A 115,343-nucleotide genomic window follows, 5' to 3' on the forward strand; every position below is an offset into this window, starting at 1 on the left:
CTGGAGCGGGAAACGAGACTCGAACTCGCGACCCCGACCTTGGCAAGGTCGTGCTCTACCAACTGAGCTATTCCCGCGCCGGTAACGTATAAAATTCTTCATCGTTACGGGGTGCGAATTATACGAGAATAATTTCCCTGCGCAAGCCCCGCAGATGATATTTTTCGTCTATCCGTGCTGACTGCTGGTTTAATCGGCAAATTGCTGAGTAATCCGCCTGTTTTCAGAGTTTAAGAAAATTTTCGCGGTAATAACGCAGCTCAGCCACCGATTCACGGATATCGTCCAGTGCCTGGTGGGTCCCTGTCTTTTTAAAACCCGGCAGAATTTCAGGTTTCCAGCGCCGCGCCAGCTCTTTTAATGTGCTGACATCAATAGCGCGATAATGGAACCATGCTTCAAGTTCCGGCATATATTTATATAAAAAACGGCGGTCCTGGCCGATACTGTTACCGCAAATAGGTGAAGCGTTCGCCGGTACCCACTGCTTCAAAAACTCCAGTGTTGCCAGCTCAGCAGCACGGTCATCGTGATTGCTGTTTCTGACACGTTCAACCAGCCCGCTCCCCGTATGGGTACGGACATTCCAGTCATCCATCAGGGCAAGCTGCTCATCTGACTGACGGACCGCAATAACCGGCCCTTCCGCCAGAATATTCAGGTCAGCATCGGTGACCAGGGTAGCAATTTCAATTATCCGATCCCGTTCCGGATCCAGTCCGGTCATTTCGAGATCGATCCAAATCAGGTTATTTTCCCTTGCTGTTGCCATGCTTATCTCTCACCGTTGCTAAAATCGTCTATTGATGACTATTAATGGTATCATAGCCGTTTTTTACCGTCGGGCGAAGTCCGGCACAACATGAGAGGAAGTGTGAGCAAAAATAAACTGTCAAAAGGTCAGCAACGCCGTGTCAATGCTAACCATCAGCGACGCCTGAAGCCACGTGTTGAGAAAGCGGAGCCGGATGACAGCCTTTTTGGTGAACCGCAGGAAGGTATCGTCATCAGTCGCCTGGGGATGCATGCCGACGTGGAAGACCACCAGGGAAATACCCTGCGCTGTAATCTTCGCCGTACTCTCCGTTCACTGGTCACCGGCGACCGTGTGGTCTGGCGTGCGCCGAAAAGCGGTACGGGGAAAGGTATTGTCGAAGCAGTACATGAAAGGACTTCGGTACTTAACCGTCCCGATTATTATGACGGCCTGAAACCTGTTGCCGCGAATATTGACCAGATAGTCATTGTGTCGGCTATCCTGCCAGAATTATCGCTGAATATTATTGACCGTTACCTGATTGCCTGCGAAACCCTGAATATCGCGCCATTACTGGTGCTCAACAAGACCGATTTACTGGACGAAGAAGCACGTCATTTTGTTGACCAGCAAATGGATATCTACCGCAATATCGGTTATCAGGTACTGATGGTATCCAGCCATAACCAGCAGGGGTTACAGCCTTTAGAGCAAGCGCTCACTGACAGAATCAGTATTTTTGCCGGACAGTCCGGCGTCGGGAAATCCAGCTTACTGAATACCTTGCTGGGACTGACAGTGGCTGGTGAAAATGAAATCCTGACCAACGAAGTCTCTGATAATTCAGGTCTGGGGCAACATACCACCACCGCAGCACGATTGTATCATTTTCCGAAAGGCGGCGACGTTATTGACTCGCCGGGAGTCCGGGAGTTTGGTCTCTGGCACCTCGATGCAGAACAAGTCACCCGCGGATTCGTCGAATTCGCTGACTATATTGGTCACTGTAAATTCCGTGACTGTAAACATGATACAGATCCGGGCTGTGCTATCCGCCAGGCAGTAGAAGACGGCAAAATTAATGAAATCCGCTTCGACAGCTATCACCGGATTCTGGAAAGTATGGCTTCAGTGAAAGTCAGAAAAAATTTTTCTGTCAGTGAGGACTGACTGACATAGCGGCGGGTTTCGCCATCTCATTAAGGCATCGCTCGCGTTCGCCTTTTTTATTTTAAACGTCGTGATTACGCCAGGAGGCAAAATGCTGGAACGAATCAAACTTGGCATTAACGCAATTTTACCCAAAAAACAGTTAACCGAACTGGCCGGGTGGGCAGCAAGCCGTCGTGGTGGCTGGCTGACCCGTACTCTGATTGATATTTTTGTCTGGTATTACAAAGTTGATATGTCAGAGGCTGCACAGAAGAACACCTCTGCCTACCCGACATTTAATGATTTCTTTGTCCGCCCCCTTAAAGAAGGTGCTCGGCCTGTCGATAATAACCCGAACCACCTGATTCAGCCCGCCGATGGTGCTGTGAGTCAGGCCGGACGGATTGAAGAAGACCAGATTTTTCAGGCCAAAGGCCATTATTACTCTCTGCAAGCCTTACTGGCGGGTAACGACACGCGGGCTGCCGACTTCCTGAACGGCCAGTTTATTACGACCTACCTTGCTCCGCGCGACTATCACCGTGTTCATATGCCATGTAATGGTATTTTACGAGAGATGGTCTATGTCCCCGGCGATCTGTACTCGGTTAACCCGTTAACTGCACGCAATATCCCGAATCTGTTTGCCCGTAACGAGCGGGTTATCTGTTATTTCGATACAGACTTTGGCCCTATGGCTCAGATTCTGGTCGGTGCCACCATTGTCGGCAGTATCGAAACTGTCTGGGCAGGAACGATTACTCCGCCACGCGAAGGTGTGATCAAACGCTGGCATTATCCGGCAGCGGATGCTGAAGGCGCCGTAGTGCTACTGAAAGGCGACGAGATGGGCCGCTTTAAACTGGGCTCTACGGTAATTAACTTGTTTGCCCGCAATAAAGTTATCTTCAGTGAGTCTCTGGAAGCCGAAACGAAAACCCGTCTCGGCCAGCCACTGGCTACCCCGTATACGGATATCAGCACCGACAGCACTGTCACAGGATAAATCGGAGAACGATAACGTGCGCGCGATTGTGGTTTTACTGCTGGGATTAACGCTCAGTTTTTCACTGTATGCGGCCTCTGTTCCTGATGCAACACAGCTAAAACAGGCACTGGAAGAGGCCAGAAGCGCTAAAATCAGTGCCGCCCAGACCGAGCAGGTACAGTTATTACAGGCTGCACTTGAGTCTATCGATCAGCGCACGGCGTCTCTTGAACAGGCTCGTCAGTATCAGTCTGTTATTGATAATTTCCCTAAACTGTCTAAACAACTGAGGCAGCAAATTGCCTCAGTCACAGATAACCCTAAAACCGTTAACCCGTCGCTTAATAGCAGTGACCTGGAACAGGAAATCCTGCGGGCCAGTAGCCAGTTACTGGAAGAAGGCCGTCAGGCTCAGCAGGAACAGGATCGGGCACGGGAAATCAGCGACTCGTTAACCCAGCTGCCTCAGCAGCAAACAGAAGCCCGCCGAGCTCTGGCTGACAGTGATCGCCGTATCCAGGGTCAGCAAACTGCGGCGACCCGGCTGGGACAGGCCAGAGTCTGGGCCAGAGAGGCCGGAAATGCAGCCAGTAAAGCGCGGGTAAATGAGCTGGAGCTGGCACAGTTGTCTGCCAGTAACCGTCAGGAACTTGCCCGCCTGCGGGCCGAGCTCCACCAGAAAACGATGTCACAACTGGATGCCTATCTGCAGGCATTGCGTAATCAGCTAAATAATCAGCGTCAGCAGGAAGCCCAGCAGGCGCTGGAGCGTACCGAGCAGTTAGCAGAGAACAGCGGCGAACTTCCGCCGGGGATCAGCGAACAGTTCAATATTAACCGTGATCTTTCAGCGGACCTCAATCAGCAGGCCCAGCGTATGGATCTGGTGACCTCCCAGCAGCGGCTGGCGGCTAACCAGACATTACAGGTTCGTCAGGCCCTCAGCACGTTACGTGAACAGTCACAATGGCTGGGAGAGTCCAATTTACTGGGAGAAGCATTGCGGGCACAGGTGGCCCGTTTACCGGAAGTGCCTAAGTCGCAACAGATTGACAGTGAAATGGGAGAGTTACGGGTTCAGCGTCTCCACTATGAAGATCTGCTTAATCGTCAGGCAAGTCTGCATTCACTGACCCAGGAAAACGGTACAGCACTGACCAGTGAGCAGGTAAAGATTCTTGACGCCCAGTTAAAAACCCAGCGGGAATTACTCAATTCACTGATTTCGGGATGTGATTCGCTGATCCTTGAAATTACCAAGCTGAAAGTAGCTAACACACAGCTACAGGATGCTCTGAACGATGTCAAAGATGCCACCCATCGTTATCTGTTCTGGACCGCTGATGTCGGCCCGGTCACTCTGCATTATCCGGTGCAGGTTGCCCAGGACTTATCCCGGTTGCTGTCACTGGATACCTTTGGCCAGCTGGGTAAGGCCTTTATGATGATGTTCACTGCCAGGGAGTCGATTATTCCGGTGGTGGGCGCATTATTCCTGGTGGCGATAAGTCTCAGTTCCCGCCGCCATTACCGGGCCTTTCTGGCGCGCGCGGCCTCTAAAGTCGGTAAAGTAACACTGGACAGTTTCAGTCTGACTGTACGTACGGTGTTCTGGTCGATTCTGGTCGCCCTGCCCCTGCCGGTGCTATGGGCTGCGCTCGGTTACGGCCTGCAACATGCCTGGCCCTATCCTATCGCGGTCGCCATTGGCGACGGGGTAACCGCAACCCTGCCGGTATTATGGGCATTTATGATCAGTGCATCGTTTGCCCGGCCTCACGGGCTGTTTATTGCTCATTTCCGCTGGCCGCAGGCCAGTGTGGCCAGAGCAATGCGCTACTATTCGCTGACCGTCGGGGTCATTGTCCCTTTGATCATGGTGCTGATTACTTTCGATAATCTGGATGACAGACAGTTTTCTGCTTCACTCGGCCGCCTGAGCTTTATTCTTATCTGTATCGCCCTGACTGTCGTCACTAATGCCCTGAAACGGGCCGGCCTGCCGCTTTATTTTGACAGGCAGGGCAACAGCGACAATATGACTAACACCCTGCTGTGGGATGTCATGATGGCTATCCCGCCTATCGCAGCACTGGCATCCTGTGTCGGTTATCTGGCAACAGCGCAGGCCCTGCTTGCCCGGCTGGAAAGTTCACTGGGCATCTGGTTTGTACTGCTGGTGATTTATCATATTATCCGTCGCTGGATGCTGATTCAGCGACGCAGAATTGAATTCGACCGTGCACGGCAAAAACGTGCCGATATGCTGGCCAGCCGTGCCCGCAGCGGAGAAGAAGAAAAGGAACACCACGGTTCTGCCACAGAAGCGCCTGACATTGAAGAGCCGGTGGTGGATCTTGATACCATCAGTGCGCAATCACTGCGGCTGGTACGTTCTCTGCTTACCCTGGTCGCTCTGGTATCCCTGATTCTGCTGTGGTCAGAACTGCATTCGGCATTCTCTTTTCTGGAAAATATTCCGTTATGGGATGCCGGTTCAGGGACTGCCGCCGGTGAAACTATTCAGTCTGTGACTCTCGGGGCGGTACTGATTGCCATTCTGGTACTGATTATCACCCTGCAGCTGGTGCGGAATATGCCGGCCCTGCTGGAACTGGCAATATTACAACATCTCAGCCTGACCCCGGGGACCGGATATGCTATTACCACCCTGACCAAATATCTGTTAATGATCATCGGGGTAATGACAGCATTTTCTATGCTGGGAATAGACTGGGCAAAACTGCAATGGCTGGTCGCCGCCTTAGGTGTCGGGCTGGGCTTCGGACTACAGGAGATTTTTGCAAACTTTATTTCCGGCCTGATTATTTTGTTCGAAAAACCGATCCGCATCGGCGATACCGTAACTATCCGTGAACTGACCGGCACCATTTCCCGCATCAATACCCGGGCAACCACCATCACAGACTGGGATCGTAAAGAGATTATTGTGCCAAACCGGGCATTTATTACCGAACAGTTTGTGAACTGGTCATTGTCCGATGCTGTTACCCGTGTGGTTCTGACCATTCCGGCCCCTGCTCACGTTAACAGTGAACTGGTCACCCGGGTGCTGAAACAGGCAGCTGAACGCTGCAGTTACGTACTCAGTACCCCACCGCCGGAGGCCTTTCTGGTCGATCTTCAGCAAGGGATACAGTTATTTGAATTGCGTATTTATGCGGCCGAAATGGGGCACCGCATGCCATTACGTCATGAGCTTCATCAGTTAATTTTGCATGGTTTCGCGCAAAACGACATTGAGATGCCCTTCCCGCCATTCCAGGTGCGGATGGAAAAGGTCGGCAGTGCATTACCGGGCAGCCAGGGAACACCTGCGACCAAAACTTATAAATCAGGCGGACTATAAATTCGGGGAGAGTTACTGGCCCGGAAGAATTCAGGGCCAGTGGCTGTCAGCAGCGATCAACAGGGAAAGCGATCACCTCACTCAGCGATGTGGCTTTCAGTGCCAGCATAATCAGGCGGTCGACCCCCAGCGCAACTCCGGAACAATCGGGCATGCCATACTCAAGGGCTGCCAGCAAAAACTGATCTATCGGTTGTTCAGGCAGTCCCCGCGCGACACGACGCCGGTTGTCCTGCTCAAAACGCTGCCGCTGCTCATCGCCGTTAGTCAGTTCACGAAAGCCATTTGCCAGTTCGATGCCTTTGTAATAGACCTCAAAACGCTCAGCAACACGGTGGTCTTCGGTACTGATTTCGGCCAGTGAGGCCTGTGATGCCGGGAAGTGGTACACAAATGCCGGTTTATCCTGACCAATATGGGGTTCAACACCCAGCATAAATAACAGCTGCAATAGGGTGTCAATATCATCTTCAGATGCGGCTAAATCACCGGCTCCCAGGCTAGCAGCCACCGCCACTAACGCATCTTTATCCGCAGACAACGGATCAATGTTCAGGCAACGAATAAATGCCTGCTGATAAGACAGTGTTTCGCCACTGTCACATTCCAGAATCTGCTGCAGAAGATCATCCACTTCATTCATCAGCCGGTACATATCATAGTGCGGACGGTACCATTCCAGCATGGTGAATTCAGGATTATGATGCCGGCCGGCTTCTTCGTTACGGAAACTGCGGTTCATCTGATATATAGGGCCACTGCCGGCGGCCAGTAACCGCTTCATATGATATTCAGGGCTGGTCATAAGCCACAGGTCACGGCCCTCAGAGGCCCCCGGGCCGACAAACCGGGTACGGAAAGGCACCAGATGAATATCGGTCACCGTTGCCTGGCTCATGGCTGGAGTATCTACTTCAAGGACACCGCGATCTGCAAAAAAACGCCGGATATCCGCCAGAATAGCCGCACGTTTAAGTAGATTAGCTACCGGGGCGCTGGGTTGCCAGGTTGCGGTTTCGTTCATCTGTAGTACTCCTGATCTGACAAAAGGGAGGCAGTCTACATGCATGCAACTTAAACGACAAACAATCTTGTCCTATGACCGGTCTGAATACAGGACAAAAAAGGTGACAGCCGCTCACCCAGCGACCAGCCAGCCGCAGGCCTCCGCCAGCCAGTAAAATTGCTCCGTGAGAGCATAAAGAGAATACAGGGATATTCTGTCAGCGGAGCGACATAACAACCGGCATCCGTCGAAGATGAACTGATAGCCTGTCAATCCGGCAGTAAAACAGCAGACAACACAGCAGCCATCAGGTGCGCTTTGTCCGCGTTTTATTCAGCGACTCTGGAGATAGCATTACCGAGGTGCGAAACATCCTCACCAAAACCATGAAAGGTATTACATCCGCTCAGGACTGATGTCAGTAAACAGAGTAACAGGATTTGCAGGCTGCGTTTTTTCATTTTCTTCAATCCGTCATGCAGGCGCACCGCTGCGATGCGATGCGCCTGACAGACTTACTTAACGCGTGATACGTATTCGCCGGAACGGGTGTCAACTCTAATGACTTCACCAATCTGAACGAATAATGGTACTTTGACTACCGCACCGGTTGTCAGGGTTGCAGGTTTACCACCGGTACCGGCAGTATCACCTTTCAGGCCGGGATCGGTCTGGGTAATTTCTGCTTCGATAAAGTTCGGCGGAGTGATAGCGATCGGGTTACCGTTCCACAGAGTAACGATACATTCTGCCTGATCCTGCAGCCATTTACCGTTTTCGCCTACAGCTTTCTCATCCGCAGCCAGCTGTTCGAAGGTATTGTTATTCATGAAGTGCCAGAACTCACCGTCGTTGTACAGATAAGTCAGAGTCACATCAACAACATCCGCACCTTCAGCAGAGTCAGTAGACTTGAACGTTTTTTCGATCAGTTTACCGGTCAGCAGACGACGCATTTTTACACGGGCAAAAGCCTGACCTTTACCAGGTTTAACAAACTCACTCGCTTCGATGGCATAAGGTTCGCCATCAAACATAATTTTAAGACCGTTACGAAAATCGTTGCTAGAATATGTTGCCATGAAGGCCCTCGACATATGGATACTGGACTAAGCCAAAAAAATGGCAAACATTGTAACCCTAAATACCCCCTCCAGAGAAGATTGGTTGCATCAACTTGCGGAAGTTGTCACCGAACCTGATGAATTACTGAAACTTTTAAATCTGGAACACCTGCCGGCACTGAGTGCCGGAGCCGATGCACGCCGGTTATTTGCCTTACGGGTACCGCGTGCTTTTATCCGGCGGATGGAAAAAGGCAATCCGGATGATCCGTTATTACGCCAGGTACTGACTCTGCAGGAAGAGTTTATTGTCACCCCCGGCTACAGTACCGATCCGCTGGAAGAGCAGCAAAGCGCGGTCCCCGGCGTACTGCATAAGTACCGTAACCGGGCGTTATTACTGGTCAAGGGCGGCTGTGCGGTGAACTGCCGTTATTGTTTCCGCCGCCATTTCCCTTATCAGGATAATCAGGGAAATAAGCGAAACTGGCGCGCTGCGCTGGACTATATTCGCCAGCATCCGGAACTGGATGAAATTATTTTTTCCGGCGGTGACCCGCTGATGGCCAAAGATCATGAACTGGACTGGCTGATCAGCGAACTGGAGTCAATACCGCATATTCGCCGGCTAAGGATCCACAGCAGGCTGCCGGTCGTTATTCCGGCACGGATTACTGATGGCCTGTGTCAGCGTCTGACCGGCACAAGGCTGCAGGTCATTATGGTGACCCATATTAACCATGCCAATGAGATAGACCAGCCACTGAAAGATGCCATGGGTCTGCTGAAAAAAGCAGGTGTGACCCTGCTGAATCAAAGCGTGTTATTACGCGGGGTGAACGATGATGCCGGGACGCTGGCGGCGCTGAGTAACGCCCTGTTTGACTCCGGCATTTTGCCCTATTATCTGCACGTATTAGATAAAGTTCAGGGCGCTGCACATTTTTATGTCTCTGATGATCAAGCACGACAAATCATGCGCCAGTTGCTGACGCAAGTATCAGGCTATATGGTGCCAAAACTGGCCCGGGAAATCGGCGGGGAGCCAAGCAAAACCCCCCTGGATTTACAACTAAGACAAAACTGAAAGAGAATATTTACTGATCAAACGCAGCTAAACTGCGTAATAAAACCTCTATTATCCCCGCCACGGCTTGTCCGGGGCTGTCAATTGCCCGGACAACGTTGTTTTGTTGCGCCTGTCCGGCACAACGCGAAAAACGATATCTAAGGATAATTTATGAAAAGAACAGTAACTGCCCTGAGCCTGACCTTAGTTTCTCTGCTGACGATTAATGCTGCCAGTGCCGCAGAAAGTTGTGCTGATAAGCGCGCTTCTATCGAGAAAGAAATCAGCTATGCGCGCCAGCATAACAACACCTTTAAACTGGCGGGGCTGCAGAAAGCACTCGATGAAGTGAATACCCATTGTACTGCCGCATCAGTGCGTAACGATGCACAGCAGGCGGTGAGAAAGGCCGAAAAGAAACTGAGCGAAAAACAGAATGATTTGCGGGAAGCTGAACAGGATTTGAACCAGGCCATTGCCCGTGACAACAAAAGCAAAATTAATAAATATCAGGAAAAAGTGACTGAGAAAAAACAGGACCTCGAGAAACTGACCCGCCATCTTGATCAGCTGAATAGTGAACTGAACTCACTGAAATAATACTACTGCGACAGACAGAGGCCCTGCTTCCGTCTGTCCCTGTCGGTGTGCGGGGAAAGTCCCCGCCACTACCGCGACTGTTCAGACAGTGTTACGGGCATTTATAAATCTGTCCCGACATTTTTGTCGCCACCGGCACAAAACTGGAGACAATCGACAGTCCCGGGGTGCTGGCACCATAGATCACATTACCGCCCATTTCGGCCGCTTTATTACGCAAGTCATTTGCCGCACCGCGCATGGAACTGCCCCCCTCAGCCCCCTGACCTGATAACCAGTTACTTTGTTCCCCGATGGCATTACCGAGGAATTTACACTGTGCAGAAGGCTGCTCATCGACAAAACGGACACTCTGACCACTGGACGTCAACTGATTACCGGCAGAACTACATCCCGTCAACATTGCAGCAGCCAGAAACAGCCCTGCAGAGATTTTTAAACGCATATTCTTCCTCATTATTTTCGTTATGCCAGAACCGACAACCATGGCAGCATTTAACCAGAGAGAGGGAAATATAATCCGCAATAGTGTTTTACACCATAGCGTCTGACAAATTAAAAAACCAGCCACATAATGCACTGGCACACAATCTCCGTCTGATACGGAGCCTGACTGTTATAACACAAGTTTATGACGAAAAAAAAAGACCCGGATCCAAAGGATACCGGGTCTGCGGATGAACAATGAAACAATCAGACAGCAGCAATGCCCTGACCGACTGCGGTTGTACTTACCCGCAGGTAAGTACAGCCGGTATTACATCATGCCGCCCATGCCGCCCATGCCACCCATACCGCCGGCAGCACCTAAGTCAGCTTTGTCTTCTTTCGCCAGGTCAGTCACCATGCACTCGGTAGTGATCATCAGACCAGCAACAGATGCAGCATACTGCAGCGCTGAACGGGTAACTTTGGTCGGATCCAGGATACCGAAGTCGATCATGTTACCGTACTCTTCGGTTGCTGCGTTGTAACCGAAGTTACCTTCACCGTTCTTCACTTTGTCAGCCACAACAGAAGGTTCTTCACCGGCGTTGTCGACGATCTGACGCAGCGGAGCTTCCATCGCACGCAGTGCCACGCGGATACCCACGTTCTGGTCTTCGTTCTGACCGGTCAGCTCTGCAATCTGTGCAGCGACACGTACCAGAGCAACACCACCACCGGCAACCACGCCTTCTTCAACTGCTGCACGGGTTGCGTGCAGAGCATCTTCAACGCGGGCTTTTTTCTCTTTCATTTCAACTTCAGTCGCTGCGCCGACTTTCAGCACGGCAACACCACCGGCCAGTTTCGCTACGCGCTCCTGCAGTTTTTCTTTGTCATAATCAGACGTTGCTTCTTCGATCTGCTGACGGATCTGAGTCACACGACCCTTGATTGCAGATTCGTCACCGATACCATCAATGATAGTGGTGGTGTCTTTGCTGATAACAACACGTTTAGCCTGACCCAGATCTTCCAGGGCAGCTTTTTCCAGCTCCATACCGATCTCTTCAGAGATAACAGTACCACCGGTCAGGATAGCGATATCCTGCAGCATTGCTTTACGACGGTCACCGAAGCCTGGTGCTTTAACCGCAGCAACTTTCACGATACCACGCATGGTGTTAACAACCAGAGTTGCCAGCGCTTCACCTTCAACATCTTCTGCAATGATCAGCAGGGGTTTGCTTGCTTTAGCAACCGCTTCCAGTACTGGCAGCAGCTCACGGATGTTAGAGATTTTCTTATCCGCTAACAGGATGAAAGGCTGTTCCAGTTCAACGGCACCGGTTTCCGGTTTGTTGATGAAGTAAGGAGACAGGTAACCACGGTCGAACTGCATACCTTCAACCACGTCCAGCTCGTCCTGCAGACCGGTACCTTCTTCAACGGTGATAACACCTTCTTTACCGACTTTTTCCATCGCCTGAGCAATCAGAGTACCGACAGACTCGTCAGAGTTTGCAGAGATAGTACCTACCTGAGCAACGGCTTTAGAATCAGAACAAGGAACAGACAGGGCTTTCAGTTTTTCAACTGCAGCAACGACAGCTTTATCGATACCACGTTTCAGGTCCATCGGGTTCATACCCGCAGCAACTGCTTTCAGACCTTCGTTAACGATAGACTGAGCCAGAACGGTCGCAGTGGTAGTACCATCACCGGCCGCGTCGTTAGCTTTAGAAGCAACTTCTTTAACCATCTGTGCACCCATGTTTTCGAACTTGTCTTCCAGCTCGATTTCACGCGCAACAGAAACACCATCTTTAGTGATGGTCGGTGCACCAAAAGATTTATCCAGCACAACGTTACGGCCTTTCGGGCCCAGGGTAACTTTTACTGCATCTGCCAGTACGTTAACACCACGCAGCATTTTCACCCGCGCGTCATTACCAAATTTTACGTCTTTAGCTGCCATTTGAGATATTCCTTAAATTTAGTTCGTTGGTGGAATAGATTGCCGGATTACTCGGTTACCACGGCCAGGATGTCGTTTTCTGAAATGATCAGCACTTCCTGGTTATCAATTTTCTCAGTTTTAGCGCCGTAACCTTCGTTGAAAATAACGACATCACCCACTTTCACGTCCAGTGGTTTAACTTCGCCGCTTTCAAGAATGCGGCCATTGCCTACGGCCAGCACTTCACCACGGGTAGATTTCCCCGCAGCAGAACCGGTCAGAACGATGCCGCCAGCAGATTTAGCTTCTACTTCTTTACGCTTGACGATAACGCGATCGTGCAATGGACGAATAGTCATTTTGATAGCTCTCCTTTGAAATGCCCAGTCACTGGTTTATTTAGGTTGAATACCGGCCGTTCAGGCATCGGCTTCATGCAACCAGAGATAGGGTCAGGGGAAGAACCTTTCAAGGGTAAAAAAAATAATTTTTTTAATTTGGATAACAATCACTGTTTCCCATGAGATTGCAGAACAGTCTGCCGCATTATGGGCATAACTGGCCTTCGGGACACCATAAAATGCTGAATTTATCTGTAACCGTAACAAAAAGGGCGGCATTCCGCCGCCCCCGAAAAAACCGTTCAAATCCAGCCCCCCCACCTGCGGGACCAAAGCCAGAGCCTAACGGTTATCTGAAGAGTGATCATCTTTATGTTCGATCACATGCTGGTTTTTACGTTCAAACTCGCCTTCAACGGTAAAACCGCCGTCATTCGCCGCCGCTCCTCCGCCGCGCCAGACTTTCAGGTAAGGCATCACTTTGAGGGTCAGATGTTTTTGTACCGGCGGCAACAACAGCAACAATCCCAGGAAATCAGTAAAGAAGCCCGGCAGGACCAGTAAAAATCCGGCAATGATTAATGACACACTTTTGGTCATTTCGGCGGCCGGATTTTCGTGACGGGCCAGCTTCTCCTGTAACAACATAAAATTCTTCACGCCCTGATTTTTCACCAGCGAAATGCCGATAGCAGAGGTAAAGATCACCAGTATCAGCGTCAGTAATACACCAATAACATGGGCTACCTGGATAAACAGTGAAATTTCTACCCAGGCAAGCAGGAAAAAGAAAATAAACGGTAACCAGCGCACGGCGGTCTCCTGTAAGTAACGCCCGTGCTACAGCAGGGCTGAAAAATCAATAACATCCTCAGGATGATAGTTTGATAGATGGGTATAACAAAAAGTGATTTCAACCATTGCCGGTAAATTCGTTATAACTAACTCTCCGTGAGTCTGTACGCTTTACCGGCCTGCAGTCATTTACAGCCGGCGGCTGTTTTTAGCGGCTATGTTATAAACAAGTGACTATAAAGTGATCTGTGTTGCTTATTTTTTCTGTAAACAGAATATCATCGTGCGGATGAACTGATATACAGATAAAATTCCGGTATCAGTGGTACACAATAAATACTCACACTCTCTGCGGCACACAGCTTTAGTAAGAAAGCACAATAAGAAGGTTATCATGGTTAACAACATTCGTATCGAAGAAGACCTGCTCGGTATGCGCGAGGTTCCGGCGGATGCTTATTATGGAATTCACACGCTACGCGCAATAGAAAATTTCTATATCAGTAGCAGTAAAATCAGTGACATACCAGAGTTTGTTCGCGGCATGGTGATGGTGAAAAAAGCAGCAGCCATGGCTAACAGGGATCTGCAGACCATCCCGCGTCATATTGCAGAAACACTGATTAAAGCCTGTGATGAAGTACTGAATAACGGTACCTGTATGGACCAGTTCCCGGTCGATGTCTATCAGGGCGGTGCCGGTACCTCTGTCAATATGAACACCAATGAAGTGCTGGCCAATATTGGTCTGGAACTGATGGGACATAATAAAGGCGAATATCAATATCTTAACCCGAATGACCACGTCAATATGTGTCAGTCGACCAATGATGCTTACCCGACAGGCTTCCGTATTGCTGTGTATAATTCACTGCTGAAGCTGGTCGATGCTATCAATGCACTGTCTGAGGGTTTTCAGCGTAAAGCCGAAGAATTCCAGACTGTCCTGAAAATGGGGCGTACCCAGCTTCAGGATGCGGTCCCTATGACCCTCGGTCAGGAGTTTCACGCATTCAGCGTGCTGCTGAAAGAAGAGACCCGCAGCATTATGCGTACTGCCGAACTGTTGCTGGAAGTTAACCTCGGCGCAACCGCTATTGGCACACGGCTGAACACCCCGGACGGTTATCAGCCACTGGCAGTGAAATATCTGGCCGAAGTCAGCCGGTTACCGGTGGTTGCTGCCGAAGACCTGATTGAGGCGACCTCAGACTGTGGTGCCTACGTTATGGTGCATTCGTCACTGAAACGGCTGGCCGTTAAACTGTCTAAAATCTGTAATGATCTGCGTCTGCTCTCCTCCGGCCCTCGTGCTGGTCTGAATGAAATTAATTTACCGCAGTTACAGGCCGGATCATCGATCATGCCAGCCAAGGTCAACCCGGTGATCCCTGAAGTCGTTAACCAGGTGTGTTTTAAAGTCATAGGCAACGACACCACCGTCACAATGGCTGCCGAAGCCGGTCAGCTGCAGCTGAATGTGATGGAGCCGGTAATTGGTCAGGCTGTTTTTGAATCCATTTCTATTCTCAGCAATGCCTGCTTCAATTTACTGGAAAAATGCGTTACCGGCATTAGCGCTAACCAGCAGATTTGTGAGTCTTATGTATTCAGCTCCATCGGGATCGTGACGTATCTGAACCCTTATATCGGTCACCATAACGGCGATATTGTCGGTAAAATTTGTGCTGAAACCGGAAAAAGTGTCCGTGAAGTTGTGCTGGAACGAGGTCTGCTGACCAATGCTCAGCTGGATGATATTTTTTCAGTCGAAAACCTGATGCACCCGGTATATAAAGCCAGACGTTATACGGAAGATAACCAGTAATCCCCCGCGGCCTGATGCCAGTGCATCAGGCCCTATCCTGTCACCGTTCAGCTCTTTTCTGAATATTTCTGTTACCCTCTGTCTTCTGTTGCTGCTGAAAAAAAATGCTATCATGCCCCCCTGACTCAGGAGTGAGCAATGAATCCTTGTTCTGCCATTATTGTGTTATGTTCTGCCCCCGACAAGGCTACGGCGACCGCCCTGGCCCGACTGGCCATCCGCCGTAAGCTTGCCGCTTGCGTTAATCTCCTGCCGGGCGTGACCTCGATGTACACCTGGCAGGACCAGTTGGAATGTTCCGAAGATGTACAGTTGATCTTCAAAAGTGATACGGAACATCAACAGGACTTACTGTCACTGCTGAAACAGGCCCATCCTTATGATGTCCCTGAATTACTGGTGATCCCTGTTCAACACGGAGATAGTGAATACTTGTCATGGTTGCACGCCTCACTCGCCTGATTTTTCTGGCAGTTACATTATTCAGCCTGCAGACGCAGGCTGCCTTATTCGATAATGGCTCATCACCTCGCTTTGTTACGGTGAATCAGGCCTTTGGCTTTGACTTTAGCCAGAATAACAACCGCGTCCTGCTGAAGTGGCAGGTAAAGTCCGGCTATTACCTGTACCGCCAGCAAATCAGTATCGTTGCGGCCAACGCGACTATTGCCAGCATAGATCTGCCACAGGGCCAGCCTCATGAAGATGAGTTTTTTGGTAAAAGCCAGATCTTCCCCGAAGACCTGCAAGTTCCGGTGATACTGAAGAGTACCGGGCCGGCAGCCAGCCTGAAAGTCAGCTACCAGGGTTGTGCAGCAGCAGGGTTCTGTTATCCGCCGGAAACCCGGGAAATTCCCCTGTCACAAATCACGGCGGACAGCCCCTCCCCTGAGCCTGCCGCCAGTGTCCCGGCCACGGCTTCCGGGGCCGGTATACCTTCGTCACGCCTGCCGTTTTCTCCGTTTTGGGCTTTATTGATCGGTATTGGTATTGCCTTCACTCCCTGTGTTTTGCCGATGTATCCGTTAATCTCGGCAATTATCCTCGGTGGCCGTCGCGATATCTCTGCATCACGTATACTGCTGCTGGCCTTCATTTATGTGCAGGGTATGGCGGTCACTTATACACTGATGGGCATTATTGTGGCCGCCGCCGGATTACGTTTTCAGGCCACATTACAGAGTCCGCTGGTACTGCTGACACTCTCTGCCGTTTTTATCCTGCTGGCATTATCAATGTTTGGCCTGTTCTCTTTGCAACTGCCGGCATCACTGCAGACACGGCTGGCGCTATTCAGTAACCGGCAAAAAAGCGGCTCTGCCGGCGGCGTATTTCTGATGGGGGCCGTAGCCGGTTTAATTTGCTCCCCCTGCACCACCGCGCCTCTTAGCGCAATTCTGCTGTATATCGCACAGAGCGGTAATATGCTGGCCGGTGGCGGGACCCTGTATTTATATGCCCTGGGTATGGGGCTGCCGTTAATTATCGTCACCCTTTTTGGCAATAAACTGTTGCCTAAGAGCGGCCCGTGGATGCAGTCAGTCAAAGAAGGTTTTGGCTTTGTTATTCTGGCGTTACCGGTCTTTCTGATTGAACGTATTGTCGGGGACGTCTGGGGGCTACGGCTATGGAGTCTGCTGGGTGTGGCCTTTTTTGGCTGGGCTTTTGCCCTGAGTCTGAGAAGTCCGAAAGGCTGGGTACGGATATTACAAATTTTATGGCTACTGCTGGCATTAGTCGCGGCGCGTCCGCTACAGGACTGGGCATTTTCTGCCGCGCCGACTAATAACAGCGGAGATCAGTCTCCTGTATTCCACAACATCAGCAACATTGCCGGTCTGCAACAACAGCTGAGTCAGGCACAGGGCAAAATTACAATGGTTGATCTTTATGCCGACTGGTGTGTTGCCTGTAAAGAATTCGAGAAATACACCTTTACAGACCCGCAAGTCCGGCAGGAGTTTGCACAATATCAGCTGGTACAGGCAAACGTTACTGCCAATACCGCACAGGATAATGCGCTGCTGACTCAACTGAACGTGCTGGGGCTCCCGACCCTGCTGTTTTTTAATGCCCGCGGTAATGAAATCCCGGACTCACGGGTCACCGGATATATGAATGCCGGAGAATTTCTGGCACATTTACAGAAGCTTCGCGCTGAATAACATCATCCAGATGCGCCGGCAGTGGCCGGTGCTGCATTTACGGAGGTTAATGTGTCGCAGGAACAGATACTTGAGCAGGTATTACTTTTACTGGAACAACAGGGCCTGGCGGCCGCCGGCAACCTGAAACAGCAATTACAGGCCCGGGGAGCAGAACTCCCTGAACAGACCTCTGAAGAGCTGTTATTACGCGATGCCCTCGACTTTCACGGCCGGCAGATCAGCGAATGGCGCGAACGGATAACACAGGACGAAGCACTGACCAGCAGCCAGAAATTACTGATGCGTTACACTTTGCTTGAGGAACATGTCCGCCGTGGCCGTTTCCCGGGCTGTCTGTTTATTGCTGCCTGCAGTATTTACCCGGCGCCACACCACCCGATACATCAGGTGGCAGAGCAACAAAAACAAGCCTCCTGGCAATATACCCACCGGCAGCTGACCGCCCTGGAACTGGATAATCCGACGATGGTCACCGACCAGCTGGAACTGGTACTGGAGGGTTGTCTGAGTAAACTACTGGTTAAACGTAATCTTCAGGATATTGCCACCGCCCGCCGGCTGGCAGAAGATATTCTGCAAGTGGCATTGTGCCGCCAGAACGGTGCTCTCAGCTGACCACCGCTTGCCAGGGCTGTTATCTTCAGGCCGCTCTGGTACCCTTAATCAATCAAGGCCCGGGCCTGTCATAATTGCCTGCCGGTAAATAATGGGTCACCATATCCTCCCCCGCTTGCCAGCGATGCAGTAACAAACCCGCAGGTTCCATGATAAAACAAGCTGCTGCCTGTCTGGTAAAATCCGGGGCGGCCTGATGAGAGGTTCCCGGTGCAGAGCACATCAGAGTATTGCCTGAATGGCTGACCATATAACGATCTGCATGATCACACAGCCGTCGAATGCCTGACTACTCAAGCTTTCCGGTCAGTTATTTGCTGATAATTAATCATATAGGTACAGACGTGATCACTGTCAGGTAAAAAGCCTGTGCAGAGACATTAATCGGGATTCCCCGGCAGAATATCTGCCCGCCAGCGCATCTATCCGTGGCGATAGTAAAGTAAAAGTCAGTAAAACAGCCGTTTTCGTATATAAAGCAATCAGTCAGTGCGATTTTAGCATTTCCTGCAGTAAAAAGAGTTGACGCATCAGGGCCATTACGGTTTAATGCGCCCCGTTGCCCGAATAGCTCAGTCGGTAGAGCAGGGGATTGAAAATCCCCGTGTCCTTGGTTCGATTCCGAGTTCGGGCACCACTATTTACAAGGCCTCGCAGAAATGCGGGGCTTTTTCGTTTCTGCTGTATGGTCTATTTATGGTCCTTCCCCGGGGTGTCTTTTGCTTTACTCTCTCTCCTCGCTCTGACAGTCACAACCGTCTTTTTCGTACCTTTTCCCGCTGTTGTACTGATTTCCCTGACACTGTGTCAGTGTGGGTTCCGGTCCGTGTCAGTTTTACCCTCTGTATTACTCTGCTTGTTTCTCACTGTTTTCCGGTCCTCCTACGGTCCTGCTCTGGCGTTTAGTGTCACTCACTCAATATCAGAATGTGAAATCACGGGGGGACGGGGGGAGCTGTGTTAGCTACTGATTTATATATATTTTTCAATATTCCCTGCAGGGGGTTCACAGGGGAAGTCCCCTGAGCCTCCGGGGGGTGACGGTTTTCCCCCGATAGTCGCGGGGGGTTCCTCGGATATTCCACGGCATGCATTACTGATTTTTCAGTGCCATTTCTTACAGTTAATGCACTTTCCCCGTTTCCCCGTACTGCGCACACTGATACCGGAATGCAGCATAAGACAGACACATATTATTTCTGTGCAGCTACTGACAGTCTGGTTTTCCGGTCTGTCATCCACAGTGAAAAGGAGTGTGTATGTCATCACCTACCCGGTTTCGTTTTACCAATACCCTTATCAGAACACTGCCTCCTCATCCGGCAGATTCCCGCAGTACGGATTGTGAATACAGTGATACCGAAGCGTCAGGTCTGAAGTGTTTAGTCGGTAAAAATCAGGGTTCCCGTCGTTTTCTGTTTCGCTATCTTTATCATGGCAGAAAGCGTGCGATTGCACTGGGCCACTGGCCTGATATCGATGTCAGTACAGCCCGAAAGATTGTTGCAGAACACAAACGGTTACTGGCAACCGGCGGGGACCCCAAAGCCTCTAAAGATGCAGCACGGCATGAGCTTACTCTGGATGAGCTGTTTTATGATTACTATCTTCCTGTAGCAAAGCAGTCCAAAGCCAGCTGGAACAAAGATAATCAGCGTTTCCGTGACCATATTCAGCCGGTACTCGGGTACTACCGTCTTTCTGATATTACCCCCTCACAGGTCCTTACTCTGCAACAGAAGCTCATGCCCTCACTGGCAGCAGCCACCTGTAACCGGGTCATTGTGTTGGTAAAAGCCCTCTATACGTGGGCAGGGCGTCAGGGGTTAACGAATGTCCATCCGGCGAAGAATATTGCCTTATTGCGTGAAAATAACGCCCGTCAGCGCTATTTCTCTGAGCAGGAGATACGGCAGATATTCCGGTCGGCAGCAGAGGATAACAATCAGGTGGCAGCGACCTATATCCGGTTACTGTTACTCACCGGTTTGCGACGGGATGAACTGAGGCTGGCCAGACGGGAGCATATTGATTTTGTACAACGCACTCTCTGGCTGCCTGTGACCAAAAATGGTCAGGGACGGATTGTGCACCTGAATGCCCCGGCCATGGCATTACTGAAGATACTTCCTGCTCCCGGAGGTAACCCCTGGGTATTTGCCGGTAAAGAAGAAGGGAAGCCACTGTCAAACCCGGTGAAGGCTTTTCATCGTATTGTGAAACGGGCAGGTATTTTCGATAAAGATGTTTGCCTGCATACCTGTCGGCATACGGTTGCAGCACTTATCGTCTCTCACGGGGGAACGCTTTACGATGTGCAGGTACAACTGGGGCACCGGAGCAGTCAGTCATCACAACGTTATGCTCATCTGCATCCGCAGCGTTTGCGCCATACCAGTCAGTTGCTGGCTGAGCGTATCGCGCTGCCTTTGTGATTGTCGGGTATAAAAAAAGCAGAGGGATAACCTCTGCTTTTCTGTCTTTTCCAGGTCTGTACTTCTCTAGCTGAAATCACTGTTCATAAAGCTGCGATGGATATGATAGTAGTCCTGCTCCATCCCTCTTCTTTTTCTTTTTTTGAAGTGCCCCTCACTTTCAGGAGTCAGGTATCCGTTATCACACAGTGCCTTCGCGCCCTGTGCCACACTCATATTATGCTTTGCACAGAGTGCTGAAAAAGCATCCTTATAGATGAGAATATCCGTGGTCTTTGCATCCAGAAAGCCACTCCGGCTGCTCGCCAGAAAGTCATCTTTGATACCCAGTGTACTGAACTGCACATGCAGGTTGTTCAGTAGCCAGGTACGCAAGGCCGTCATGAAAGATGTTTCAGGATCATACCGACTCTGGGTATTGTTCTGCCAGTGGTAGGCCAGCATGAGCACAGATTCTTCAATCTGCTCTTCCGTAAAAGGCAGAATACCCCATTGTACCGCCAGTTTCCCGGCCACAGAGACCAGTGCAAAACGTTTCATCGCGCGCTTCTGGATAGCACTCAGGCTGATGGCTTTATCGTCATCATCATCGTCACTTTCTTCAAGCTGACTGATAAAACTCTCAGTTTCATCAGTTATCATTTGATGCAGTTGCTGGCGAATGTTGTCTGCCGGTAGCAGAACACCATTGTCATCTTTTTGTGTCAGAAAGTGGCTGATAAACAGCTTCCCTGCGGTCCCGTAGTATTCTGACAGCCCTGATTTCAGCGTGTCTGCCCAGCCAATGAGCGCCTCCATAGAGACGTCCTCATCTTCAGCCAGTAAAGAACGTGAATCTTCCGGCATCACTTCAAGACTGATAGTTCTGTGCTCCAGTCCTCCTGTCAGGACTTCTTTGTTTGAGGAAAGTTTCTCTGACACTGACATTTCACCGGAGGACAGGATGATGGTATTCCAGGTAAAGTTATCACGGACCTCTAGCGTTTTATCCATCCTGATTTTTGACTCACCTGACGTGATGTTATACAGCGTGGAGCTGAAGCCTCTGTTATTGTGAGCACCCAGCTCGTCAATGCAGGCCACAAGGCCTGAAAAGTCTGCCAGTGAACGCTCCAGAGCATTGGAGGTAGTATTCCAGCGTAAGATATTGGAGCCTTTCTGTCCGGGTTCATTCCCGGAACCGTGTACTGACATCGCAAGCTGCAACAGGATGGTTTTCCCGGTCGTTGAGCCGCCGTAAAAATGAAACATACTGATATCCATACCTGCCGGTTTCAGAAGCATGGAGGCCAGTGAGGCACTGAGCGCAAAGACCTGATGATAACCGTGCACATTTTCTCTGATGAGGGTCATCCATTGCTGATGGGTTCCGAGCGGAGCTATCATTTTATTTCTGCTCCCCTGTCCCACTAAAGAGATGAAACGGGTATTGTCCCGAAGCAGGGGCATTGTCCCGTGCAGAAAGGCATCATAGCCCTCACTGAATCCCATCCCGTCAGTCACTATCACCCTGGGCAGAACCATACGCATTGCTTTGTGTACGAAACTTTCAAAATACTTCTGTGGCTGAGGACCGGACCCTAACCCGAATCCTGCGCTGATAAGCTCTGACAGTCCCCTGCCGTCTTTCCCGAAGGCACTCAGTCCGAGATGCTTGCACACAATTTTACCGGTAACATTGATGGTCATCAGACCTATCCCCAGATTGCCATCACCGGATTCGTTACTGTAGATACAGTAAGGAATGACCGGAGTTGAGCACAGCATTATGCCGTCACCCTTGGTGTATCTCAGCTCGTGAGGATAGTTTTCATACCCGTGAGGCAGCCCTGCAACGGAACCGGAATGACCGGATATCCGGATCGTTTCCAGTATCTTTTTCGCGGTAATTTCGGGGGTATCCGCTTCAGTCAGATTTTCCTTAATACACTCAGGAAGTGCCTGTGTGAGTGTTATTTCAGCATTTGTTTTTTTCATCTTTTGAATCCATTATATGGGTGTTGCAGATAACAGGCTGGACTGGTGGGGACCTGATGCAGCCTGCTGCGGTTATGGACCTTTCGTAAGAAAGGTCCTGTTTTATGCCATCGCGCGGTTAATCACATCGTGATAGCGTGCAGGACTGGCATGAAGATAAATTTCGGTTACTTTGATAGTACTGTGCCCGAGTAAATCCTTTACGGTGTAAATGTCCGCACCGGATTCGATGAGTGTGGTGGCAAAGGTATGCCTGAGTTCGTGGATGGTGTAGTGCCTGATACCGGCAGATTCACACAGGGATTTTTGCAACCGGCGTGGCTCTGAGACCGGACCGTTATCAGCCTGATTAGGGAAAGCCCAGTCTTTATCGCCCAGGTACTGTTTTATCGTGGTCAGCAGGACAAAAGCTTTATCACATACCGGTACAACCCGCGTCTTACCGTTTTTTGTCTGTCTCAGCACAATCGTTTTTCGTGACCAGTCGATATCCGTCATTTTCAGATAACGGGTTTCACCGAGACGCAAACCGGTCAGTCCGAGAAACATCAGTAAAGCAATTCCGGCATGCCCCGGATTCTGGTGATATTTTGCCTCGCAGACAGCCATCCACTGACGAAATTCTTCACGACTCATGGCTTTTCGCTGTGAAGTGGCCTCTGGCTGCATCCGGAGAAACTCTGCCGGACTTGCCGTGATATAGCGCATCCTGCGGGCATAACTGAATACAGCCTTCAGCAGCGCCAGATGACGGTTCCGTGTGGACGGCCTGACAGGCAGTCCGGCGAGGTAGTGGGCAATATCGGATTCCTGCATGGCAGACAGTCTGATATTACCCAGCTGAGGTCCCAAATACTTTTTGATTTTTGACAGGTCAGTATGTGCCGAGCGTTTGGCTCCGGCAACCAGCACATCACGGACATAGTGCTGTAGCAGGCTGTTGAAGGTCATGTTATACACAGCACCGTAATGGCCGCTCATCACGGCAGCACGCTGACGCAGCTCAGCCTTTTTTGTCCGTACCCAGTGACGGGCTTCTTCCAGTGGCAGTTCACTGACTTTCCCTACAGGCAGGTAATGAGAAATTCCGCCGACACTGGTACGAAGGATATAGGATGATGCACCGCCGGGTCTGAAGATGATTTTCAGGCCGGTTTCTTTGGCATCACTGATTTCAGTCACTTTAGACTGACCGGAAGACAGCAGTTGCAGTTCAGCAATCAGCTTTCGGGTGAAAGGGACAGGGCCTTTTACAGGCAAAGATACAGGTAACGTTTTCATGCACACATCTCTTCTGGTGAGTTATTCAGTTATTGAGATGCTGGCCAGCACTGCGGAGAATAGTAAGAGCGCCTCCTGATAATAGCAATCCCCCCCAGACCTCCCTGGGGAGGTTGTTTTTTAATCAAAAAAAATTATGCCATAGGAAGTCCTGAGGAGGATCATTTTCCAGTACATTTAATGAGCTAAAAAAAATTTAAAAAAAATTTCTGTTCGCTCTTTTTTTGTACATTATGAAGTTACGAAATCGAATCTCAGCGTCATTCAGGCACATATTATTTTCAGGACATCAATTCCGTGGACTGAAATTATGCAAATACTGTATTCACCTTCTTACCTTAACGGGCTTCCCCTTCCTCCGTCAGTCACTGCAACATTGTATCACCATCTGACTGCGCATTTTGATTCACCCGCTCAGGCACAGGAATTCTGGTCATTGACTCATACTGTACTGTGGCAGCTTGATAACGGAGAGATTCTTCCGGACGATACACTTGTGCAGGTTGCTCTGGCGTATCCGGAGTATGTTTTATATCTGGAGGATGGCTGGTATCTGTTACTCGGCATTGTCAGTGATGACGGACAGGGGATATATCTGCTGTTCCCTGCCACTACCTGCATCCCGGGATTAGCAGAACATATCAGGGAGGCGGAGCATGGCTAAACACATTAAAGCAGTACCCTTGCCAGAAACATCTGAGGGCTTTAGCACTGTGTACCGTGGAGAGGCAGAAAAGATTAATCCTCATGCCAGAGGAAATATCGTCTTCGAACTGGGAATTAATCCGGCCACAGACACCACGGTACTGCGTCTTGCATCTAATCAGGGCTGTGGCCTCTTTTCCTCTGAATGGATAGAAATATCTGTGATTGAGTCTCTTCTCTCCGGGCTGCCGGAGAGTTTTTCATCCCGGGAATTCGCCCCGCTATTCAGCCATAAAAGTCGTAACAATCCCGGTTTCCTGGCCGCAGTATTACGCAGTCCGGAGGTCTGCCTTATCGAGGCATCTCCGGATACTGTGTTTATGCATCAGTGCTTTCCTGACCTGAAACACAGGGCTGACCAGCTGAATATCTTCATTAAAAAGTGTCCGGTTGTATAGCACTCTGACGGGTCTTTAGCCCGGCTTTATGGTTAGTGTGCCTGTCATCCGGGGGGGGGTGCCCCCGGAGTATTTTTTTGGAGAAATTACATAGATGACATCATCCATTCTCAGTTTATGGCCCTGGAAAAACCTTGCTGTTTCACTGTGGGATAATCTTGATATGAACTGTATCCGGGAGCCTGCTCTCGGCGGGATAGTGCAGTGTGAATTACTGTTTGATATGACGCTGCACAGCGGTATTTATGTGGGAGGCGGCAAGATAGTCCATCTGGAGGGTGATGGGAGAGTCAGTTGCAGCACCGGTGAGCAGTTTTTGAGACGATTAGGGGGCTTTAACTCAGCGATTTCAATTTATACGGATTGTGATGATATGACCCCTGTCGGGCAGAAGACTGCCAGTGACAGAGCTTTATCATGGGTGGGGGAGCCTTATGAGTACCACATCTTGGATTCTAATTGTCATCGTTTCACCGCCCGCTGCATTACCGGTAACTTATGTGATGATATTTACTTTGCATCACACTTGGACAGATTCCGGCAGGGTACGCACTGGCGGGTCTGGCGGCCCTGATTTTCAGAGCAGCGCAGGCAGTAAAAACCATAACAGGTTATTAGATACTATTAGCCCGAATTAGAGGAAGATAACCTGATGCTTATCCAACGTACTTATCAGCTGGTTGATGCCAGTGCCCGCTATAAAATTAACTTATGCGATTACCGACAGGCCATCACGCGTGCAGCAGAGCTATCGTTCAGAGAGTTATTCTGTGATATCGATGTACAGAGCACTTACTTCACGCTGACTCTCGACAGTGAAACACCTAAGATAAAGCATGGTTTGTTGGTGAATTTTGGCAAAACCATCGCAAAACAAGCGCATGGACTCTGTGAGGAGGCGATGCGTACTTACCAGAGTGACAAACACCCACCCAGTAGGCAGTTATTTCGCTGTTGTGAGTGATTTTAACCCCCTTAACCATTTTTTGGTTAAGGGGGGGGCATAATTTTACTGCAAAGGTGCTTTTTGGGTGGCACTTGATGTGTGATTAAATTTTTATGCAATGATTGCTAATTGATGGTGAAAAGCGTAATGATAGAACTTCATACTTTTGCTTTTTTGAGGTCGTTATGCCATCATCTAAAGATACCCATTGTCCCATTGTAAAAACTGGTCCTACTGCTGGCGAGAATCGTTCTCGTAATGAGGATGGGCAATGGCGAGCAAAGCGCAGTGATGCGGGTAAGCCAAGAGAGAAGAAATAACCGCTTGGGTATTACTTTTTAGGGCGTCAAACATCTGTGTTTTAGGCCCAATACTCAGTTCTCTCGTGTTTTAGACATTTTTATTTCTCCAGGGCTTTGTTGAATACATCGAAATTTTGCTGAGCTTAAGGATCAAATCCCGCACCCCCTGACAGCGTAGGCAGCCCCGTCGCCTAAGTAGAAGTTCAGAATCACCAACTGATACACCTATAACAAAAAAAGCGATTATCAACTGCGGCTTCATGGATTTTTGGCTGGACGGTGAAGCGATTAAGGTATTGTATGAGGCAGCACTGCCTCCAGTACGTGCAAGATATCAGCGCTATTTGAGTTCTTCAACAAAACCTATTTCCAGCTGAAATTTGCTTCCGGGTAGTCTCATAATCGAGTCAAAAATTCATAGAACCCCAGTTTACAGGACCTTTGTTGTCAGTACTCCAATCAGTAGTTTTGAACATCTGTTTTCCCATAAGCAATCTCTGTGATACCAGCGTAGGCATCCACTGATTTTTAAGTAAAGAAAATTTTTATTTATTGAAAAACACCATTATTTATATGTGAGCGTGAATGTGGCACTTGTATTCGCATTACCAACATCTACCGATTTATCTATTTGATAATATCTTGCTTGTAATGGAATATTAAAAACACCTTCAACGCCCGGGCTTCCCGCACTAAATACACTTGATAATACCACTGGCTTTTTTTCGTAAAGCAGTTGTATCCCAACGCCGCTTGCTGAATCATTACCACTATTTAACCGTAGTAGGCCATTATTCGCATCGTATGCATTGCCATCAAACTGTATATTTACATTAGCGTCTGAATTGCATGTTAATGGTATATTGAAATTTCGCGTATTTTGATCTCCAGGCCATGTTCCTATGCCATGGAAATCTGATGGTTTTACACTCCCCATATCAACACTAATTACCTGTGAATTCACAGTGCAGGCTATAGTATATACGTGAAACGCGTTTATCCTGATATTTGATTCAGGACTTTCCCAGTAAGATTTATTAGTTTTCATGACAATTGCTCCTACCGTTCTTGCTGATACAGTTCCTATTCCTGTATTTTGCTCTGTTTTATAGAATTGAACCTCTGCAATCTCAACTATTTTTGTACTAAATATACCATTGATAGAGCACAGTAAGTTTGCATCTTCACCACCAAAATCATTCCCCGGTCGTACATATATCATCCCTGAATTGCCACAACCTTCACCAGCAACAGCATAACCAATACCTTTTATATTTGTTTGGTAAATTCTCCTGTTGTTAATGGTTGTTACGTAATTACCATAAGCTTTAATCCCGACTTCCTGGTAGTTTATATTTGGTGATGTTCCATTGTTACTACAGTTAAATGCTCTGATACCTGTTACTGACACAGGCTGACCAATGGGTGAGCCGACAGGTAAATCACGGCTAACAGTCATTGATGGCGGTGAAATATAATTATTGACAGTGGTTGTTGAGCATGTATATGCCTTTACCGAAGGTGACAGTAGAAAAAGAACAACTGTTATCATAGATAAAAAAATCGATTTCATAGTTATAATTTCCTACTGTTGACATTTTACTTTTATGAAATAAATGCGTCTGCTCTTATCATCAATATGATATGGCGCATGGCATTGGCCGTCTTTCCAGGCAACATCGATGGTACCCTCTTGCGGGGCTCCGCTCAGATAGACTTGCTGCTGGTCATCTACAATTCCTGAAGAGATAGTGTCAGATTGATTTTTTATACTCGCAATTGAACCGAATGGTACCGATATATCTTTATCGATTGTAACTAATATTTTCCTGCCTATTCTTGTTTTGAATGTTGCAAGAACGACTGCCCCGTCAGTCGGTATGACAGTGCTGGATGTATTTATAATATCAATATCTTCCGGTAATGATGATGTATCCAGCTGGATTGTATTTCTCTGGTAAGGTGACATGTACGGAACAACAGCATAGCCTTGGTCATTTGTATATACTCCGGTATTATTCTCCACTTTTATATCCGGGGCATTATCAGCCTGAATTAATGCCAGTGTATCACCTAATGGCTGAGATAAAGTGACACCATGCTTATGTATAATAACACCACCACTAACACCATAGTTAAGCTGTTTTTGTCCGCCAGTATAGTTATATCCTGCCTGGTAATTCCCGAAACCTGCCTTATAGGATGCTGAAACACTACCTGAACTGCTGCTTCCCTGGCTGTCATATCCTTGCTGGAGATTGTAGCTAAGTTGGTTATCTTCCATAGCCGTTCCGGAAATACCGACATTGCTATTAGTACCGCTATGACTCGTGTTACTGGAAGACATATTTATCCAGCTATTGGGCATGAATTTATCAAATGGTATCTGCAGAGAGAAAGAGATGATATCATCTCTCTTATTATCATAAGCAGATTTAGATTCAGAATAGTTAATATAATAATTTACCGATGAATAATTAACATTATATCCAACATTGATGCTCCGCTCACTCCCTGAAACCCCCCAGTAGTTTTGCTGATAGGCTGAAACATAAAGGCTGCCTATATTTCCTAATGTCTGGCTGATGTTTATCTCAGATTTGCTTTTCTTATTATGAACGCTTCGCCATGATGAGTATTCATTTTTTAAATCATCTATATCCTGAGAGTCAGAGGTTATAGGATAATCCTCATAGTAACCATTTGATTCATTAAAATCATAATATCCTGAAGTAGAATAACGATATCCTGATAATGAGAATGATGTTCCACTGGTCACGAAGTTTTTAGAATATTGAAAACGAAATGATTCACCATTTTTCTGAGTGTTATTAAATTTTGTTCTGGCAAATGTAGAATCTATAGAAACCGAACCTATATCTCCAAGGCCTTTTCCCAGACCAATACTGGCAGTCTGATACTTTGATGAATAGATACTTCCACCATAAACCGTACTTGAATAGGGTAATCCATAAATTAATGTTGCCTGAGTGAATTCTGGTTGCTTTTCATTGCTACCGGAAGTTGCTCGAAATTTACCCGCAGTAACTGAGTATTTTATTCGTCCTTCACGCTGCATCATTGGAACGGAAGAAAAAGCCTGAGTATACGTTCTGGTAGTACCGTCCGCTTCTCTTATTGATACATTAAGCTCTCCGGCAGCAGAGGTTGGGTAGAGATCATCAATAACAAAAGGTCCGGGAGGTACGTAAGATTGGTAAATAATATTTCCGGACTGTCTGATAGTAACTTGTGCATTAGTTTGTGCGATGCCTCTTATTATCGGGGCAAAACCACGCATGCTCTGGGGTATCATATCATCATCAGAAAATATTTGAGCGCCTTTAAATGGAAAACTATCAAAAACTTCAGAAGGTGTATGGCTCTCACCAAAAATCACCTGTGAATTAATAGATCTAACATCATGCTGTAAATAAGAGTTTATGCTGTTCCAGTGATTATTATTATCTGTGTGAGACCAGGTTGAATAGTTTCTTAAACGCCATCCGCCTATATTCAGCCCACTGCGTAAGTTAAGGTATTGGTTTTCTCTATATTCTCCGGAATTATTCCCTAAGTAATTGTATCCTGAGTAAGCGTAATTAATGACTGCGGCATTTATACCATCATTCCATTCACTGGCAGGAACCATACCCTGAGGTCTGCTGATTGTATAAATCTGCGGGATATTTATCTTCAGCATTTGATTTGATGGGTCATACCTGAAATAACTACCAGGAAGATATGAGGAAATACTCCCTGAGATTATACCATCGGGTAATCTGTTGAATTCTTTTGTTGATTTCGGTGACACGCCCCATTTAACAAGATCTTCTTTTGTTATTCTGGGGGACAGGGTGCCGTTATTTGATACAAAATTAATATTTCTTGTGTCTACCAGAACATCATTTAAATATATGTTCGTATAATACTTCCCCGGAAGTTGTCCACCCTGATGGCTGAGAGCACTAAGATCAATAGCTTTATCTTTGTATCCCATATTATCAATTGCAGCAGGATCAAAATAGTCGCTTGCCCGGGATGTATCCGGATAGTAAAGCGTACATGTAAGAAGCAACGTGTAGTACAAGCTTCCCCCATAAATGTTACGTTCTATCATGATTCCAGTCCCGGGTTTTCAGTCATGAATTTAACTTCCTTGATGAAATTCTTTAGATATTCCACCAAGATCATTTATTGCCTTCCATTTTATATTCTGTACACTTATAAAAGATCCTGGTATAACTATTTTACTTTTTGGTGGGATCATTGGTGGGTCATTAACATTTTTATTATCGATGCTAAGTTCTGATAATGTTATGTAATAAGGTGAGTTATTTATAGCAAACACTTTTCCTAATTCATGCTCGAAGGTAATTTGACCTTCAGAATCAAAAGAGTTACCACTAAGGCCTTCAGGTCTGAATAATAATTTTATGACACTTTTTACATTTATTGTTAGCTTGTTTTTAGCATTAGGGTCGGTTGCAGGTATTGATTTAATGTTCATCCAGAATAAAGACTCCCGGTCTTTTGGCAATTCTTTCCCAGTATAAACGATATGGACGGAATTTGTTGATTTCGGTTCAAGGCGAAATAAAGGGGGAGTCATAATAAAAGTCTGATCTACTTGATGGCCATTAATATCTTTTGATGCCCAGGCCTGAATTAAATAAGGGTGGTCATCTGAGTTGTTGATTCCAAGGTCTACCTGATTTGACTTTTCGTTATAAATAACCCTTGTCCCATCAATCTGAACACCTGAATATGCGCACTGTGAAATAGTCAGAAAAAGAACCGCAAGTAAACGGAACATGAAATTGCATCCTTTGTATGGCATTACTGCGGCTCCTTTAATTTATTGATATACTACTGTGAAAGTTGCTGTCGAATTTGCAGTTCCAGCGGTTGCTGCTCCTGTCGCATAATACTTAGCATAAAAATTAAGACTGTTACTTCCTTCCGTCATATTTATAGTACTGGAAGGAACCCCTATAATAATAGGCGTTGTACTATCACTTTCATATAAAGCTACGCCTACATTGGTAGCTGTTCCTTCCTGGCCTGCATCAGTAAGCGCCAGAATGGATGAGTTAGACGCATTAGTCGTTCCATCAAAACGAACATGTGCTGATGGATCTTCCGGACAATCGGTAAGATTAATGGTAAACAGATGTGCACCTGCTGTATTTCCTGCTGTTGTCAGTGCGCTGGAGCTGACATTACCTAAAGCCACGGTTTTGCTTAGTGAGTCACTAGCCACACTACACCCCGCATTGGTTATGTTTCCTGTAAAATTTACTGTTCCATCAGCGGCAAAGGTATGGAAGCTAATTGCTGAAGATGCTAAAACCAAGACTGATAACACTGTTCTTTTTAACATATCAATACCTCAATAATGGTAGATATAGCGTAATAGGTGTGCAATAGTTTGGAAAAGACTAATCAGATCAGGAAAGATTAATCATGTTAATTAATAACAGATTAATGTAAATTTTCAAATGAAACTTTAATTTTTTTTATTAATGTAGATTTATTTAACAATAAAAGGCAGTGGAGTTCTAACACTGGCTGGATTTTCAGGTAATATGTACGCTTCTGGTATTCCAGCCTTTGTCATCCTGTGCAACGCTCACATCATGGCCATAGCTTCCGCTACCTGACCATCGTAGTCACGCTGCATCAGTAACCTCTTCACAGCTGCTTCATTGTTATAGGTGTCCCAGTTGGTGATTCTGAACTTCTGTTTAGCCTCCCACGGGATTATCGGAGTTGTCAGGGGATGCAGGATTTGATCTTTAACAATTTATTCAACAAAGCTACTGTATGGTTAAGGTGTGGTGATGATTTTTATAGCTTTTTATATCAATTACTCAGTAAGTAACCAATATTTTTATTCAAATCATTTTCCAAGGAAAGCATTACACTCTGTATTGATGTGATTTCCTTTATAATTTTTGTCTTTCTAAAGGGATTGAAAATCCCCGTGTCCTTGGTTCGATTCCGAGTTCGGGCACCACTATTCTGAAAAACCCGCCTCTGGCGGGTTTTTTGCTTTCTGCGCACCGCTGATCCATAAAAGCGGGTCCGGCACACTCGCCTCTTCCCTGAGACTTGATCTGATCTCACCCGTAAACAGTACACATCCGGATTACGCGATGAAGCCCTGAAACTCGCTGAACCTATCGGCATTGTGGCCACAGCACGTGAGCTCAGCCTGTATGAATCTCAGCGCTATGCCAGACGCAGCACACTAAAGAGTGCCCATTCATCTTCCCGGCGTGAGCAGGAAACATCTGTTGAAATTGCCCGCCTTAAGCGTCAGCTGGCTGAAAGCCGAAGGTATCCGGGGTGAATGCCTGGTCAGTCAGGAAATAATGCGGGAAACGGCATTTAATTATATCGGGTGTGATTACAATCGCTGGCGTCGTCACAGTGCCTGTGGCGGTCTCAGCCCCGAACCCTCTGAACACCAGAAACCCGCTTAGGGCTATGTCGACATTACGTGGGTAAAATCAAAGATCTGCTTCCGGGAAATCGATAAACCTTCAATGCTCTGTTCTTTTTATCTAAAAAATGGCGCAAAAAATTGAACAGATAACATATTTTCTTGTTCCTGTTAAAGACATGATGGTGCATGCAGCGACTGAGCTGACCTCGCCTTAGCAAAACTGCGAATGGTCGCTTCAGCCAGACTTGATGCAGTATCAACAATTGACAGATGCTGCTGAGGATGGCTTTTAAGTAAGGGGCTGATGTCAGTACAGGCAATAATCAGCCCCTGGGCGCCAGCTTCCTGCGCCAGAGAAGTCAGGTTTCGCCACTGCGTTATCACTTCAGGACAGGTAAATCCGTTTTGCTTAATCAGCGCTATCAAATGTGTAGTGATAGCACGTAATGGGTCAGAAGCTACACAGCGCTTTCCCATCAGATGTAAACGCTGCTGATAAAAACCCGCATCAAGCGTAGCCTCAGTAGCAATCACGGCGATGTTCTCCGTTTCGGACGGCAGGCATTCAAGTGCGCAGTCGGCAATGTGCAGGACAGGAATACCGCCGCTGGCCTCCTGCATTTCATTAAAGTAGCAGTGTGCCACATTACAGGGAACCACGATCAAATTGACCCCGGCGTTTACCAGATTGCTAATGCCATCGCGCAATGCCGCGGACATTGCGGCATCATCAATCACACGGTTAGGGAAAAAAGGAGTCGGCAAGGAAATAATATGCATTCTTGGATAGTCGATATCGAATCTGGCCCCGTATTGCTTTTGGCACTCATCGACCAGCATATCGATAAAAGGCGCTGTGGAACGAGGCCCCATGCCGGCTAACACCCCAAGACTGTAAGACATTACGCACTCTCTGTGATAAAGGAAAAGAAGGATTTACGTTAAATCAGGTTGAGTTTCTTCCCGGTGCTTTATTTCTTCTGAGATAAACCAGTTAACAATCTGCTTATAAATTTTTTCTATAAGGTCTGAGCTTAACCCCTGTTCTTCAGCCCGGGCTCTGCGTTATTTCAGCCATGGCGTCAAATCGGGATGCTGCTTTAACAAATTCATATCGTTCACCAGGTAATGAGATTACCTGACGATCGATACGATCGATTTCAGTTCTGATCTCTGACATGCCAGCGCACTGAGTAGCTTTTCCGCGCTACTTTTTTCAATCATGGTAGTCCTGTTGCAATTTAACTTACCGGTCCCAATAAGCGAACACAGAGACTTTGGTTATCGTACATGCAATAAGACGTTATGGGGAGTGCGCCGCTGCATTTCACTTGCTTAAATGCCACTCTGTCTGAATAACTTAATGCTAAGGTACGCATGCATTAGCATTAACAAGGAGAGACTGTATGGAAGTTGAAACGATAAAAGCGAGAGGCATTTTTTAAGATGTGAAGGTAAATAGGGGATCAGATTCTCTGCCATTCTCCCCTTTTTACATCAGGATAGCGCCACAGACTTATACTGCAGGGCGCTGACGCCGGACAGTACGATACTTATCGAACCTTAAGTAACTTAACCGTATAGTCGATATCAATTTCATCTTCAGAAAAGATCAGAGTTGTTCCCTGGAAAGTGGTGATCGCCAGTTTTTTCAGTGAACGCATTTCGCCGGAGGTGGCTGACGATTTTGGCCGGATGCTGTTCATCAGTGCCCCCACCGACAGTACTGTATTTTCTTTATCGATACCCGCATCGACAGGCACTTCCTCACTGTATACCACAAACGATTTAATTGCGGTCAGCTTCAGACGCTCTCCGGCAATATAGATATATTTGCTGTCAGGGATCACTTTTACCGAAAAAGCAGACAGGCCTTTATTATTGGTGGTCGGCTCAAAAGTCACTGCCGCATCTTTCTTAATCAGCTCCGGGTTGGCGACTTTAATCACATGAAAATAACGGTTATCGCCGTTTTCATCTTTGATAAATCCAAAGCCTTTATCTTTAAACCAGGTTGTGATCGTTCCGTTCATCGCTATTACCGCCTGTTCACTCGTTTATCTGCCCAATTTTTGCAGCGCGCAGTGTAAATTACAATGCCTGAACAGACTATGTTTTTAGGTTATCTGCCGGCAATAAAATTCTGTGCAGTCACGGATTATGGCCCGTGCCGGGTTCCGCCCTGCCAGATACCAGTCCCGAGCGGCAGCGCGATAATGTTGCGGGTAATTCACCGCAATTAAAATCGTTATTTAAATCATATGGTTTAGCGTTCCGGCACCGGCCATTCCACAGGTTTTTTTATTGCCTGAGGCCACCCGCCGGTACGAAAAAATATTAACACCCCTTCCAATACTATACTCCCATATAGTATATTAGTCGCCATCACCTGAGTGAGAAATGTACGATGCCAAGTACCCCTGAAGCAAAAAAGAAAACCCTGACCCGTGTCAGACGCATCCGCGGGCAGATTGATGCCCTCGAAAAAGCGCTGGATGACGGGCATGAATGCCGTGCAATATTGCAGCAAATCGCTGCGGTACGTGGTGCAGTCAATGGTCTGATGGCCGAAGTTCTGGAAAGCCATATCAGAGAAACGTTTGAGGGGAGTGAAACCGATAGCCGGCAGCTCAATACCTCAGTTAACGATACGATCGGGCTGGTTCGCGCTTATCTTAAGTAACCAGATCCTCCGCTGAACAAAGGAAACTCACTATGAAATCACGTGCTGCGGTCGCTTTCGGGCCGGGAAAACCGCTGGAAATCGTCGAGATTGATGTCGCTCCGCCTAAAAAGGGTGAGGTGTTAATCAAAATTACCCATAGCGGCGTTTGTCATACCGATGCTTTTACCCTGTCAGGCGATGATCCTGAAGGCCTGTTCCCTGTGGTCCTGGGCCATGAAGGGGCCGGTGTGGTCGTCGAACTGGGTGAAGGTGTAACCAGTGTCAATGTGGGTGATCACGTTATCCCCCTGTATACAGCAGAATGCGGAGAGTGTGACTTCTGTAAATCCGGTAAAACTAACCTGTGTGTCGCGGTACGCGAAACCCAGGGCAAAGGAGTGATGCCGGACGGAACATCACGTTTTTCCTATAATGGTCAGCCTCTGTATCACTATATGGGGTGTTCAACCTTCAGCGAATATACCGTAGTGGCTGAAGTCTCACTGGCTAAGATTAACCCGGAAGCGAACCACGAACATGTCTGTCTGCTGGGCTGTGGGGTGACCACTGGCATAGGCGCGGTACATAACACGGCTAAAGTACAGGCCGGGGATTCTGTGGCTATCTTTGGTCTGGGCGGTATCGGCCTGGCTGCAGTGCAGGGTGCTCGTCAGGCAAAAGCCGGGCGTATTATTGCTATTGATACTAATCCGGACAAATTCGAACTGGCAAAACAGTTCGGTGCCACCGACTTTATCAACCCGAATGACTATGATAAGCCTGTGCAGCAGGTCATTATTGAGATGACCAAATGGGGCGTCGATCATACCTTTGAATGTATCGGCAATGTCAATGTCATGCGGGCTGCCCTCGAGAGTGCTCACCGTGGCTGGGGACAGTCTGTCATTATCGGGGTAGCCGGTGCCGGTCAGGAAATTTCCACCCGTCCGTTCCAGCTGGTCACCGGACGTGTATGGAAAGGTTCCGCATTCGGTGGTGTCAAAGGCCGTTCCCAGTTACCGGGGATGGTAGAAGACTCAATGAAAGGTGACATTGAGCTGGCACCTTTCGTTACCCATACCATGACGCTGGATAAAATTAACCAGGCATTTGATCTGATGCATGAAGGTAAATCTATCCGTACAGTTATCAATTTCTGATGATGCTCAGCCCTTCCGCCAGGAAGGGCATTTTCCTGCCGGACGGAATCCCCCCGCGACGCACCAGACACAACCTCTCTGTCTCTGCCCTGTAGCCAGCCTCCGCGCTTAAGCCCCCCGCAGGTCCTGATACTACCCGAACAGTTCTTTTATGGTGCATCGCCCCTGTGAATGAACCAATTAGCAGCAAACAGATCAATGATGAATCTGTTGTTTCATCCGCGCCACAGACAATTTTCTTTCCCTGACCTGACAGTACCACTGAACGGCGATGATGACAGGGAGGCACCCCTGATCAGATACTGGCCATGATCTTTGGTTGTAATCTGGTCGCGGCAATTATCCCGTTGCTCGTCAGCCGTTTTATCCACCGCTTGTCCTGTCTGCTCAGCCCTCTGGTCACCGGCAGCGTGATTGTTCTGATTGGTATCAGTCTGATCAGGGTCAGTATCAGCGACTGGGGAGGCGGGTTGGGTGCTGCCGATTTCGGGGCACTCTCGAATCTTGGTTTAGGTGCTCTGACCCTGGCGGTGATTGTCATCATGAATTGCAGCCGTTCACCGTGGATCAGGCTGTCGGGTATTATTACTGGTATTGCGGCTGGCAGTGTGGCCGCCTGGCTGACCGGTTCTTTCCATCCGCATTTTGCCCCCGGAGGTCCCTTACTGACATTACCGGTGCCTTTCCGGTTCGGGCTGGACTTTACCATGAGCTTATTTATTCATGTCGCCCTGGTGTCGTTTATTTCGATTATTGAAGCGGCAGGAGACCTGACCGCTAACTGTGTGTTGTCACAACAGCCACTGACTGGTCCTGAGTTTGAACAACGGATGAAAGGCGGCATTCTGGGAGATGGCATTAGCTGCCTGCTGGCAGCCATATTCAGTACCTTCCCCCGCACCACCTTTGCACAGAATAACGGCGTCATACAGATGACCCGGGTCGCAAGCCGTTATGCCGGCTTCCGGATTGGCGGAATATTTATCGTGCCGGGTCTGTTCCCGGAGTTCAGTCACCTGCTGGAACAGCTGCCCGGGCCGGTACTGGGCGGCGCTACACTGGTGATGTTTGGTCATGTTATCGCTGCCGGTATCCGGGTCATGAACCGCGAACCGATTGACAGCCGCGGTATGCTGATTATTGCCATTGCTTTCGGGGTCGGCCTGGGCATTGAAGCGCAGCCGGATATTATTAAGCAGCTATCGGCATTTGCCCGGACACTGATGCAGAATGCCGTGACCAGCGGCGGTTTACTGGCGATTATACTGAACATCATTCTGCCCAAACCGGCAAACAGAATGGAGGTAAACACTCACTTACTTAACAGCGATAATACCCGGTCTCATGGAGAAAACATCGCTGACAGGCCCTGATGTCAGGGCATCATCAGAAACGTCAGTAAGTAAAGACTTACCCTCGATAATTGTCAGGCAATAGCCGTTCTCAGAGGCTGGCTTCAGGTGTTTCCCTTGCGGGATATCTCTAAGCGTCATGGTCGCAGAAAAGCCGGGAAAAGGTCCCCGGCATCCACCCCGCACGTTCTTTACGGTCAGCCCGCGGCCTGACCTCTGCTCATAAATACGCAAAGTAAATGCAAAATAAAGATAATAAAAACCATCATTATCATTAACAAACAAGCTGAAAAAATATTACACTGCGGGCATAACTTACCGGTGTCTTATGGAATTGCTATTTGTCATTTCTGATACGGCTGTCACACACTAAGCTTCCTGCTGTTGTTGCTATTCTGGCAATACTGATGCTGTTTATTGCTCCGGATATCTCCCGTAACCTGCATTCGCCCTTGTCTGATACTCAGACGGCCCGGCAGTCTGTTGCTACTGCAAACAGTATGTCCGCAGAGATGACAGTAACTGCTCTGTCAGCGGCCGAAAAGACTGCGGCAATTCACCCTGTACCGGCCGCGCCGCCCATGACAATGCCGGGTGAGGATGTCTGCGGTTACTGTGTGCTGCTGCACATGCCAATACTACTGATAATGATGATTATTCTGTGCAATCTCAGTCTGAGATTATGCAGGGAAAAGCCATGTATACAGCGTTTGATTCTGCCAGCCGCGCAGTTCGCCGGAGATCAGCAACCACGGGCTCCCCCGGCCAGTGAATATTGGCAGATCTGCTGAGATTTTTTGGCGATGCAGATTATCAGTATCAGCCGGTGTTATCAGGACCCGCTGCTCAGATATGCGGGAACGCCTTTTTAATCATCACCGGTATAAATAACCTTAATCAGGGCCGGTATATCGTCTTTAGCGGCCCCGGCGTTACAGGAATAATCATGTCTTTTATTTCTAAATCTGTGATATTCGCGATGGTATTACCGGGCAGCTTACTGCTCAGCCAGCAGGCACTGGCACACGCGCACCTGACTCTGGCTTCACCGGCCAGCCAGAGCGAAATATCAGTACCTCCGCAGCAGCTAACCCTGCATTTTTCAGAAGATCTGGAACCCGCATTCACCGGTGCCAGCCTGTCCGACGAAAACGGCAGCAAGGTCACTACCGGGAAGGGAACCGTAAAAGCATCAGCGAAAAATGTTCTGGTTGTACCGGTCACTCACCCGTTAAGTCACGGCGCATACCAGGTCAACTGGCATGCGTTATCGGTTGACGGTCATAAAACAACCGGCAGTTACCGTTTCCGCGTGAAATAATGCATCACCTGACCGGGACATACTCCCCGGTCAGGTCTCCGCTATTCTGAACCGTAACGGGCGGCAACAGAGATGCGGAGACAAGATTTCCGGCAGCAAAAACAACCCGTCAGTGACAGGAAAATAACCGTTTTTCTATAAGAGAAATAAATTATCGTTTACGCTTAAAATTCACCTCAAATGCATAAGCTATTTTTTGCAGATTTCGCTGATTAATTAATGACAGATGCGTGAACCTGACCGACATACGTTGCTGATACCCCGGATGGCCGGCTAATTCTTCTTCCAGCGGATTAATCGCAATAATTTCGATGCTGGTATTAAAGTCACCATATTCGCCGAGCGATAACCGGGCTTTTTTAAATACTGCACCGACAGTGACCGTTTCAGGTAATATCTTCGGAATATAAACCCCCACTCCGCCGGCAGAAAAATCATAAATAAAAAAAGGCTGTGGTACGATCAGGCCAGAGGCGGGTAAAGTCAGGGTGAAATGTTTCCATAATGGCAGTGGTACCCGCAAATTAACTCTGCGCTGGTAGTAGTAAAAATTATCAGGGATAGTCCCGGTAATTAATCCGTCTGCAGCCATGTCCGGTGAAGTTTCAGGGTGAATAGTAACTATTATTTTTGCTTCACTGCCTTCGGCAATCAAATCGAGCTGACCGGGAAGGGACACCGTTTCCTGCAAAGCTTGCAGAAAAATACGCCCCGTTTCAAGGCGCACGACTTCAAAACCGATCCCCTGCCCGCTGCTAAGTTGCAGGTGTTCTTTTTCCCTGAATAAAGTTCTGAGAATAGCCATCAGCTCAAAACGATCATTTTTAATCATCCGGTAATCCGCATCAGAACACACCATAGCTGCTAATTTTCCCTGCATAATAAGGCGATAAGGATAACATAACCGCCTTTACATTCGCTGCGGTAAGCATACTCAGGGCAACAGCGGGTTATGCCGTGACATGACCATCCGCGATCAGCGGGTCCGGTAACGGCCCCTGTTTCCCCGTTACCGGCCGGAACATCCGGCGATAAGCACCGGTTTTTTATGCTGTCGTTAACTTATAAGATCATATTATTTTTAATAAAATGCGTCATGAACCATATAAAATGCATAAAAAATCAAAGTAAACAGTTGAGAGTTTTACGGAAAACTGGCATTTTTTTACAAACCTTACAAAGGGTCTGCCGGATTTTCCCCGTGAAAGCCCGTAACAACATATCACAACATCATCTATAACAAGGGGAAAGCGTTGAACGCTTCAGTTAAAACTCTCTCAGAAAAAAGCGCCGGTTCCGGTGTGCTTTTTTTCATTCAAATGTTTTCGACCCTCGGCTTTGCCGTGCTGTACTCCACTCTGGTCCTGTACGCCACCAAAAAGCTCGGATTCAGTGAAGATTCAGCTAACGCCATTATGGGCGTTTTCGGCGCATTTAACTATGGCCTGCACCTGTTTGGCGGCTATCTTGGCGGACGTTACCTGAGTAACCGTAACCTGTTTGTGCTGGGGATGGTGCTGCAGATTATCGGCTGTTACCTGATAGCGACCGCCGGAGTCAGCGGACTATACTGGGGACTGGCGATGTTCCTGACCGGCAGTGGCCTGAACGTGACCTGCCTGAATATGATGCTGACACAACGTTTCGCACCAAATGACCATCGCCGTGAAAGTGCCTTCCTGTGGAACTATGCAGGGATGAACCTCGGCTTTTTCCTCGGATTTACTGTCGCAGGATATTACCAGTTAGATGCTGACTACCGGACACTGTTCCTGTTTGCCACTTTAGGTAATATTCTTGCCATCCTGCTGACGCTGATCTATTGGAAACAGTTAAAAGATAAAGATACGCCATTAACTACTGTCAGCCCGGCGGTATTCCGTAAGCGGTTACTCGCCGGTATAGCTATCCTGATCATCTTATTGCCGGTGATCCGTATAATGCTGGGCCATGCCGGTATCAGCAGCTATTTTGTTATTGCGGTCGGGATTCTGGTATTTATCCTGCTGTGTCTGATGGCTGCGAAACATCCGGTGGCTGCTGAGCGTTCACGGATGGGGGCTTACCTGATCCTGATGCTGGGTTCACTGGTATTCTGGTCTCTGTACCAGCTGGCACCTATGGGCCTGATGCTGTTTTCAGAAAATAATATCAATCTGAATGTCTACGGCTGGCAGGTTGCTCCCCAGTGGATTCAGGATATTAATACCATTGTTATTGTTATCGGTGGCCCGCTAATGGCGGCCTTCTTTAACCGGTTACGCGCCAAAGGCTTCCGTATTGATATCCCCTTACAGTTTGCTTCTTCCTTAGTATTTATCGGACTGGGGATGCTGGTCTTACCTGTGGGTATCGACCTGGCGGGTAACGATGGGTTAATGGCCTTTAAATGGATTGTAATCAGCTACATTCTGCAGAGTATCGGTGAGTTACTGATTTCGCCGATTGGTTACGCCATGATCGGAAAACTGGCACCTAAACAACATCAGGGCCTGATGATGGGAAGCTGGATGATGGTGACCGGCGTTGCTTCGGTACTGGCCGGATACTTCTCCGGTATGATGCCACAGAACAGCGGCTCGACCCCGGTCGCAACCAATCCCGGATACAGCCATATCTTTAATATGCTGGGCTGGGGCTCGGTGATTGCCGCCGCCATCATCGCACTGCTTATTCCGTTACTTCGTCGTCTGATCACTCCTCTGGTCAGCGCAAAACAGTAATCTGCTACCCGCCTGGCACCTGTAATTGTGCCGGGCGGGTATACTTTCCCCTGTTCAGTCCGTGCTTTTCTGAAGCCAGATCAGATTCAGTAACCCCGCCGCCAGCATAACGACTGCCGTTGCAGGAAACACGGCCGCAGTCCCCCATTGTCCGGCGACCAGACCGCCAAATAACGGTCCGCTGACCTGACCGACATATTGTGCTGAAGTGGAATATCCCAGCAAACGCCCTGTATTACTGGCCTCGCTGTGATGGCGGATAATGGCCGTAATACAGGGCAGCATGCCTCCCAGCGCCAGCCCCATACCAAACCGTAATACCACCAGTTGCCAGACCTGGTTCACAAATGCCTGCGGAATCAGTAATATTCCGCATATCAGTAACCCTGTCGATAAGACCCGCCAGTGCCCTATTCTGTCAGCCAGTGCCCCGATACGCGGAGCCGCCAGAATACTGCCGGCGGCGGTGGCCGCCATCACGATTCCGGCCAGCAAAGTGGCCTGTGTCAGTGTCGCCGTTAACGTCGCAATATATAACGTAATAATTGGTTCCACAGACATACTGGCAAAGACCAGTAACATTCCCGTGACCCACATCATTTTTACCGGAAAAGCAATCGCCGCTGTGGTTTCCCGCGTCCCTGACCTGACCTGTTTAACCGGCCGTGGATGTTCTTTAAGTAATAATAATGTCGCCAGAAACGTGAGAAAAATAATTGCTCCGGTCAGCAGGAACGTCTGCCGGATGCCGATCAGCCCGGGCAGGATCCCGCCCACCAGCGGCCCTGCAATATTACCCGCCATAATGCCGGAGGAGAGGATCCCCACCGCCCAGCCGGTTTTCTGTTTCGGGGTTTGAGAAGCCACCACAATCATCGACCCGGAAGCATAACCCCCGAGTAATCCGGCCAGTAACCTCAGGGCTACCAGCTGCCAGGGCGCTGTAGCCATTCCCATCAGCGACATGGCAATCGCCATCCCTGCACTGGCACGGATCAGCATCAGCTTACGGCCGTATTTATCAGCCAGCCGTCCCCATAACGGAGCCGTTAACGCTGCTGTCAGAAAAGTTGCTCCATAGGCGACAGCCGACCAGTGCGCGATGCTGTCATTGCTGTCCACTCCCAGAGAACGGAGGTACAGCGGCAGGAATGGTAGGAGTAAGGTCATGGCAACCAGGGTAGTGAATGACCCGAAGGTGCATACCCAGAGATTACGCCGCCAATAAATATCTGGTTCCGCCGTACTGCCAGAAGAGCCTGTCATCGAAAGTAACCTGTGTATTGTTAAGGAATTACCTACAATAACCTTCAATGTCTGTCAGAAATATCTCCGGCCGGATATTTACCGGCAGCCCGCCGATTATTACCACAGCGTAATAATCATTGATGACTCAGTTTCTCTGCCAGCATATCGCAGAGCAGACTGACCGCTGATAAGCTTTCTGCCGGCTGTTTAAGTAATAAGTAACTGTGGTAGCTGGGTAACTGCCAGCCGGGTAATACCGGCTGCAAACTACCGTCCGCCAGCGCCTGATGCACCATATACGACGGCAGGCAGGCAATTCCTGCCCCGGCGCAGGCCGCCGTGAGCAAAGCCATACTGTTATTGGCACGCAACCGGCTGACCGCATTAATTTCAACCCGTTTTTTATCTTTGCGAAAACAGAGCGCGGCCTGATGTGCCTGGCCATGGAACGTCAGTAACTGATGACGGTTAATGTCCCGTGGCCGGATAACCGGTGCATGTCCGGTCAGATACTGCGGGGCCGCATACAGGCCCCAGTGAATGGCAGATAAAGGTCTGACCCGCGAATAGTCCGGCGGACGCTGACGGACAACAATCGCCACATCAATATCATCCTGCGCCATGTCAGGTTCGCGATCACTCAGGTCCAGATCGATCCTGACATGAATATGCTGCTGCATAAAGGTCTGGAGCAGCGGCACAATACACTGACATCCATAAGTGACCGGTGTCATCAGCCTGACCTGTCCCGTGGGCTGACGGTGCATTTGCCGGATAAAATCATCAGCCTGTTCAAGCTGTTCGCTGATGCGCTGGCAGTAACGGTAATATAACCGGCCACACTCAGTGACCGTCACTTTACGGGTAGTACGCTGCAACAGCTTTATCGCCAGCCGTTTTTCCAGTGCAGCAATTTCTCTGCTGACACTGGCCGTCGAAATGCCCAGAATTTTTGCCGCATGACTGAAGCTCTGCTGTTCAGCCACCCTGCAAAAAATGTACATCGCGGTGATATTTTCACCCTGTTGCATCGGGGTTCCTTTGTCAGTCAGCCGGTGCGGAATCAGCCCCGCATCCGGCCAGAAACAGCGGTTCGCAGTTCACTGGGAAATTCAGTGAATTAGCTATAAAACAGGCCTCGTGTGCCTTATGGTGTAAGTCAGCAGCCAGTGACTGTTGCTGCAGATTACGCAAGGTAATTTCCGGCCGCAGGGTGATCTGCGTGAAATGCCCGCGGTCCCCTTCCACCATCGTACCTTCCGGGTTGTCCTGATATCCGTCAACTACCACTCCCGCATCCGCGCACAAATGCAGATACCATAATTTGTGGCAGGCAGATACTGAGGCTAACAGGAGTTGTTCCGGATTCCAGCATGATTTGTCACCTCTGAATGCAGGGTCAGCACTCAGGGCTATCGTATCTCTGCCAGCAGCATGCAGTTCTGCAGAACGATCATACGCCTTATAGGAGGCGGTCCCTTCCCCGCGGTTTCCTGTCCAGAGCAGGGTAACCTGGTAGTGGTGCTGTTTTATAGCCATCAGATATCCTCAGGGGGTGATGTCATCCGGAGCGAGGTTCGCCCCCGGATGATTATAAGATTGCATAAGATGAATCATAATATTTACTTATGTTTTGATCGTAATAACCGCAGTCTGAAACGTGCGCGGTGAGGTAACCCGCAAGGATTTTCCTGCTGGCTGCAGGGTGCTGTCTATGACATTTTTCTGGCCCGCAACCGGTTACTTTTTACTAACTGCCACAGAGTTTACCTTTCTTAGGCAGTAAAAAGTTCAGTTTATATCGTAAATTAATGTGATCTGTATCACATTAATGATGATTAAAACTGCAACATATTTTGTCAATTGTGAATTACATCGAATTACTCGGGTATGATATCCGGCATGATCCAGCCTGGTGAGGTTTCGATGATATCGAACCTGTTTTTCCGGTTTGATTTCTTTTTCTGTACCTCTGCTGACTGTGATAACAGGGGTACTCTTTAGGCAAATTGCGGGTGTTTAATATAAAATGAAATATAAATTAATGATGGCAGCAACTTTGCTGGCGGGTTCAGCAATCAGTCCTTCTTATGCGGCAGATACATCACCTCAGTACCTGTCGGACTGGTGGCACCAGAGTGTCAATGTCGTGGGCAGTTACCATACCCGGTTCGGACCCCAGCTAAATAACGATTTATATCTGGAGTATGAAGCTTTTGCTCACAAAGACTGGTTCGATTTCTACGGTTATGTAGATGTGCCTAAATTCTTCGGCACCGGTAACGGTAACGACTCAGGGATTTGGGACAAAGGCAAAGGTTCTCCGCTGTTTATGGAAATCGAACCACGCTTTTCTATTGATAAGCTGACCGGTACCAGCCTGGCCTTTGGCCCGTTCAAAGAATGGTACTTTGCTAACAACTATATCTATGACATGGGCCCGAACAATGCTAACCGTCAGAACACCTGGTATATGGGTCTGGGTACAGATATAGATACCGGCACCAAACTGGGATTATCACTGAACGTTTATGCTAAATATCAGTGGGAAAACTACGGCGCGGCAAACCAAAACAGCTGGGACGGCTATCGTTTCAAAATTAAATACTTCCTGCCTCTGACGACCCTATGGGGCGGTAACCTGAGTTATATCGGTTTTACAAATATTGACTGGGATTCAGATCTTGGTGAAAAATCCGGTCCGGTCCGTACCAGTAATTCTATCGCTTCCAGCCATGTTCTCTCCCTGAGTTATGACCACTGGCATTATTCACTGGTTGCCCGTTATTTCCATAATGGCGGACAGTGGGCCGATGGTTCAGAACTTAATTTTGGTAAAGGCAACTTCACTACCAAAAATACTGGCTGGGGTTATTACGCGGTCATTGGTTATAATTTCTGATAATTATCCGTTAACTCGTATCGTCCTTTGCTGACGATATCCCCCGGCCGGCACCCCCTGTCCGGCCGGGGAAAGAAACGCTCCAATCGCCCCGCAGAATTAATATTATTTAACCTCGTTTTTTTTGTTTTCTTCGCTTATTCTGCTATTTGTTCACTGCTGATCACTCCCTCTATTCAATACTAATAATCTGTTCAGCAGCATCGCAAATACAGCTATCCCGAGGTTAATTTCATTATGTCATCCGTCTGTACTGCAGCAGAGACCTGCTCTGTTGTTCAGCAAAATAATAAATACACTATTGCCGCCCGAATTGATGCATTACCTTCCGGTAAAAGTCTGTGGGTTTTTATTTCTTTACTCGCTCTGGGTGGTTTTTTCGAACTCTATGATTTATTCGAAACGGGATATATTAGTTCAGGTTTACTCGCTGAGAAAATATTTCATCCGGGGAATGCCGGTATTTTCGGAATATCTGATCAGGCCGCATTTGCTTCCGTCACTTTCCTTGGCTTATTTATCGGTGCCAGCTTACTGGCGAAATATGCAGATAAATTTGGCCGCCGTATGACCTTCATCTTCGCCCTCGGCTGGTACGGTATTTTCTCGTTAATGATGGCGTTTCAGAATACCGCCGAAGGGATTATTTTATGCCGTCTGCTGGTCGGTATCGGGCTGGGGGTCGAGCTGGTCACTATCGACACCTATCTGGCAGAGTGGATGCCGGCACATTTACGCAGCAGGGCATTTGCCTTTTCTTTTTTTATTCAGTTTCTGTCAGTACCTGTCGTTGCCCTGATGTCCTGGTGGCTGATCCCGAAGAGCTGGTTACATCTGGAAGGCTGGCGCTGGGTCGTAATTGCCGGGGCGGTATGTTCACTGGTGATCTGGCGTATTCGCCGTAACCTGCCCGAATCGGCCCGCTGGCTGGAACAACAGGGACGTTATCAGGAAGCCCACCGGGTACTGAGTGCAATGGAAAAGCGCTGCGGTATCACACCACCACCGTGGGAAATATTACCCGCGGCAGTTCAGAACTCGCCCCGTGTACAGGGAAGCTTCCGCGAAATATGGGCCCGCCAATGGCGTAAACGAACCCTGATGCTGGTGGTGATGAATTTTTTCCAGGCGATTGGTTTCTTTGGTTTTGGTAACTGGCTGCCGGCACTACTGTCGGGTAAAGGCACCAGCCTGACCCACAGCCTGCTGTATGCTTTTTTTATCACCCTCGCTTATCCGCTCGGTTCACTGATTTGCAGCCGTTATGCCGATAAGTTTGAAAATAAATGGCAGATCGTTATGGCATCGTTAATGACTGTCATCTTCGGTACTCTGTTTGCGCTGGCGGACAGTCCGTTGCTGATGATTATCTGTGGTTTTCTGGTGACATATTCCAATGCCTGGCTGACCTTCAGCTATCATGCTTATCAGACCGAGATATTTCCGACTCATATCCGTGCCAGGGCCGTCGGTTTCTGTTATTCATTCAGCCGCCTGTCGACAGTCTTTAGCAGTATTATGATCGGCGTGATACTGCAATACGCCGGCAGTCAGGGGGTGATTGCCTTTATCGTGTTCAGTATGCTGATGGTAATGTTATCGGTGGGTATTTTTGGCCCCGCCACCCGCGGACGCGACCTGGAAAATATCTGATATATAACAGACCCTCCCCGCGATCTCTGCGGGGGAAGGTCTGTCAGTGATCATACGGTTACGGCTGTTTTGATAATCCTTCAACCGTCGCCGCACCTTGTTTGGTACTGACCGTCGCCGATTTCCGCATATCTGCGACCTGATCCGCTGAAACTGTCGACGAGGCAGTGTTACCCCAGCTGTTACGAATAAAGTTCACCACATCAGCCACCTGCTGGTCGTTAAGTCTCCAGCCAAAAGCCGGCATGGTGACCGCAGAAGGTGCGCCATTGACCCCGGGTAAGGTATCCCCTGTCAGCACAATATGGATCAGCGATGCCGGATCCTGCGCTAATACTACCGGATTACCTTTCAGTGCCGGGAAGAAACGGGTGTAACCTGTGCCATCGGTTTTATGACAGGCAGCACAGCTGTCCACATACTGTGCAGCACCGGTCTGATGATCGTCACCTTTCCACAGTGCCTGAGCTGTCTGATCATTCGCTGTAAACCCTGGCTGGCTGGCATCCCGCGGACTGAGAGATTTCAGGTAACTGGCAATGGCATTGATATCATCGGCGCTCAGATATTGCAGACTGTGCTGTACCACATCCGTCATTCCGCCGAAAACAGCCGTATGATCGTTACGGCCGTAACGCAGGAACTGGGCGATATCTGACGTACTCCAGCGTCCCAGACCATCACGATCATCCCCCCGCAGACTGGTGGCCGTCCAGCCATCAATCGGCGCATTGCTGCCGGACAGATAATCGGTGCCCTGACGATTATTCAGGGCTTTTTCCTGCATAGTGATACTGCGCGGTGTGTGGCAGGCACCACAGTGTCCGAGGCCTTCGACCAGATAACGGCCACGGGCCTGTACCGGATCTTCTCCGGCGGCCGCTAGCGCCGGAGCCACCTCAGGGGCAAACATTTTCCGCCACACCGCCAGCGGCCAGCGCATAGAGAGCGGCCACGGAATGCCGGTCGCGTGATTGCTCTGACTTACCGGTGCCACCCCATGCATAAAGTAGGCATACAGGGCATGCATATCGTCATCACTGACCACCGCATACGACGGATATGGCATTGCCGGATAAAGAGTGTCGCCGTTTTTAGCAATCCCGTGGCGCACCGCTTTCTGGAAATCATCGTAGCTGTAGTCACCGATACCGCTGGTCTTGTCCGGGGTAATATTGGTCGAATAAATCGTGCCAATTGGCGTTGCCATTGGCAGGCCACCGGCAAAGGGTTTTCCTCCTTCGCTGGTATGACAGGCCACACAGTCTCCTGCACGGGCCAGATACTCACCACGCTTTACTAAATCCTGCCCGCTGTTATCGGCAGCCACCGCAGAAAAAGCCATTGCACTGAGCAACAGCGTTACTATTCTTTTTTTCATTGTCTGTGCCTCTTATGCCTGTACCAACGGACCCGGGTTTTTCAGGTAAACCTCACGAATGGTTTTTGCTGACCAGTAGGTCAGTGCAGCCACCATCCCGGTCGGGTTATAACCCAGTCCCTGCGGGAAGGCTGAGGCTCCCGGTACAAACACATTTGGCACATCCCAGCTCTGCAGATAGCGGTTAATCGCGCTGGTGTTTGGATCTTCCCCCATAATCGCCCCGCCGTTCATATGGGTGGTCTGATATACGGTGGTATCAAAATGAGTGTCTGCCGTCTTAGCGCCGCCGATAATCATTTTCGGGTTCATTGCTTTGGCAATGTTATGCATTTTCGACACCATAAACTGCGACATTTTGATGTCGTTTTCCTGCCAGTCAAAAGTCATCCGCAGTAACGGCTGACCGTGGGCATCTTTATAGTTAGGATCAAGGTCAAGATAGTTATTGCGATAAGACTGATGCGCACCATGAGCATCCATCGATACATGGTGTGTATAAGTATCAGCCACCGCCGCTTTCCATTCACTGCCCCACGCCGGGGTTCCTGGTGGTGTCGGCAGCCCGGAGATCGGTTTCACACCGGCCTGGTTAACCCAGAGAGGTGAGCCACCGACAAAACCGAGCGGACCATGGTCAAAGTTATCGGCATTAAAATCATCGACCCCGACTCCTGCACCGCCGGCACCGATAAACGGGTTAGTGGTGATATTTTTGTCAAACAGCGCTTTCAGGGTAGAGATATTCTGGTAGGCAAAGTTACGGCCGACAACACCTTCATTAGTTATCGGGTTATAAGGCTTACCAATGCCCGACAGCAGCATCAGATGGACATTGTGGAACTGGAAGGCTGACAGGATCACCAGATCGGCTGGCTGGATCTGCTCGCGACCGCTGGCATCCACATAAGTGACACCGGTCGCCCGTTTTTTATCGTCCGTCAGATTCACCCGTAACACATAAGAGTCATTACGCAGCTCGAATTTTGGCTCCTGACGCAGGGCTGGCAGAATATTGACGTTCGGCGAGGCCTTTGAATACATATAGCAGGCATAACCACTGCAATAGCCGCAGAAGTTACAAGGCCCCATCTGTGCACCATAGGTGTTAGTGTAAGGACCGGACGTATTCGCCGAAGGCATATCATAAGGATGATAGCCGACCGATTCCGCCGCCTCAGCAAACAACTGTGCTGAATAGGTCCGTTTCTGGGCCTTTAACGGGAAATCATCAGAACGGTCCGGGGCAAACGGGTTACCGCCTTTCCCTTTACCCACCAGTTTTCCTTTGACTGTCCAGGCGGTACCGGAAGTGCCAAACACTTTTTCTGCCTGATCAAAGAAAGGTTCCAGCTCATCATAACTGACACCAAAATCCTGGATCGTCATCCCCTGTGGAATAAAGTTTTTACCGTAACGTTCTTCATAGTGGCTGCGCAGCCGCAACTCAGCCGGATCAACACGAAAATGAACGCCTGACCAGTGCAGTCCCGCGCCTCCGGTACCGGTTCCAGGAAGGAACGCATTTAACTGGCGATACGGAACAGCCGTCTGCGAAGGATTGTGGCGGACGGTCACGGTGCTTTTAGACAGATCCTGGAACAGCTTTTTACGCACATTATAGGTCAGTTCATCAATAGACTGAGGATATGCGCCATCAGGATACGTATCACGCTGTGGTCCGCGTTCCAGTGCCACCACATGCAGACCGGCTTCGGTCAGCTCTTTGGCCATAATCGCCCCGGCCCAGCCAAAACCGACAATCACTGCATCTGCTTTTTTCATTTCATTGGCCATGATTATGCCCTTTCTCCGCGAATTGATACCGGTGGGAACGGATAATGTTCACCACGTTCTACCCAGTCCATAAAATCAGCTCTGGCACCGGGGAAACCTATCAGCGTCCAGCCAGCCATTCCCTGGTTGCCACCGTGGATCGGATCACTGAAGAACCCTTCGCGGGTATTTTGTAACAGATAGGAAAAAAACAGCTTACTTGGCAGTTGTGTGAACTGAGCCTGACCGGTTTCAAACGCTTTCAGGGCCGCGATCTGCTGGTCAGCATTCAGGTCAGCGAATACTTTCTGGTACTGTTTTTTACTGTACTCATCTGCTTCTGCCAGACCGAGGCGATAAATTTGTCGCGGCACCAGCGGCAACTGGTATCCCAGTTCTTTCGGGGTATCCGGCGCAAAAGGTCCCTGCATATACCAGTTTGACCCGGTCGCATAAGGCGTATTCATCTGCCGGTCAATATACTCAGGGACACCGGTTTCCAGTGCACCCGGGCCGCGGTCATCGGCGGGAATTAACCGGGCAACCGCCGCAGTAATAAACGCATACTCTTCTGCGGTAAACCAGGATGGCTGATATTCGCGGGCCTGCTGAGGACCATTATCAGGGCGATCGGCAGCCATGGCTGCCGGACTAAATGCAAGTGAACCTATGGCGGTGCTACCAACAGCCATTGCAGGAGCTAAAGTGATCGTTTTTAGTAAAAAATCCCTGCGCGACTGTCCGTTCTTATGTTCTGACATGACATTGCCTCAGTACCGCATATAATGCGGCATGAAATGTTAAATTTTATATTGATGTTTATTTTGTCACCAGCAAAAGTAACAAAACGGTGTTACCGGTAACAATGTGCTTTATTGTATACCTGTTATTAATAAGGTTCAGCAGAAAAAAACATCAATCTCTATTTTTATTAACATTTTCTTGTACTGCGGAAGGTGATAACCCCGCTACACGGGGCTTGTCACTGCCAGAAACATCCTTCAACAGACAGTTAACAGGCTTTAACGCTATAACAGGATGTGACTATTTAATGGAGTTGCTATGTTTAAATGTTTTTTCCCTCGCCCCGGGCTATTCTTCAGCAGCGCGGCTATCTGGAGTCTGGTGGCTATTCTGATCTGGTTTCTTGCCGGCGAAGGCGCATTAGAGGGGATACCTGCCCTGGCAAAAGCGGCCAGCAGCCCGTTACCTGCCACCGTATTCCGCTTTATCCATCTGTCACAGTTGTGGTTTTATTTATACTTCTGGATTGCCACTGCCTTATTCGCTTTGTGCTGGCGGATTATCGATAACCATCCATGGCAACTCTGGTCGGTCTGGGGCTCGGCATTGATCATTTTTTCCACCTGGTTTGGTGTACAGGTCGGGGTCGCGATTAACGCCTGGTATGGTCCGTTTGGGGATTTAATCCAGAAAGCACTGACCAAAGCCGGCTCGGTACCGATCACCGTCTTCTATTCTGAAGTGATCGCTTTCCTTGGCATAGCGCTGGTCGCGGTGGTTATCGGGGTCATGAACTCCTTTTTTGTCAGTCACTGGGTATTCCGCTGGCGTACCGCGATGAATAACTACTATATGGCCAACTGGCAGCAGTTACGCCAGGTGGAAGGGGCGGCCCAGCGTGTGCAGGAAGATACGATGCGGTTTGCCGGCACTCTCGAAAGCTGGGGGGTGAGCTTTATTCAGGCGATTATGACCCTGATTGCTTTTCTGCCGGTATTAGTCAGTTTATCCCACCATGTGAAAGACGTGCCCTTCCTCGGCAATATTCCTTATGCTCTGGTGATTATTGCTTTACTGTGGTCCCTGTTTGGTACCGGCCTGCTGGCCATGGTCGGGATTAAATTACCCGGACTGGAATTTCGTAATCAACGAGTAGAAGCCGCTTACCGTAAAGAGCTGGTATATGGTGAAGATAACGCCGAACGCGCCCTGCCGCCGACGGTACAGGACCTGTTCAGCCGGGTAAGATATAACTACTTCCGCCTGTACTTCCATTATCTGTACTTTAATATCACCCGTATCCTGTATTTACAGGTCGATAATGTGTTTGGTTTGTTTGTATTATTCCCGTCTATCGTTGCCGGTACCATTACCCTGGGGATCATGAACCAGGTCTCTAACGTGTTTGATCAGGTGAGATCATCTTTCCAGTATCTGATTACCTCCTGGTCAACACTGGTTGAACTGATGTCAATTTATAAACGTCTGCGCAGCTTTGAGCAGATCCTGCAGGATAAGCCACACGACGAAATGATGCATGACGCAGCAGAGTAAACCGGCTTACATCGCGTGTCGTCCAAAGTGACACGCGATATCCTGCAGTTTGTGGTTCATTCAGATAACAGAGGTAAAAAAGGTCGCTATTCCGGGAGATAGTCCGGCGCAGTCATGCTGTACTGTGACAAAGCAGGTTGATTCTGATCGGCTGCCGTGACACAGCCATCAATGAGCTTCCGCAGAACCCAATTGTTTTACTATGGAACGTCAATATGAAAAGCACCGGATTATCCTGTCTGCTGGCACTGCTGACCGGCATCGCCTCAATGCACAGTATGGCAGCAGATACCGCGACCATTAAACAGCTTGCGGTCACAGACATTCATCCTACCCAGCCAGCGGTTGGCTATGATGAAATTCGCTATAAAGTCGCCCTTTTCCGGGCCAGCCCTCGCCAGTTATTTGATAGTTTCTGCGAAAACAACGGCGCGGGAAAAGTCAGTCACTTTACCCGTCAGTCGGTGATCACTAACCCCGGCAGTTTCAGTTGCCAGTCGCCGTACGGTACTTATCCCAATGCCATTAAAAGTGCGGTCATCGGGCCTGACCACCAGCTATACCTGACCGATGGTCATCATACGGTCAGTGTATTCCGTGAAATTGCCGGCAATCAGCCATTTAATTTCAGCGTCCGAATCACTAATGACCTGAGTTCACTGCCCGATATGGCAGCATTCTGGCGCTGGATGCAGCAGCATAATCTTAGCTGGTTAAAAGATCCGGCAGGTAATGCCGTTGCCCCGGCAGACCTGCCTGCTCAGGTTGGTATGAAATTTATGGCCAATGATGATTATCGTTCAGTGGTCTATTTCCTGCGTTCGGTGTCCTATAAGAAGCCGGAAAACGCACCGCCGTTCCTTGAATTCTATTTAGGTGACTGGCTGCGTCATAACCAGCCGTTTAACGACGGAGCACTGACCCGTAAGAGTGGTTATGCAGGTTACCTGGCGAAAGCTGCGCAGGCGATGACTCAGGCGGATGGCAGTACTCATACCACCGCAGAACCATCGTCACCGACCCTCGCTCAGTTGGGTAAACTGGATACGGTTAACCAGAAAAAACTGCAAAAACTGAGCGCTGCCGGCGGGAAACTTTCAGTGTTATTTGCTGCCCCGGCCAAAAAAGCCTGACTGAGATATCGGAGGGTTATGCCGTTGTTCAACGGCTGACGCAACAGAGAAAGGCCCGCAATAACGGCGGGCCTTTTATCTGATTCGCTTACAGACGGATACTCATGACTTCATCAGCAGAAGTCGCAGGCTTATCACGTGTCGCCGGTTGTTTAACCGAAACAAACAGGGTATTGCCATCGGCGGACAATGCCAGACTGTTCGGTAATCCGGGCGCTTTTACCGTCTGTTTCACTGAATAATCTTTTGTATCGATAATACTGACAGTTCCCTCTTTACGATGGGTAACATAGAGCTCATCGCGGGCAGGGTTAAACAGTACTGCCAGTGATTCAGGTACCGCGATAGTATGAATAACTTTTCCGGTCGCGGTATCAGCAACCAGCACCCCTGCCTGTTTAAAGTCCGTGATAAACAGCCGGTTCCCTGTTTTATCCAGCGCAATATTCAGTAACGCACTGTCTCCGCTCTCCACCACCCTGACCCGTTTTTCGATACGATTATTGCCAGTGTTAATCATCAACAGCTCACCATCGCTGTTGGTGATATACAGGGTGTGGTTTTTACTGTCCAGTGCCACGCCGGTAGCAATTTTCCCTGTGTTTTTAATCGTATCCAGCAATGTCAGATTTTTTGCATCAACCACCCAGACCACGCTGTCAGCACCGACGCCGGGGATATACAAACGGTCAGTCGCCGCATCAAACACGATTTCACGTACCTGTAACGGTCGCAGAGTCTCAGTGCGTTTACGGCCATCCAGCACCAGATGTTTAAGCTCTGCGCCGCTATTCGCATCGATCAGGGTTACTGCACCTTCACGGCTGTTACCGAGGAATAAACGGTTATTCTGTTGATCCAGGGCGACACCAAACGGTTTATGGGTATTTTTCAGTGTCCGGACACTCTGTAAGCTCTGTGGGTCCAGCCGGTATACCATGCCGCCCTGATCGTCGCGGCCCTGCGCGCTGGCCACAAACAGCGTATTGTCAGGCTGGCTGTAGACCAGTTCATATAACCCTTTATCTACGGGTTTACTCATAACGGATACTTCTGCGGCAAAGCTGTGAGCAGAAAATAACGCGGTAACCAGTACCAATGGACGGAAAAAAGCATGATGATAATTAAACATGTCGATAACGTCTCCAGAGTAATAAGCGGCACATAACCGGGGTATGGCCGGATCAGGCCTGCGTGATCAAAGATAAGGAAATGATTTTCCATTTGATAAGAATAATCATTTACATACTGGATGAATAGTATTTTATGATGACCACGGACCAATAATGCCTGGTTTGTGAGTGACCACTACTTTCTCTGGCTGCTGTTATCGGGCTGACAGCAGCCGGCAGCCGCTCAGAGCTGCGCAGGTAATACGGCTAATAATGCCTGACGGATAAAGCCCTGATGCTCTGCCAGTAATGCACTGGCTTGTGAAGCCTCCAGTCCTGCCAGTAACATAATAATCGCTGTCTTACACTGTCCCTGGCAGGCGTCCAGTGCCTGCTGCGCATCGGCAGCCTGACAGCCCGTTGCCTGCATCACAATATTCACCTGCCGCTGTACCAGTTTATGGTTAGTCGCTTCCACATCGACCATCAGGTTACCGAACACCTTACCACTGCGGATCATTGCCCCGCTGGACAGCATATTCAGTACCATTTTTTGTGCCGTTCCGGCTTTCATCCGCGAAGAGCCGGTAATGACTTCGGGTCCGACCACCGGCGTCAGCGCAATAGTCGCCCTGGCGGCCATTTCGCCATCCGGATTACAACTCAGGGACACCACCGTCGCCCCACATTGCTCCGCGTATTCCATCGCCCCCAGCACATAGGGCGTTCTGCCGCTGGCGGCAATACCCACCAGGATATCCCGCTGAGTAAAGTCGATGGCCTGCAGATCCTGCACACCCTGTGCACGATTATCTTCCGCATTTTCCACCGCCTGCAGGATAGCAGGCTCTCCGCCGGCAATCAGGCCAGCCACCTGACCGCGCGGAGTTCCGAAGGTTGGCGGGCACTCACTTGCATCCAGAATACCCAGCCTGCCAGAGGTACCTGCACCACAATAAATTAACCGGCCGCCACAGGAAAAAGCCGCAGTGATTGCATCCACTGCGCGGGCAATATCCGGCAGGATAGCTTCTACCGCAAGGGCAACTTTTTTATCTTCCTGATTGATTACCGCCAGCATCTGTTCTGTCGTCAGCTGGTCGATAGTTTCACTGGCAGGATTACGGCCTTCCGTAATCAGTTTGTTTAAGTCGGGGGTCATCGGTTACGCATCCTGTGGCAAGTCAGGCTGCATCATAGAACATGCGGCGCAGAGGCGAAAGCAGCGGGTGGCCAATAGGCGGAGAGGCGTGGCGGAAAAAATAACGGGGCCGCTACGGCCCCGTCGATCAACACATCAGTCTTCGAGCAGATGCGCTTTCATTTTTTGCTCATAGGCCAGCGCTTTTTCTGAATCGAACTGTTTTTCCCAGCGGGCAATCACCAGCACGGCTAACGCATTACCTACCACATTCAGTGCAGTACGCGCCATATCCATAATACGGTCGACCCCGGCAATAAACGCCAGTCCTTCAAGAGGAATACCGACACTGCCCAGCGTTGCCAGCAGTACCACAAAGGAGACCCCGGGCACCCCGGCAATCCCTTTTGAAGTGACCATCAGGGTCAGCACCAGGACGATCTCTTCAGTCAGAGACAGGTCGATGCCATACAACTGGGCGATAAAGATGGCAGCAATACTCTGATACAGGGTGGAACCATCAAGGTTAAAGGAATAACCGGTCGGTACCACAAAGCTGGTGATCGAGTTAGGGGCACCATAGGCTTCCATTTTTTCCATAATCCGTGGCAACACGGTTTCAGAGCTGGAGGTGGAATAGGCCAGAATCAGTTCATCTTTCAGGATGCGAATAATCGTCATAATACGCAGACCACAGATCCTGGCCACCGCCCCAAGAATTACCAGCGCAAACAGTAAAATCGCGGCATATACCAGACCGACCAGTTTTGCCAGTGGCACCAGAGAAGCGAAGCCGAAGTTGGCGATGGTCACGGCGATCAGGGCGAAAACCCCCACCGGCGCATAACGCATAATCATATGCGTCACTTTAAACATGGTTTCTGATACTGAGCGGAACAGACCAGTCAGCGGATCACGGTGTTCTGCCGGTAAGGCTGACAATCCCATACCAAACATCACCGAGAAGAAGATGATGGCCAGCATATCGCCGTTAACCAGTGAGGCAAATATATTCTGCGGAATAATGGATAAGATCGTCGATACCAGACTATGAGGGCCACTTTCCACCTGCCGGGTAGTAGCTTCATATTTTGAGATATCCGTCGTGGTCAGGGTCGACATATCAATACCCGAGCCCGGATGGAAAACGTTAGCTAACGTAATTCCAAGGACAATGGCGATAGTGGTAATGACTTCAAAATAAACAATCGTTTTGACGCCAATACGCCCCAGTTTTTTCGCATCACCGACACCGGCAATACCGACGATCAGCGATGATATAACGATCGGTACTACGATCATCTTAATCAGATGAATAAAGATATCACCGGCAGGTTTAAGTACATTAATAATTAACCAGTCCCGGTCATCTGGCTGGTTATGCAGGACAGCACCCACTACCACACCCAGAACCAGAGCAATAAGTATTTGCCAGGCAAGACTAATCTTTATGCCTTTTTTCATTTTTATTTCCTTAGTCGGACTTCCCGCTCTCTTCTCACAGCCAGAGAATTATTTTGGGAAGTGAACAAACACCGGGTTAATACAGTACTAATCTTATAGAAAATTGCTGACAAACCCTGCATAAGAGATAGATAATTAACATTTTTAGACAGGTTATGGCAACCTTATTCCGTAACGAATAAAAAGCACAGTTAACCTGCACCTTGCCTGCCCGCAACAAATTTATGTTATAAGTCACTGTTATAAATAGTGATAACAGGAGACATTCCCCGATATTTTATCGTAACAGCCGACTCAGTTAATCCTGAGTGAGATTCAGGAAGCAAATAACAAACCAAAAGAAATTTTTATAACTACTGCTTTTAACTATCATTTGGTAAGAAATGAGGTAACCCTCCGATAATACGACTTTTCTCTGTCACGTGATCTGCAACACAAAAACAAAATATCCCTTCTTGCAATCATTTAAATAACATTAAAAATACATAATATTAACATTTTGCAGGAGGCCTGATATGAGCCAGATCTATAAACACCCGATCCCCGCGAGCATCGCTGAGCATGCCCTGATCAGTCCGCAACAATACACCACAATGTACCAACATTCTGTGAACAACCCTGATACTTTTTGGGCTGAACAGGGGAAAATTCTGGACTGGATCACTCCTTTTACTAAGGTAAAGAACTCTTCTTTTGCGCCGGGAAATATCCGTATTCGCTGGTATGAGGACGGCACACTGAACCTGGCGGCAAACTGCCTCGATCGCCACCTGGCAACCAGCGCAGATAAAACAGCCATTCTCTGGGAAGGTGATAATCCCGATGAAAGCCGGCATCTGAGCTACCGGGAGTTACATCAGCAAGTCTGCCGCGCCGCGAATATGCTGCGCCAGTTAAATGTTAAAAAAGGCGATGTTGTCGCTATTTATATGCCAATGGTGCCGGAGGCGGCCATTGCCATGCTGGCCTGTGCACGTATCGGGGCGGTACATACGGTCATTTTTGGCGGTTTTTCCCCGGATGCCGTTGCCGGACGGATCATTGATTGCGGTGCGCGGCTGGTGATCACCGCCGATGAAGGAGTACGTGCGGGTCGAACGATCCCCCTGAAAAAAAATGTCGATGATGCACTAAAAAATCCGGCGATCACCACTATCGAAAATGTGGTGGTTTTTCGCCGCACCGGCGGCTTTTCCGGCTGGCAGCAGGGGCGTGATCTGTGGTGGCATGAACTGATGGCTGCCGCCGGTACAGAGCACCTTCCGGTGGCGGTTAATGCCGAAGACCCGCTGTTTATTCTCTATACTTCGGGCTCTACCGGTAAGCCAAAAGGGGTATTGCACACTACCGGCGGATATCTGGTGTATGCCGCCACAACGTTTAAATACGTTTTCGATTATCATCCGCAGGATATTTACTGGTGTACTGCTGATGTGGGCTGGATCACTGGCCACAGCTACCTGTTATATGGCCCGCTGGCCTGCGGTGCCACCACACTGATCTTCGAAGGCGTTCCTGACTGGCCAACGCCGGCCAGAATGTCACAGGTCGTGGATAAACATCAGGTTTCGATTCTCTACACCGCCCCGACGGCAATCCGTGCTCTGATGGCAGAAGGCGAAAAAGCCATCGCCGGTACAGAACGTACCAGCCTGCGAATTCTGGGGTCAGTCGGCGAACCCATCAATCCTGAAGCCTGGGAATGGTATTACCGGCATATGGGTAACGGCCATTGTCCGGTTGTCGATACCTGGTGGCAGACCGAGACCGGGGGCTTTATGATCACCCCGTTACCGGGTGCCACTGAGCTGAAAGCGGGCTCTGCTGCTCGTCCGTTTTTTGGCGTACAGCCGGCGTTAGTCGATAATCACGGGGTGGTGCAACAGGGAGCCGGTGAAGGGAATCTGGTGATCACTGACTCCTGGCCGGGTCAGGCACGGACCCTGTACGGTGATCACCCGCGGTTTGAACAAACCTATTTCTCTGCCTTTAAAAACTGTTATTTCAGTGGTGACGGTGCGCGGCGTGATGAAGACGGTGATTACTGGATCACCGGCCGTGTGGATGACGTTCTTAACGTTTCAGGACACCGCCTGGGGACCGCAGAAATAGAATCAGCACTGGTTTCTCATCCGAAAATAGCAGAAGCGGCAGTGGTGGGAATTCCTCACAGTATCAAGGGACAGGCAATTTATGCCTATGTCACCCTGAATGCAGGCGAAGAACCGACGGCAGAGCTATATCACGACGTCCGCCAGTGGGTACGTAAGGAAATCGGACCTATCGCGACACCGGATATCCTGCACTGGGCAGAAATGCTGCCAAAAACCCGCTCGGGGAAAATTATGCGTCGTATTCTGCGTAAGATTGCGACCGGAGAAACCACCGGACTGGGGGATACTTCAACCCTGGCTGACCCGGGCGTGGTTGAAAAATTACTCGAAGAGCAGCAGACAATAAAAATGCCGTAACCGGCCTGCGTTTATACTGCCAGATAACCCCGCAGACCAGGCTGCGGGGTTGATCACTCAGAAGCTGACAGAAGCGCTGAGGTATGGACCATTATTCAGGACGTTATTTTTATTGCTGTCTTTGTTATTCAGTTCAACATACTGATACCCGGCGCGCAGAGTCAGCAATGAAATCGGAGTAAAGCTGACCCCCCCGGCCGCTTCCTCATAGTGGTTGAGGTGTGCCGAGAAGGATTCAGGAGCGTAATAGTATTCACCATACACGCCCCACATGCTGTTCAGTTGATAACTGACACCCGAACCTACAGCAACAGTAAAGCCGTCTTTACCGTTTTCCGGATGCGTAAATAACGCTTTCGCCGCAGGAGAGACATTTAACGGCCCCACCGACAGGTTATATCCCAGCGCTGCTCCGGCGACACTGCCGTCATCATTGCTGCGTAACCAGTTACCTTTCAGAAACAGGCCGGGTGATGAAGACCCCAGCCCGACACTCAGGTTAGTACTGTGCTTACCGACATCCACACTGCCTTCAATAGCCTGAGCCATACCGCTGGCCATCACACCCGCCAGCCCTGCTGCAAGGATAATTTTTTTCATTGTAATACTCCCGGATAAATAAAAGACGCGCTACCCGGACATTTGACCAGCATAGAAAAGCAGCGGCAACCTGTTTATCGGTAAACGAAAGTATATTTCATCATATTCTGAAATATAATGTTCACCCTTATGCCACCGCCCACATAATATGACCAATAATCGGCGCAGCCAGAACCGTTACCACCCCGGCCAGCATCATCACCAGACTGGAAACCACACCTTCCTGAGGCCCCAGCTGATAGGCTTTTGCGGTACCGGCACCGTGGGAAGCTGCTCCCAGTCCGGCTCCTTTTGACAACCCCTGTTTAATCGCCAGCCGGAGGAACATAAAATCACCAATCGCCATCCCGAAGACCCCGGTCAGCACCACAAACAGGGCGACCAAATCAGGCTGTCCCCCTTCCTGCCGGGCCGCAGCCAGTGCAAACGGGGTAGTTATCGAGCGGACGGCCAGGCTACGCTGGATCTCTTCAGGCAGAGTAAATAAACGCGCCAGCCAGACGGAACTGCACACCGCCACCAGGGTCGCGGTCACCACACCGGCACTCAGAGACATCCAGTGACGTTTTATAATGTAGACATTCTCATAGACCGGTACGGCAAAGGCGAGGGTTGCCGGGCCCAGCAGCCATAACAACCAGTGGCTCTGGGCGATATAATCGTTCCAGCTGATATGTGTCACCAGTAATAGGGCCACCAGCACCATCGGTGTCATCACCAGTGGCATCAGAATCAGAATACGCCAGCGACGATATAAACGTTTATTCAGGTAATACACCAGAATCGTCACGACAAAACATAACAGACTGATCAGCAAATCATTCATGGCGGGCCTGCTTACGTGCTGCACGCTGTGTTTCATAACGGTAAATATGTTCCACCACAAAAGAGGTGGCAGCTAACACCATCACGGTACTGATAGCGATAACCAGACAAATACGGACACCATCTTCACGTAACAAAGTACCGTAATTGACCACTGCCACCACTGCAGGGACGAAAAACAATAGCATCTCGGCCAGCAGCCAGTTAGAGCCGGCTTTGACCCACTTCAGTGGCAGCACACGACTGACAATTAACAACAGCATAAGTACCATGCCCACAATATTCGCCGGCAGGGGAATATGCAGCCATACCACCAATTGTTCAGAAAATAAAAATAAGCCGATATAAATCAGAACCTGTACAGGCAGCTGTAACAAATGGGGTAATTTTGTCAGCCGCTGCGAACGAAGGGCTGCAAGCATGGTGAATTCCTCGTGGAAAGTGAATGTTGTCAGTATACAACCCGGCCACCAGGTGAATAAAATGAACTAAAATTATCTTAACCATGCCATTTAGGAATAGTTATGGATGTAAAGGCTATTCGGTATTTTACTGAAGTTGTGCGCCAGCAGAGTTTTACCCGCGCGGCAGAGAAACTGTACGTCACTCAGCCGACAATCAGTAAGATGCTGCGCCAGCTGGAAGAGGAACTCGGCTGTACCCTGCTGCTCCGGGAAGGCCGTAAGCTGTACCTGACGGACAGTGGTAAAGCCGTATATCAACGGGGAAACGCTATCCTGCAGGAGTTCCGCCAGCTGGAGGCCGAAATAAGCGACATTAATCAGTTAATGACCGGGGAACTGCGGCTGGGTATACCGCCAATGGTCGGTATGCAGATTGTCGGCTCAATCTCTGCTTTCCATAAACGCTATCCGGGGGTTGAGCTTAAAATTTCCGAATTTGGCGGGCTGGCGGCCCAGCAGGCTGTGTTACAGGGGCGTCTTGATATCGCCATGACCGCATTACCTGCCGAAAGTGAGTTTCCGCTACAGGTATTACCGCTGATGGAACACCGGCTATGTGTACTGGTGCCACGCACTGATGCCTGGCTGCAACGGGAACGGGTTTCTCTGGAGGAAGTGGCGAGGTTTCCGCTGCTGGTCTTCAATGAAGAGTTCTCCCTTAACCGCCAGTTGAATAAATTATTCCAGCGGATGGGACTGACACCGGCTATTGCTATCCGCAGCGGACAATGGGATTTCCTGGCGGCAATGGTTCAGGCCGATATGGGCGTTGCGATTTTGCCCGAACCTATCTGCCAGCGGCTGGATCCGGCGTCACTGCTGTGGCTGCCCCTGGAGTCAGAACTGACCTGGACACTCGGCCTGGTCTGGCGTGACGGTAACTATATTTCCAGCAGTACCCGCGCCTGGATTGACTGCTGCCGCGAGTTCTGGCCGGATAATCCACCGGTGGTTTCTTTATAGTCCATGGCGGGAGCCTGTCTGGCTCCCCCCGGGGCGGTTACTCTTCTTTTTCTATCAGTAAGGCTTCCAGTAAGTCGAGATCGCGTAACAGCTTTTGCATCGACTCATTACTGATTTGCTGAGTCGCACGCATATGATAGACCTCCGCCCGCTCGGCACGCAGTGCCGCCAGACGAAAACGCCGTTCCAGATTCTCGGTAAACATAGCCCGTTCCACATCGTCTTTACCGTCAATCCTGCGGCGTAAATTGCCGGTCACACGGGAGCTGACTTCTTTCAGTACATCAGGGTCAATATTCTCCTCCGGGTCTTTCGACAGGCGCTCTTCCATCTTATACAGGCTATCGATGGCCACTTTAGCCATCACCGCACGGGCAGTACGCAGTTCACGGGCATTTTCACTCTTATCCATTCCCGGGATACCACGCAACAGCACCGGCAGAATAATCACCCCGGCAATCAGGGAGAACATAATCACCCCTGTCGCCAGAAACACTAATTCGTAACGGGCGGGAAAGGCATCACCGTTCGCCAGATACAACGGAATTGAAAGAACACCGGCCAGAGTGACCGCCCCGCGAACCCCGGCAAAGGTGGCAATCAGCATCTCACGGGTCGAGTAATTACTGAACTCCATCGGGTTTTTCTTCAGCACACGCAGGCTGAGCCGCTGCATAATAAACAGCCAGCAGAAACGGACCAGTAATAAGGCGCTATAGACCAGGACTGCATCAGCAAATAAAGTCCAGATACTGACATTGGTATCGGCGTTCGCCTGCTGTATTGAGGTTTCAAGGATACTGGGTAACTGCAGACCCAGCATCAGGAAGACCATGCCGTTAAACACAAATTCCAGCATTTGCCAGACACTGTTTGCTCTTAAACGCATGGCTAACGGTGCCTGACGGATAATCCCCGACCGGGTGATGGTCATCCCTGCCGCCACTGCCGCCAGGATACCGGAGAACCCGAAATGTTCGGCAATAATATAAGACGCAAAAGGCAATAGCATCAGCAACACCGTTTGTGTTGCCGGGTCATCCCCGCTCCAGCGGCTCAGCAAGCGTAACGATTTACCGTACAGCCAGCAGATCAGTACCCCGGCCACCAGCCCGCCGACAGCAACTTTAAGAAATTCGATAGTCGCACCGGACCAGGTAAACACCATCGTCCCCATCGCTACCGCAACGGCAAACTTCAGTGATACCAGGCCGGAAGCATCGTTCATTAAGGCTTCACCCTGAACTATCGACATGATTTTCTTTGGAATACGCCCTTCCCCGACAATACCGGAAAGTGCGACGGCATCGGTTGGAGAGAGTACCGCTGCCAGGGCAAAGGCGGGGATTAAAGGAATACCCGGCACCGTCCAGTAAATCAGATAACCGATACCCACCACCGTTATCAGCACCAGCACCAGTGCCAGACCGATAATTTCCCGGCCATGGTGCAGAAACTCACTGGTCGGTGTTTTCCAGCCATCAGCAAACAGTAACGGCGGGATAAACAGCACCAGGAACAGTTCCGGGTCAAAATCCACATGCAGGCCGATAGACGGCCATGCCAGGATCGCACCGGCAATGATCTGTACTAACGGTAAGGGGATATGAAAAGGGAGTAATCTGCCAGCGACCCCGGACAGCGAAACAACCAGCGTCATAATCAGTATGGTAAAGAAGATTTCCATGCTTTCCTTTAGCCTCTTCCACAGGCGTATAAATATCAATTACAAAATCATATACCTGATAGTGTAAAACAAAATAAGACAATTAAACGCATCCCGGTGTGCGAAATATCCTCTGCCCGCAGGGTTTACAGATTTATCCTTGTTCCGCGAGACTTTTTCCGCCTGATTCAGGCAGCGGATCCCCGCGACTGTCTGCCGGCGGGTTTCTCTCTAATAATACTGCCCCCTGCCCGCTGGCCGCTAACTGGTCGCCCGGGTTACGTAACGGACAGTCACGCATCGACAGACAGCCGCAGCCGATACATCCGTTCAGATCATCACGCAGGTGAGTCAGTGTCTCAATCCGTTTATCCAGCTCTTCGCGCCAGTGACGGGTCAGGGTTTCCCATTCCCCGACAGACATACGTTTATTTACCGGCATCTGCGCAAGATTTTCACTGACTGTTGCCAGCGGGATACCAATCCGCTGAGCCACTTTAATAATCGCTACCCTGCGTAATACATCACGGCTATACCGGCGCTGATTCCCGCTATTACGGGTACTGGCAATCAGCCCTTTGCTTTCATAAAAATGCAGGGCTGAAACCGCCACCCCGCTGCGGCGCGCAACTTCCCCTGGCGTCAGTACCGGCTTCGGATAGTTTCTCTCTTTTTTCATATTCGGCCTTTACCTCAAGTTAACTTGAGGAATTATACTCCATCCCGACATAAATACCGAACCACTCCCCCGGTGACCAGCCTCACCGTAAAGGACAGAACTATGATGCAAGAAGAAATCATTCATTCGTTAACCCAGTGGATTAACCAAAATCTCGGGAAACATTTATCGATCGATGAGGTCGCTGCTAAATCGGGATATTCGAAATGGCACCTGCAACGTATGTTCCGCGCAGTGACACAGCAAACCCTTGGCGACTATATTCGTGAGCGTCGTCTGGAGATGGCCGCTGTTGCCCTGTGTAAAACCCGGCGTCCGGTATTTGATATCGCCTTACAGTATGGTTATGAGTCACAGCAAACTTTTTCACGGGTGTTCCGTCGCCAGTTCGACCAGACACCGACCGCTTATCGCCAGACGATGCGCTGCAATGAATTCCATACGGACAGCCGCACCGCCACCGGCCATCATGCGACCGCTTCCGGTATGATGTAACGATAATGCTGCCAGGCTGGCGGCATTACCTGTACTCTGCCGCTTCCCCCCTCTTTTCAGCGCTTATTTTTTGTTCTCCCCCGCAGATTAACCGTCTATAATGTGACCCGCATCACAAATTCAGGCTGTCCGGCCTGCTGATCCCCCGCGGTCAGGAGACCCGTCGGCAGAGATCACCGCACTTTATTTCAGCGCCGGTCACAGGTAAAAATGGCTACATTAACTGCAAATTTTCTTATTATGCGCTGGGGATTACTCAGTGCACTGGCGATGTTTCTCGCCAGTAGCGCCACGATCAAATGCCGGCGGCATCACCTTACTCTGTTCAGTGTTCTCTGTGCCGGCTTCGGGGTGATCATGTCCTGCTGGTTCGTGACCGGTCTGATGGGTATTCCTTTCAGCGCTGAACAATGGCACGGGTTTGTCAGCAACGCTCAGGATATTCTGACTCAGGTGATCAAAAATACCCCGTCTTCCTGGCCTGATGAATAGGGTTAGTTCAGGAAGGGCATTCTGAAAATGGCTGGCTGCCTGCCGGAGGCCCTTACCGCAGACCGGCAGTCACAGACATCGGCAGGGGTGCCAGAGTCTGGCGAAAACCGAAAAAAATCCCCGCCGGCAATACTGCCGGCGGGGATTTTTTATCAGGGATGTATACAGGGTATAGCACGCTATACCCTGAACAATCACCGTTAAGGTAATTTATAAGCGACGATGTAGTCGCCCATTTTAGTTCCGAACGAACCATGTCCGCCGGCAACAATCACCAGATACTGCTTACCGTCAACTTCATAGGTCATAGGTGTTGCCTGACCACCTGCCGGCAGACGAGCCTGCCACAGCAGTTTACCGTCACGTACGCTGTAAGCACGGATGTAGTCATCCAGGGTTGCAGCGATAAAGAACACGTTACCGGCCGTTGTGATTGGTGCACCCAGCATCGGAGTACCGACGGTGATTGGTGGTAAAGGAATCGGACCGCCGCTGTCGCGGATAGTACCAATACGTTTTTTCCACACAATCTGGTTAGTTTTCAGGTTAACCGCAGACACAAAGCCCCATGAAGGTTCCATACATGGCAGACCAAACGGTGACAGGAACGGATTCAGTTCAACACCATAAGGAACACCATACATGTGCTGCAGGCCTGCTTCGCCACCTGAACCACCGCCACCATTTTTAGGCGGTTCCATCGGGTTGTTCGGACCACGAGGGATCAGTTTTGAAACAAACGGCAGTTGCATCGGGTTAGCAATAGCGAAGTCGCTGCCACCGTTAACTGAAATACCACCCCACTCGAACATACCCAGGTTACCAGGGAATACCAGAGTCCCCTGCTCTGATGGCGGAGTGAAAGTACCGTCATACTTCAGACGATGGAACATGATACGGCAGATCATCTGATCAAACATCGTACCGCCCCACATCTTACTGCCGGTCAGTTTTGCCTGAGGACGGAAAGTAAGTTCAGAGAATGGCTGGGTCGGAGACACATGGTCACCTTTAGCCGCGCCCTGTGGTACCGGAAGTTCCGGTGCCGGTACAACCAGTTTGCCGGTTTCACGGTTCAGGACAAAAATGTTACCTACTTTAGTCGGTACATAAATGATCGGCTGAACCTTACCGTCTTTATCAGTAATGTCTGCCAGCGTTGGCTGAGCCGGAATATCCATATCCCACAGATCGTGATGGACAGTCTGGTAGAACCACACTTCTTTACCGGTCGTCGCATTCAGCGCCAGAATACCACTGGCGTAACGCTCCTGCTCCGGAGTACGGTCACCGCCCCAGATATCAGGGGTAGTTACACCCATCGGCAGGTAGACCATATCCAGTTTGGCATCATAAGCGGCTGGCGCCCATGAGTTAGGAGAGTTGGCGCTGTAGTGCTGACCATCTGCCGGAATGGCGTTTGGATCTTTAGCACCCGGATCGAATGCCCACAGCAGTTTACCGTTATTCACATCGTAGCCACGGATAACGCCTGACGGCTCGCGGGTAGAGTAGTTATCGGTAACTGCACCGGCAATCACAATCACTTTATCAGTGATGATTGGCGGGGAAGTTGGCTCATAGCCACCCGGGAAGGCATTCGGCTGCTGATGTTGCAGATCCAGCTCACCGTTATTAGCAAATTCCTTACACAGCTGGCCATTTTCCGCGTCGACTGCAAACAGACGACCATCATTGACTGGCAGGTAAATACGGCGTGAACAGGCAGCAGGAGATGCCGGAGCATTCTGCGGGTTCACAGCAGCATTGAAGTCGTGATAAGAAACACCACGGCAAGTCATATGCTGGAAGGTCGGGTCGTATTTGATTTTTGGATCAAAACGCCATTTTTCTTTACCCGTCGCCGCATCAATCGCCACCAGAATCTGGTGTGCAGTACAGGTGTACAGCAGATTACCTACTTTCAGCGGTGTCGCTTCGTTAGTAATCTCGCCCGGGTCATCAGCACGTTTTACATCGCCTGACTGGTAGGTCCACGCCACTTGCAGATTTTTAACATTATCTTCATTAATCTGGCTAAGAGGAGAGTAACGGTCACCTGCCTGAGTACCACCATAAGCGGTCCAGTCGGCACCGGCATTCGCCTGAGATGGCGCAGCTGGTGCTGCAACATTCAGCGTACCGTTAATTTCCTGTGGATCTTTACCGAAGAACGCACCAACGACCATTGCCAGGTTGATTACAATTGCAATCACCATCAGCGCCGTCGCTTTTTTGTTTGGTGCGGCCAGCTGGCGATAAACGAATGGCAGAATCATCCAGATACCAAACAGTACCCAGATATCCAGACGTGGCGCCAGAGCCCAGAAATCAAGGCCGGATTCACAATAGGCCCAGACAGCAGTGCCTAACAGGATGAGAGTGTAAAGATAAAAAGCACAGCTTCTTTTCTTTAACAACATAACAGTGAACACCGCCATAGCGATGCCGCTGATCAGATAGTAGGACGTTCCGCCCAGCGTCAGTAACCAGCCACCGCCGATTAGTAACCACAAGGTGCAGAATACCGATATTACTAGTGTTATGAGGCGAAAACCTCGGGATTCCCGTGACATTCAATTAACCTTCAAGTCAACAACTGTATATATAAGTAAAAGAGTCGACTATAAGGTTAGACCTTTTTAATTGGTTTTAATAATGTTTTTTGTGATCCTGACACATTGACAATAACATTTTTTCATAGTCCTGATGACAGGTCGCCAACAAAACTGTTCATTTATCCGTACAAATTCCTGAAAAAAATCTACACATTAGCGGCACGATTCAGATTTTTCCGGAGACAGGCCATATAGCTGAATAGAAAAAATAATGTATTTAAAAGAATAAATAAGAATAAAGAAATGGCAGATAATCTGCCGTATCTCAGCTACTCTGGAGAGTGGTAACGGTTACACTAATATCCTGTTTAAGACGGTACCGCTAAACATCCGGCAGCCGGACACCCTCAGAGTAAAATCGCCCCTGCCTCTCCCCCTGACGCCCTGTCCTGACAGCCGCTCTGCGATGACTCCCCGGCCGCTTTTTCTGCGCCAGTCCACTGATAGTAAAGATAACTTATTATTTTATCAGAAGATAATGCTTATACCGGTGCTCAGCGGCAGATCTTATCGGGAAAACACCGGGCAGGCAGTTTTACGCTTGCTCCTTTGCCGGGAGCTGCGGATACTGGCCAAAGGATACCCTCCGCTACAGATGGCAATCTGCAATCTCAGAACCCCGCAGGTTCCGTATTAACCTTCAGTACCGGACAACGGCTATCCCATAACGACAATAATCAGGGGTTGATTCAATGCTTCAGTTTTCTAACGGTTTTCTGCTGAGCCTTTCACTGTGCCTCGACATTGGTATCGCGAATATTGCGATGCTCACTCTGGCAATGCAGCGCGGTTACTTTTACGGTTTCTGGCTGGGTATAGGCAGCTGTATTGGTGATTTAGCCTATGCGTTACTGGCCATGACAGGTCTGGCTGTCTTACTGAAGTTTGAAGCGGTGCGCTGGGTACTCTGGGTGGGCGGAGGAACAATATTAGTCTGGTTTGCGATAAAGATGCTGCGGGCAGCATTACAACAAACGACAGCGCTGAAGGTCAGTGAAGCCATCGCCTCCGGATCATTACCCCGTGAATTTTGCCGCGGCATTCTGCTTGCCATCTCTTCACCGTCCGCGATTTTGTGGTTTGTCACCGTTGGCGGGGCTCTGATTTCACGGCTGGGTCAGCACAGCATTGCGGCATCCGGCCTGTTCCTCGGCGGATTTTTTACCGCCGGGGTACTCTGGACCTGCACACTCTGCCTGGCAGGCAGTGTCGGCGGGAAATTACTCGGCAACCGCTTACTGACATTTTCCTATCTGGCATCCGCAGTCATTTTCAGCTATTTCGCAATAACGGTTATCATCTCTGGCTACAGGGAATTTATTACCGGTTAAAAAAAGAGATCCCGCCAGATCAGCGGAACCTGCCACAGGTATGATTTCTGTGGCAGGTAAAAGACAGCTTACCGCGCTGGATGATGTCAGAAAGTCATAACTCTCTTACAACCTTCAGGTTATTTTCTGAAAAACTTTACTGTAGCTATGTCGGGTCCTGCGGGCAAATACCGGGTAGATGACTGATGTAATAACAAGGCTGATAACCCATGATAAGTCAATGCCGGGAATAATATTGGCATAAGGCCCCTGAAAGAAGGCATTTTCAACAAAAGGTATTTGTACAAGGATACCAATAAAATAAACAAACATTGTTTTTAGATTCAGTAATCCATAACATCCTCCGTCCGGACTAAAAATAGCACTGACATTATACCTTTGTTTATTAATAACATAAAAATCAAGAAGATTAATCACTATCCATGGTGTCAGGACAGAGATTAATGCCAGAATAAGATTAATAAAGAAAGCAACGAAATGTTTTGATGTTTCAAGTGCAACGATAATACTCATCGATAACACAACAACTGAAACAATTAACCGGGTAATAACTCCGGGAGAGCGCTGTGGGAAAAAAGTATGAGCTGCGGTAATCAGAGATAAGACCGCTCCGTATAAGTTCATCGAGTTATGACAGATAATATTAATTAAAAACAGTATCATTAATACCGGTCCCAGCCATCCGGTGGCATGGCGTACTGATACCATTGCATCACTGTCTGGTGCGATATTCACTGCAATCATTCCGAAGACAAAAGCCAGTATCGTTCCGCCACATGCGCCGAGATAAGTCGCCCAGAAAGGCCTGGCGATCCCTGTGCTGGCAGGTAAATAGCGTGAGTAATCCGACGTATAAGGTGAGAAACTGATTTGCCATACTGCCCCGATACAAAAGGTCCCGAACCAGCCCGCAAGACTGAAACCACCCCGCAGCCAGAAATTCTCAGGCAGCGGATGTGACAGCATAAGCACCAGACCGGTTATCATGGCCGCCCCCATTACCCATGCTCCGAATTTGTTAATCCGGTGTATAAACCGGTAACCGATAATACCAATGATCGTGGCCAGCATTGCTCCGAGAATGGTTGAGCTCCTGACATTGATATCAGGAATAACATTATTGATTAACTTTCCGGAAAGTGAAATATTTGAAATAAAGAAACCAAGATAAATAACAGTAGTGAAACTGATCACCAGCAATGAACCATAACGACCAAACTGGGCCCGGCTTTGTACCATCTGTGGTATCCCGACTTTCGGGCCCTGAGCCGATGTCAGCCCGAGAAAAATACCACCAAAAAGGTGGCCAGTAATAATTGCAGTCAGTGCAGAAATAACATCAAGATGAAAAGATTCTGTCGCAATAGCGCCACTGACAACTGCTAATGGCGCGATATTAGTACAAAACCATAATGTAAATAAACTGTGAGATTTACCATGCCTTTCTGATTCTGGAACAAAGTCTACCGATTTATCTTCTATTATTCTTTTCTGAGTGGTTTTTTTATTCACATCACCCTCCGGAATTAATGATATTTAATTTTTAAAATAGAAAGACCTTCCTTTAAAAAGTACAAATCCGTTCCGACAAGCATAAGCCTGACGTAATTAATTCATTGATATAAAGCAGAATTATCTGTATGGGGAATTAATTTTCATTTCCCCCATATCATTAACCCCTAACGCATAATAAAAGGGTCATCAATAGGCTCATCACTGGTCCGTAGCCATACCGTTTTCGTGGTCGTGTACTCCAGAGCAGCATCAATTCCCCCTTCACGACCAAAACCAGATTTCCCAAACCCGCCAAAAGGCGCTAACGGAGATACAACACGGTATGTGTTCACCCATACCACACCACTGCGAACTTTTCGGGTCACCCGATGGGCAAGCGTCAGATTACGGGTAAAAATTCCCGCCGCCAGACCATATTCGCTACTGTTTGCCAGTCGGATAGCATCGGCCTCGTTACTGAACGTTAATACAGATAATACAGGTCCGAATAACTCTTGTGAGACAGAGTCGGCGTCAGGACACTGACTGCAATCAAGGATTGTCGGAGGATAGTAAAATCCTTTTTTTCCGACAGGCTGATTCCCGAGGATAAGTTTTGCTCCCCGGGCAATACTGCGGGTCACTACCTGTTCAATTATTTCCTTTTGAGCGGCAGTACACAGCGGGCCAAACTGAGTTTCAGGATCCTGAGGACATCCGATAATGATCCCCTGTGCTTTAGTGACCAGCAGATGAAGAAACTGTTCTTTTACAGTTTCCTGTACCAGTAATCGTGATCCCGCGACACAACTCTGTCCGCTTGCTGAAAAGATCGCAGCGATCTGTGCATTAGCAGCACTTTCCAGATCGGCATCAGCAAATACAATAAAGGGTGATTTTCCCCCCAGTTCCAGTGAAGTGCTGGCGAGGTTTATGGCACTGTTACGGATAATATGCCGGGCCGTTTCGGCTCCGCCGGTAAATGCAATATGATCAATCAGCGGGTGAGAAGTCAGACAGGAACCACATTCTTCAGCAAATCCCGTAATAATATTAATAACTCCGGGGGGAAATCCGGCTTCATCAATCAGCCCGGCAAACGCCAACAGAGGTGTCGGGGCAACTTCTGCCGCTTTAACCACCAGGGTACATCCTGCCGCAATCGCCGGACCAATTTTTACCGCAGACAAAAATAACTGGCTGTTCCAGGGAATAATCGCGGCCACAACCCCCAGTGGTTCGCGCTTTATCCAGGTCTCCATATCAGCCTTATCAATGCTCAGACTACTGCCGTCCATTTTATCCGCCAGACCGGCATAAAAACGATAATACTCTGCCACATAAGCAATCTGCGCCCGGGTTTCGCGAATAATTTTCCCGGTGTCCAGGGTTTCCAGCCGTGCGAGTTTCATCGCATCACGTTCAATCAAGTCCGCCAGCCGTAATAACAACCGCCCACGTGCCCCTGCTGTCAGAGTACGCCAGCTGTCGGATTCAAAAGCCCGGACGGCAGCATTAACAGCATTATCCGTCTCCTCTTTACGGGCTTCAGCAATACAAGCCCAGGGCTCTGCAGTGGCCGGATTCAGAGAAGTAAATGTCGTATTACCGGGAACAAACTGACCATCAATATAAAGTTTGAACGATTCCATCATATCTCCGTTTAACGAAACTCAGGGGCAACATGGCGGATAAAACGTTCCAGGCAGGCTTTCTTACGCTCAAACGTCATACCATTATCCAGCCACAGGGCATATTCGTCATAACCCAGCGCTTCATATTTTTTCAGTCTGGCAATCACTTCATCTGCACAGCCGATAGCCAGATTTTTGCGCATAGCATCAACACTGTAATAATTGCTGGCGGCAATTTCCTCTTCACTCAGCGCCTGAATAAGTCCTTGCCGCACCGGGCGCTGATTTTTAAACCAGGCACCAAAATAGTTATAGAAACGATGAATTTCGGTAGCCGCCTGCCAGGCATCCTCTTCATCACCGGCCACATAACCGTGTTGAAGCAACATAATTTTAAGCGGTTTTTCCGGTAAATATTCACGGCATGCGCCATGAAAACAGCCGATCAGGCGTTCTATTTCCTCATCGCCCTGATGCAACGGAGTACACTGGACATTACAGCCATTTTTCACTGCAAAATCATGGCTATTAGGATCCCGGGCCGCGACCCAAATCGGAGGGTGAGGTGTTTGTACCGGTTTTGGTGAGGATGTCGTGGCCGGGAAATTCCAGTATTCCCCCTGATGTGTATAATCGCCCTCCCACAGGGCTTTGATTGCAGGCACTAATTCACGCATCCGCTGCCCTGCCTGCCAGGCATCCATCCCTGGCATTAACCTTTCATATTCGTAAGCATATGCACCACGGGCGATACCAAGGTCGAGACGACCACCGGTGATAAGATCGGTCATTGCGGCTTCACCGGCCAGACGGATAGGATGTGTAAAGGGAGCAATAATTGTCCCCGTCCCCAGGCGGACGTTTCGGGTGCGGTGTGCAATATCGACCAGATTGATAAAAGGATTCGGGGCAATGGTGAAATTCATTCCATGATGTTCACCGGTCCAGATAGCATGTAATCCGCCCTGGTCAGCTATTTCACATAACTGCATCATCTCTTCATATAACCGCTGCTGGTCATCTTCCGCAGAAATTCGTTCCATATGCAAAAACAGAGACAGTTTCATACAACCTCCCGATGGACAGAGTTAGCTAACGGATGGACAGTGCCGCGGGTATCATCACCGTAATACAGGTTATAGTTGCCACTGCGGTATTCTGTGACGAACCTCGTCAGCAACGGTTTCAGTGCTGCATCCGCGAAAGACAGTCCGGTAAGCTGCTGTAGATCAACCCATTCTCCGCCCTGTACCGCCGACAACGCCGCTGTCGTCGGCAGATTACACAAAAAGACGACATGTCGTTGTTTATGCTGCCGGTTCTGCCAGAGGGAATAAATAAAACCGGGGCTTGCTTCGGTAGTCAGTTCGCTGACGATGATCCCCGGGCATTCACTGGCACTGCTTTTCTTAATCTGACGAACCGGCAGCCTGTAGCCCTGCTGTGTTTTCACGACCAGTACTTTTCCTTCTGCTTCAATCAACGTACTGACAATATCCTGCGCGTCGATCAGGGATTCTGCGTTCTGGTAAGGGGTAAAATAGCCCCCGCGGTAATACCCCAGACCCGGCTGAGCATTGGCAGCAAACTGTTTCACTTCACCAATTAAGATCGCATGATCACCCGCATCAACAACCTGATGCATCGCACACTCAAACCAGGCAGCGCTGCCACCCAGTAGCGGTGTCCCTGCAGTACCTGTATGCCAGGCAACCCGCGAAAAGCGATCAGACATTTTTCTGGCAAAAATATCGGACACGTCTTTCTGTTGCTCAGCCAGAATATTAATCGCGAAGTATGATGACTGAACAAAATTGTCAAAGTTGGCCGACCGTTTATCAATGCTGACCAGCAGTAAAGGCGGATCAAGTGATACGGATGAAAATGAGTTAGCCGTAAAACCCTGTGGCTGATCCAGAGGGTCAAAGGTCGTCACAACCGTCACTCCGGTCATAAATGCACCAAAAGCATCTCTTAATTGTTTACGTTTTTCGTCGTCCATCACTTACTCCTTAACTGGCTCTGGCGGGCTGACAATGGCAGTGTCGGGGCTAAGAAACGCCAGGATCTCCTGGTTAACACGTACCCCATCGGTCAGGTTCAGCATATGCCGGGCATTTTCGACGATAACTGCTTTACCAGAACGGGCAGCATCGGCCATCGCGGCTGTCATCTGTGGATTTGAATTGCTATCTTTTTCACCGGTCATCACCAGTACCGGACAGTCCATTTCATTCCAGCGGTCAGAATACACACGATCGCCGGTGGCAAATGCCTGATAGGCCCGAGCGTAACCATGGCGATCAACTTGCTGTAGCCAGGTGCCGACTCTGTTACGCAGCGGACTGTCAGCAGCAGAATCATCGAACCAGCGTTCAAGAGGAGCATCAAGCCTGACATCTCCCTGAGCAAGCTCCTTCGCACGTTGCAAAACGGCCTTGCGGGCTGCCTCATCCCGCTTGTACACGCCGCTGATTACCACGGCATGACTCACCAGCTGAGGGTAATCAATGGCTATACCTGCGGTAATAAGAGCTCCCATCGAGTGACCGGCAATAGCAAAACGTTGTTCCTTACGGGCTTGCAGGAATGATGCCAGCCATTCCACATAATCTTTTAATGTCGCCGGGTGGCTGAAACCGGTACTCTGACCATGTCCCGGCATATCGACAGCAATAACCCTGAAATAACGGCTGAGTTGTTCGGTTTGTAAAAACCAGGTATCGGCATTCATGCCTACTCCATGGATAAGCACTAAAGGCGGCCCGTCACCTTCTTCCAGATAGCTAACCCGGGCGCCAGAGTCAGACAGCTGCTGGATTTTTCTGGTCATGGCCTAACTCTTTCAGGTCGAGGTAACGGTTACCGATGCGATGATGTGGTCGTCCGCCGAGCGCTGCACCAAGAGCAACCACAATTTCATTACTGAAAGGGGCATCATTAATCGCGAACTGCATGGTGAGATAGTGTTCACGGGTGCCTTCATCACTGGTCCCCATCATCGGGATCAGAATCGGAGAATTCGCCGGACCACGGGTGTTATTAAACGCCAGGTATGTTTTCCCCTTAACCGCCGAACGGTAATGGTTCCCGAAATGTAAGGTATGGATCAGGGCCGAAGCATGTTCCAGTTCACCCGCCAGTCCGGTCACGGCACATTTTCCATAGGCGACAACCTTCTCCCCCCCGCCGGCTTCCCGAATAATTAAACCGGTAAGTAACTCGCCCAGTACGGGTGCCAGCTCACGGATTGCCGGTGAAAGGTCGTCCACATAGCCCTTATCAGCCCAGGGGTTAGTCACTACGGCTGCCGCCGCAATCATCACTAGCGGGGAAGTGGCTGCTTTACCACCATCGGAGTAGACAGTTTCGGTAGTCACTATGGTTTTACGGATCTCTGGATGCATAACAAACGCCCTCTAATGTTAATTAATTGTTAATAGCAAGTGCAGTTAATCGATATAACATTGGAATTTATGGTATGTCAAAATTTGGTATACCATCATATGGCATTCTTATGCGCTGCCGATGTGGCTGATAAAACTAAAGAATAAATACTTATAATTCATTACATTAGAATAAAAACCTTTCCCATCGTTATCCGAATAGGGCGCCGGTTCTGTATTGTGATTTAATTCACAATACAGTCAGAAAAATTAAAGAGATTATTTTTAACTTATTGATTATTAATATCTAAATTAATTCAATAGACATATAAACCCTGAAGATGGATAAATTGTGAGCTGCATCATTTTCCCTGCTGAACAACTCACCCGTCAGACGGGATATACATATATGAAAAACAGGACAGGATTGATTTCATGTAAAGAATAGTGCTAATAGTAAAAGATAACGGAGAACATTTTCTCTGCCGAAAAATAGAAATATTCAATACTGAGAAAACCATGGCTGATATTCACTCTCTGAAGATAGAAAATACACCGGTCACTTTACGGGAACTCGCCCTTGAAAAAATAAGGGAGGCAATTATTTCCGGATATTTTAAAGCAGGTGATCGTTTAGTGGAGCGCAGTCTGTGTGACGAATTAGGCGTTAGCCGTACTGTCGTTCGTGAAGTTATCCGTTATCTTGAAGCCGAAGGTTTAATAGAAAATATACCTAAAAAAGGGCCGATTGTTGCCGTATTAAGCTGGGAAATAGCCAGCCAAATCTATGATATTCGCCAATTACTGGAAACTGAAGCCGCTAAGGACTGTGCAGAAATAGCCACCGCTACCGATAAAAAGCAGTTATATAAACAACTGATGCAAATCGCTAAGGCGGGGCAGGCCCGGAACGAAACTGAACAAATTTCGGCATCTATGAGCTTTTACGAAAGTATTTTTTCTATTGCAAATCATACTATTGCATGGGAAGTCGTTCAGAGGCTCAACAGTCGTATCAGCCGTCTCAGGGCGCTGACACTGGCGTGCCCTGCACGTAAGAAAACAGGTTTTGAACATATGTCGCGGATTTATCAGGCCATTGAAGATAATAATCCGCGACAGGCAAAAGAAGCTGTAAAAAAACATCTGACTGAGGCTGCCAGCCTGGCCAGGTCTGTTCTTGAAAACGGAGATAAATAATGTCTGCTTATTGGGTAGCTCACGTAAATATTCACAACCACCAGCAATACCAGAAGTATATTGAACTCGCTCCGGAAGCATTCAAAAAATATCGAGGGAGGTTTATTGCACGCGGGGAAAAAGCAACAACACTGGAGGGAGAGACATTTATAAAGCATGTAATAATAGAATTCCCTGATTATAAATCAGCACTTGAATGCTATAACTCCATAGAATACCAGCAAGCAAAAAAAGAAAGAATTGAAGTAGCAAATGCTATGATAACAATTATTGACGGACTATAAATGACAGCTTAAAAAAACCATAAACAACACGTTTATGGTTTTTACTCCCATAAATAAAACATATATTAAGTCTCTGTAATTCATCATTAAAACCAGATGATTAAATATGAATGTCTGTCATTACAAAATAGTGCAGTGCGCATTACTTCAGTGCAATTCAAGTAAAAAAAATGAGAGCAAATCAGCCCTCATCCTGGTCATCATAATGAATTACCGATAATAGCTGTATCGGTACTTTCAATAACTTTTCAGGTCCATGCGGGACCCCGCCATCAAAAGAAAGACTGTCTCCTGGCAACATAGGATAGAGATGTTTTCCATGACGATAAATCAATTCCCCCTGCAACAGATAAAGAAACTCATGCCCGGGATGGGAAAAATTAGGGAACTCTTCACTGGCATCATCCATTGTCACTAAAAAGGGCTCATAGAGTTTCTGTGGTCCCTGAGCATAGCTCAGTAAATGATAAGAGTGACCTGCCTCTGTCCCGGTGCGCACCACCTCCATTCCTTCACCGGATTTAATTAACTGGGCCCCGCGCTTAGCTATATCATAATCACTGAAGAGTTTTGATACGGGTAAACCAATGGCATCACAAAGCCGGTTAAGAATATCAAGACTGGTCGAAACATGGGCATTCTCAACCTTACTCACCATACCTACACTGACCCCGGCGATACGTGCAACATCCGATATTTTATACCCCTGGGAGATACGGCGTTGCTTCAGTGAACGGGCAATATGTTGTTCCAGACTGAGCGGACTTTCGCGCTGACTGACAGTTATTGGTTTATTCATCTGTGGGTCACTTTCTCCGCCATTTTCCTGATATTACCCAGTTCAAACGAAATACGCCGGGCAGTCGCCAGTAATGCATCACGGATCACTTTCCTCTGATGAGGTTCTTCCATAAAAGCATCTGGCCCGGACACATTTATTGCTGCGACAATCTGGTTATGGTGATCCCGTAACGGCGCAGCAATCGCCGTGGCAAAATCAGAACGATGCTCGACCCACCCCTGCATACTGTCCTGCTGTATTGTCTGTTTCAGCTCAGGTAACGAACGGGGAGCTGCTGCAGAATATCCGTCCAGTCGGGTATGCTGATAGAGGCTCTCCAAATCCGTTTCCGTAAGGCCGGTCAACAGAACACGGCCCATCGCACTGCAATGGCAGGGTATACGGGTACCTATCGGGACATTAACCGATAAACGTTGTGACGCAAAAGAACGATAGATATACACCGCATCCTGCCCTTCACGGATACTCAGATGACAGGACATAGAGACGCTATTACGTAATGTATTTAAATGCGGCATCGCAATATCAACCAGATCACGGGAGGCAAGGTAACTGAATCCGTTAGAAATCACCTGAGGCCCCAGCTGGTAGGTGTTTTTAGCCACTTTCTCGAGATAGTTCATCTCAGTAAGTGTGGTCACAATACGATAAATAGAGGATGTGGACACGCCCAGTTTGTCAGCAAAGTCCTGAACAGTGAGTAACCGGTCACGGCTGTTAAACATTTCAATAATGGTCAGCCCGCGAAACAGGGCTGGTACCCTGTAGTCGTTATCAGTGAGCGAAACGATAGACATATACACCTGCGTCGGGTAAATCCGGGCGAATGCCCGGTGATAGGGATGTAAAATAAGGCTTAGTCACTAAACTCCGATACTGCATCCGTCAGTACATCACGGAAGTAAGCTGCCATAGAAGTATCAGTCAGTAGCCAGAACTGTGGCAATTCTGACCTTGTCACATTAATCACAATAGCGCTGGCACGGGCAACCGAAGTCTGCACCACCGCCCCCGCAGGAAAGTTGTCCCGTGACAAATCTACGGCACAAAGTTTTGCCATCATTTCAGGCAGGAAACTGCCTGAAAGTGCAATACAGGCGTGGGTATCCTGTCGCGGTAACAGGTAACAGGACAGTTCGCTGAGTACCCATGTCTGTGCCTGGTGAGCAATCCGCTGGCTACTCTGCTGATCTGATGAAAGTAACAGATATTCAGTCGGTGAAAGACGGGCCACCAGACAGCCATCATCCTGCCAGACAGCCTGGTTAGCCGTATCCGGCAATGTAAAACCGCGCTGTTTCAGATAATAGTCGGCATGCCGGCCACGAAATCCGGCCCTGCTATAATGGCTGAAATCATCTATACCTGCTGTAAGGTACCCGCCCTCCTGCACCAAATGGTCGAGCGGACCTGCAGCGATTGCCTGTATCGTTTGCATCATTAAAGCTCCTGTCGCTGATTTTCAGCATCATAAAAGGGCACTTTTACCACCCTGGCTGATACCTCTTTACCGCCCTCAGTGCGAATCGTGATCCTTTCTCCGGCGGATGCCTTATCTGCTGATGCATAGGACATGCCAATTATTGCGTTCAGGGTGGGTGAATATTCACATGAAGTGATATTGCCGGTGATCCTGTCGCCTTCAACGACCAGATGCCCCTCCAGCGGCTGAGGTGACCCGGCAGGTAAGCTGAAAGCCACCAGTTTGCGCACCGGCGTCTGTGATTCCAGAATATCTATCGCACGGCGACCAATAAATTCAGGCTTATTGCGGTTAACCGCCCATCCCATATTGATCTCTGCCGGATGGCTCATTCCGTCCGTATCCTGCCCGATAATTACATGACCTTTTTCAAGTCTCAGCAAGCGTTGAGCTTCAACGCCGAATGGCCGGATATTCAGTTCCTTACCTGCTTCTGCTAATGCATCCCAGAGCGCCTGACCGTAACGGGACGGCACATGGATTTCATAACCCAGTTCGCCGACAAAACCGACCCGCAACAGCCTGGCCGGGATCCCTGCCACATGCCCTTCCCTGCATGCAAGATAGGGAAAAGCCGCAGCAGAGAGGTCGATATCTGTACATATTTTTTCCAGCACCTGTCGCGAATTCGGGCCGGCAAGATTTACCGCAGCCAGAGCTGAGGTCACATTGGTGATATCAACATCCAGTCGCCAGCGGATATTCCATTGCAGCATTGACTGATAGACCCTTGCTACACCACTGGTGGTCGCGGTTACATAAAAATGCTGCTCTCCCAGTCGACAGGCCACACCATCATCAATAACCACTCCCTGCTCATTAGTTAGTAATGCATACCGGGTACGCCCGACCGGTTGTTTGATAAAAGCAAAGGTATACATACGGTTAAGAAATTCAGCCGCATCCGGCCCGCGTAACTCAATGCCTCCCAGGGTCGTCACATCTATCATGCCCACATTGTTACGTACATTCAGGGCTTCTGCCTGTACTGCAGAAGCTTTGTCCCTGAGGGTCTCCGTCCGGTACCAGCCGGGTCTCAGCCAGTTACCCGCAGGCATCATCTGCGCCTGTAACGCCAGATGGCGCTGGTGCATCGGTGTGACACGCCACGGGTCAAAATGTCGTCCGGCAAGATGAGATAAACTTTCTGCGTTCAGCGGTGGCCGTGCTGTCGTAATCCCTGTTTCGCTGACACTACGCCGGGTGGATTTTGCCACCAGCCGGGCCGTCGGCAGGGCCGAATGACGTCCCTGTGAAGGACCCATTCCGACGGTTGAAAAACGTTTTACCAGCTGAACATCCCGGTAACCATGACGGGTGGCATTCACGATATCCCTGATTTGCAGATCTTCATCAAAATCAACGAACTCTTTACCTTTTGGATGGGGAAAAATCGGCCATGGATAATTAATCTGTGGTTTCTCTCCCCCCGCTGCCGCAGGAAGACCGGCCTGCGCCTGAGTAAAGCCGAGTTGCTGTAAGGCTCGATGACCGGCAGTAACCCCATCCCGCAGAACCTCTCCCAGAGAATGCCAGCCATTAATCGACCCCGCAGTGAACATTCCTCCGGGCAATCCACTCAGGGAAAAACTGGCAGTCGCATCGTCATAACTCAGTTTGCCACCTGCCTGACAGGGCAACTGCCAGGCGGGCATATAACCGGCAGACATACAGAGTAAATCGCAATCAATATTTTTCCCTGCTTCCGCCACACTGCCCTCACCGGTGATGACCCGCACTTCCGCGCCTGACACTGCTCCGCTGATGCGATCTTTATACGCTTCATACACAGTAGCATTGGTAATAATCTCAGTACCGGCCGATCTCACACGGCTGACCACCGCCGATTCCGCGACTTCAGCCCGCATATCTACAATTGCTGCAACCTCTACCCCCTGTTCAGCGAGGGTCAGAGCAGCAAAATATGCATCATCGTTGCCTGTCAGTAATACCGCCCGCTGGCCCGGTTTCACCCCGTAGTGAGACATCAGACGCAGCGCTGCACTGGTAAGCATCACCCCCGGTAAATCATTATTCCGAAAAATAACTGGCTGATCGTACGCTCCGGCCGCCACTACCACACTGCCGGCACGGACTTTATACATCCGCTGCCCCTGGATTACGGGCAGATAATGATCAGTAAACCAGCCATTACAGGTGGCATTTTTCAGTAACCGGATACGCGGATGTTCGTCAATACGGCGGGAAAGAGAGTGTAAGACCTGTTCACTTTGGTCCGCATCGGTAGAAAACCGTGACCATGTCAGAGAACCGCCGATAATCGGCTGCTGCTCTGCAATAATGACCCGCGCTCCGTTATCTGCCGCGGTCAGTGCCGCCTGTATCCCTGCCGGTCCGGCCCCGACAACCATCAGATCACAAAATAAATAAGCCTTATCATAATAACCGGGAGTGGCTTGTAAATTGAGCACCCCGAGCCCCGCTTTCCTGCGGATCAACGGTTCCCAGCGTTTCCACATCCCTGCCGGTTTATAAAAAGCCCGGTAATAAAAACCGACCGGCATAAAACGGGAAAACATTTCAATACGCTGGTCACGGTCATGGTCAAGAGAGCCCTTATAGTTCTGTCCTCTGACCTTTAACCCGTTTGTCACTTTACGGATATCTGCCAGTACATTAGGTTCGTCAGGCAATTGCACGAGGGTATTGGCATCTTCTCCGGCCATGCTCAGTATTCCGCGAGGACGGTGATATTTAAACGATCGGGAAAGCACTTTTCGCCCGGAGGCCATCACGGCACTGGCGATAGTATCGCCATAAAAACCGCTGATTGTTTCCCCTTCAAACGTAAAGTCCAGCGGGCTATTACGTTCGATCAGTCGTCCCATCGGGGCGGAAAGACGGGCTTTTTTCATACAACCACCTCCGGATCCTGCCGGATGCTGGCCGGCAGATCATTACTGTGCGGGTTAGGAAAAATTTCACTGGCATCAAAAGTACGGATAATCTCGTCCGTCAGTGTGTTGCGTTGCGCCAAAAACCAGTAACCGGAAGGAGCATGGAACCACCACTCCGTCACGATACCTGCGCTGTTATCCTCATAAAAGACATAATCAGCCCACTGGCGATCGCTGCAACTTAACTGTTCTGGCAGGGTCTTTAATTCACCGCCATAGACGAATTCACTGATATTGCGCGGCCCATTCAGCGGGCAAAACATAATTTTCATCCTGCACTCCTTTAATGGCTGGCCGCAGTGGCGCCCATTTCGTTAACCTGAGTAAACCTGGCGAAACGCTCCAGCCGGAATGGCTCTATCAGTGCCGGCGTTTTCCCGCCGCTGGCGATCATCTCAGCCATGGTTTTGCCGCAAATAGGCGTTGCTTTGAACCCCCAGGTGCCCCATCCCGCATCAAGGTAATAATTCTGTACCGGGCTTTCCCCCATAATAGGACTGTAGTCGGGAGTCATATCAGTGATCCCTGCCCATTGCCGCATAAGCCGTGCTTTAGCAAGGAACGGAAACATCTCAATACCATGAGCGATCAGACTCTCTTTGAGATCCAGGGTAGATCGGGTGCTGTACAACGGATAAGGATCGGATCCTCCGCCAAACACCACCTCCCCCCGGCTGGTTTGCTGAACATAGCAATGTAATGCTGAAGAGCTGACCAACGGGTCGAGGAAAGGTTTTACCGGCTGGGTGACCATCGCCTGTAAGGGGTATGACACCACAGGTAACCGGAAACCGGCTTTTGCTGCCAGCAGAGAACTATGCCCCGCTACCGCCTGTACCGCACAACCACATCCGATGGTGCCGCGGTTAGTTTTGACTGCCGTAATACGCCCGCCTGTAATCACCAGATCTTCTGCACTCGTCATCTGATGAATTTCCACCCCGCGTTTTGCCGCCTCTTTCGCGTAACCCCAGGCAACAGCATCGTGGCGGGCAGTTGCCCCGTCGATATGCCATAGACCCGCCAGTACCGGTAAATTCGCAGGGTCCAGATTTAACGTCGGTACCAGTTCCTTAATCTGCTGGCGATCTAACATCTCTGTCCGGCCACCAAAATGTTTGTTGACCTCTGCCCGCTGACGGAACGCACGCACAGTACTGTCGGTATGCGCCAGAGTCAGTTGTCCCCTTTCTGAATACATAATATTGAAATCGAACTCACCAGAGAGGTTACGGAACAGCCTGACCGACTCGCTGTAAAATTTTACGCCTTCAGAGGTCAGGTAATTAGAACGAATAACCGCTGTATTACGGGCTGTATTGCCTCCCGCCAGATAGCCTTTTTCCAGTACCGCAACATTAGTAATACCGTGATACTTCGCCAGGTAGTAAGCAATAGCAAGACCATGCCCTCCCCCGCCGATAATCACCACATCATAGTGTGGTTTCAGATCCTTCGGTGCCGGGAGATCGACTTCAGCAGGATAAGCTGATGACAAGCCGTACTTTAATAATGCGAATGGCATAATGAACTCCTTACTTAGCCAGGCTGGCTTAGTACTGCCTGTTGTGTTTGTAATTCAGCGGCTAACACGGTGTTCTGCATCAGGCAGGCAATAGTCATCGGGCCTACGCCGCCAGGTACAGGAGTGATCGCTCCGGCGACCATGCTGACGCTGTCATAATCGACATCGCCGATCAGTCGGGTACTGCCATCAGCAAGGGTAATACGGTTAATTCCCACATCAATAACCAATGCTCCTGGCTTGATCCAGCTGGCTTCTATCATCTGTGGCTGTCCGACTGCAGCAATCAGAATATCCGCCTGGCGGGCAAGCTGTGCCGCATTCTGGCTACGGGAATGTAAGGTGGTCACTGAACAGTGGGCGTGCAGTAACAAGCTGGCCATAGGTTTTCCGACAATATTTGAACGCCCGACCACCACAGCATGTTTTCCGGTCAAATCACCGCCATACTCCTGTAATAGTAATAAGCAGCCCAATGGGGTACAGGGCGTTATCACCCGTTGTCCCTGCAACAATCCACCGGCATTTTGCGGATGAAAACCGTCAACATCTTTTAGCGGTGAAATGGCGCGGACAATCGCAGCTTCATTAATACCTTTCGGTAATGGTAGCTGTACCAGAATACCGTGGACCTGAAGGTCTTTATTCAGACCCTCAATCGTGGACAGTAATTCAGCCTCCGTTAACTGGCTGTCAAAACATAATTCGACAGACTTTATTCCGGTCTTTTCTGCAATATGTAATTTATTGCGGACATAGATCTGACTGGCAGCATCATCTCCGACAAGAATAACGGCAAGGCACGGATAAACTCCCCGTTTTTTTAACTCATCAACCTCCCTGCGGGTATTCTCCAGTAAGGATTCAGCACTTTTTTTTCCATCAATTTTTTTAGCAACAGCCTGAGAGTTTAATAAAGTCGACATCAGAAAATCACCGTTTTATTTTCATCAAGGAAAATGCGATGTTCAGTGTGATATTTCACCGCACGGGCAAGAGCAATTGTCTCGGTATTTCGGCCTGCGACCACCAGATCATTTGGCCGGTAGGTGTGATCTACCCGCTGCACTTCCTGATCAATAATCGGCCCTTCATCAAGGTCTGAAGTGACATAATGCGCCGTTGCACCAATCAGTTTTACCCCACGCTGATAGGCCTGGTGATAAGGTGAAGCCCCTTTAAAACCCGGCAGAAATGAATGATGGATATTTATCGCCTTACCGGCCAGTTTTTTGCATAAACTATCACTGAGAATTTGCATATAACGGGCAAGAACAACCAGTTCAGTCTGCGTTTCCTCAACGATATTTAATAGCTCAGCTTCCTGTTGTGGTTTATTTTCTTTGTTTACAGGAAGATAAACAAAACGGATCCCTTCACGTTCAGCCATTGGACGTAAATCAAGATGATTTGAAACTATCGCGGTAATATTTATGTTTAGCTCACCTTTATTTCTTCGGTAGAGAAGATCTGTCAGGCAGTGGTCAAACTTACTGACCATTAATACGACCCGCATTGGTTTCGCCGTATCAAAAATATCCCATTTCATATTCAGTTTTTCTGCTACAACAGAAAAACCAGGTTTAATACTTTCAATATCGGCACTGACATCATTATCAAAACGGAAACGGGCACGTAAAAAAAGATGGCCGAGATGCTCGTCATCAAACTGAGATAACTCACTGATATAACATTTACTTTCACTCAGGAAACCGGTAACGGCTGAAATAATTCCCGAGTTAGCCGGACAGGTTGCGGTAATGATAAAATCACTGACTGTCGAAGACATAGTAACTCCGATTATATGAAAGGTTAGCTTTATATATAAATAAAAAAAGAACCATGATCAAACAATAGTCACTCGCAGATTCTTATGTAACAGATTTAATTCATATCATCATCCTTGTCCAGTAAGTTTTTAAAAACAGTCCATTTAATTTTTAAAGAAACTCATTATTCAAATATGAAAATCGCTTTTCATATATAAATACTTATCCGCTGAACTTTTATTAGTGAAAATAACTTCACTGTATGAAAAAAAGTGCCCTGAAATAAGTCACCATTTTGGTGAAACAGATTACTCCGCAATTCATCACTGCTAATAGAATTTTAAAATAATCATCAGTTATACGCCGATCAGGCGAGCCTGGAATAAGAAATACCAAAACAAATAACAAAAAATCAATATGTTATAAAAAATACTCCCTGTATCACCGGTTTTGGCACAGCTTCTGCATTTTCCTGTCAGTGAAAAAATATTCCTGACGGGAATGTATCCTGGCCCACGTATCCCAGAGACGTGCCCAATGTCATCGTTTTAAGAGGTAGTTATGTCACCTGAACAAGCTATGCAGTTTTTACAGGACAATAATGTGCGATACCTCCTCGCTCAGTTTGTTGATATTCATGGTGCGGCAAAAACGAAATCTGTACCCGCAAAATGCCTGATGGATGTGGTCGAAAAAGGGGCCGGTTTTGCCGGATTCGCAATATCAGGAATGGGGATGCAGCCTAACGGACCTGACTTTAGTGCTCGGGGTGATCTGACGACATTATCTCTGGTGCCCTGGCAGCCGGGCTACGCCCGTATTGTCTGCAATGGTTATGTGAATAATCAGCCACACAATTGTGATAGCCGTGTGGTTCTTCTGAAACAGGTGGCACGATTACAGGAAAAAGGCTGGGTACTGAACAGCGGCCTGGAACCGGAATTCTCTCTGTTCAGGCGGGGGGAAAACGGCGAAATTTTACCTGCTGACAATAGCGATACGCTGGCGAAACCCTGCTACGACTATAAAGGACTGTCCAGGGTCAGACCGTTTCTGGAGAAGCTGACCGAGTCATTACAGGGGGCCGGATTCGATGTCTATCAGATTGACCATGAAGACGCCAATGGGCAGTTCGAAATAAATTATACCTACAGCGATGCATTAACCTCGGCAGACCGTTTCACCTTTGTCCGTATGGCTGCCGCTGAAATTGCTTATGCGCAAAATTTACTCTGTTCTTTTATGCCAAAACCTTTCGCGGATCGACCGGGTAACGGGATGCACTTCCATCTGTCGATGTCTGACCATCAGGGAAATAATATTTTTTATGACCCGAACGATCCCCGCGGACTGGGTTTATCAAAAATGGCCTATCACTTTATGGCCGGTATGCTACATCACGCAAAAGCCCTGTGCGCTTTTGCCGCCCCTACCGTTAACTCCTACAAACGTTTAACCGGCGGAGGATCGGCAACCGGTGCTACCTGGGCACCGGTATTTATTACCTATGGCGATAATAATCGCTCCGCCATGATACGCATTCCTCATGGCCGCCTTGAATTACGGTTGCCAGATACGGGAGCAAATCCTTATTTAGTGCATGCGGCGATCATTGCAGCCGGACTGGATGGCGTGGCTCGTCAACTCGATCCGGGTAAAGGCCAGAGTGGAAATCTTTATGCTTTCACTCCGCAGGAGTGCCGGCGTGAAGGGATTGAACTGCTGCCGCAGAATCTGAAAGAAGCTCTCGATGAACTGGAGCGCGATGAAATCCTTCGGGAAAGCATGGGGCCGGAAATTGTCGATGAATTTATCAAGGTCAAACGCCAGGAATGGCACGAGTATCACCGTCATGTTAGCGAGTGGGAAACACGCCGCTACCTTGAATTCTTTTAATTGTAACGCCGAAAAGTAAAGGAAATCCTATGTGTGGAATTGTCGGTCTCTACTTTAAAAATGCTTCCCTCGAACAACAGCTCGGCAAACTCTTTCGTCCGATGCTGATTTCGATGACTGAACGTGGCTGTGATAGTGCAGGGTTTGCCATCTACGGTGATGAATATGACGGTGGCATAAAACTGACCCTGCGTTCTGATAATCCGGACTTTGACTGGAACAGCCTGGCTGATCGTCTGGCAACCGAGTTTGGGGCGCTGGATGGCTGGTTCCGTAATAACAGTGTTGCTGTCTTTAAATTACCGGCCAGCGAATCACAGGCATTATCCTGGCTGGCACTGCATGCACCGGAAGCAGACGTACTTAGCGCCGGACACAGTATCGAAATACTGAAAGGCGTCGGTTTACCTGCCGAAGTTGCTGATAAATATTCTCTGGAACAGATGAAAGGCAGCCATGCTATCGGTCATACCCGACTTGCGACTGAAAGTGCCGTAACCATTGAAGGCAGTCATCCTTTTTCTACCGGGATGGATCTCTGTCTGGTGCATAACGGCTCACTTTCCAACCATAACCGGTTACGAGAAAAACTGAAACGTGAAGGGATCCACTTCAAAACTGAGAACGATTCTGAAGTTGCTGCCGGTTATTTAGCATGGCGCTTATCACAAGGTGATTCACTGAAAACCTCCCTTGAACATGCCCTGAAAGATCTTGATGGCTTTTTCACATTCACTATTGGTACCCGTGACGGATTTGCAGTACTGCGTGATCCGATCGCCTGCAAGCCGGCCGTGATTGCCGAAACAGATGATTATGTGGCAATGGCATCAGAGTACCGTGCACTGGCCAACTTGCCGGGAATTAAAGATGCCAGAGTCTGGGAACCTGAACCGGCAAAACTGTATGTATGGGAACGTGGCGTGACACAGTCTGAAGGAGCGGTATAACAATGAAAACTTACGATTTAACTCAGGGTGTACGTGAACTCAATCAGGCTCTGCATGATGCAGACTGCACAGCAGAAACCAAACAGTGGCAGGTCATTAACCCCGATGGTGCGCACAATATCGCCTGCGGCGTAAATGCTGATGTCAGTATTAATATCGATGGTCATGCCGGTTATTACTGTGCCGGGATGAATCAGCAAGCATCCGTCACAATTAATGGTAATGCCGGTGTCGGACTCGCAGAAAACATCATGTCAGGTACTGTCCGGGTGAAAGGAGATGCTTCCCAATCGGCGGGAGCTACCGGCAATGGCGGTCTGCTGATTATTGAAGGAAATGCGGCTGCACGATGTGGTATTTCCATGAAAGGTATCGATATTGTCGTTAAAGGTAATATTGGTCCAATGAGTGCATTTATGGCCCAGGCAGGATGCCTGGTCGTGTGTGGTGATGCGGGAGAAGCTCTGGGGGATTCCCTGTATGAAGCCCGTATTTATGTAAAAGGAAAAGTCGCGTCTCTGGGCGCTGATTGTGTACAGAAAGAGATGCGGCCGGAACATATTGAAGAGCTGGGGCTGTTATTACAACAGGCAGGGTTTGATGAATCACCCACGCTATTCACCCGCTATGGATCAGCACGGCAACTCTACAATTTTAAAGTGGATAACGCGTCCGCGTACTAATAAAGGAACATAATATGACTGATAAATATAATCCGGCGTTACGCGAATCCGCCACCTATAACCGTACCGTCATTGCAGAAATTCAGCGGGCCGCAGAAACCGGAATTTATGATATTCGCGGCTGGGGGGCCAAACGCAAGGTCCCGCACTTCGATGACTTGCTATTCCTCGGGGCCAGTATGTCCCGCTATCCCCTGGAAGGTTATCGCGAAAAATGCAGTACCGAAGTCGTACTGGGAAGCCGTTATGCTAAAAAACCGCTGGTGATCAGCACCCCGGTAACTATCGCAGGCATGAGCTTCGGTGCTCTGTCAGCGCAGGCTAAAGAAGCGCTGGGCCGTGGCGCTTCAGCGGTAGGTACTTCAACCACCACCGGAGACGGTGGTATGACAGCAGAAGAGCGTGGTCAGTCCAGTAAACTGGTATATCAGTACCTTCCGTCACGTTATGGCATGAACCCTGATGATCTGCGTAAAGCCGATGCGATTGAAGTTGTTTTGGGTCAGGGTGCAAAACCGGGCGGCGGCGGGATGTTGCTGGGACAGAAAATATCAGAACGTGTGGCAAAAATGCGTTGTCTGCCGCAAGGCATTGACCAGCGTAGTGCCTGCCGCCACCCGGACTGGACCGGCCCGGATGACCTGGCAATCAAAATTGCCGAACTGCGGGAAATTACTGACTGGCAGGTACCCATTTATGTCAAAGTCGGCGCAACACGTACCTACTATGATGTCAAGCTGGCAGTTCAGGCCGGCGCAGACGTTGTAGTCGTGGACGGTATGCAAGGGGGGACTGCAGCAACCCAGGATGTGTTTATTGAGCATGTAGGTATTCCTACGATGGCTGCGATACCTCAGGCAGTACAGGCATTACAGGAACTGGGGATGCATCGTGAAGTGCAGCTGATTATCTCGGGCGGGATCCGTAATGGCGCCGATGTTGCAAAAGCTATTGCCCTCGGTGCCGATGCTGTTGCTATTGGGACGGCCGCATTGATTGCACTCGGTGATAATAACCCGCGTTATGCCGAAGAGTACCAGCAACTCGGTTCTGCCGCCGGCTTTTATGATGACTTCCAGGAGGGCAAAGATCCGGCAGGGATTACCACCCAGGATCCGACACTGAGCCAGAGACTCGATCCGATCATTGCCGGAAAAAAACTGGCTAACTACCTGCGGGTGCTGACTCTTGAGGCACAAACCCTCGCCAGAGCCTGCGGTAAATCGCACCTGCATAACCTGGAACCTGAAGACCTTGTCGCGCTGAATGTTGAGGCTGCAGCCATGGCACGGGTTCCTCTGGCCGGAACACACTGGATCCCCGGCCAGCAATATAAATAACCCCGCTTCCTGTTACGGGCCTCAGTGACAGAGGCCCGTTAATCTGTCACTACTGAGGTACCTCATGAAACAAACAATGCTGCTGGCGTTGCCGGTTTTACTGTGCAGTTTTCCGGTATTCGCTGCACCTGTATTAAACAGTGGTGATACAGCGTTTATGTTTATCACGGCCTCACTGGTATTGCTGATGACATTACCGGGACTGGCCCTGTTTTACGGCGGGATGGCACAAAGTAAAAATGTATTATCCGTATTAACGCAAGTATTTAGCGTCACGGCACTGACTGGCGTTATTTTTGTTTTGTATGGCTACAGCTTTTCATTTACCGATGGTCACTCACTAAACCCTGTAATTGGCAGTGGTCAGAAAGTTTTTCTGCGGAATATCACTACAGATTCCCTCACCGGTACCGTACCGGAATATGTTTATGTCTTCTTTATGCTGACTTTTGCTGCCATCACTCCGGCGCTAATTACCGGCGCATTTGCTGAACGGATACGCTTCTCTTCGATGCTGGTTTTTATTGCTCTGTGGGCCACTATTAACTATATCCCGCTGGCACATATGGCCTGGGGCGGCGGCTGGATCGCTGCATTGTCGGTACAGGATTTTGCCGGGGGCGATGTTGTACATATTAATTCCGGGGTAGCCGCCCTGACGGCTGCAATCATGATTGGCCGTCGTCAGCAATTTCGGACATCCGCACTGATTCCCCACAATATGACAATGACGATGACCGGCGGCTCTCTGCTGATGCTCGGCTGGCTGGGTTTTTGCGGCGGCTGTGCGCTGGCAGCTAACGGTTACAGTATGCTGGTGATTCTTAATACCCTGCTGGGCGGATTCGGAGGAGCGCTGTCCTGGATGCTTCTCGAATGGCGGATTCATAAACGTCCCGGTTTACTTGGCATTATTACCGGTGCCGTGGCGGGGATGGTCGGAATTACTCCGGCCTGCGGATATACCGGACCTGCCGGGGCAATCTGTGTCGGCTTACTGACCGCGCCTGTGTGTCTGTTTTTTATTGGCCGAATTAAACAACGTCTGAATATTGACGACGCCTTCGATGTCTTCGCTATTCATGGTATCGGCGGTATTGTCGGGGGAATACTGACCCCCGTGTTTGCCCTGACCCTTCTGGGAGGAAGCGGTTTTTCTGCCGGACGTCACCTTACGGAACAATTACTGGTGAATGTCGGAGTCATTCTGTTTACTCTCGTCTTTTCTGCACTGACCAGCTGGATTGCTTTAATGCTGGCGGCAAAAATATGCGGCGGATTGCGCACCAGCCGTGAAAACGAAACAGAAGGCCTGGATATTACAGAACACGGTGAAACCGGATATCGTTTCGGTAATAACTAGCCCACAGCCTGTCAGTGATAAGGAAAATCTTTCACTGACAGGCTATTCACTCCGCCCATAACAACAAACACACCGTGCCCGCGCTGCTATTCTGCAAATTTTTCTCCCCAGTCACGCATGCTCAGTAATACAGGTTCAAGGCTCCTTCCCAGCCTGGTCAGTGAATATTCGACACGGGGAGGGACTTCCGGATAAATTTTGCGGGTAACTATCCCATCAGCTTCCAGTTCACGCAATTGCAGTGTCATCATTCTGGGTGTGGCAGATGCTGTTCGCCTGCATAACTGGTTAAACCTTAAGGTTCCGCCAAGAAGATGGAATAAAATCACGGGCTTCCAGACACCGCCAATCACAGACAACGTAACTTCAACGGCACACCCGGTACGCTGAGGTTTCCGTATCCGTGATTTACTCACTGTTTTATTCTGCTCTTCACTATCATTCATGATACTACCTGCTTTATTTGTACGTACTTACAATAAATATATTTTCCTGTCAGGCTACTCTTTTTACAAGGAGCATCATTATGAAAGGCTATATCCTGACAGGAAATATTTCACCGGCACTTCATCTGACAGAGTTACCGGCACTGGAACCCGGCGAAGAACAGGTGCGAGTAGATATAAAAGCGGTTTCTCTGAACTACCGTGATCTGCTGGTCGCAGAGCAGACACAAGGAGATATTCCTCTTTCCGACGGAGCCGGCGTTATCAGTGCAGTTGGTTCAAAAGTCACCGGATTAAAGGTCGGTGACCGGGTGGTGATCGGTTTTATGCCCGGCTGGGCAGAAGGCGAATTTTCTGCAGAAAAGCAGGCCAGCTCCCTCGGCGGGCCGGGAGTTAATGGTGTGCTGACAGAACAGGTCAGGGTACCGGCTTCCGGTGTCACCCTTATCCCGGACAGCATGTCATTCGAACAGGCCGCCACCTTGCCGTGTGCCGGTGTCACTGCATGGTCAGCACTGTTTGAACGTCGTCCGTTGCAACCCGGGGAAACCGTCTTACTGCTGGGTACCGGAGGGGTTTCTGTGTTCGCACTTCAGCTGGCAAAACTGGCGGGAGCGCGCGTCATTATCACCTCTTCTTCCGATGAGAAACTACAACGGGCGAAAGCTCTGGGGGCGGATTACACCATCAATTATAAAACGAACCCTGCATGGGCTGATGAGGTTCTGTCACTGACCAACGGCACAGGCGCAGACTTAACAGTAGATGTTGCCGGTCCTCAGACATTAAATGACTCCCTGAAAGCGACCCGGTTTGGCGGACGTATCTCTCTGATGGGCGTACTCACCGGTTTCAGAGGTCCCATTGATACACTGTCTGTTCTTGAGAAACGTATCACACTGCAAGGGATTTATGTCGGCCCTGTCAGTACTCTCAGCTCACTGGTCAGGACCGGTATCGAGCCTTATATTGATCAGGTTTTTGACTTCTGCGAAGCAGAGTCTGCCTATACAACGCTGAGAGAGAAGAGCCATTTCGGTAAACTGGTCATTCGTATTTAGTATCCAAAGGTATAAACCGGCCGGAGCCTAATCTCCTCCGCCACGAGTAAAAAGGCGGCAACGTTATCCGCTGCCGCCTGTGTGCTCTCCGGAATATCACCAACCCGTTACGGGCCGGCTTTACCCTTCAGCCGGATTATTTATGAACGTAATAACTTGCATAACGTGACTGTTCAATATTGGCAGTCCAGCGGCCTGCAACCACATTATTATCCCAGCCATACCAGTTCGGGTAAGAGGCTGATGCAATCCCAATTGAGCAGTTAGTGGTCGGGTTATGGACATACCCCCCGCGATAGCTTCCCTGTGTCCAGCGCCGTACGACGACCTGAATCGGCTGAGCGTAATAGCCGGGAGCAACATTGATATTCCAGTTGTAGTTAGTGCTGAAACTTTGCTGATGGCTATAGTTAGCACTCACATTGAACAGACTCAATGCATCACCAATCACCGGTATTTTACTCAGATTTAAACCTACGGTGCCGCCCCACTGATAACCCGTGGTTTTGGTCTGTCCCCAGATATAAGTACAGCCAGTCACGCCGCCAGAGCCTTTCGGACATAAATACACCGGCCCGCGCCAGATCCAGTCTTCCCAGGTATTGCGATCCTGAGTCTGGGCAAAGGCTTTCGAATTACTGGTCAGTAATACATTTTCTGTATGTCCGACAAAACAGGTGGCCGCAAAACTATTCGATAGCGGAATCAGTGCCGCTAATAATGTCAGTGAAATTTTCTTCATTATTTGTCCCCTGAATTATTGGAAGATCTGGTCCGGCGTATTATCGGAACTCACAGACGACGTGGTTTTCTCGTCTGAGAATAATTCGGCAGAGTACTGGCTGGTTGTCAGCTCAACCGGCGTCATCAGATAACCATCACCTGACGGTGATGTTTTAAACATAATGGCATCTGCCGCAACTGAAGACCCGATAATCTGACTGGCTAACTGCGCGGCTTTGGTACTGCCTTTACTGCCATCGAAAATAACCTGTTTGCCATTATTTAATGCCTGAATTACCGTGTTTTTTAATGACTGGCCGGCATTCAGTGAATCACCCACTAATAAAATATCGTAATTATCGGCACTGCCTGCGGTATATTTTGTTTTAAGGTAGTTAAATACCCCGCCATTACTGTCAGACAGAGAATAATAGACCGGTGTTGTTGCTGCACTCACTGGTTCCTGAGTTGCTGACGTCTCTGCTGCCATCCCACTGCCAACAAACGTTCCTGCCAGCGAGAAAGCCAGTATGCTTTTCATCATCTTATTCATTATAAACCCCGTAGTTATAGAGAGTGATATATACTGCCAATCGTTTTATATTGAGAACACCTCCTTATATTTATTTTAAATTTACTGATAGGCTGATAATGAGAACTGACCATTACCACATCCATAAGCCTGAGCCGGGTGTGATACCACAGAAAATCCGGCGCCAGGCGGAATAGCGAAAATAACCGATGAGCTGGGTGTAATATTTTTACCCTGACTACTGTTATTCGCCACCAGAATGCCATTAACCATCGCCCGAAGATCAGAAAAGTTATAACAATATCCGTCTCCGGCCACCCGACTCAGTGACGTATTCCCGCCACTGGCTGATATCCATACCATCTCTCCGGTACCATTCACGCCCTGATATATCCCGCTACGTCCGCCAAGACTGGTCAGATGAATATTATTTTTCATAAACCCGACCCACTGGCCGTTATAGCAAATTAAAATACCGGCACTTCCGCCATTGGCAATTAATCCGTCATCACTACAGGGGGTATTCAGTGAGGCACTGCCTTTAATATCCAGATATTCCCTGGCTGTCATCCTCCCGTCAGCGGATATTTTTCCTGCCTGAATTTCTCCGGCCGTTGAAATTCCTTTGTCTTTCCAGACCCTGACCCATTGATCATCATTCATATAGAACCCGCCGTTATGGGTACTATTAATCCAGCCTTTATCTCCGCGGGTTACCAGTGAGCCGCCCACTGAGCGAATATCCGTTTCAGCGGTGATATTGCCACCACTCCATATCCCTGATTTTGCAGAAAGATTACCCGATGATACCCCGTCACTGACCGAGATATCCCGTGCTGTAATCTCGCCGGCATTACGCAACTGATGGCGAGTCAGGTCTATATCCGCATGCATCTGATTCAGCTCCGGATGTCCGGTAACGGCATAACGGTACAGTCTGTCACTTTCACTAAAAACACTATGCATAGTATCTGCAGAGAGTAATATGGCGAGGTGTCCCCGGCTTGCCGGAATTCCGGATAACGCCGTGTTTATCTGCCAGCTGCCATCAACCCCTGTTACCTGATTATCTTCACTGATATATCCCGACTCACCATGCATTAGACGTGCAATATAACGCATTCCTTTTTCACTCAGGGGGTCGCCCTGCCGCGAAAGAAGTAATCCGGTAATATTTTTATTTGTAAGATTGTCGAGGGTAAAAAAAATACTATACTGCTGTCCCTGATTATTCTTCAGAGAGATATTTTTACCCAGATAACCTTGCTGTTGTAATTGCCTGGCGGTGACTGCAACCACTTTTTCTGCCAGCAGCGACTTCTGTAAATCCGCATAATGATCTTTAAGATAATATTCTGCCGCCTCGGAAAAAATATTGGTTTGCCTGGCCGTTACCATCCACTCCTGAAGCTGTAAATAATCACTGTAACGCTGATAACCTATCGGTGCAGCAATAAGAATCAGGGCCAGTACCAGACTCAGTGAAAAAAGAGTATCTCCTCGATGTATTTTTATCATACATTTATTATATCTTTATTAAATTAATGAAACCTGTCATTGACCATAGGGCGAAAGCAACAAAAAAATATGGCGCATAGGGTAATACCCTTTTATTAATCATCAGAGCGGAAAGAAAAAGCAACAAAAAACCACTTCCGGCCACCATACATATTTCACGCCATCCCATCCAGAAACTCATTCCGCTAATAAAAAAGATATCTCCCTGGCCGATAGAGTCCTGATTTATGGACAGCGAAATTATCCTTACCAGCTGAAATGATGAAAAGAAAACCACCCAGACAATAGAGCAGTTGATTATTTTATCAGTGCCACATTGTAATAAGATGATTAATAATCCGCTCAGCGTGAAACTCATCGTAAAACGTAATGGCAGCCAGAAATTACTGATATCAATAACGGTAAATAAAATTCCCCATACTAAAAACACCCCGATCACTGGCGGGCTGGCGGGAGGTTCAGGCACCACCAGATACATACCGTAGAGTGCACTGAACATCCCCGTCACTGACAGCATCAGCGTAGCTGCGGGCTGGATCCCCTGATGTCCGCGAATAAATTGTTGTGACTGCCTGACCATCAGGATACCCGCCGGGATAAATAACAGTATGCTGCTGAGCATTAGTCCTCCTCCCGCTGTGAATACCTGATATATGTCAGATAAACCTTATGAATATAGCGCTGCCTTGCCGGATCCCGGCCCTGTAAAAAACCCGTATTATAGGTCGCCAGACAGGCCCAGTTATTGCCACAATACCTCAGGTGACGGGCCAGAATCGCGGCTCCGGTGTCAATATTCAGGCACCCGTCTTTCAGCAAATCAGCTGCCGAGGTGATCCGATGCTGGCGGATAAGCCCGGCAATATGTACCGAATTAATCTGCATTAAGCCATAATCCCTGCTGATAACCCGGCCCTGCAGGTTCCGGTTAACACCGATACGGTCAGCCACACCATGACTCTCAACCTCACTGATCGCCCTCAGTAAATTCACATTAAGATGGTAATGGCGGGCCGAACTTTCAAAACAATCGGCGGCAGTACAATGCAGGGATAACAGGGATAACACAGCAAGCAGCCAGCCTTTCATGCTGTCAGTTCGCGCTGTAAAATTCGAGACGGTTATTATCCTTACCGCCCTCTGCAGACTGGCAATCTGCTGCTGCCATCGCCGCCCCCTGACTACTGGTATAATCATGGCCGTTGACACGGATATGATCGATAAAGGTGGTACTGCCGAGTTTAGTGATCAGTGTGGTACAGGCTTCGTCAGGAACACCGTCATAGCGCAGTACAAACCCGCTATCACTCCCCTGTCCTGATACACTGTCCGGAGCCAGAGTGACACTTTTCCCCCACAGGTTATTCAGAATTGCCTGCCCGGACGATTTATCTCCCATAATCGCCATATTGCCAGGCGCACCACCAAAACGGATCAGCGCCCCGGTCATTTCCCGGTCAGAAGCGAACTGATAACTCCCTCCGACTTTCAGCATATTACGGGTATTGGTCATCAACTCACTGATATTCCCCATCTCAGTATTAGTATCATTACGGCTGAATAACCCGCTTCCCACACTGATGCCAATCACCAGAACAATAAGTGAGATAGTGATCCAGATTCCGGCTTCGAACAACGAGATAGCACCCCGATGTACCCGTGTTGCTGTAGTCATTTTTTTTCCTCTGATCATTGATGCACCGAAATAAGATTGTTCAGATCCTGGGTAGAAAGCAGAATTAAAATCATGTAGCCGGCATTCAGGCTAAGGCAGACATATCCTGTCATTGTTGCCGTTCTCTTGATCTGCTGAACTGTTTTTACCAGCCAGTCGCTGGCAAAATTCTCAATAATATTTTCCGCATTATCTGCGGCAGTCAGTACCCGTAGCTTTTTGACAGTTTCTGCTGAAGGGAAGGCATATCCCGTCGCAAAAAGCGCTGCCCCCAGATGTTTACCCTGCCAGACCTGCTGCAAAGTGGCCTCCAGCCTTTCGTACAGCCAGGGAGAAGCCCGCTGCATTAACTGCCGGAGACTCTGCTCTGTTTTTACCTGAGCACGTAATAAGGCAGAAATATTCAGCAGGAAACTGACACCCTGAATATCCCGGTACAGTTTCCACGGCAGCAGGTGATCAAGCAGATGGCAGCGTACCCGCCCTGTCAGATTAGGCAGTGACCAGATAACCCACGCCAGCAGTAAAATAGTGCCTGTGATAATGAACAATAGGTTATCGCTCAGGCCGCGGGACAGGACAGATAAAGCACGCAGTGATCCCTGCCACTGGTCTTCACTGACCAGCGCCGCCAGACGCGGAAGAAAACGATGGCTGACCAGCTGAACCATAAACAGACAAGACACCAGCAGCAGGCACGGGTAAGCCAGTGCCGAACTGCAGGCGGAACGCATCTCCTTTGTTGCTCTGGCGATGGTCATGGCACGGCGAATCGCGGCAGCAAGATCTCCGTCACTGACGCCGGTACTGAGAAGTAAAAGTTCCTGTTCCGGCACCCAGCCACGTAAACCTTTATCCAGCGACATACCGCAGGTCAGTGCTTCAGCGATGTCCTGCAGGCAGTAAACCCGAGGGCTTTTTGCCGAACGATCACTGAGGATCAGCGTATTGACGGCATCAGCCAGTTTGAACTGGTTTTCCAGTAAAAAAGCTAAATCATCGTACAGACTGATCCGGTCATTACCGGAAAAAGTTTTTAATGCCAGCTGACGGCTCAGGCGTTCACTGTGCTCATGCCACGGCAGACTCTGTTTCATTGCCCGCCACCTCCCTGCGCTATATGATCTTCATCTAAAGGACTGATCAAATCGGCTTCGAGGGGATCGGCCATCCCCTGGCGGAGATAATCTTTCAGATGGGCGGTACGGGTAATCCCCTGCTGGTGTTCCAGCCAGTAATCACGGGCTGCTGCTTTACCTTTATAGCGATACAGTTCCATAAACCGCGCATCAGGCCGGATCACCTCAGCGATCATTTTCCGGCCGACGGTACCCTGCCAGCACTCAGGACATCCGTCCGGATGACGGAAACAGAGTTTTTCTGCATCACAATGTTGCTGCAGAAATTCCCGCTGTTGTCCGGAGAGAAAGGGTAATTTTTGCTGCCAGCTCAGTTTGCAATTCGGACAAAGTACCGCAATCAGCCGCTGTGCTATCAGACCAATCACCAGCTGAGCATCGGCAATTTCGGGCAACGGCACCCGCAGGGTGTCCGTCAGTCGCTCAAGAATCCCGATAGCGTCGTTGGCGTGCAGTGTTGTTTGTACCAGATGGCCAGACTTTGCAGCACTCAGGGCCGCTCTGACCGAGTTATGATCACGGATCTCACCGATGATCATTGCGTCAGGATCCAGACGCAGCGCCGAAGAGATCCCGCGCGACCATGCCTGGCTTAGCGCTTGCGGATCGGTACGATCGGCAATTACCGGTGTCTGTACCGCACCCGGGATCATCCCTTCGGGCGGATCCTCAATCGTTAACAGTCGTTTACTCTCTAAACTCTGCTGTAGATAAAGCCGGCTGAAACAGCGCAGAGACGTACTTTTACCGGACCCCGTCGGCCCGGAAATAATAATGATCCCTTCCGGACGGCTTAGCATACGGGTAATTAATGTCTGTTGTGCTGGCAGGAATCCCAGTCCGTGCGGTGTCGGCAGTGATTCACTGTCATCAGGTAATAGACGCATAACAACATATAAGCCGAATTCAGCAGGTGTGTGGGCATAACGTGCGCCGAAAATCCCCAGTTGTCCGACAAACTCGCTGCGTAACCGGCCATCCTGAGCTCTGTTGGCATTAAAACTCTTTTCGGTCACATCGCACATAGAGAGTACGATGGTGGCCGCCAACTGCAAACCTTCTTCACGCTCCAGTTGCGCCACAGTCCGGAGCTGGCCATGGATCCGCAGCTGTACCAGGGTGACATCCTGATAGCCAATCAGCAGGTGAATATCTGACGCATTCAGCTTCACCGCCTGACGAAAATAGCTGATCACCCGTGACTGTTGCTCTGAACGGCTCATCTCCGTGGCTGCCCGGCCACTGTCCTGACTGCTCTGTAACTGGCGCAGTTGATCAAGATGCACCGGTTCAAACCGGGTCGCGGGTGCCTGACGCAGTAAGCCCGCCAGTGCCGAGGCTGTCAGAGGGTCATGGCGGTGAGCTTCAGAGAAATAGACCCTGGGTTCCTCTGCTGAATGATCGATATAGATATACGCAGAAATATCCTGGCGATTAATCATTGTTACCCCCGCTGAATGCCAGCAGCTTCGGCGCTTCCCCGGCTCTGCCGATCATCACTTGCCGGGCAGTAATGGCAATAACACGGTACTGACCGTCGGGTAAGAGTGTATTTTTTGTGACAGTCAGTGGTTGCCCGCCCGGTATCTGTAACCGGGCATTCAGCTGCTGGCGGTTACCCCAGATTTGGATCACCAGCGGTAACCCGGGCTGTTGTTCACTTTTTACCGGAACCGCTAACCGGGTACCGGCCATATTGTCCGCCACTGGCGGGTTCTCCGCCGCGGGCAAATGTTGCCCGTCTGATATTCCGGCCATTACCGGCGGCTGGTTCGCCTGCAGATATTTATCCAGCTCGCTGCGGGCCCGTGCATTTTCCAGCTTTGCCTGATTAAACAGTGTTTCTTCCTGGATTTTCTCCAGATCACCCAGAGAATATCCGTTCGCCGGATCGGCTGCCAGCGCCCGGCCGCCATATATCAAGCCGATCAGGACGCCCCGTATGCTGAAATTAATCAATTTCATATAAACGTCCTTCCACCGTGAACAATAATTTGCCTTCCGTTCTGCTGATATCCAGCCGGATAAAACTGAGGTTCTGAGCCTGCATCACAGCAGAGCTCAGTAATAAACGCGGACTTAAACCTGTCACCAGCGTAAATGTACGCACAGAATAGTGCGCAGCACCGGCAATCGTCTCGCGTTCTGACAGCTGCAATTGACTGTGGGTACGTTGTGCCAGACTCACCAGCGCCGTTAAAGATACCGTTGTCGCCGCTGCCGTGTGATGTACAGCAACAGCAGGCAGGGCAAGTTGTAACTCAGCTTCATCACCGGCACCCGGCAGGTTAAAGCGGTAAGCCTGCGGGCTAAGGCCATCTGCCGACAACCCGCGGATAAAGTCATCAATGGTGCCTGTCCCTTGCATTGAATAGCGGGCCAGTACACGTGCCGGCTCAGCAGTACAACTGACATGGCTGAGTCCCCAGTCCGCAATCATCACCGGCAGACTAACCAGATGCTGCTGGCAGGCGGCAAGCGCGTCACTGAAAGCGGGCTGATGTGCCCACGGCAGTGTCGGCTGCCCGGCGGCCTGCTGACGTTTCTGCAGCAGTAAGTAGCGTTGCGCAGCATCAATACGCTGCTGCTGTTGCCAGTTGTTCCGCCATAACAGTCCGGAAATCACCAGTGCGCAGAGCACCAGCAGCCCGCCGGCCACTCTGAGCCGGGAACGGTGACCTGACGCTTTCAGTCTGAACTTACGCGGCAGCGGCGAAGACTGTGGCAATAAATCATCAAGACACAGACCCGCGATCCCGTCTCCTTTCCCCTCCCCGCCTGGCGTACGGTATTCATGCCACTGAATATCGGGCCGGTTGAGCAGCAAAAATTGCCGGATATGCTGCCGGATCTCATCGAGACTCCCCAGACGATCGCTGAAAGGTGATAACTCCTTTCCGGCTTTGGCAATAAACCAATACAGCCCTTTTTCCAGCCGGCAGACGGCATAACTGTCGGCTGGCATTTCCCGGAGCACGATCAGTGCCAGCGGATAGCTTTTTTCCCGTCCTTTGCTGTCCGGGGAGAGTTCGATCGTTCCCAGCAGACAGCCCGGGTCTCCGGCTGCTTCCGGGGTCAGAATAACGCGGAAAATATGCGGTACATCAGGCAGTCTCTGCCGGATTTTACGCGCTCCCCGGACCGGCAGGTAACGCCACTCCAGCCCCAGCACCAGTTGCCGGCCGGCGTGCAGGATGCAATATGGTTTTATCCCCGACATCACTGTCACCCCATCAGTACCGGAGTGATCAGAATAACCAGTGCCGACTTCCCTTTACTGCCACCCTCTCCGCCACCAAATAGGAAGAAATGTGAATGGTTAACGCCCTGGTGATCGTCACTGTTACTGACCGACTGATACCCGCTCAGCACCAGAGTCTGGCCTGACTGCATCAATACCCGCTGGGTAAAGATTTTCATCCGGGTTTTCATCAGTTCAATGGATGCATTCTGGCTGGTAAAAGTGCGGAAGGTCGGATCATCTGACATATTAATCGCGAACTGGAGCTGCATACGGGTAGAATCCGGCATCAGATACGGCAGGATAGTCATATTCAGGCCGGTGGTTATCGTCGACTTGCTGATACTGCTGGAAGAACCGACATTCGCCGTATTCTCGGTACTGGTATCGGAGGCATAATCCTGCTGTAAAGCAACCTGCACAGGAACCGCTGACAGGTTAGTGGTCATACTGGATAACTGGGTAACAACACTGAGATGTGTCTGTTCAGCCAGAGCCTTCACCAGGGCCGCACTGCCTTTACCTTTACCGTCCAGAATCGAGATACCACTGCTCATCATTTCACTGGCTGCATCTGAATAAGGTGATGTCAGTGACAGGCCCAGATTGCTGTTATTGAAGACAGCTTTCCAGTCAATGCCCAGCTGATCGTTATCTTTATTATCAATACTATAGACCTGCACATTCAGGACAACCTGGCGGTTGAGCTGCGTATTACGATCACTGATATAACGACCGACATCACTCAATACCTGCGGGGTATCGCGAACCGTAAGCACACCATCCGTGAGATTCATACGCCCTTTTCCCGGTGTCAGCATCATCGAAATAGTACTGGCAATATCACGATACAAGCCGGACTTAATTTCCATAGTGGTCGACTGAGAGGTGGTGTCCGAATCTTTATCAGCCCCGTTTGTCGCGTTCTGACTGCCGGCCGTGGTTGTATTATTCTGATTTTGAGAGGAAGTCGTGCCACTGACCGTGCGGGAATAAAAGCTGGCATTATTATCCATAAATAATACAGGGAATGTTTTGGTCGCCAGGTAAGAGATAACAACCCGCTGCCCCTGATATTCCCAGCTCAGTCCCTGGCGGGCAGTGATATTATCCAGCAGTCCGGATACCGGTCCCTGCCAGAAAATATTATTCAGTCCGGAGTTGGCGGAGATTGTATTATCCGGCGCCCCGCTTTCGGGTAAAGGATCGTTCATGGCAGGTTCACGGGTAGTATAACCTTCGGTACTGTCTTGTTTATTCAGTGCATCGGGAGTGATTGTGACAGGAATATGACACTGTTCGGTAATCAGTGAAGAAATCGCTTCAAGCCGGATATCACCCGGATGATTAATGGTCAGATTACAGGCAGGCAAATTGCTGTGACTGCTACGGGAGTTATTTAATGGTTCCGGATTAATCCATTGAGACTGTTCATTAATAACATAGGGATGCGACTTATTAAATGGCATCATAGCATCGGCTTGTGACGTCAGTTGATTATTATTTTTTTCAATGTCACTTATTCTCTGCCAGCTGCTACAGCCGGATAATTGAACAAAAACTAATGATAACATTGCCAGTGTGTTATTTTTTTTGAAATTCATAAACCATTTTATTCCTGGTAATAATAAATAATACTTCCGTCACTGATATCAGGAGGGATATCAATACTGACTGCTTTTCCCTCCATGTCATATAGCTGCTGAGAACGCAGTGTATAAAACAGTCTGCTATGATGACTGAGTAGCATCAGACAGCCTGTTAATCCGGGCTTATCCGCCGTCCATATAAAATGCTGTCCGCCACGCTGCTCGTAATGCAGAATGATCTCGCCGCTGATGTCTTTCTCTGGCATATCCGCGTCTGAATACTGCCACCGTGCCACGGCATGCAGGAAAAATATCGCCTGACGCTGGCAATTCTGGTCACTGATCTCTGTCTGAACCTGCTCCTGTGGTGACAAAAAACTGAATAATAATCCCCCGAGAAAAACTGATAAGATCCAGTAGTACATAATACGGACTCTTAGCGGGTATCGATTACCACCAGACACTGACTCTGATGAATATGAGCATACAGTGGTATCTGTGCTGCTGAATACAGGTTAATTATTTTTGTCACCGAGGATAAATAATCTCCCTGAAAAATAAGAGGTGCATCGACAGGATAATCTACATGCGTCTCCCAGATTATTTCCCAGTGCTCCATTCCGCGGATATCACAGCCTGTTTCGGCAGACCATTGCACCATTCCTTGCTTCAGAGTCATCCCCGCCGGAATGTCATAATTTTGTTTTCTGCTGATCACCGGGGGATAACTATCCCCCGAAAACTGGCTATATCCGGCAGCATTTACCATCGGAGAAAATAGTAAAAATGTCACAAGTAAAAATACTATATTCCTAGTCACTGATTATTTTCTCTGGCCAGAATAAATATTAAATAGCACTAATTGTTAATTATTAAATTCAGTATAAGGAGCCTGATTTACTTAAGCAAACAAAAGTTTACGAAATCCTTACCATGCAACCTAAATAAGATGATACCTCTTTAATCTGGATGTATAACCAACAAATACCAACACTAAACCACAAAAAAAATAAATAAACAGATTTTAAAACTAATTAGCTGGTTAATGATCACTTTGTTTATTTGAAGGTAAGTTATTATCATTATAATAACTACAGAGTCTGCATTTTTGTTTCACTTTTATGACAAAAAATTATTTTTTTCATATTTATAATTATCCGAGTGATTATTAAGATGATGCCAAATAATAAAAATAATATTCCGCATAATAACAGCAGATTAATCTGCCATAACACTTTCGGCAGATGATAAATAGGGATAAATTTCAGGATGGCCGGACAGCGGGTGAATAAATTTACCCGGGGGTATAACGAGACACATCGTCACAGCACAATACGCGATATGGCACCGGCAGAGAGATATTACGGAGAAGCACCTGCACTGTTGAAATAACGGGATACATTGTACCGGAGTACGAGACAGCAACGTTCTCAACGCAAGTCAGAGAAAATGAGAAAGTGGTAATCTGAGAGACCGGGCTCTCTCTGCATCAGCAGCCGGTAAACAGGCTGTTTAGATTAACCCGGGATAACAGCGGTTCTGATACTTACCGGTTAACGCAGCGCCTGTTTTATAACCAAAATTTACCGGGTGCTTTTAGAGTCATATATATATATCATTACATTCGTTAAAATAATTAATGATTTGAGGATATTATGAAACCGACGCTGGTGTTTTTCTCTGCTTTATTTTTATCGGGTTGTGCCTTAACACCGAAAGTAGAAACAGTACAAAGCTATTGGATCTACGATATCAAAACCAATAAAACTCCATCCCAATTAGAAGACTCTGTTGTTAGTGCTATACAATCTCAGATGTCATCATTAGCAGTAGTCAGAAATATTCCGGAAGCATCATTACCTGAGAAACCAGGACGATTCATAATGAGTGATGCGTTCTCAAACACCAACTTTGCTGCATTAGCAGCAAATAGCGGAGTCTCATTGAAAATGGTCACCTGTGACGGAGCCTTAGCGACAGCGAGGTCTGATGATACAGGGATGCAAAGCTGGGGGGAAAACACAACCTTCAATAGTTGTTTATGGCAATACAACGGCGGTTACCATTTAGACATTGTTGTGTCATTCACTAATGAGAGTGGTGGTTATGATGCTAAGTCTATAGCTAAAGCGATAATGACTCCGCTGATAGGAAACAGCCAAAATCTCATCCCTGTCCGAATTAATAACATTGAAAAACAAATATCGGAAGGTGGAGAAAATATTAAGTTAGTTGATAGTTATAAAGGATAACAAAAACTACTACTAAAACGCGGGAGATTACCAGGACCTGACCGGATCACAATTCAACCATTTTTCTGTGCAACTGACGGCAGGTTGTGACTGGCCACTGACTGCAGGGAAACGAGTATACAATTACGGATTATCCGCCTGGTGATCATCCCATAAAATATCGTGAGGACATCATAAAGATTGCAGCATTGTATAGACTGTCAGAAAGCAATAATGAATTAATTATCTTAACTAAATGATTGTGTGAAGAGCTGCGTATCCGTCGGCTTTCTGTCTTTGCTGGAAACCAGTGCGACAGAAGGTTGCTGGTAGGGCGCTACGCCGATCAGACCTGGCAGTCGTATGCTGCTGAACGCGCGTGAAGCGCGACCTGTCGCTGGCGCTGTACCTATAAGTCATTGTTCAAAGAAGAACGACAGACGCCGGGCCAGGGTAAAAAATGCGGGAAATACCGCTAACATCAACCAGTCCCTTATTTTTCTGACTCCCCGTTTTTGACTAAGCTGCCAGAAACTTGCAGATTGTATGGCCCTGAAAAATAAAAAGCCCCTGAATTAACAGGGGCTTGCGCTTACATTCTTTACAGATAACTCTAAGGTCATCTTCAGAACGGGATATCGTCGTCAAAATCCATTGGTGGTTCGCTGCTGGCAGGTGCGCTGCTCTGCTGCGGACGCGCCGCGGTAGGGGCATTACCGCCGCCACTGAACTGATTACCCCCCTGCTGCTGTGGCTGCTGTGGCTGGCCCCAGCCATTGTTGTTGTTTTGTCCGCCGGCAGGTGCTCCGCCTGCATTTCCGCCCTGACGGCCACCCAGCATTTGCATGGTACCACCAACGTTAACCACAACTTCGGTGGTGTAACGATCCTGACCACTCTGGTCCTGCCATTTGCGGGTACGCAGCTGACCTTCAATATAGACCTGAGAACCTTTACGCAGATATTCACCGGCGACTTCAGCCAGTTTGCCAAACAGGACTACACGGTGCCATTCGGTAATTTCTTTGTTCTCACCGGTCTGCTTATCACGCCAGCTTTCCGACGTGGCCAGTGTAATGTTGGTAACCGCACCACCATTTGGCATATAACGGACTTCCGGGTCCTGCCCCAGATTCCCGACAAGTATTACTTTGTTTACGCCGCGACTGGCCATATACGTCTCTCCTGAAGAATAATTACTCTGAGTCTAAGCCGCCAATCATAACACGGCACAGCCGATTATTGATACTTCATAACCCGTTTCACTGTGCGCAGAAGGTCGCATTTCCCCGCGAATACACACAGGGTAAACCGCAGACCGATTGTTCTGTCAGATACGGTAATGCAGGCCGGCAGCCCTCCGGCACAGCAGGTTACAGGCAGAGAGCTTCACAGGTATTCTCTGACCTGAATCTGATAACCATTAAGCAAAACAAAAGGTTGCCTTTTGTCCTGACAGTGATTAATCCCCCGGCCAGCGGCCGGACGGCATTTCCGGTAAACTACTGGATATTTAATCAGTTTATTTTTTATGCCATAATAATATGTTTGATTCTCCCCATGTCTCGCCCGCAGACATGGACGACGCTGATAATCCGGGAAAGGTGAATGGATAAGATCGAAGTACGGGGTGCCCGCACCCATAACCTGAAAAACATCAATCTGATTATCCCCCGCGACAAACTGGTCGTGGTCACGGGTCTGTCTGGTTCAGGTAAGTCGTCTCTGGCATTCGATACGCTGTATGCGGAAGGCCAGCGTCGTTATGTTGAATCTTTGTCGGCCTATGCCCGTCAGTTTCTGTCGCTGATGGAAAAACCGGATGTCGATCATATTGAAGGACTGTCTCCGGCAATTTCTATTGAGCAGAAATCAACCTCACACAACCCGCGTTCAACGGTCGGTACTATTACCGAAATCCACGATTATCTGCGCTTGTTGTTTGCCCGTGTCGGTGAGCCACGCTGCCCTGATCATGGTGTCCCGCTGGCCGCCCAGACCGTCAGTCAGATGGTTGATCAGGTATTACAACAGGATGAAGGCAGCCGGTTAATGTTGCTGGCCCCGGTGATCAAAGACAGAAAAGGCGAGCACCTGAAAACCCTCGAAAATCTTGCTGCCCAGGGATATATCCGCGCACGGATCGACGGCGAGGTGTGCGATCTTTCCGATCCGCCAGCACTCGAATTACAGAAAAAACATACTATTGAAGTGGTGGTTGACCGGTTTAAAGTCCGTGACGATCTGGCGACCCGACTGGCGGAATCCTTTGAAACCACACTGGAATTATCTGGCGGTACCGCCATAGTGGCGAATATGGATGACAATACCGCACCTGAAATGCTGTTTTCGGCCAACTTTGCCTGTCCGGTCTGTGGTTACAGTATGCGTGAACTGGAGCCACGGCTGTTTTCGTTTAATAACCCTGCCGGCGCCTGCCCGACCTGTGATGGCCTGGGAGTACAGCAATTTTTCGATCCGCAGCGGGTGATCCAGAACGACGAACTGTCACTGGCCGGGGGAGCGATCCGTGGCTGGGATCGGCGTAATTTTTACTATTTCCAGATGCTGCGCTCGCTGAGTGAGCACTACCAGTTTGATATTGAAGCGCCGTTTAATACCCTGAGTGACAGCGTTAAAAAAGTGATCCTTAACGGCTCGGGAAAAGAAAATATCGAATTCAAATATGTGAACGATCGCGGTGATACTTCTGTGCGCCGCCACCCGTTTGAAGGCGTATTACATAATATGGAACGCCGCTACAAAGAAACGGAATCCAATGCGGTACGTGAGGAACTGGCGAAATATATCAGTAACCGTTCCTGTACCAGTTGTCATGGCACCCGGTTACGTAAAGAAGCCCGTAACGTGTTTGTCGCCGAAACAACATTACCGCAGATCTCCGAAATGAGTATCGGCCATGCCACTGAATTTTTTGCGGCACTGGCATTAACCGGACAACGGGCAGCCATTGCCGAAAAAATACTGAAAGAAATCAGCGAACGGCTGAGTTTTCTGGTCAATGTCGGCCTGAACTATCTTTCCCTGTCCCGCTCTGCGGATACCCTTTCCGGGGGAGAAGCTCAGCGTATCCGCCTTGCCAGCCAGATTGGCGCAGGGCTGGTCGGGGTAATGTATGTACTGGATGAACCCTCAATTGGCCTGCACCAGCGTGATAACGAGCGTCTGCTGAATACCCTGATCCACCTGCGTAATCTGGGGAATACGGTTATCGTCGTCGAACATGATGAAGATGCCATCCGTGCCGCCGATCATGTGATTGATATCGGCCCGGGCGCCGGTGTACACGGTGGTCAGGTGGTGGCAGAAGGGGACGTTAACAGTATTATGGCCAACCCGGAGTCACTGACCGGGCAGTTCCTGAGCGGTAAACGCAAAATTGATGTTCCTGAACAGCGGGTAAAAGGGGATCCCGGGAAAGTGTTAAAACTGACCGGCGCACGGGGTAATAACCTGAAAGACGTTACCCTGACTCTGCCTGTCGGGCTGTTTACCTGTATCACCGGTGTGTCTGGCTCAGGTAAATCAACCCTGATTAACGATACCCTGTTCCCTCTGGCCCAGCGTCAGTTAAACGGTGCCACTATTATTGAACCGGCCCCTTACCGCGATATCAGTGGTCTGGAGCATTTTGACAAAGTGATTGATATCGACCAGAGCCCGATAGGCCGTACCCCGCGTTCTAACCCGGCGACCTATACCGGTATTTTTACCCCGGTGCGTGAACTTTTCGCCGGGGTACCGGAGGCACGGACGCGCGGTTATACGCCGGGCCGTTTCAGCTTTAATGTGCGGGGCGGACGCTGTGAAGCCTGCCAGGGCGACGGGGTAATTAAGGTTGAGATGCACTTTCTGCCGGATGTTTATGTGCCATGCGATCAGTGCAAAGGTAAACGCTATAACCGTGAAACCCTGGAAGTAAAATATAAAGGGAAGAATATTCACGAAGTGCTGGAAATGACCATCGAAGAAGCCCGTGATTTCTTTGAAGCCGTGCCGGCACTGTCCCGCAAGCTGCAGACCCTGATGGATGTCGGCTTGTCCTATATTCGTCTTGGTCAGTCAGCAACGACACTGTCAGGTGGTGAAGCGCAACGTGTCAAACTGGCACGTGAACTTTCTAAACGCGGGACCGGTCAGACCTTATATATTCTCGATGAGCCAACCACCGGGCTGCACTTTGCTGATATCCAGCAATTACTGACGGTACTGCATCAGTTGCGCGACCAGGGCAACACTATTGTGGTTATCGAACATAATCTGGATGTGATCAAAACGGCGGACTGGATTGTTGATCTCGGCCCGGAAGGTGGCAGTGGTGGTGGTGAAATCCTGGTCGCCGGCAGTCCGGAAACGGTCGCGGAATGCGAACAGTCACATACAGCCCGCTTCCTGAAACCACTGCTTAATAAGCATTAATTTCAGTCAGTTAAATAATAGTTATTTCTGCCGCCGTGGCCTGTGCCTGATATAAGTTCAGAAACAGGCCACATTCAGCGACAACCTGCGGGGCCTGCACCGCGTCTGGTGGCTATGCTTAGCAACAGGTTCCGTCCCTCTGCGCAATTCCGGCAACGGAGTTGTCTGTTATCTGTCTGACAGGAGAAATGATGAATATTATCCACGCCTATGCTGCACAGAACGAAAATTCCCCCCTCGCCCCGTTCAGCTACCAGCCACGCCAGCTGCGTGACCATGATGTACAGATTGAGATTCTGTTCTGCGGCGTCTGCCATTCAGACCTTCACCAGGCGCGTAATGAGTGGCATAACACGGTATTCCCGGTCGTACCCGGCCATGAGATCGTCGGCCGGGTCACGGCTACCGGCAGCCGCTGCAGCAGGTTTACTGTCGGTGATCTGGTCGGCGTCGGTTGTATGGTCGACTCCTGCCGCAGCTGCCCGGACTGTCAGGAAGGTCTGGAACAATATTGTGAAAACGGTTTTGTCGCGACCTATAACGGTACTGACCGCTTCGATGGCAAAACGACTTTTGGCGGGTATGCTTCTGATATCGTGGTGCACGAAGACTTTGTACTGCGGGTCCCGGCGCATCTGGATCTGGCTGGTGTTGCACCGCTGCTGTGTGCAGGTATTACCACCTACTCACCGCTGAAGCACTGGAAAGTCGGTCCGGGTAAAAAAGTCGGTATTGTCGGGCTGGGCGGACTGGGTCATATGGGGGTGAAGATTGCCCATGCAATGGGGGCCAAAGTCGTGCTGTTTACCACCTCGCCGTCAAAAGTAGCCGATGGCAAACGGCTCGGGGCCGATGAGGTTGTGATTTCGAAAGATGCAGAGCAAATGGCTCAGCATACCAACAGCTTTAATTTTATCCTGAATACTGTTGCCGCGACCCATGACCTGACCCCCTTTATTAACCTGCTGAAGCGGGACGGTAATATGACTCTGGTGGGCGTGCCTGAGCATGACCACCCGGCCCCGTCAGTCGCCAGTCTGATATTTAAACGTCGCAGTGTATCCGGTTCACTGATTGGCGGGATTGCCGGGACCCAGGAAATGCTCGATTTTTGTGGTCAGCACAATATCACTTCTGATATCGAACTGATTGATATCGCACAGATCAATGAAGCCTATGAACGGATGCTGAAAAGCGATGTGAAATACCGTTTTGTCATTGATATTAATACCCTGCGCGATCACGCCGCGGCCTGAACTGCCGAATATAGCGGGCAGATCCTTGCCCGCCATCACATTCGCAGTCTCGCGGATCGCACCTCGCCGATAGCTGACCAACACAAAGTATATCGATGGTATTTCAGGCCAGCGGGCCGGGTTTCAGCCACCCTGAGCCATTTATCATGTTGCAGATGTTGACCTGCCCGGTTAGCGACCAGCCAGACCCTGCTTGATGCAACGGCTGGCCGCGGAGTGACGACAGGTTTGGGTATCGCAGGCAATAAATCAGTAATCATCACTCTGGCTGGCGCTTTGGTGGCGGTGACGTGCAGTACAGGGGACATTATCATCCGTAAAGGCTGCCAGCCTGATGACCGGCAGCCGGTCAGAGCGTCTGCAAATGTCCGACCACTACCGCGGTCAGTTGCCGGATCATCGTTTCATTACGGCGATAGTAAGTCCACTTACCCACTTTACTGGCCTCAAGCAATCCGGCTTCGGATAATGCTTTAAGGCACAGGGATGTTGCGGGCTGAGATAATCCGGCTTTTTCACTGATCAGCGAAGCACAGACACCATACACCGGGAAATCATAAAGCTGGCTGTAGCCTGCAAATGCGGTGTGCGGATCTTTCAGCCATTGTAATACCGACATACGGGTCGGGTTGGCCAGAAGCTTTATGGCGTTCTCTGGTGTCATGCAGCCTCACATCATTCAGGGGCGATATACGGGGTAATCAGTATACCCTGCGTCGCTGCCGCCATACAGCGATGATGCGTCGGTACTGTTCAGCGGGTAATTATTCTGCAAACGTGCAGGTAAATCAGGGTTAGCGATAAAGGTTCTGCCAAAGCCAAATAAATCAGCCCAGCCGTTTTTCAGTACCCGCTCTGCTTTCTGCCGTGTATAGCGCCCGGAACAGATAATCGGTGAGCGGAAGACTTCCCGCAGACGCTGGCGGAAGTCCTCTGGTAAATCAGGGCTGTTATCCCAGTCAGGTTCGGCGATTGACAGATAACCAATCTTCATTTCATTCAGCATCGCCGCTGCAGTCAGGTAGGTATGCTGCGGATCGGGCTCTACCAGTCCCAGGTAGACGCGGTCTTCATCGGTGCTGCTGAACAGTGGCGCGAAACGTACCCCGACTTTCTGGCTGCCAAACACGGAACTGACGGCCTCAGTCACTTGTTTCAGAAAACGCAGACGGTTCTCCAGGCTGCCGCCGTATTCATCGCTACGGAAATTAGTATGTTCGGAAATAAACTGATTAATCAGGTAGCCATTGGCGGAATGTAATTCCACACCGTCGAATCCGGCCTGTCTGGCATTAATCGCGGCCTGGCGATACAACTCCACCAGCTCACGGACTTCTTCGGTGCTCAGTTCACGGGGCACCGAAGGTGCGGTCAGTTCACCGGTCGACGGGCCTGTTTCGATAAATACCCGGACATTGGTCGCCGGGACTGCAGAAGGCGCGACCGGCTGTCCGCCCCCGGGCTGAAGAGCGTGATGGGAAACACGGCCGACATGCCAGAGCTGACAGAAAATCACACCACCTTGCTGATGCACTGCATCGGTCACTTTACGCCAGCCAGCAATTTGCGCCTCACTGTGGATACCCGGCGTCCAGGCATACCCCTGGCCACGGGGTTCTATCTGGGTACCTTCCGTGACCATAAACCCGGCACTGGCACGCTGACGGTAATAGTCGACCATCCTGTCACCGGGAATATTCCCCGGCTGAAGGCTGCGACAGCGGGTCAGCGGTGGTAAGACAATACGGTTTTTTAAACTGGTCCCTGACATATCTAACGGACTAAAAAGCGACAGTTCCTGCACAATGATTTTCCCCGGTTCAACAAATAAGTTGCGTCATTATATTTACACATTTAAATATTTAAATGTGTAAATATATAAAATCAGCGGGAAATTAAAAAAACAAATAATTATCATAGGGATAAAATTGCTATCACCGCACGATCTGCTTAGCCTCCCCTGCTTTCTGGTCCGCTGGCGCAGAAAACAGGGGCAGTTTCAGTCTCAGATCACCGCAGCAAAAGCCTCGGCCACCTGATGGATATTCCGGCTGTTCAGCCCGGCGACACACATCCGGCCACTGCTGATCAGATATACCCCGAATTCCTCGCGTAATCTGTCCACCTGCCGGGCACTGAGCCCCGTATAACTGAACATTCCACGCTGTTTTTCCAGATAACTGAAATCACGTCCCGGC

105 protein-coding genes, 2 tRNA genes and 3 pseudogenes (1 of these 110 running past the window's edge) are annotated in these 115,343 nt (G+C 49.3%); 44 read left to right on the top strand and 66 right to left on the bottom strand.

Features of this window, described 5'->3' with window-relative positions; all coding sequences use genetic code 11:
- Position 1 precedes the first annotated feature (1 nt).
- Positions 2-77, bottom strand: a tRNA-Gly gene (locus tag JK216_RS07340).
- Positions 78-223: 146 nt separating this feature from the next.
- A complete protein-coding gene (gene orn / locus JK216_RS07345; protein WP_212707433.1) occupies positions 224-772 on the bottom strand; it encodes an oligoribonuclease in 549 nt (182 codons plus the stop codon).
- A 102-nt stretch (positions 773-874) separates the two neighbouring features.
- Between orn and rsgA the strand changes: the two genes are divergently transcribed.
- The 3 genes from rsgA to mscM all read left to right on the top strand — a co-directional run bounded on the left by rsgA (position 875) and on the right by mscM (position 6,267).
- The gene (gene rsgA / locus JK216_RS07350) at positions 875-1,927 is read left to right on the top strand and encodes a small ribosomal subunit biogenesis GTPase RsgA (protein WP_212707434.1); all 1,053 of its coding nucleotides are present in this window, start codon (positions 875-877) and stop codon (positions 1,925-1,927) included.
- Positions 1,928-2,018: 91 nt separating this feature from the next.
- Positions 2,019-2,915: an archaetidylserine decarboxylase gene (gene asd / locus JK216_RS07355; protein WP_212707435.1), complete on the top strand. Its 897-nt coding sequence runs from the start codon at positions 2,019-2,021 to the stop codon at positions 2,913-2,915.
- 16 nt (positions 2,916-2,931) lie between these two features.
- On the top strand, positions 2,932-6,267 hold the full coding sequence (gene mscM, locus JK216_RS07360; RefSeq protein ID WP_212707561.1) for a miniconductance mechanosensitive channel MscM: 3,336 nt from the start codon (positions 2,932-2,934) through the stop codon (positions 6,265-6,267).
- A 46-nt stretch (positions 6,268-6,313) separates the two neighbouring features.
- Here mscM and epmA read toward each other — a convergent pair whose 3' ends face one another.
- The 3 genes from epmA to efp form a co-directional block, all read right to left on the bottom strand.
- Complete coding sequence (gene epmA / locus JK216_RS07365; RefSeq protein WP_212707436.1) at positions 6,314-7,291, bottom strand: elongation factor P--(R)-beta-lysine ligase; 978 nt, start codon at positions 7,289-7,291, stop codon at positions 6,314-6,316.
- 311 nt (positions 7,292-7,602) lie between these two features.
- On the bottom strand, positions 7,603-7,734 hold the full coding sequence (locus JK216_RS07370; RefSeq protein ID WP_212707437.1) for an entericidin A/B family lipoprotein: 132 nt from the start codon (positions 7,732-7,734) through the stop codon (positions 7,603-7,605).
- Between the two features lie 54 nt (positions 7,735-7,788).
- Positions 7,789-8,355: an elongation factor P gene (gene efp, locus JK216_RS07375; protein ID WP_212707438.1), complete on the bottom strand. Its 567-nt coding sequence runs from the start codon at positions 8,353-8,355 to the stop codon at positions 7,789-7,791.
- Between the two features lie 40 nt (positions 8,356-8,395).
- On the opposite strand from efp, the gene epmB reads away from it, so the two are divergent.
- Together epmB and JK216_RS07385 are read left to right on the top strand one after the other, a co-directional pair.
- Entirely contained in the window at positions 8,396-9,424 is a 1,029-nt protein-coding gene (gene epmB, locus JK216_RS07380) for an EF-P beta-lysylation protein EpmB (RefSeq protein ID WP_212711452.1), read from the top strand.
- A gap of 153 nt (positions 9,425-9,577) precedes the next feature.
- A complete protein-coding gene (locus JK216_RS07385; protein WP_212707440.1) occupies positions 9,578-10,006 on the top strand; it encodes a DUF1090 domain-containing protein in 429 nt (142 codons plus the stop codon).
- A 91-nt stretch (positions 10,007-10,097) separates the two neighbouring features.
- Here the strand turns inward: JK216_RS07385 and JK216_RS07390 are convergent, their stop codons facing one another.
- From JK216_RS07390 to JK216_RS07405, 4 genes are all read right to left on the bottom strand, one after another.
- Positions 10,098-10,451, bottom strand: a complete 354-nt coding sequence (locus JK216_RS07390) for a DUF4156 domain-containing protein (RefSeq protein WP_212707441.1) — start codon at positions 10,449-10,451, stop codon at positions 10,098-10,100.
- 312 nt (positions 10,452-10,763) lie between these two features.
- Positions 10,764-12,410 (bottom strand): chaperonin GroEL, encoded by a 1,647-nt coding sequence (gene groL, locus JK216_RS07395; RefSeq protein WP_212707442.1) that lies wholly within the window; start codon positions 12,408-12,410, stop codon positions 10,764-10,766.
- A 47-nt stretch (positions 12,411-12,457) separates the two neighbouring features.
- The gene (locus JK216_RS07400; protein ID WP_025901066.1) at positions 12,458-12,751 is read right to left on the bottom strand and encodes a co-chaperone GroES; all 294 of its coding nucleotides are present in this window, start codon (positions 12,749-12,751) and stop codon (positions 12,458-12,460) included.
- Positions 12,752-13,075: 324 nt separating this feature from the next.
- The gene (locus tag JK216_RS07405) at positions 13,076-13,546 is read right to left on the bottom strand and encodes an FxsA family protein (RefSeq protein WP_212707443.1); all 471 of its coding nucleotides are present in this window, start codon (positions 13,544-13,546) and stop codon (positions 13,076-13,078) included.
- 376 nt (positions 13,547-13,922) lie between these two features.
- Here JK216_RS07405 and aspA point away from each other — a divergent pair, with 376 nt between their 5' ends.
- The 6 genes from aspA (at position 13,923) to JK216_RS07435 (ending at position 20,574) form a co-directional block, all read left to right on the top strand.
- A complete protein-coding gene (gene aspA, locus JK216_RS07410) occupies positions 13,923-15,356 on the top strand; it encodes an aspartate ammonia-lyase (protein ID WP_212707444.1) in 1,434 nt (477 codons plus the stop codon).
- 138 nt (positions 15,357-15,494) lie between these two features.
- Positions 15,495-15,818 carry a divalent cation tolerance protein CutA gene (gene cutA / locus JK216_RS07415; protein WP_212711451.1) on the top strand — a complete coding sequence of 108 codons (324 nt, stop codon included), beginning with the start codon at positions 15,495-15,497 and terminating at the stop codon, positions 15,816-15,818.
- On the top strand, positions 15,794-17,521 hold the full coding sequence (locus JK216_RS07420) for a protein-disulfide reductase DsbD (RefSeq protein WP_212707446.1): 1,728 nt from the start codon (positions 15,794-15,796) through the stop codon (positions 17,519-17,521). The genes cutA and JK216_RS07420 overlap by 25 nt, the downstream gene beginning before the upstream one ends.
- Positions 17,522-17,572: 51 nt before the next feature.
- Positions 17,573-18,139: a transcriptional regulator gene (locus JK216_RS07425; protein ID WP_212707447.1), complete on the top strand. Its 567-nt coding sequence runs from the start codon at positions 17,573-17,575 to the stop codon at positions 18,137-18,139.
- A gap of 561 nt (positions 18,140-18,700) precedes the next feature.
- A tRNA-Phe gene (locus tag JK216_RS07430) sits at positions 18,701-18,776 on the top strand.
- Positions 18,777-19,398: 622 nt separating this feature from the next.
- The gene (locus tag JK216_RS07435; RefSeq protein ID WP_212711450.1) at positions 19,399-20,574 is read left to right on the top strand and encodes a site-specific integrase; all 1,176 of its coding nucleotides are present in this window, start codon (positions 19,399-19,401) and stop codon (positions 20,572-20,574) included.
- Positions 20,575-20,640: 66 nt separating this feature from the next.
- On the opposite strand, the gene JK216_RS07440 is transcribed toward JK216_RS07435, so the two are convergent.
- Positions 20,641-22,551, bottom strand: coding sequence for a DUF927 domain-containing protein (locus tag JK216_RS07440; protein WP_212711449.1), 1,911 nt, complete (start codon positions 22,549-22,551; stop codon positions 20,641-20,643).
- 102 nt (positions 22,552-22,653) lie between these two features.
- Complete coding sequence (locus JK216_RS07445) at positions 22,654-23,832, bottom strand: site-specific integrase (RefSeq protein ID WP_212711448.1); 1,179 nt, start codon at positions 23,830-23,832, stop codon at positions 22,654-22,656.
- Between the two features lie 310 nt (positions 23,833-24,142).
- Between JK216_RS07445 and JK216_RS07450 the strand changes: the two genes are divergently transcribed.
- The 5 genes and pseudogenes from JK216_RS07450 to JK216_RS17020 form a co-directional block, all read left to right on the top strand.
- Complete coding sequence (locus JK216_RS07450; RefSeq protein ID WP_212711447.1) at positions 24,143-24,496, top strand: hypothetical protein; 354 nt, start codon at positions 24,143-24,145, stop codon at positions 24,494-24,496.
- Entirely contained in the window at positions 24,489-24,935 is a 447-nt protein-coding gene (locus JK216_RS07455; RefSeq protein ID WP_212711446.1) for a hypothetical protein, read from the top strand. Before JK216_RS07450 ends, JK216_RS07455 begins: the two co-directional genes overlap by 8 nt.
- A 223-nt stretch (positions 24,936-25,158) precedes the next feature.
- The gene (locus JK216_RS17200; protein ID WP_349290159.1) at positions 25,159-25,509 is read left to right on the top strand and encodes a lecithin retinol acyltransferase family protein; all 351 of its coding nucleotides are present in this window, start codon (positions 25,159-25,161) and stop codon (positions 25,507-25,509) included.
- 78 nt (positions 25,510-25,587) lie between these two features.
- Entirely contained in the window at positions 25,588-25,899 is a 312-nt protein-coding gene (locus JK216_RS07460; RefSeq protein ID WP_212711445.1) for a hypothetical protein, read from the top strand.
- A 477-nt stretch (positions 25,900-26,376) separates the two neighbouring features.
- Positions 26,377-26,527 (top strand): annotated as a pseudogene (locus JK216_RS17020) (IS5/IS1182 family transposase); the annotation flags it as partial.
- 221 nt (positions 26,528-26,748) lie between these two features.
- Here JK216_RS17020 and JK216_RS07465 read toward each other — a convergent pair.
- The 4 genes from JK216_RS07465 to JK216_RS07480 are packed head-to-tail and all read right to left on the bottom strand — an operon-like array spanning position 26,749 to position 31,566.
- Positions 26,749-27,756: a fimbrial protein gene (locus JK216_RS07465; RefSeq protein WP_212711444.1), complete on the bottom strand. Its 1,008-nt coding sequence runs from the start codon at positions 27,754-27,756 to the stop codon at positions 26,749-26,751.
- A 12-nt stretch (positions 27,757-27,768) separates the two neighbouring features.
- A complete protein-coding gene (locus tag JK216_RS07470; RefSeq protein WP_212711443.1) occupies positions 27,769-30,303 on the bottom strand; it encodes a fimbria/pilus outer membrane usher protein in 2,535 nt (844 codons plus the stop codon).
- Between the two features lie 30 nt (positions 30,304-30,333).
- Positions 30,334-30,999 (bottom strand): molecular chaperone, encoded by a 666-nt coding sequence (locus JK216_RS07475; RefSeq protein ID WP_212711442.1) that lies wholly within the window; start codon positions 30,997-30,999, stop codon positions 30,334-30,336.
- A 42-nt stretch (positions 31,000-31,041) separates the two neighbouring features.
- Positions 31,042-31,566 (bottom strand): fimbrial protein, encoded by a 525-nt coding sequence (locus JK216_RS07480; protein WP_212711441.1) that lies wholly within the window; start codon positions 31,564-31,566, stop codon positions 31,042-31,044.
- Positions 31,567-32,313: 747 nt separating this feature from the next.
- Between JK216_RS07480 and JK216_RS07485 the strand changes: the two are divergent.
- Both JK216_RS07485 and JK216_RS07490 read left to right on the top strand, forming a co-directional pair.
- A pseudogene (locus JK216_RS07485) lies at positions 32,314-32,517 on the top strand (IS3 family transposase); the annotation flags it as partial.
- Positions 32,513-32,671, top strand: a pseudogene (locus JK216_RS07490) (IS3 family transposase); the annotation flags it as partial. The pseudogenes JK216_RS07485 and JK216_RS07490, both read left to right, overlap by 5 nt.
- Positions 32,672-32,802: 131 nt before the next feature.
- Here JK216_RS07490 and JK216_RS07495 read toward each other — a convergent pair.
- Both JK216_RS07495 and JK216_RS07500 read right to left on the bottom strand, forming a co-directional pair.
- The gene (locus JK216_RS07495; protein WP_212711440.1) at positions 32,803-33,537 is read right to left on the bottom strand and encodes an aspartate/glutamate racemase family protein; all 735 of its coding nucleotides are present in this window, start codon (positions 33,535-33,537) and stop codon (positions 32,803-32,805) included.
- A 650-nt stretch (positions 33,538-34,187) separates the two neighbouring features.
- Positions 34,188-34,673, bottom strand: coding sequence for a cold shock domain-containing protein (locus JK216_RS07500; RefSeq protein WP_212711476.1), 486 nt, complete (start codon positions 34,671-34,673; stop codon positions 34,188-34,190).
- A gap of 368 nt (positions 34,674-35,041) precedes the next feature.
- On the opposite strand from JK216_RS07500, the gene frmR reads away from it, so the two are divergent.
- The 5 genes from frmR to copC all read left to right on the top strand — a co-directional run bounded on the left by frmR (position 35,042) and on the right by copC (position 39,132).
- The gene (frmR, locus tag JK216_RS07505; protein ID WP_212707458.1) at positions 35,042-35,317 is read left to right on the top strand and encodes a formaldehyde-responsive transcriptional repressor FrmR; all 276 of its coding nucleotides are present in this window, start codon (positions 35,042-35,044) and stop codon (positions 35,315-35,317) included.
- A gap of 32 nt (positions 35,318-35,349) precedes the next feature.
- Positions 35,350-36,459 (top strand): S-(hydroxymethyl)glutathione dehydrogenase/class III alcohol dehydrogenase, encoded by a 1,110-nt coding sequence (locus tag JK216_RS07510; protein WP_212707459.1) that lies wholly within the window; start codon positions 35,350-35,352, stop codon positions 36,457-36,459.
- Positions 36,460-36,761: 302 nt separating this feature from the next.
- Positions 36,762-37,832 carry a solute carrier family 23 protein gene (locus tag JK216_RS07515; protein ID WP_283092849.1) on the top strand — a complete coding sequence of 357 codons (1,071 nt, stop codon included), beginning with the start codon at positions 36,762-36,764 and terminating at the stop codon, positions 37,830-37,832.
- Positions 37,833-38,152: 320 nt separating this feature from the next.
- A complete protein-coding gene (locus JK216_RS07520; protein WP_212711438.1) occupies positions 38,153-38,602 on the top strand; it encodes a DUF2946 domain-containing protein in 450 nt (149 codons plus the stop codon).
- A 155-nt stretch (positions 38,603-38,757) separates the two neighbouring features.
- Entirely contained in the window at positions 38,758-39,132 is a 375-nt protein-coding gene (gene copC / locus JK216_RS07525) for a copper homeostasis periplasmic binding protein CopC (protein WP_212707462.1), read from the top strand.
- A 151-nt stretch (positions 39,133-39,283) separates the two neighbouring features.
- On the opposite strand, the gene JK216_RS07530 is transcribed toward copC, so the two are convergent.
- A complete protein-coding gene (locus JK216_RS07530) occupies positions 39,284-39,964 on the bottom strand; it encodes a hypothetical protein (RefSeq protein ID WP_212711437.1) in 681 nt (226 codons plus the stop codon).
- A gap of 421 nt (positions 39,965-40,385) precedes the next feature.
- On the opposite strand from JK216_RS07530, the gene JK216_RS07535 reads away from it, so the two are divergent.
- The gene (locus JK216_RS07535) at positions 40,386-41,855 is read left to right on the top strand and encodes an oligopeptide:H+ symporter (protein ID WP_212707464.1); all 1,470 of its coding nucleotides are present in this window, start codon (positions 40,386-40,388) and stop codon (positions 41,853-41,855) included.
- A gap of 54 nt (positions 41,856-41,909) precedes the next feature.
- On the opposite strand, the gene JK216_RS07540 is transcribed toward JK216_RS07535, so the two are convergent.
- From JK216_RS07540 to JK216_RS07550, 3 genes are all read right to left on the bottom strand, one after another.
- On the bottom strand, positions 41,910-43,121 hold the full coding sequence (locus JK216_RS07540) for an MFS transporter (protein ID WP_212707465.1): 1,212 nt from the start codon (positions 43,119-43,121) through the stop codon (positions 41,910-41,912).
- 116 nt (positions 43,122-43,237) lie between these two features.
- A complete protein-coding gene (locus tag JK216_RS07545; protein WP_212707466.1) occupies positions 43,238-44,134 on the bottom strand; it encodes a LysR family transcriptional regulator in 897 nt (298 codons plus the stop codon).
- 13 nt (positions 44,135-44,147) lie between these two features.
- On the bottom strand, positions 44,148-44,642 hold the full coding sequence (locus JK216_RS07550) for an OsmC family protein (protein ID WP_212711436.1): 495 nt from the start codon (positions 44,640-44,642) through the stop codon (positions 44,148-44,150).
- A 490-nt stretch (positions 44,643-45,132) separates the two neighbouring features.
- On the opposite strand from JK216_RS07550, the gene JK216_RS07555 reads away from it, so the two are divergent.
- Together JK216_RS07555 and JK216_RS07560 are read left to right on the top strand one after the other, a co-directional pair.
- Positions 45,133-46,005, top strand: coding sequence for a nucleoside-specific channel-forming protein Tsx (locus JK216_RS07555; RefSeq protein WP_212711435.1), 873 nt, complete (start codon positions 45,133-45,135; stop codon positions 46,003-46,005).
- A gap of 237 nt (positions 46,006-46,242) precedes the next feature.
- Positions 46,243-47,658, top strand: a complete 1,416-nt coding sequence (locus JK216_RS07560) for an MFS transporter (protein WP_212711434.1) — start codon at positions 46,243-46,245, stop codon at positions 47,656-47,658.
- A 58-nt stretch (positions 47,659-47,716) separates the two neighbouring features.
- Here the strand turns inward: JK216_RS07560 and JK216_RS07565 are convergent, their stop codons facing one another.
- Genes JK216_RS07565 through JK216_RS07575 form a run of 3 tightly spaced genes read right to left on the bottom strand, consistent with a single transcriptional unit; the run spans position 47,717 to position 51,576 of the window.
- Positions 47,717-49,039 (bottom strand): cytochrome c, encoded by a 1,323-nt coding sequence (locus JK216_RS07565; protein ID WP_212707469.1) that lies wholly within the window; start codon positions 49,037-49,039, stop codon positions 47,717-47,719.
- A gap of 12 nt (positions 49,040-49,051) precedes the next feature.
- A complete protein-coding gene (locus JK216_RS07570) occupies positions 49,052-50,836 on the bottom strand; it encodes a GMC family oxidoreductase (protein ID WP_212707470.1) in 1,785 nt (594 codons plus the stop codon).
- Positions 50,837-50,838: 2 nt separating this feature from the next.
- Entirely contained in the window at positions 50,839-51,576 is a 738-nt protein-coding gene (locus JK216_RS07575; RefSeq protein WP_212707471.1) for a gluconate 2-dehydrogenase subunit 3 family protein, read from the bottom strand.
- A 301-nt stretch (positions 51,577-51,877) separates the two neighbouring features.
- Here JK216_RS07575 and sbmA point away from each other — a divergent pair, with 301 nt between their 5' ends.
- Positions 51,878-53,113: a peptide antibiotic transporter SbmA gene (sbmA, locus tag JK216_RS07580; protein ID WP_212707472.1), complete on the top strand. Its 1,236-nt coding sequence runs from the start codon at positions 51,878-51,880 to the stop codon at positions 53,111-53,113.
- Positions 53,114-53,328: 215 nt separating this feature from the next.
- Positions 53,329-54,246 carry a ParB/Srx family N-terminal domain-containing protein gene (locus JK216_RS07585; protein WP_212707473.1) on the top strand — a complete coding sequence of 306 codons (918 nt, stop codon included), beginning with the start codon at positions 53,329-53,331 and terminating at the stop codon, positions 54,244-54,246.
- Positions 54,247-54,334: 88 nt separating this feature from the next.
- Here JK216_RS07585 and JK216_RS07590 read toward each other — a convergent pair whose 3' ends face one another.
- From JK216_RS07590 to gltP, 3 genes are all read right to left on the bottom strand, one after another.
- Entirely contained in the window at positions 54,335-55,378 is a 1,044-nt protein-coding gene (locus JK216_RS07590; RefSeq protein WP_212710270.1) for a YncE family protein, read from the bottom strand.
- A 224-nt stretch (positions 55,379-55,602) separates the two neighbouring features.
- Positions 55,603-56,520, bottom strand: coding sequence for an N-acetylmuramic acid 6-phosphate etherase (gene murQ / locus JK216_RS07595; protein ID WP_212710271.1), 918 nt, complete (start codon positions 56,518-56,520; stop codon positions 55,603-55,605).
- 135 nt (positions 56,521-56,655) lie between these two features.
- Complete coding sequence (gene gltP, locus JK216_RS07600; RefSeq protein ID WP_212707476.1) at positions 56,656-57,963, bottom strand: glutamate/aspartate:proton symporter GltP; 1,308 nt, start codon at positions 57,961-57,963, stop codon at positions 56,656-56,658.
- Positions 57,964-58,478: 515 nt separating this feature from the next.
- On the opposite strand from gltP, the gene acs reads away from it, so the two are divergent.
- Positions 58,479-60,434 (top strand): acetate--CoA ligase, encoded by a 1,956-nt coding sequence (acs, locus tag JK216_RS07605; protein ID WP_212707477.1) that lies wholly within the window; start codon positions 58,479-58,481, stop codon positions 60,432-60,434.
- A 57-nt stretch (positions 60,435-60,491) separates the two neighbouring features.
- Here the strand turns inward: acs and JK216_RS07610 are convergent, their stop codons facing one another.
- The 3 genes from JK216_RS07610 to JK216_RS07620 form a co-directional block, all read right to left on the bottom strand.
- Positions 60,492-61,034, bottom strand: a complete 543-nt coding sequence (locus JK216_RS07610; RefSeq protein ID WP_212707478.1) for a YfaZ family outer membrane protein — start codon at positions 61,032-61,034, stop codon at positions 60,492-60,494.
- Between the two features lie 127 nt (positions 61,035-61,161).
- A complete protein-coding gene (locus tag JK216_RS07615) occupies positions 61,162-61,860 on the bottom strand; it encodes an LrgB family protein (RefSeq protein WP_212707479.1) in 699 nt (232 codons plus the stop codon).
- The gene (locus JK216_RS07620; protein ID WP_212707480.1) at positions 61,853-62,281 is read right to left on the bottom strand and encodes a CidA/LrgA family protein; all 429 of its coding nucleotides are present in this window, start codon (positions 62,279-62,281) and stop codon (positions 61,853-61,855) included. The genes JK216_RS07615 and JK216_RS07620 overlap by 8 nt, the downstream gene beginning before the upstream one ends.
- Before the next feature lie 102 nt (positions 62,282-62,383).
- Here JK216_RS07620 and JK216_RS07625 point away from each other — a divergent pair, with 102 nt between their 5' ends.
- Entirely contained in the window at positions 62,384-63,286 is a 903-nt protein-coding gene (locus JK216_RS07625) for a LysR family transcriptional regulator (RefSeq protein WP_212707481.1), read from the top strand.
- 37 nt (positions 63,287-63,323) lie between these two features.
- On the opposite strand, the gene JK216_RS07630 is transcribed toward JK216_RS07625, so the two are convergent.
- Together JK216_RS07630 and soxR are read right to left on the bottom strand one after the other, a co-directional pair.
- Positions 63,324-64,973, bottom strand: coding sequence for a Na+/H+ antiporter (locus JK216_RS07630; protein WP_212711433.1), 1,650 nt, complete (start codon positions 64,971-64,973; stop codon positions 63,324-63,326).
- Between the two features lie 133 nt (positions 64,974-65,106).
- The gene (gene soxR, locus JK216_RS07635) at positions 65,107-65,631 is read right to left on the bottom strand and encodes a redox-sensitive transcriptional activator SoxR (RefSeq protein WP_212711432.1); all 525 of its coding nucleotides are present in this window, start codon (positions 65,629-65,631) and stop codon (positions 65,107-65,109) included.
- A gap of 102 nt (positions 65,632-65,733) precedes the next feature.
- Between soxR and soxS the strand changes: the two genes are divergently transcribed.
- The gene (gene soxS, locus JK216_RS07640; protein WP_212707484.1) at positions 65,734-66,126 is read left to right on the top strand and encodes a superoxide response transcriptional regulator SoxS; all 393 of its coding nucleotides are present in this window, start codon (positions 65,734-65,736) and stop codon (positions 66,124-66,126) included.
- A gap of 210 nt (positions 66,127-66,336) precedes the next feature.
- The gene (locus tag JK216_RS07645; protein ID WP_212707485.1) at positions 66,337-66,618 is read left to right on the top strand and encodes a YjcB family protein; all 282 of its coding nucleotides are present in this window, start codon (positions 66,337-66,339) and stop codon (positions 66,616-66,618) included.
- A gap of 200 nt (positions 66,619-66,818) precedes the next feature.
- Here JK216_RS07645 and JK216_RS07650 read toward each other — a convergent pair whose 3' ends face one another.
- Complete coding sequence (locus tag JK216_RS07650; protein ID WP_212707486.1) at positions 66,819-69,194, bottom strand: glucose/quinate/shikimate family membrane-bound PQQ-dependent dehydrogenase; 2,376 nt, start codon at positions 69,192-69,194, stop codon at positions 66,819-66,821.
- Positions 69,195-69,928: 734 nt separating this feature from the next.
- On the opposite strand from JK216_RS07650, the gene JK216_RS07655 reads away from it, so the two are divergent.
- The gene (locus JK216_RS07655) at positions 69,929-70,567 is read left to right on the top strand and encodes a LysE family transporter (RefSeq protein ID WP_212707487.1); all 639 of its coding nucleotides are present in this window, start codon (positions 69,929-69,931) and stop codon (positions 70,565-70,567) included.
- Positions 70,568-70,681: 114 nt separating this feature from the next.
- On the opposite strand, the gene JK216_RS07660 is transcribed toward JK216_RS07655, so the two are convergent.
- The 6 genes from JK216_RS07660 to JK216_RS07685 form a co-directional block, all read right to left on the bottom strand.
- Complete coding sequence (locus JK216_RS07660; RefSeq protein WP_212710275.1) at positions 70,682-72,079, bottom strand: cytosine permease; 1,398 nt, start codon at positions 72,077-72,079, stop codon at positions 70,682-70,684.
- 167 nt (positions 72,080-72,246) lie between these two features.
- A complete protein-coding gene (locus JK216_RS07665; RefSeq protein WP_212707564.1) occupies positions 72,247-73,713 on the bottom strand; it encodes an aldehyde dehydrogenase in 1,467 nt (488 codons plus the stop codon).
- A gap of 11 nt (positions 73,714-73,724) precedes the next feature.
- On the bottom strand, positions 73,725-74,762 hold the full coding sequence (locus JK216_RS07670; RefSeq protein ID WP_212710276.1) for an LLM class flavin-dependent oxidoreductase: 1,038 nt from the start codon (positions 74,760-74,762) through the stop codon (positions 73,725-73,727).
- On the bottom strand, positions 74,759-75,697 hold the full coding sequence (locus tag JK216_RS07675) for a flavin reductase family protein (protein WP_212707490.1): 939 nt from the start codon (positions 75,695-75,697) through the stop codon (positions 74,759-74,761). Before JK216_RS07675 ends, JK216_RS07670 begins: the two co-directional genes overlap by 4 nt.
- Positions 75,698-75,700: 3 nt before the next feature.
- Positions 75,701-76,528 carry an alpha/beta hydrolase gene (locus JK216_RS07680; protein WP_212707491.1) on the bottom strand — a complete coding sequence of 276 codons (828 nt, stop codon included), beginning with the start codon at positions 76,526-76,528 and terminating at the stop codon, positions 75,701-75,703.
- A complete protein-coding gene (locus JK216_RS07685; protein ID WP_212707492.1) occupies positions 76,500-77,102 on the bottom strand; it encodes an amino acid synthesis family protein in 603 nt (200 codons plus the stop codon). The genes JK216_RS07680 and JK216_RS07685 overlap by 29 nt, the downstream gene beginning before the upstream one ends.
- 498 nt (positions 77,103-77,600) lie before the next feature.
- Here JK216_RS07685 and JK216_RS07690 point away from each other — a divergent pair, with 498 nt between their 5' ends.
- Positions 77,601-78,281, top strand: a complete 681-nt coding sequence (locus JK216_RS07690) for a GntR family transcriptional regulator (protein ID WP_212707493.1) — start codon at positions 77,601-77,603, stop codon at positions 78,279-78,281.
- Positions 78,281-78,565: a DUF1330 domain-containing protein gene (locus tag JK216_RS07695; protein WP_212707494.1), complete on the top strand. Its 285-nt coding sequence runs from the start codon at positions 78,281-78,283 to the stop codon at positions 78,563-78,565. The genes JK216_RS07690 and JK216_RS07695 overlap by 1 nt, the downstream gene beginning before the upstream one ends.
- Before the next feature lie 181 nt (positions 78,566-78,746).
- On the opposite strand, the gene JK216_RS07700 is transcribed toward JK216_RS07695, so the two are convergent.
- From JK216_RS07700 to purU, 8 genes are read right to left on the bottom strand one after another with little or no spacing between them, the layout of a single operon-like run.
- Positions 78,747-79,364 (bottom strand): XRE family transcriptional regulator, encoded by a 618-nt coding sequence (locus JK216_RS07700; RefSeq protein ID WP_212707495.1) that lies wholly within the window; start codon positions 79,362-79,364, stop codon positions 78,747-78,749.
- Positions 79,361-80,164, bottom strand: a complete 804-nt coding sequence (locus JK216_RS07705; RefSeq protein ID WP_212707496.1) for an IclR family transcriptional regulator — start codon at positions 80,162-80,164, stop codon at positions 79,361-79,363. The genes JK216_RS07700 and JK216_RS07705 overlap by 4 nt, the downstream gene beginning before the upstream one ends.
- 59 nt (positions 80,165-80,223) lie before the next feature.
- The gene (locus JK216_RS07710) at positions 80,224-80,808 is read right to left on the bottom strand and encodes a sarcosine oxidase subunit gamma family protein (protein ID WP_212707497.1); all 585 of its coding nucleotides are present in this window, start codon (positions 80,806-80,808) and stop codon (positions 80,224-80,226) included.
- Positions 80,808-83,726 (bottom strand): 2Fe-2S iron-sulfur cluster-binding protein, encoded by a 2,919-nt coding sequence (locus JK216_RS07715; RefSeq protein WP_212710278.1) that lies wholly within the window; start codon positions 83,724-83,726, stop codon positions 80,808-80,810. Before JK216_RS07715 ends, JK216_RS07710 begins: the two co-directional genes overlap by 1 nt.
- Entirely contained in the window at positions 83,723-84,040 is a 318-nt protein-coding gene (locus JK216_RS07720; RefSeq protein ID WP_212707499.1) for a sarcosine oxidase subunit delta, read from the bottom strand. The genes JK216_RS07715 and JK216_RS07720 overlap by 4 nt, the downstream gene beginning before the upstream one ends.
- 11 nt (positions 84,041-84,051) lie before the next feature.
- Entirely contained in the window at positions 84,052-85,293 is a 1,242-nt protein-coding gene (locus JK216_RS07725) for an FAD-dependent oxidoreductase (RefSeq protein ID WP_212711431.1), read from the bottom strand.
- 14 nt (positions 85,294-85,307) lie between these two features.
- On the bottom strand, positions 85,308-86,219 hold the full coding sequence (gene folD / locus JK216_RS07730) for a bifunctional methylenetetrahydrofolate dehydrogenase/methenyltetrahydrofolate cyclohydrolase FolD (RefSeq protein ID WP_212711430.1): 912 nt from the start codon (positions 86,217-86,219) through the stop codon (positions 85,308-85,310).
- A complete protein-coding gene (gene purU, locus JK216_RS07735) occupies positions 86,219-87,082 on the bottom strand; it encodes a formyltetrahydrofolate deformylase (protein WP_212707502.1) in 864 nt (287 codons plus the stop codon). The genes folD and purU overlap by 1 nt, the downstream gene beginning before the upstream one ends.
- Positions 87,083-87,623: 541 nt before the next feature.
- Between purU and glnT the strand changes: the two genes are divergently transcribed.
- From glnT to JK216_RS07760, 5 genes are all read left to right on the top strand, one after another.
- A complete protein-coding gene (gene glnT / locus JK216_RS07740; protein WP_212707503.1) occupies positions 87,624-88,958 on the top strand; it encodes a type III glutamate--ammonia ligase in 1,335 nt (444 codons plus the stop codon).
- A gap of 29 nt (positions 88,959-88,987) precedes the next feature.
- The gene (locus JK216_RS07745; RefSeq protein ID WP_212707504.1) at positions 88,988-89,908 is read left to right on the top strand and encodes a glutamine amidotransferase family protein; all 921 of its coding nucleotides are present in this window, start codon (positions 88,988-88,990) and stop codon (positions 89,906-89,908) included.
- A 2-nt stretch (positions 89,909-89,910) separates the two neighbouring features.
- A complete protein-coding gene (locus JK216_RS07750; RefSeq protein WP_212707505.1) occupies positions 89,911-90,591 on the top strand; it encodes a protein glxC in 681 nt (226 codons plus the stop codon).
- Positions 90,592-90,605: 14 nt separating this feature from the next.
- Positions 90,606-91,931, top strand: coding sequence for an FMN-binding glutamate synthase family protein (locus JK216_RS07755; protein WP_212707506.1), 1,326 nt, complete (start codon positions 90,606-90,608; stop codon positions 91,929-91,931).
- A 64-nt stretch (positions 91,932-91,995) separates the two neighbouring features.
- A complete protein-coding gene (locus JK216_RS07760) occupies positions 91,996-93,294 on the top strand; it encodes an ammonium transporter (protein WP_249213043.1) in 1,299 nt (432 codons plus the stop codon).
- An 86-nt stretch (positions 93,295-93,380) separates the two neighbouring features.
- Here JK216_RS07760 and JK216_RS07765 read toward each other — a convergent pair whose 3' ends face one another.
- Positions 93,381-93,740, bottom strand: a complete 360-nt coding sequence (locus JK216_RS07765; RefSeq protein ID WP_212710280.1) for a helix-turn-helix domain-containing protein — start codon at positions 93,738-93,740, stop codon at positions 93,381-93,383.
- 80 nt (positions 93,741-93,820) lie between these two features.
- Between JK216_RS07765 and JK216_RS07770 the strand changes: the two genes are divergently transcribed.
- The gene (locus JK216_RS07770; protein ID WP_212711429.1) at positions 93,821-94,801 is read left to right on the top strand and encodes an NAD(P)-dependent alcohol dehydrogenase; all 981 of its coding nucleotides are present in this window, start codon (positions 93,821-93,823) and stop codon (positions 94,799-94,801) included.
- Between the two features lie 136 nt (positions 94,802-94,937).
- Here the strand turns inward: JK216_RS07770 and JK216_RS07775 are convergent, their stop codons facing one another.
- From JK216_RS07775 to JK216_RS07835, 13 genes are all read right to left on the bottom strand, one after another.
- The gene (locus JK216_RS07775; protein ID WP_212707509.1) at positions 94,938-95,543 is read right to left on the bottom strand and encodes a hypothetical protein; all 606 of its coding nucleotides are present in this window, start codon (positions 95,541-95,543) and stop codon (positions 94,938-94,940) included.
- Between the two features lie 15 nt (positions 95,544-95,558).
- The gene (locus JK216_RS07780; RefSeq protein ID WP_212707510.1) at positions 95,559-96,077 is read right to left on the bottom strand and encodes a hypothetical protein; all 519 of its coding nucleotides are present in this window, start codon (positions 96,075-96,077) and stop codon (positions 95,559-95,561) included.
- Between the two features lie 81 nt (positions 96,078-96,158).
- Positions 96,159-97,574 (bottom strand): shufflon system plasmid conjugative transfer pilus tip adhesin PilV, encoded by a 1,416-nt coding sequence (pilV, locus tag JK216_RS07785; protein WP_212711428.1) that lies wholly within the window; start codon positions 97,572-97,574, stop codon positions 96,159-96,161.
- Between the two features lie 7 nt (positions 97,575-97,581).
- A complete protein-coding gene (locus tag JK216_RS07790; protein ID WP_212707512.1) occupies positions 97,582-98,196 on the bottom strand; it encodes a prepilin peptidase in 615 nt (204 codons plus the stop codon).
- Positions 98,196-98,663, bottom strand: coding sequence for a lytic transglycosylase domain-containing protein (locus tag JK216_RS07795; RefSeq protein ID WP_212707513.1), 468 nt, complete (start codon positions 98,661-98,663; stop codon positions 98,196-98,198). Before JK216_RS07795 ends, JK216_RS07790 begins: the two co-directional genes overlap by 1 nt.
- Before the next feature lie 4 nt (positions 98,664-98,667).
- The gene (locus JK216_RS07800) at positions 98,668-99,249 is read right to left on the bottom strand and encodes a type 4 pilus major pilin (RefSeq protein WP_212707514.1); all 582 of its coding nucleotides are present in this window, start codon (positions 99,247-99,249) and stop codon (positions 98,668-98,670) included.
- Positions 99,250-99,263: 14 nt separating this feature from the next.
- Entirely contained in the window at positions 99,264-100,346 is a 1,083-nt protein-coding gene (locus JK216_RS07805) for a type II secretion system F family protein (RefSeq protein ID WP_212711427.1), read from the bottom strand.
- Complete coding sequence (locus JK216_RS07810; RefSeq protein WP_249213042.1) at positions 100,343-101,830, bottom strand: ATPase, T2SS/T4P/T4SS family; 1,488 nt, start codon at positions 101,828-101,830, stop codon at positions 100,343-100,345. The genes JK216_RS07805 and JK216_RS07810 overlap by 4 nt, the downstream gene beginning before the upstream one ends.
- Positions 101,823-102,353 (bottom strand): type IV pilus biogenesis protein PilP, encoded by a 531-nt coding sequence (pilP, locus tag JK216_RS07815; RefSeq protein ID WP_212707516.1) that lies wholly within the window; start codon positions 102,351-102,353, stop codon positions 101,823-101,825. The genes JK216_RS07810 and pilP overlap by 8 nt, the downstream gene beginning before the upstream one ends.
- The gene (pilO2, locus tag JK216_RS07820) at positions 102,340-103,608 is read right to left on the bottom strand and encodes a type 4b pilus protein PilO2 (RefSeq protein ID WP_212711426.1); all 1,269 of its coding nucleotides are present in this window, start codon (positions 103,606-103,608) and stop codon (positions 102,340-102,342) included. The genes pilP and pilO2 overlap by 14 nt, the downstream gene beginning before the upstream one ends.
- Before the next feature lie 5 nt (positions 103,609-103,613).
- A complete protein-coding gene (locus JK216_RS07825) occupies positions 103,614-105,233 on the bottom strand; it encodes a PilN family type IVB pilus formation outer membrane protein (RefSeq protein WP_212711425.1) in 1,620 nt (539 codons plus the stop codon).
- Between the two features lie 8 nt (positions 105,234-105,241).
- The gene (pilM, locus tag JK216_RS07830) at positions 105,242-105,643 is read right to left on the bottom strand and encodes a type IV pilus biogenesis protein PilM (RefSeq protein ID WP_212707519.1); all 402 of its coding nucleotides are present in this window, start codon (positions 105,641-105,643) and stop codon (positions 105,242-105,244) included.
- 11 nt (positions 105,644-105,654) lie between these two features.
- Positions 105,655-105,987 (bottom strand): toxin co-regulated pilus biosynthesis Q family protein, encoded by a 333-nt coding sequence (locus tag JK216_RS07835; RefSeq protein WP_256441131.1) that lies wholly within the window; start codon positions 105,985-105,987, stop codon positions 105,655-105,657.
- 886 nt (positions 105,988-106,873) lie between these two features.
- Here JK216_RS07835 and JK216_RS07840 point away from each other — a divergent pair.
- Positions 106,874-107,470, top strand: a complete 597-nt coding sequence (locus tag JK216_RS07840; RefSeq protein WP_212707521.1) for a hypothetical protein — start codon at positions 106,874-106,876, stop codon at positions 107,468-107,470.
- A 604-nt stretch (positions 107,471-108,074) separates the two neighbouring features.
- Here JK216_RS07840 and ssb1 read toward each other — a convergent pair.
- Positions 108,075-108,623 (bottom strand): single-stranded DNA-binding protein, encoded by a 549-nt coding sequence (gene ssb1 / locus JK216_RS07845; RefSeq protein WP_212711424.1) that lies wholly within the window; start codon positions 108,621-108,623, stop codon positions 108,075-108,077.
- Between the two features lie 434 nt (positions 108,624-109,057).
- Between ssb1 and uvrA the strand changes: the two genes are divergently transcribed.
- Positions 109,058-111,889 (top strand): excinuclease ABC subunit UvrA, encoded by a 2,832-nt coding sequence (uvrA, locus tag JK216_RS07850; RefSeq protein WP_212711423.1) that lies wholly within the window; start codon positions 109,058-109,060, stop codon positions 111,887-111,889.
- A gap of 191 nt (positions 111,890-112,080) precedes the next feature.
- The gene (locus tag JK216_RS07855; RefSeq protein ID WP_212711475.1) at positions 112,081-113,145 is read left to right on the top strand and encodes an NAD(P)-dependent alcohol dehydrogenase; all 1,065 of its coding nucleotides are present in this window, start codon (positions 112,081-112,083) and stop codon (positions 113,143-113,145) included.
- 35 nt (positions 113,146-113,180) lie between these two features.
- Here JK216_RS07855 and JK216_RS07860 read toward each other — a convergent pair whose 3' ends face one another.
- The 4 genes from JK216_RS07860 to JK216_RS07875 form a co-directional block, all read right to left on the bottom strand.
- The gene (locus JK216_RS07860) at positions 113,181-113,453 is read right to left on the bottom strand and encodes a hypothetical protein (protein ID WP_212711422.1); all 273 of its coding nucleotides are present in this window, start codon (positions 113,451-113,453) and stop codon (positions 113,181-113,183) included.
- 41 nt (positions 113,454-113,494) lie between these two features.
- Positions 113,495-113,809, bottom strand: coding sequence for a helix-turn-helix transcriptional regulator (locus JK216_RS07865; protein ID WP_212707524.1), 315 nt, complete (start codon positions 113,807-113,809; stop codon positions 113,495-113,497).
- A gap of 15 nt (positions 113,810-113,824) precedes the next feature.
- Entirely contained in the window at positions 113,825-114,949 is a 1,125-nt protein-coding gene (locus JK216_RS07870) for an alkene reductase (RefSeq protein ID WP_212710289.1), read from the bottom strand.
- Positions 114,950-115,150: 201 nt separating this feature from the next.
- Positions 115,151-115,343: the end of an amino acid aminotransferase gene (locus tag JK216_RS07875; RefSeq protein ID WP_212711421.1), read on the bottom strand. It continues 1,001 nt past the right edge of the window; 193 of the gene's 1,194 nt are visible here — the last part of the coding sequence; its start codon lies beyond the right edge, outside the window; the stop codon is at positions 115,151-115,153.

The organism is Tatumella sp. JGM94 (assembly GCF_018257595.1).
In the GTDB taxonomy this organism is placed as follows: Bacteria; Pseudomonadota; Gammaproteobacteria; order Enterobacterales; family Enterobacteriaceae; genus Tatumella; species Tatumella punctata.

Bases quoted from the DNA above. Each gene is read 5' to 3' on its own strand.
- JK216_RS07685 (WP_212707492.1), bottom strand. From the start codon at position 77,102: ATGCATCCAGAGATCCGTAAAACCATAGTGACTACCGAAACTGTCTAC.
- JK216_RS07770 (WP_212711429.1), top strand. From the start codon at position 93,821: ATGAAAGGCTATATCCTGACAGGAAATATTTCACCGGCACTTCATCTG.
- JK216_RS07450 (WP_212711447.1), top strand. From the start codon at position 24,143: ATGCAAATACTGTATTCACCTTCTTACCTTAACGGGCTTCCCCTTCCT.
- JK216_RS07760 (WP_249213043.1), top strand. From the start codon at position 91,996: ATGAAACAAACAATGCTGCTGGCGTTGCCGGTTTTACTGTGCAGTTTT.
- JK216_RS07710 (WP_212707497.1), bottom strand. From the start codon at position 80,808: ATGATGCAAACGATACAGGCAATCGCTGCAGGTCCGCTCGACCATTTG.
- JK216_RS07780 (WP_212707510.1), bottom strand. From the start codon at position 96,077: ATGAATAAGATGATGAAAAGCATACTGGCTTTCTCGCTGGCAGGAACG.
- JK216_RS07530 (WP_212711437.1), bottom strand. From the start codon at position 39,964: ATGATTAAAAATGATCGTTTTGAGCTGATGGCTATTCTCAGAACTTTA.
- JK216_RS07805 (WP_212711427.1), bottom strand. From the start codon at position 100,346: ATGAAACAGAGTCTGCCGTGGCATGAGCACAGTGAACGCCTGAGCCGT.
- JK216_RS07795 (WP_212707513.1), bottom strand. From the start codon at position 98,663: ATGAAAGGCTGGCTGCTTGCTGTGTTATCCCTGTTATCCCTGCATTGT.
- JK216_RS07630 (WP_212711433.1), bottom strand. From the start codon at position 64,973: ATGGAAATCTTCTTTACCATACTGATTATGACGCTGGTTGTTTCGCTG.
- gltP (WP_212707476.1), bottom strand. From the start codon at position 57,963: ATGAAAAAAGGCATAAAGATTAGTCTTGCCTGGCAAATACTTATTGCT.
- JK216_RS07775 (WP_212707509.1), bottom strand. From the start codon at position 95,543: ATGAAGAAAATTTCACTGACATTATTAGCGGCACTGATTCCGCTATCG.
- JK216_RS07460 (WP_212711445.1), top strand. From the start codon at position 25,588: ATGCTTATCCAACGTACTTATCAGCTGGTTGATGCCAGTGCCCGCTAT.
- JK216_RS07570 (WP_212707470.1), bottom strand. From the start codon at position 50,836: ATGGCCAATGAAATGAAAAAAGCAGATGCAGTGATTGTCGGTTTTGGC.
- JK216_RS07670 (WP_212710276.1), bottom strand. From the start codon at position 74,762: ATGAAACTGTCTCTGTTTTTGCATATGGAACGAATTTCTGCGGAAGAT.
- JK216_RS07755 (WP_212707506.1), top strand. From the start codon at position 90,606: ATGACTGATAAATATAATCCGGCGTTACGCGAATCCGCCACCTATAAC.
- pilO2 (WP_212711426.1), bottom strand. From the start codon at position 103,608: ATGTCGGGGATAAAACCATATTGCATCCTGCACGCCGGCCGGCAACTG.
- soxS (WP_212707484.1), top strand. From the start codon at position 65,734: ATGATGCAAGAAGAAATCATTCATTCGTTAACCCAGTGGATTAACCAA.
- JK216_RS07575 (WP_212707471.1), bottom strand. From the start codon at position 51,576: ATGTCAGAACATAAGAACGGACAGTCGCGCAGGGATTTTTTACTAAAA.
- JK216_RS07695 (WP_212707494.1), top strand. From the start codon at position 78,281: ATGTCTGCTTATTGGGTAGCTCACGTAAATATTCACAACCACCAGCAA.
- JK216_RS07725 (WP_212711431.1), bottom strand. From the start codon at position 85,293: ATGCCATTCGCATTATTAAAGTACGGCTTGTCATCAGCTTATCCTGCT.
- JK216_RS07750 (WP_212707505.1), top strand. From the start codon at position 89,911: ATGAAAACTTACGATTTAACTCAGGGTGTACGTGAACTCAATCAGGCT.
- JK216_RS07700 (WP_212707495.1), bottom strand. From the start codon at position 79,364: ATGAATAAACCAATAACTGTCAGTCAGCGCGAAAGTCCGCTCAGTCTG.
- JK216_RS17200 (WP_349290159.1), top strand. From the start codon at position 25,159: ATGACGCTGCACAGCGGTATTTATGTGGGAGGCGGCAAGATAGTCCAT.
- JK216_RS07465 (WP_212711444.1), bottom strand. From the start codon at position 27,756: ATGAAATCGATTTTTTTATCTATGATAACAGTTGTTCTTTTTCTACTG.
- JK216_RS07455 (WP_212711446.1), top strand. From the start codon at position 24,489: ATGGCTAAACACATTAAAGCAGTACCCTTGCCAGAAACATCTGAGGGC.
- JK216_RS07400 (WP_025901066.1), bottom strand. From the start codon at position 12,751: ATGACTATTCGTCCATTGCACGATCGCGTTATCGTCAAGCGTAAAGAA.
- efp (WP_212707438.1), bottom strand. From the start codon at position 8,355: ATGGCAACATATTCTAGCAACGATTTTCGTAACGGTCTTAAAATTATG.
- glnT (WP_212707503.1), top strand. From the start codon at position 87,624: ATGTCACCTGAACAAGCTATGCAGTTTTTACAGGACAATAATGTGCGA.
- JK216_RS07650 (WP_212707486.1), bottom strand. From the start codon at position 69,194: ATGTCACGGGAATCCCGAGGTTTTCGCCTCATAACACTAGTAATATCG.
- folD (WP_212711430.1), bottom strand. From the start codon at position 86,219: ATGTCGACTTTATTAAACTCTCAGGCTGTTGCTAAAAAAATTGATGGA.
- JK216_RS07550 (WP_212711436.1), bottom strand. From the start codon at position 44,642: ATGGCTATAAAACAGCACCACTACCAGGTTACCCTGCTCTGGACAGGA.
- JK216_RS07370 (WP_212707437.1), bottom strand. From the start codon at position 7,734: ATGAAAAAACGCAGCCTGCAAATCCTGTTACTCTGTTTACTGACATCA.
- JK216_RS07590 (WP_212710270.1), bottom strand. From the start codon at position 55,378: ATGTTTAATTATCATCATGCTTTTTTCCGTCCATTGGTACTGGTTACC.
- copC (WP_212707462.1), top strand. From the start codon at position 38,758: ATGTCTTTTATTTCTAAATCTGTGATATTCGCGATGGTATTACCGGGC.
- JK216_RS07480 (WP_212711441.1), bottom strand. From the start codon at position 31,566: ATGTTAAAAAGAACAGTGTTATCAGTCTTGGTTTTAGCATCTTCAGCA.
- JK216_RS07495 (WP_212711440.1), bottom strand. From the start codon at position 33,537: ATGTCTTACAGTCTTGGGGTGTTAGCCGGCATGGGGCCTCGTTCCACA.
- asd (WP_212707435.1), top strand. From the start codon at position 2,019: ATGCTGGAACGAATCAAACTTGGCATTAACGCAATTTTACCCAAAAAA.
- JK216_RS07585 (WP_212707473.1), top strand. From the start codon at position 53,329: ATGAAAAGCACCGGATTATCCTGTCTGCTGGCACTGCTGACCGGCATC.
- uvrA (WP_212711423.1), top strand. From the start codon at position 109,058: ATGGATAAGATCGAAGTACGGGGTGCCCGCACCCATAACCTGAAAAAC.
- cutA (WP_212711451.1), top strand. From the start codon at position 15,495: ATGAATCCTTGTTCTGCCATTATTGTGTTATGTTCTGCCCCCGACAAG.
- JK216_RS07840 (WP_212707521.1), top strand. From the start codon at position 106,874: ATGAAACCGACGCTGGTGTTTTTCTCTGCTTTATTTTTATCGGGTTGT.
- JK216_RS07565 (WP_212707469.1), bottom strand. From the start codon at position 49,039: ATGAAAAAAAGAATAGTAACGCTGTTGCTCAGTGCAATGGCTTTTTCT.
- JK216_RS07470 (WP_212711443.1), bottom strand. From the start codon at position 30,303: ATGATAGAACGTAACATTTATGGGGGAAGCTTGTACTACACGTTGCTT.
- orn (WP_212707433.1), bottom strand. From the start codon at position 772: ATGGCAACAGCAAGGGAAAATAACCTGATTTGGATCGATCTCGAAATG.
- purU (WP_212707502.1), bottom strand. From the start codon at position 87,082: ATGTCTTCGACAGTCAGTGATTTTATCATTACCGCAACCTGTCCGGCT.
- JK216_RS07555 (WP_212711435.1), top strand. From the start codon at position 45,133: ATGAAATATAAATTAATGATGGCAGCAACTTTGCTGGCGGGTTCAGCA.
- murQ (WP_212710271.1), bottom strand. From the start codon at position 56,520: ATGACCCCCGACTTAAACAAACTGATTACGGAAGGCCGTAATCCTGCC.
- JK216_RS07720 (WP_212707499.1), bottom strand. From the start codon at position 84,040: ATGAAAATTATGTTTTGCCCGCTGAATGGGCCGCGCAATATCAGTGAA.
- frmR (WP_212707458.1), top strand. From the start codon at position 35,042: ATGCCAAGTACCCCTGAAGCAAAAAAGAAAACCCTGACCCGTGTCAGA.
- JK216_RS07810 (WP_249213042.1), bottom strand. From the start codon at position 101,830: ATGATTAATCGCCAGGATATTTCTGCGTATATCTATATCGATCATTCA.
- JK216_RS07865 (WP_212707524.1), bottom strand. From the start codon at position 113,809: ATGACACCAGAGAACGCCATAAAGCTTCTGGCCAACCCGACCCGTATG.
- JK216_RS07665 (WP_212707564.1), bottom strand. From the start codon at position 73,713: ATGGAATCGTTCAAACTTTATATTGATGGTCAGTTTGTTCCCGGTAAT.
- groL (WP_212707442.1), bottom strand. From the start codon at position 12,410: ATGGCAGCTAAAGACGTAAAATTTGGTAATGACGCGCGGGTGAAAATG.
- JK216_RS07540 (WP_212707465.1), bottom strand. From the start codon at position 43,121: ATGACAGGCTCTTCTGGCAGTACGGCGGAACCAGATATTTATTGGCGG.
- sbmA (WP_212707472.1), top strand. From the start codon at position 51,878: ATGTTTAAATGTTTTTTCCCTCGCCCCGGGCTATTCTTCAGCAGCGCG.
- JK216_RS07625 (WP_212707481.1), top strand. From the start codon at position 62,384: ATGGATGTAAAGGCTATTCGGTATTTTACTGAAGTTGTGCGCCAGCAG.
- epmA (WP_212707436.1), bottom strand. From the start codon at position 7,291: ATGAACGAAACCGCAACCTGGCAACCCAGCGCCCCGGTAGCTAATCTA.
- JK216_RS07705 (WP_212707496.1), bottom strand. From the start codon at position 80,164: ATGTCTATCGTTTCGCTCACTGATAACGACTACAGGGTACCAGCCCTG.
- epmB (WP_212711452.1), top strand. From the start codon at position 8,396: ATGGCAAACATTGTAACCCTAAATACCCCCTCCAGAGAAGATTGGTTG.
- soxR (WP_212711432.1), bottom strand. From the start codon at position 65,631: ATGAAAAAAGAGAGAAACTATCCGAAGCCGGTACTGACGCCAGGGGAA.
- JK216_RS07655 (WP_212707487.1), top strand. From the start codon at position 69,929: ATGCTTCAGTTTTCTAACGGTTTTCTGCTGAGCCTTTCACTGTGCCTC.
- JK216_RS07790 (WP_212707512.1), bottom strand. From the start codon at position 98,196: ATGCTCAGCAGCATACTGTTATTTATCCCGGCGGGTATCCTGATGGTC.
- JK216_RS07615 (WP_212707479.1), bottom strand. From the start codon at position 61,860: ATGAATGATTTGCTGATCAGTCTGTTATGTTTTGTCGTGACGATTCTG.
- JK216_RS07610 (WP_212707478.1), bottom strand. From the start codon at position 61,034: ATGAAAAAAATTATCCTTGCAGCAGGGCTGGCGGGTGTGATGGCCAGC.
- JK216_RS07765 (WP_212710280.1), bottom strand. From the start codon at position 93,740: ATGAATGATAGTGAAGAGCAGAATAAAACAGTGAGTAAATCACGGATA.
- JK216_RS07860 (WP_212711422.1), bottom strand. From the start codon at position 113,453: ATGTCCCCTGTACTGCACGTCACCGCCACCAAAGCGCCAGCCAGAGTG.
- acs (WP_212707477.1), top strand. From the start codon at position 58,479: ATGAGCCAGATCTATAAACACCCGATCCCCGCGAGCATCGCTGAGCAT.
- ssb1 (WP_212711424.1), bottom strand. From the start codon at position 108,623: ATGGCCAGTCGCGGCGTAAACAAAGTAATACTTGTCGGGAATCTGGGG.
- JK216_RS07445 (WP_212711448.1), bottom strand. From the start codon at position 23,832: ATGAAAACGTTACCTGTATCTTTGCCTGTAAAAGGCCCTGTCCCTTTC.
- JK216_RS07715 (WP_212710278.1), bottom strand. From the start codon at position 83,726: ATGAAAAAAGCCCGTCTTTCCGCCCCGATGGGACGACTGATCGAACGT.
- JK216_RS07385 (WP_212707440.1), top strand. From the start codon at position 9,578: ATGAAAAGAACAGTAACTGCCCTGAGCCTGACCTTAGTTTCTCTGCTG.
- JK216_RS07825 (WP_212711425.1), bottom strand. From the start codon at position 105,233: ATGAATTTCAAAAAAAATAACACACTGGCAATGTTATCATTAGTTTTT.
- JK216_RS07855 (WP_212711475.1), top strand. From the start codon at position 112,081: ATGAATATTATCCACGCCTATGCTGCACAGAACGAAAATTCCCCCCTC.
- JK216_RS07800 (WP_212707514.1), bottom strand. From the start codon at position 99,249: ATGACTACAGCAACACGGGTACATCGGGGTGCTATCTCGTTGTTCGAA.
- pilP (WP_212707516.1), bottom strand. From the start codon at position 102,353: ATGAAATTGATTAATTTCAGCATACGGGGCGTCCTGATCGGCTTGATA.
- JK216_RS07510 (WP_212707459.1), top strand. From the start codon at position 35,350: ATGAAATCACGTGCTGCGGTCGCTTTCGGGCCGGGAAAACCGCTGGAA.
- pilV (WP_212711428.1), bottom strand. From the start codon at position 97,574: ATGATAAAAATACATCGAGGAGATACTCTTTTTTCACTGAGTCTGGTA.
- JK216_RS07390 (WP_212707441.1), bottom strand. From the start codon at position 10,451: ATGCGTTTAAAAATCTCTGCAGGGCTGTTTCTGGCTGCTGCAATGTTG.
- JK216_RS07745 (WP_212707504.1), top strand. From the start codon at position 88,988: ATGTGTGGAATTGTCGGTCTCTACTTTAAAAATGCTTCCCTCGAACAA.
- JK216_RS07560 (WP_212711434.1), top strand. From the start codon at position 46,243: ATGTCATCCGTCTGTACTGCAGCAGAGACCTGCTCTGTTGTTCAGCAA.
- JK216_RS07645 (WP_212707485.1), top strand. From the start codon at position 66,337: ATGGCTACATTAACTGCAAATTTTCTTATTATGCGCTGGGGATTACTC.
- JK216_RS07420 (WP_212707446.1), top strand. From the start codon at position 15,794: ATGGTTGCACGCCTCACTCGCCTGATTTTTCTGGCAGTTACATTATTC.
- JK216_RS07545 (WP_212707466.1), bottom strand. From the start codon at position 44,134: ATGCAACAGGGTGAAAATATCACCGCGATGTACATTTTTTGCAGGGTG.
- JK216_RS07435 (WP_212711450.1), top strand. From the start codon at position 19,399: ATGTCATCACCTACCCGGTTTCGTTTTACCAATACCCTTATCAGAACA.
- pilM (WP_212707519.1), bottom strand. From the start codon at position 105,643: ATGTACTACTGGATCTTATCAGTTTTTCTCGGGGGATTATTATTCAGT.
- JK216_RS07690 (WP_212707493.1), top strand. From the start codon at position 77,601: ATGGCTGATATTCACTCTCTGAAGATAGAAAATACACCGGTCACTTTA.
- JK216_RS07475 (WP_212711442.1), bottom strand. From the start codon at position 30,999: ATGTTCCGTTTACTTGCGGTTCTTTTTCTGACTATTTCACAGTGCGCA.
- JK216_RS07620 (WP_212707480.1), bottom strand. From the start codon at position 62,281: ATGCTTGCAGCCCTTCGTTCGCAGCGGCTGACAAAATTACCCCATTTG.
- JK216_RS07675 (WP_212707490.1), bottom strand. From the start codon at position 75,697: ATGGACGACGAAAAACGTAAACAATTAAGAGATGCTTTTGGTGCATTT.
- JK216_RS07680 (WP_212707491.1), bottom strand. From the start codon at position 76,528: ATGACCAGAAAAATCCAGCAGCTGTCTGACTCTGGCGCCCGGGTTAGC.
- aspA (WP_212707444.1), top strand. From the start codon at position 13,923: ATGGTTAACAACATTCGTATCGAAGAAGACCTGCTCGGTATGCGCGAG.
- JK216_RS07835 (WP_256441131.1), bottom strand. From the start codon at position 105,987: ATGGTAAATGCTGCCGGATATAGCCAGTTTTCGGGGGATAGTTATCCC.
- JK216_RS07440 (WP_212711449.1), bottom strand. From the start codon at position 22,551: ATGAAAAAAACAAATGCTGAAATAACACTCACACAGGCACTTCCTGAG.